Source organism: Mesorhizobium sp. CA5, assembly GCF_020165105.1.
Taxonomy (GTDB): Bacteria; Pseudomonadota; Alphaproteobacteria; order Rhizobiales; family Rhizobiaceae; genus Mesorhizobium.
The window spans coordinates 1-111,844 of the sequence record NZ_JAIUHJ010000010.1 but is presented as its reverse complement, the minus strand read 5'-3'; the positions used below and the strand labels follow the sequence as shown (position 1 = coordinate 111,844).

The following is a 111,844-nucleotide window of genomic DNA, read 5'->3' as shown; positions in this document are numbered from 1 at the left end:
TTGTCGGGCGGCTCGCCAACCGGCTGCAGCGCCGGCTGATGGCGCAGCAGAACCGCTCCTGGGATTTCGACCTGGAGGAAGGCTATCTCGATCCGGCCCGCCTGGTGCGCGTGGTCATCGACCCGATGCAGCCGCTGTCATTCAAGCAGGAGCGCGACACCAAGTTCCGCGACACGGTGGTGTCGCTGGTGCTCGACAATTCGGGCTCCATGCGCGGCCGGCCGATCACCGTCGCCGCGACCTGCGCCGACATCCTGGCGCGCACGCTGGAGCGTTGCGGCGTTTCGGTCGAAATCCTCGGCTTCACCACGCGGGCGTGGAAAGGCGGGCAGGCGCGCGAGAAATGGCTGAAGGATGGCAAGCCGCCTAACCCCGGCCGGCTCAACGATCTGCGCCACATCATCTATAAATCCGCCGATCATCCGTGGCGGCGCGCGCGCCGCAATCTCGGGCTGATGATGCGTGAGGGCCTACTGAAGGAAAACATCGACGGCGAGGCGCTGCTATGGGCGCATAACCGGCTGATCGGCCGGCCCGAGCAGCGCAAGATCCTGATGATGATCTCGGATGGCGCGCCGGTCGACGATTCCACGCTGTCGGTCAATCCGGGCAATTACCTGGAACGCCATCTGCGGGCGGTCATCGAGCTGATCGAAACGCGCTCGCCGGTCGAGCTTCTGGCGATCGGCATCGGCCACGACGTCACGCGCTATTATCGCCGCGCCGTCACCATCGTCGATGCCGAGGAACTCGCCGGCGCCATGACCGAGCAGCTCGCCTCACTGTTCGGCGAGGAGAGCGCACGCGACACGCGGCGCGGCGGATTGCGACGCGCCGGATGATCCTTTCGGGGCGGTGTGCGCGGCGGACGCTTTTCGCCTGCGTGCTGGCCTGCGCATCGCCGGCAATTGCCGCTCCGGGAACTCCCGTCGAAACAGTCGAGATTTCGGCGCGGCCGATCAGCCAGTTCCATATCGGCCGCGACGAGACGCGGTTCGGGCCGCTTGAATTCGTCGGCGGGCTGGAGATGACCTCGCAGGCACGCGATTTCGGCGCGCTGTCGGCTTTTCGCTTTCTGAAGCCGGGCAGCGACTTCATCGGCGTCGCCGACACCGGCTTCTGGTTCTTCGGCACGATCACGCATGACGCCGACCGACGTCCGTCGGGCGTTTCGAACTTCCGCCTGCAGCAGATGGTCGACGCTTCGGGCCGGCCGATCAACCGGAAATGGAAGGTCGACGCTGAGGGGCTCGCGGTCAGGGACGGTATCGCCACCGTCGGCTTTGAGCGCGACCAGCGCGTCGCCCAGTTCAAGATCGATCCCGACAATATGAAAGCGCCGATCCGGCAGCTCGATTACCAGATCCCCGCCCGGGAGCTGCGCCAGAACCGCGGCTTCGAGACCGTCACCCATGCCAATCCTTATGGGCAGCACGCGGGCGGCCTGGTCGTGGTCTCGGAGAGGAGCCTCGATGAAGCCGGCAATGTCTACGCCGCCATCATCGAGGGGCCGCATAAGGGCGTCTTCACCGTGAAGCGCGATGGCGATTTCGACATAACCGACGGTGTCTTCCTGCCGGATGGCGACCTGTTGCTGCTGGAGCGCAGTTTTTCGATCGCGCGCGGGGTGAAAATGCGGCTGCGGCGCATCTATGGCGAAAGCGTCGAGAAGGGCGCGGTCGCCGACGGGCCGGTGCTGATGGAAGCCGATATGGGCTACCAGATCGACAATATGGAAGGGCTGGACGTCTGGACCCGCGACGACGGCGCGCTGATGGTGTCGCTGATATCCGACGACAACCATTCGATCCTGCAGCGCAACCTCTACCTGGAATTCATCCTGCACCAGGACTGAGGACGGCGGGCCGGCATGGATTCAGCCGTGCCGACGGCGGGCGCCGAGAGATTACCGGCCGACGTGGCGGACTTCGTTCATCACGAAATTGGCCGCGCGCTTGCTCCGGTTACGGATCTTGAGCGTCGCGGTGTTGTCCACGAAATAGGTATGAAGGATGCTGTCGCGGGTGCGGACTTCCGGTCCGACAGTGTCGACCGCGTGCCAGGTGTCGGTGCCGACCGCAAAGGCGTAGCCGGTGTTCGGCGAAAACGACATCCGGTGCGAATTCTCGAAACGCCCGTCCGGCATGCGCTCGGCGAAGCGGGTGCCGATATGGTTGATCGAGTCGTCCTCCGGCAGGTAGAACTGGACCGTGATCCCTTTCCATTTCGTGTCGGTGTGGAAGCCGATCTTGTAGCCCGCCACGTCGCGCGTCAGCATCGGCACCGGATACATGCCGACCTTCATGAAGTCCGAGCCGAACCGGCGCTCCAAGCCCGGGGCAAGGCGGCGCATGAATGCGTCCTTCAGCTGCGGCGCATGCAATGCCTTGCCAACCAGGGACCAAATCGCCCGCTTCTCCTGCGGCAGATGGCGGATGTATTCGGGGTAGAGGTCGATCTTGATCCGCGTCGGGGTGCCGTCAGCCTTGATATTCACATTGTTGCGTCCCTTGAGCGCACGATATTCGCGCGCCTCCGGCATGGCGGCGAGCATGCGCTGATAAAGGTCCGCCGGGAAAACATCGGTCATTTCCAGATGCCAGAAAGGCTTTTCCACAAATGCGGCACGGTTCACGGCGTCCACCATGTGAGAGACAACATGCTGCAGCGTTTGTGTGGCTGATGCTGGCGCCGCCGCGCCCTCTATGGCCGACATGGATGTCTTCTCCCCAACCTAAAACCCCGAATCCAAATTTCTTGAATACATATATCGCCGCCTAAACGAGATGCTAACCAAAGCACAGGCTGGATTGCAACGATCCATGGAACTGATTTCGATAGCGGTTTTCTAAATCACGCAGTGAAATTGCATCAGCGCAGAGCAGGCGTATTGCGAAGGGCGCTGTCGACGATGCTGATATGGCCGCGGGCCGATATTCAACGAACCTTGTAGATCTCGATCGGCTTTCCCGCGGTAGACTGGTCCAGTTCGAGCCACTCAGGCAGGTCGCCCCGCAGCAACGCCGCGACAAGGCCCTTCGGCGCGTCCAGAGCCAGCGATATCTCTTCCGTGTTGCCGCGGCAGATCGCGACCAGCCCGACATGCTCGCGTTCGATGACGGCGTGGGCGGCGTCCGGCGTCCCCATGAACGCGTCGAGCATGGCGAGATTGCCGCCGACATTGCGGTGGTAAGGGCCGGCCAGCGCCCGGTGGCCGGTGAACGTCAATATTCCTGAGCCGAGATTGGACGAGGCAAGCACCGTCGTCGCGGGCATCGCGGCAAGATCATGGAAGTCGCCCGGCTTGCCGCAGGTCACGGCATGGTCGGGGTCGGAATTAACCCGCTGCGGCGCCTGCTGGACCACGGACTGCGCCGCCACCGCGACCCCAGCCCAGGTCGCGTTGAGCGAGACCAGCCACGCCATGACGATGCCGGCGGAAAGGCGCCACGAGGGCGCGGCGTTCGCCCGCAGGCGGATTCTCGCGATCCAGGCCGAAAGCGGCAGCACGGCGAAGGCGACGGAGAAGGTCGAGCCGCGCACCTGCCAGAGGCTGACGCCGAAGGCGACGACGAGCAGGGTGGCGGCGAGCTTTTCCTCGCGGCGCAGGCGACGGGTTCGGAGCTGAAGGCCGACCAGCAGGATCGCGATGAAGGGCGTCACATAGCGCGCCGCCATCAGTTTCGGCTGGTGGATGGCGACGCTCCAGAAGGGCTGCGCTTCGACCACGTCGGCCAGCCAATAGGTGCGGATACGTTCGTCCATGCCCGCATAGGGCGATGCCAGGCATTGCGGGAAGAACACGATCACAACGACCGCGACCGCCGCCATCAGCGCCAGCATCGAAACCAGCCGCGCCCGGCGGCTCGATGCGGCAAAGGTACTGGCGATCACGAGGCCGAAGCCGGACAATGCGGCAACGGCGAACTGGAAGGAGGAGAAGGCGTCGCATTGGGCCACGCCCCAATCGGCGGGCCGGATGGTCGCCACGAAGACCAGGGAGGCTATGCCGGCAAATCCGATGCCAAAGCCTCGTGCCGTGCCGCGCTCCTTGTCGTCGAGGATGAACAGGACAGCGGCGCAGATGCCGAGCACTGCCACATAGGGAGCCGTCTCCATGCCGACCGCGAGCGTCAGGCCGGCGCAAATGCCCGACAGAAGGGCCGCGGGCCGCCAGGAGGGCGCTTCCATCAGAAGCCAGAGGCCGGCCGCCGTCAGAAGCAGCTGGACATTGTGGTGATCGATCACGCCCGGGCTGTAGATCACCAGGTAGAAAAGCGCCGCCGTCGACAGAATGACTGCCGGCATCGCGACATTCGCAGCGGCGAAGCGCTGCGAGGCGCGCATGAGCACGAATATGGTCAGTCCGTAGAGGAGGGTCGGCCAGATGATTTGCACGGCACGCTCGGCGGTGGCGGGGCCGGCACCCAGCGCTTCGAAGGCCATGATGATCAGCGCGAGCGGCATGTCCAGCAAGCGCGACCAGTGCATGACGAAGCCGCCCGAGGTTCCCATTCTGTATTGATGGAGATCGAACCAGCTTTGCCCGCCGAGCAGGTCGCGAACCTCGACCAGCCGCAGCATGCTGTCATTGTCGGCGCCGTAGTCGCCAAGGGTCGGAAAACCGGAAACGGCGTTGATCGTCAGCACCATCAGCGTGGCGCACAGCGCAAGCAGAAGGTCGTTTTTCCAACCGGTGCCTTGCACGGTCATGCTGGTCGCAATGCCCTAGAGAATTTTCGCGATCCTGCACGATCGGGCGTAACAAAGCGTAAAGCCGGCCGAACGGTATTTTGGCGCAACCGCCACGGGCCAGCGACAGACCTAACCCACATGTCAGCGATTGCTGAAATGACCGCCCCCTTTCGACCTTATTGCTATGGCTGGGCCTACGTGGCGTCTTCCGTCACCATGTCCAAGAATCTGATTTCGTGATCCGTAAATGTGGCCGGATCGCCGTCGAAAGGCTCGTGGCCGATTCTGAAGATTTCCCGGATGCCGGACGTATAGCGAGCGCGACCGCCGGTCGGAAGGCCATAGTAGACACAATAGGCTACTATCGGCCGCACGCAGTTCTCGTCGTCTTCGGTCTTCCCCCTCAAGATGTCATCCCTGCTTACGCTGAAGCTCCACTTTTTAGAGCGAGGAACGGTGGGGAACAGCGTTTCACCAAACATATTTGCGATCATATATCTGGCGCTGTCTTCCATCTTGTTTCTCCACTCGATTGCCTTCTGAGTGGAAACAAAAAACTCGACGTGAGGATCGGTTCTGATGGCCGGCGACCGCCCATGATTGGTGATTGTCATGTCCAATTTGATGCTGCAATCATGGGCCGTAAAAACCAGCGGGCCGAGAATCTGAAGTTCTACCCCGACCCACGGTCGATCATTCAGCACCATGGTCCGTTCGGCAACTTCGGCAGACCTGTTAGCGGCCTTAGCAGCGTCTTCCGCGACCTTAATAGAAGCCTGCATGTCGGCGGATTGCAGAGCGGCGTTGTCCTGAATCAGCTTCATTTGCTTTTCGCCGGCCAGCCAGAGCTTATTGGTGGAGCGCCAAAGCAGGCCGGTGAATACACAAAGGATAAAGGTGAAGAACGCGACCGACCAATCCGGCGCGTGTTCAACGAGGTTTTCGCGCCATTCTTTGCCGGCGCTGCCTTGCTGGTCATCGGCGCCCTTTGCCTTGCCAACTGGCTGGCTCGGCTCAGGCGCGAGTGTCCGGGGTTCGCTATCCTGCTTAGTGGATTGCAGGTTTTCGGTAGTGCTTGGTTGTGAGGACCGGCTTTGCTGATCTGGCTTGGTGTCCTGTGACCAAGCGACACTCCCCCCGATCCAAAGACATCCGACGGCTACGAGCAACGACCAACGATGACGAGTGGCTGGCATGTCGCTAAGCTATTCTCCCACCAAAATCTCGGCACTATTGCCGTAGTTGTGATAGCGGGCTTTATCTGCGCCGATGAAAGCGCGGCTTTTGTTCGGTCTGCTATCCGGCTTCACACTGCGATCCCGACTAGCTGTCGCATACCGGTGGCAGAATTTCGTGAAGCATTGCTCCCCGTACCCATTGTCGTATCTGACTATCCCGTAGACGTAGACGTTGTGGTCCGGCACACAGAGTTCAGAAATGGCGAGGGTTGGCCGTTCGCTCCCTTGGCGCATTTCGCCGCCAGGCTGGATAACGCGATCCGAATTGGTCGCTACCTTAGCAATGTTGAAAACTTGTCTACGAAAGAAAGAGTCCATCTCCGGGCCGTCCGACAACTCCATCGAGACGAGCAGGGTCACATTTCGCGCCGGCAGTCTGCCAACGTTTTTCAACACGACATGTCCCATAACGTTGGATTCGCCGATCAATTGGTTGATCCCATCGGGGACGACAGTGAGATAAGCGCGAAGCTCCTTTTTGGCGTTGCCTTCGATGAGGCTCATCTGCCTCTCGCCGGCGAGCCACAAGTTTCTGGTGGACTGCCAGAGCGTGCCGGTGAATGCAGCGATGACGATAGTGGCCAGAGCGGTGATAAGCCCGTCGTTCTCGTCAATGGTTCTCCTGGTCCGGACCAGATAATACGCCGCAAGGTTATAGGGAGCGCACTGTTCCTCGCCGCTCTTTGTTTGCTCGCACATTGTTTCCTGAAACCCGGAAGTCCAGGCGGCGATTAAGAGCACGACTAAAAACAAAAAAAGCGCAGCTACTATTCGCGCCAATGTAGGTTTGTGCATCTCCAAGCCACCCCTCAAAGCCCTAGATGTCCTCTAGAGTTATGCTCTCTTTCCCTGTGGCGGCAAGTGCGGCTAAATAGAAATGCGCCGACGCCGCAATCCAGGTTAGAGCTTCGCCGCGATCCAGATGACGTGGCGGGCGCCGCGCTTGCCATTGGCCCGCGTGCTGATCTCCTCGACCGCGAAGCCGGCCTGTTTCAGCCGCCGGGTGAAGCCGCTGTCCGGCCCCTGCGACCAGACCGCCAGCACGCCGCCAGGCTTCAACGCGGCGCGCGCGGCCGTAAGGCCGGCGGCGCCATAGAGCGTGTCATTGCCCTTGTGGACGATGCCTTCGGGACCATTATCGACATCGAGCAGGATCGCGTCCCAGGCGGCTTTCTCCGCCCCTATCACCTGGCCGACATCGGCCTCGCGAATGGTGACGCGGGGATCGTCGAGGCAGCCGCCGAAGATCCCCGACATGGGGCCGCGTGCCCAGTCGACGACCGCGGGGACGAGTTCGGCAACGGTGACGGCAGCGTCCCGAACGAGCGCTGCGAGGGCGGCGCGCAAGGTAAAGCCCATGCCGAGCCCGCCGATAAGGATGCTTGGCCGCTCGCGTCCGGCGATACGCTGACAGGAAAGCCTGGCCAGCGCTTCCTCGGAACCGCTGAGGCGGCTGTTCATCAGCTCATTGGTGCCGAGCATGATCGAGAATTCAGCGCCGCGCCGCTTCAGGCGCAGTTCTTGGCCGCCATCGGGCGTGCGGGCGCAGTCAAGCTGAACCCAGGGGATCACGGCCTGATTCCACTTGCTGGGTTCATGGCCTAGAACGCGACCGCCGGTTGGCTCCAGCGCGCGGCGAGCAGCCGGTAGGGGATTAGCGCCACCACGGCGATGATCAGCTTGACCGAAAGGTCGCCAAGCGCCCAGGAGACCCAGCGCATCGTCTCGACCGGCAGCACGCCCATCAGCGGCGCGGTCTCCAGCGCGAAGCCGTCGTTGGGGCCGGCAAAAGCGAAGGCGGCGGAGAAGGCGACGCCGAAGAAGACGACGGTGTCGAAGATGGAGCCGACCAGCGTGCCGACGATCGGCGCGCGCCACCAGCTCTGCCGGCGCAGCCGGTTGAAGACGGTAACGTCCAGCAATTGCGCGGCGAGGAAGGCAGCTCCCGAGGCGGCTGCGATGCGCACCAGCCGGTCGGCGGCGGTTTCGAACTCGATCAGCCCATGACGGAACAGGAACGGCGGAATCAGGATCGAGCAGGTCACCGCAGTCATGAAGCCGACGAACACCACCTTGCGCGCCACGGCCGGGCCGTAGCGGCGGTTGGCCAGATCGGTGACCAGGAAGGAGAAAGGATAGGTGAAGGCGCCCCAGGTCAGCAGGTCCGCCAACGACAGGCCACCGACTTGGCCCTGCATCGGGAACTGCACGAGGATGTTCGACGCCACGACGACAAGCGCCATGGCGGCCACGAAGGGCAAATATCGCGTCAGGAAATACATTTTTTTATCCTGGGTAATGGAACCAGCCGAGCGTCATGCCGACGCTCGCTCCTGTTTCGAGCACCGGTCTGGCCGGGGCTCGAGGCGGTCGTCCCCCGCCTGAAAGCTGCTGGTTTAAGCGGCCGACTGCTCGGCCAGCTTCTTGGCGATCTGCTTCTTGAGCAGACGGGCGCGCTGCGACAATTCCTTGACGTCGGCCTTGGCCAGGAAGGCGTCGAGGCCGCCGCGGTGCTCGACCGAACGCAGCGCGTTGGCCGAAATGCGCAGGCGAACATTCTGGTTCAGCGCTTCGGAAATCAGCGTCACATTGACCAGATTCGGCAGGAAGCGACGCTTGGTCTTGTTGTTGGCGTGGCTCACATTGTTGCCAGTCTGGACTGCCTTGGCAGTGAGTTCGCAGGTGCGGGACATCTTGTCTAACCTCAGTTCTAAGCCTGCCAAACCATTCTGCCCGCGCCGGGCGGCGCGCGGTCTCGGTCAGGCGGCCTTTGGAAAAGTTGGCGTTCCATAGTGGCATTTCACCACTGCGTCAAGCTCCGGCACGCGCCCCGCTGTCAGGCACGCTCCATATAAAGGCCGGATTTCACAGTATAAGCCCATCGCGAAGGGATCTGCCAGGCTGGAGCCGCTGCGTTCCGGCCGAACCGCCAGGGATCAGCCAGCCGCCATGCTCCGTCCTTCTCATGCATTCGCCGCCCTGCTTGCCGTTGCCGTGCCGGCAACGAGCTTCGCCGCCGCGCCGCCGCAGTCGTTCAAGGGCGAGTATACGGTGTCATTTCTCGGCCTTTCGATCGCCAGGGCGACTTTCTCCAGCCGATACCAAGGCGACAACTATGCCATTGACGGCACCGTCTCGGCCGCCGGCCTCGGCAAGTTGTTCGACGACACGAAAGGCACGATTTCCTCGAAAGGCACCATTTCCGGCAAGCAGATGCAGCCGCATGCATTCCGGGCCGACTATACGTCCGGCAAGAAGGCCTCGATGGTCGATATCCGCTTCAATAACGGCGCTGTCACCTCCACGCAAGTCGTTCCCGCGCCAAAGAAGCGCGATCCGAAGAGCTGGGTGCCGCTGGGCGATAGCGACCTGAAATCGGTGCTCGATCCGATGGCCGCGACCGTCATCCACGCCGACAGCCTGGACAAGGTCTGCGGACGCACGGTCAAGTTCTATGATGGCGAGATGCGCGCCGACCTGACCTTGACCTATGCCTCCAAGGGTTCGATCTCGGTGCCGGGCTACAAGGGCGACACGGTGACCTGCAAAATGGGCTTCGAGCCGGTGGCGGGCTATCGCAAGGGCCGCAAGGCATTGAATTTCCTGAAGAACAAGAGCCGCATGCTGGTGACGTTTGCACCGCTCGGCCAATCCGGCATATATGCGCCGATCCGCGCCACGGTTGGGACTCAGATTGGTCCGCTGACCATCAGCGCGAGACGGTTCGAGGCGGTAAATTAGGACAGGCGCCACCGCGCGCCGGCGGGGGAAATATGGGGCGCGCAACACTGATCGGGTTTTCGGCGGTCGCCATGTGGGCGCTGCTGGCGCTGCTCACCAACGCTTCCGGACAGGTGCCACCCTTCCTGTTGTCGGCCATCACCTTCGCCATCGGCACCTGCGTCGGGCTCGTGGCGCGGCTGGTGATGCCGGCTTCCGACCGGGGCCGGAAGATCCCTCGCCAAGTCTGGGTGATCGGCATTGCCGGGCTGTTCGGTTATCATTTCTTCTACTTCACGGCGCTGCGCAATGCGCCGGCGGTCGAGGCGAGCCTGATCGCCTATTTGTGGCCGCTGCTGATCGTGCTCGGCTCGGCGCTGATGCCGGGCGAGCGGCTTGCCTGGAACCATGTCGTCGGCGCGCTGCTCGGCCTTGCCGGCACCTTCCTGATCGTCACCAAGGGCGGCGGGCTGGCCTTCGACGCGCGCTACGCCTTCGGCTATGCGATGGCGGCCGTCTGCGCGCTGTTGTGGTCGTCCTATTCGCTCTTGTCGCGGCGCTTTCCGTCGGTGCCGACCTCGATCGTCACCTGGTTCTGCGCGGCGACGTCGGCACTGTCGCTTGCCTGCCATCTGCTGCTTGAGAAGACGGTGCTGCCGGACAGCCTCGGACAATGGCTGGCCGTCATCGGGCTCGGCCTGATGCCGGTGGGCGCGGCCTTCTATGCCTGGGATATCGGCGTCAAGCGCGGCAACATCCAGGTGCTGGGCGCCGCGAGCTACGCCGCGCCGCTTCTGTCGACGCTGGTGCTGATCGCCGCTGGCGTCGCCGAGCCGTCGCTGCGCATCCTCGCGGCCTGCGTGCTCATCACCGGAGGCGCCGCGCTCGCGGCGAAGTCGCTGCTGATGCGCAAGCCGGCGGCCAAGGAGGTCAGCGCATGATGCCGTTTTCCGGCGGCATCGAGGCCAACGCCAACGCGACGCTTTTGTTCTCGTTCGTTGCGGCCGTGATCTACGCCTTTGCGCTCGACATGCCGCCGAAGTGGACGCGCACGGCGGCAAAGACGCTTGCCGTGGCTTTGCTGGCCGTGCTTGCCGCCATGCAGGGCGGTCCGCTGCTGCTGGTTGCGGCGCTGGCACTCAGCGCCGTCGGCGACGCCTTTCTGTCACGCGACGGCGAAAAGGCCTTTCTCGGCGGGCTGGCGAGCTTTCTCGCCGGTCATATCGCCTATATCGCGCTGTTTTCGCAGGCAGGCGGCGGGCTCGGCCTGTTGAGCGCCGAACCCTGGCGCGGCGCGATCGCCCTGGCCATGGCCGCATTCAGCATCGTCATGCTTGCCGCGCTCTGGCGCCGCGTCGGCCCCCAACTGCGCGCGCCGGTCGCCGTCTATGTCGCGGCGATCCTCGCCATGGGCATTTCGGCGCTCACCACGGACCATCCCTGGGTGATTGCCGGCGCGGTGCTGTTCATCGCCTCGGACGGGCTGCTCGCGGCCGAGCGCTTCATGCTCGCGGCGATCTCGCTGCATCGCGTCTGGATGCGCTATGCGGCCTGGGTGCTTTACTATGCCGCCCAGTTGGCGATCACGCTAGGATTTCTACTCGCCTAGTGCGTTTCACCGTTTCACGGAAACGACGAAACGCCCTATCTCTTTGTTTTTTACGCAATTCCGGACGGAAAACCGCTCACACTTTTCCTGGAATTGCTCTAGCCGGCTGCCAGCCCGGCTCGGCCAGCTCGAAAGCGGCGAAATCGAAACCGGGCGCCACGGTGCAGCCGACCAGCGTCCATTCGCCGAGGCTGCGCGCCGACTGCCACCAGCCGGCCGGCACGACGATCTGCGGCCGCTCGCCGGCGGTAAGGGCCGTGCCAAGCACCTGCTCGATGACGGCGCCTGCGCCTTCCTCATGCATCGACAGCGCCAGTGGCGCTCCGGCATAAAAATGCCAGACCTCGGCCGCGTCCTTCACCCGGTGCCAGGCCGAAAGCTGGCCGTGCTCGAGCAGGAAGTAGATCGCGGTCGAATGACCGCGCGGGCCGCCCGCGGCGTCGCGAAAGGTCTCGGCGTACCAGCCGCCCTCGGGATGCGGCTCGAGGCCTAGCGTTGCGATAATCTCGGCGGCGCTGGTCATTGGCGGCCTTTGCTGCGACGAACGTCGAGCCTTTTGGTCGACATGCGGTGGAACTAAAAATTGTCTTTGCGCTTGCGGATCTCGGCAAACACCTCGGCGTCCGAGGCTTTCTCCATGCCGAGATGCTTGCGGATCGCCGGGTCGTGCCAACGCAGGAACGGGTTGGTCGACAGTTCCTCTCCGATGGTCGTCGGCAATGTCGGCTTGTCGTCGGCGCGCAGCGCTTCGATCCTCGCCGCGCGCTGCTTCAGCGCCGAGTTGGTCGGGTCGACCGTCACCGCGAAACGGGCATTTGCCAAGGTGTATTCGTGGCCGCAATAGATGGCGGTTTGCGCCGGCAGCGCCGCCAGCTTCTTCAAAGAGTCATACATGACCGGCGGCTTGCATTCGAACAGGCGGCCGCAACCCAGCGCAAACAGCGTATCGGCGGTGAAGGCCACTTTCGACGCCGGCAGATAGTAGGAGACGTGGCCGGCGGTATGGCCGGGCGTCTCGATGACCTCGATTCGTTCCTCGCCAAGGAGCACGACCGAGCCTTGGCTGACCGTCTCGTCGATGCCGGGGATCTTCGCCTTCTCCGCTTCCGGGCCGACGATGCGCAATTTGAAGCGTTCCTTCAGCGCCAGATTGGCTTCGACATGATCAGCATGATGGTGCGTGGTGAGGATCAATGTCGGCGTCCAGCCGGTGCGCTTGACCGCCGCCAGGATCGGCGCTTCTTGCGGCGCGTCGATGATCGCCGTCTGTCCGCTTTTCGGATCGTGAACCAGCACGCCGAAATTGTCGGTGCGGCACATGAACTGCTCGATTTCGACCGGCATCGCATGTCTCCCTTTGTCGTCGCAGACATAGGGCGGCCGGCCGCCGATGTCATCCGGGTTTGTTGAACTCGGCGCCTTCGTTGAACTTTCCGCCTTTATTGAACTTGGGCCCCTTCGCGGCTACCGTCGCGCGCATGCATTCGGATATCGTCGACCTGCGTTCCTTCTATTCGACCACGCTCGGGCGCCTGGCCGAGCATTCGATCACCATGGCGCTGTCGTCCGTATGGGCGACCGTTCCCAATGAGCGGCTGGTCGGCCTCGGCTATGCGCTGCCATGGCTGGAACGCTTCGGCACCGATGCCGAGCGCGTCTTCGCCTTCATGCCGGCAACGCAAGGCGCGGTGGTGTGGCCGGTGTCGGGGCCGACGGCGACGGCGCTGGTCTTCGACGAGGAACTGCCGCTGGTCGATTCCTGCATCGACCGCGTGCTTTTGGTGCATTCGCTCGAACATGCCGAAAATCCGCGCGAGACGCTGAACGAGATCTGGCGCGTGCTGTCGCCGGCCGGGCGTGTGGTCATCGTCGTGCCCAACCGGCGCGGCGTCTGGGCGCGGTTCGAGCACACGCCCTTCGGCAACGGCCGGCCGTTCTCGCGCGGCCAGTTGACCGAGCTGCTGCGCGAGGCGAATTTCACCCCGGCGACATGGAGCGATGCGCTGTTCTTCCCGCCGTCGCCGCGGCGTTTCATGATGCGCTTCCACAATGTGCTGGAGAAGGCCGGCCGGCGGTTCTGGCCGATCTTTTCCGGCGTCATCGTCGTCGAGGCGCAGAAGCGGCTCTACCAGGGTGTGCCGGTCGCGCAGCGTGCCTCTCGCCGCGTCTTCGTGCCGGTCTTCTCGCCGCAGGGCGCAACGCGGCTTGGCCGGCGTGCGGCTGACGCCGCGCCTGGCCAAGTGACGCGTTCGTGATCGCCGCGCCTTGCATCGCGCGGCAATCGTCACCCTATCTGAGGCATGCCCGAGCTAAGGCATGCTCGCTCGGCGCGGTATTCATGACCGCAGCGGAAACCAGGAATATCCTTCATGGACGACCAGACCAATAAAAAGCCGGGGCCGCAGAAACCCGTTGTCTCGGTGGAGGCGAGCAGCCTCGCCGACCAGGTGGCGACGATCAAGCTGGGGCTGAAATCCTCGCCGGTGCGCAGGCAACTTGCCTGGGTCTCCGTCGGTATCGTCGCGGTCATCGTCGCAACCTCGGTCGGACAGGTCCTGCTCAATCGCTGGAACCAGCCTTTCTACGATGCGCTGGCCCGGCGCGACATGACGGCCTTCCTACACCAGCTTCTGGTCTTTGCGATGATCGCCGGAGGTCTTCTGGTGCTCAATATCGGCCAGACCTGGCTCAACCAGATGATCCGTCTGAGGCTGCGCGAGGCGCTGACGCTCGACCTGATCGATCAATGGATGCGCCCGGCGCGGGCCTTCCGGCTTGCCAATGCCGGCGCCATCGGCGTCAATCCCGACCAGCGCATGCAGCAAGATGCCGCTCATTTGTCGGATCTGTCGACGGATCTGGGCGTCGGCCTGCTGCAGTCGTTCATTCTGCTTGTCTCCTTTATCGGCGTGCTGTGGGAGCTGTCTTCCGGCTTCGTGTTCCATGTCGGCGGCCGTTCGCTGGAGATACCGGGCTACATGGTCTGGGCCGCGTTCCTCTATGCCGGCATCGCCTCGTGGCTGAGCTGGCTGGTCGGGCGTCCGCTAATCGGCCTCAACAGCGAGCGCTACACCCGCGAGGCGGAGCTGCGCTCCTCCATGGTGCGGGTCAACGAGAATGTCGATGCGATCGCGCTCTATCATGGCGAGCCCGACGCCAGACGCCGGCTCGAGCTCGATCTCGGCACGGTGCTGGGCGCCATGCGGCGCATCTTCACCGCTCAGATCAACCTGGCCTGGGTGACCGACACCTATGGCTGGATAACGGTGGTGGCGCCCATCCTGGTGGCGTCGCCGGTCTATTTCTCGGGCGACATCTCATTCGGCGGGTTGATGATGGCGGTCGGCGCCTTCAACCAGGTTCATTCATCCCTGCGCTGGTTCATCAACAACATCGGCAGTATCGCCGACTGGCGCGCGACGCTGATGCGCGTGGCCGATTTCCGCATCGCGCTCACCGAAACCGACGCGCTGCATGACACGGAAAAACACATCCAGTTCGGCGAAAACGCCAATGGCAGCCTGACCTTCGACACGCTTCAGGTGGCTTCGCCGGAAGGCTGCACCAAGCTTGCCCAGACGGATGTCGAAATCCACGCCGGCGAGCGCGTCATGATCACCGGCGAGCCGGGCGCCGGCAAGACATTGTTCTTCCGCGCCCTTGCCGGCCTGTGGCCGTGGGGAAGCGGCCGGATCGGCCTGCCGGCTGGCGAGACCCCCATCTTCGTGCCGCGCGTGCCCTATTTCCCGGCCGGCACGCTGCGCGAGGTGCTCGATCATCCGAACGGCAAGGCCCCGGCCAGCGATGCCGAGATCGCGGCGGTGCTTGGCGAGGTCGGCCTCGATCCACTGGCAACCACCCTTGATCGTCCCAGGCGATGGGAACGCGAACTCGGCGATGACGAACAACGGGCGCTGGCTTTCGCCAGGCTCGCCTTGCGCAAGCCGAAATGGGTAATCATCGACGAAGCCCTGGATGCGTTCGACGGGCCGACGTTGCGGCGGGTGCTGGCCATGCTGCAGAAGCGCCTGCCCGAAACCGCAATCATCAATATCGGGCGGGGCCAGCACAACACCCAGTTCTTCCCGCGCGCGCTGAATATCGTGAAGGATACCGGCGCACCGGCTTTGAAGCCGGCCCGTGTCCGCGCCGGCGCGATCGAGCCGCCACCCATCGCTGCCCGCCAGGGGAAGAAATAGCTTTATTTTCGCCGCGATCGCCGGGAAAATCCGCCGGGTCGTTCGAGGCTGCCATGCTTGCGATGCTCGGCCTGCTTGTGTGCCTTGCCTGCGCCGAGGCGGCGCCATTGCCGATGCCGGGCAAAGGCGCGCCGGTGGACGTGGAACTTGTGCTTGCCGTCGACATCTCGCAGTCGATGGACCAGCGTGAACTCGCCCTGCAGCGCGCCGGCTATGTCGAAGCGCTACGCCATCCCGACTTCATCAACGCCGTACGCGCGGGTCCAAATGGCCGCATAGCGCTCGCCTATTTCGAATGGGCGGGCGTCGTGCGCGAGGACGGGGCCATTGCCCGGCAGATCATCGACGGCGAGGACAGCGCCAACGCCTTCGCCGACAAGATCGCCACGCGGCCGTTCCGCAGCTTCCGCGGCACCTCGATCTCGGGCGCCCTCGGCTTCGGCGCCGGGCTCCTGGAGAGAACCGGCTTTTCGGCGCCACGCCGCGTCATCGACATATCGGGAGACGGGCCCAACAATACCGGGCTGCCCGTCACCGCAGCCCGTGACGCCGCCGTTGCCAGCGGTGTCGTCATCAACGGCCTGCCTATACTGATCAGTCCGTCGCCGAGTGTCGGCCGTCTCGACCGCTACTACGCCGACTGCGTGACCGGAGGAGCCGGTTCGTTCGTGCTGCCGATCTACGCGGCGTCCGAATTCTCGACCGCCGTCCGCCGCAAGCTGGTCCAGGAAGTCAGCGGCCTGACCAACGCCAGATCCTTCCACGTCGAGGATGCGATGCCGGTCGATTGCCTGCTGGGCGAGCGCCTGCGGCAGCGGTTTTCCGATCCTTATTTCCCGGAACTCGACAGATAGCCGTCGTGGGGTTCTCAGACCGCCCGGGCGCCGTATTTGGCGCGGAACTCATCATAGCAGTCGCGCCGCCAGCGGCGGCCGACGACATAGCCGCGCAAGAGTTCGGCGGGCGAGTAGCCGAGCGACTTGGACGCCCGGTTGGCATGATAGCCCGAAAACGCCTGCGGCAACCTGCCCTTGAGGATATCGGCGATGATCTGGCGCGCTATCATGTAAGGCGGAACGTCGGGATAGCGGTCGGCGATATAAGGATGCTTGTCGATCAGACTGGCATAGGCCTCGACATAGCCATCGCGGCGGCCTGAGATCGAATTCTCCGAATTGTACTTCTTCCAGTCGATGTCCTCGGACAGCAAGGCGCCGCCGCGTTGGGCAAAGCGCAGCAGCAATTCGCGATCCTGCATGCGCGTGATGTCGCTGTCATAGCCGCCGATCGCGAGCAGCGACTCGCGCCTTGCGGTGATCGCCGAGCCGGCAATGAAGATGGTCTGCGAGACCAGGGCGCGCTGCAGCGTGCTCTTGTCGAGGAAGGCGTCGCGATTGATGCATTTGGTGCTGCGGCCGCCTTTCAGCGATACGAACGAGCTGATGAGGACTTCGAGCGAGGAGTTCTGGTCGAAGCGCGCCAGCGTCCGTTCCAGCCGGTCGGGCAGGTAGACATCGTCCGAATCGAGAAACGTCACGACCCGCGCCCGCGCGCGCTCGATGCCCGCATTGCGCGCGGCATTTGCGCCGCGCCATTTGGCGCCGACATAAATCAGCCTCGGGTCGCGGATTTCGGCGAGCGCAGCGGCCGTCCCGTCGGTCGAACCGTCGTCGACCACAATGTGCTCGAAGCGGGTAAGTGTCTGCGCCAGAACGCTTTCCACCGCGCGCACGACCTGGCTGCGACGGTTATGGGTTGGCGTGATCACTGAGATCAGCGGAACGTCCTGGCTCGACATCGGGCTGCCACCACCGGTCGGATCTAGCGTTTGTCGGATGGGTCCGATGGCTATCTTCGTGTCCCACCTCTGATTTGCGGCCGACGCTACAAAAAAACCCCCCTTTGTGTCACGCCAGGCCGGCCGAGAAATGCCGAAATTAGCGGTTTTTCCGCAACATTGCGGTCTGATGGCAACACAACTGGCCTTCCTGTTGATTAGGCGGCCCGCCAACAGGAACCAACGGACGGTTTTGCCCTTGGCCCGGGCACCTGATCGTCATCGAATTCCCCGGCAGGCAGCATATGCGGGACTGGTACAATTCACCGGCCTATCAGGCGATCCTTTCGCTGCGCACCCAGAGCTCGCAGTCCGACGTGATCTTCGTCGACGGCGTCGAGCATCCGCACAAGGCTACGGATGTGCTTGGTTTAACGGCCGACGGCGTGCGCACTGCCTAAATTAGCTGTGCCCGGTATAATCGGGCAAGGTCTCGATCTGGTCGCGAACGATGCCGGCAGCCAGGCCGAAATGGCCGAGAAAGGCAAGGGTGTAGAATGCTAGGCCGAGCGCCAGCGAAAACGGAATCTGCCAGAAAGGCATGCCAGCCTGTGGCGCATGAGCGATCACGCGACGTGTTGTGCGCCACGACATCGTTCCCCAGCGAGAGAACGATTTGGCGATCCGCCGGGCGCGATTAGGGGCATGAAGCGCGACGAACTTCCGATCGGCATCCCTGCCAGTCACCAGAGCGCGCCAACAGAAGAAACGCAAACCGCGCGGCGGGTAGTGGTAAGCGCGCGCGTCGACATTGACGATTTTGTGGCCCTCGCGCCAAAGCTGATGCATCAACAGCGTGCAAGACACCTTGAAACCATTGTGTTCCGGAAAGGGATGACTGGAAATCCAGTCGCGCCGGAAGGCGACATTGTTGGCATTGATGGCTCGCTTCGCCGCAAATCTCTTGTCTCCACGGGCCATCGGGAAGAACCAGATCAAGGCGAAGGTTCGCGAAGAGAAATCATCGTACCAAAGATAGGTATGACCGTTGACGCAGACGGTTTCGTTATCGCGAAAGGGCGTCAGCATAGCTGCGAGCCAACCCTGCTCGGTAACCGTGTCGGAATCCGTGAAAATGACTGCGTTCCCTTCGGCTAAACGCACGCCATTGTTCTTGAGCTCGTAATACCGGCCACCTGGGCAGGCGGCGAAGATCATCTCGGCGGCTTCGCCCAACTGCGGCGCTTCGGCCTTAATGTGGCTTTGCAGGATCGAGGCGTCGGCGTCTGACCCGGCATGCGAGATGATAACCTTCGGTCGCGCAAAGCCTTTTGCGGAAACAGCGGCGATCTCGCGCGCCAGGGCCTTCAATCCCAAACCGATCTCGTCCCAGTCGACGGATCTGGCATTTTCCATTTCAATCACAATCGAATAGGTTGGATGTTCCATTGCCACCGTTCGCACCCATCTCGTAATCGCAGAAAACACAAGGTTCGACCAAAGCTACCGTCATCGCCTCAGCAAAAACACCGCCTGCTGACCAAAAAAATTCCAGAACCACCAGGGCATCGAAAGGCCGATCTTCTGGCCGTTGGCGTCGAGCGCGGTTGCCTTCTCCACGGTCGCGCCGAGTTCCTCGCACAGATTGACGAAGTCGCGGATGGTGCAGAAATGGATGTTGGGCGTGTCGTACCAGGAGTAGGGCAGGTCCTTGGTGACCGGCATCCTGCCCTTGACCAACAGCGAGAAGCGCACGCGCCAGTGGCCGAAATTGGGGAAGGAGACGATGGCGCGGTTGCCGATACGAAGCAGCTCGTCGAGCACCAGCTTCGGGTTGCGGGTCGCCTGCAGGGTCTGTGAGAGCACGACGAAGTCGAAGCCCTTGTCGGGATAGAATTCGAGGTCCTTGTCGGCATCGCCCTGGACGACGGAAAGGCCGCGCGCCACGCATTCGTTGACGCCGCGCTGCGACAGTTCCAGCCCGCGACCGTCGACCTGCTTGGTCTCCTGCAGGAGTTCCAGAAGCAGTCCGTCGCCCGAGCCGACATCGAGGACGCGCGAATTGGCCGGGATGAGATCGGTGACGACCTCGAGGTCGACACGCTGGGCGCGATTGACGCTCATGGCTTCGCCTCCTGCATAGCGCATGATTCCGGTCCGAAAAGTCGGCGACTTTTTGCGTTCGCTGACCTTCGGTTCGGGGTCATAGGCTGAGCCCCCTGGCGCGGGCGGCGGAGGCGATGAAGCCGTTGATGGCCGCGAACAGTTCCGGCTCGTCGAGCAGGAAGGCGTCGTGGCCGCGATCGGTTTCGATCTCGACGAAGGATACGGAAGCGCCCGCCGCGTTCAAGGCATGCACGATCGATCGGCTCTCCTCGGTCGGGAACAGCCAGTCGCTGGTGAAGGAGACCAGGCAAAAACGCGTCTTGGTGCCGGCGAAGGCGTCGGCGAGGCGCCCGCCGTGATCGGCGGCAAGATCGAAATAGTCCATCGCGCGGGTCAGATAGAGGTAGGAATTGGCGTCGAAGCGGTCGACGAAGGTCATGCCCTGATGGCGCAGATAGCTCTCGATCTGGAAATCGGCGTCGAAGCCGAAGGTCAGCGCCTCGCGGTCCTGCAAATTGCGGCCGAACTTGCGGTGGAGCGCGGCTTCCGAAAGGTAGGTGATATGAGCGGCCATGCGCGCGACGGCGAGCCCTTTTTCCGGCCGCTTGCCGAAATCGAGATATTTGCCGCCATGCCAGTCGGGATCGGCCATGACGGCCTGCCGGCCGACTTCATGGAAGGCGATGTTCTGCGAGGAATGGCGGGCGCCGGTGGCGATGGGCAGGACGCAGAACACGCGCTCCGAATGGCTCGCCGCCCATTCCAGAACCTGCATGCCGCCCATCGAGCCGCCAAGGACGCAAAACAGCTTCTCGATGCCGAAATGATCGACCAGCATCGTCTGCGCGCGCACCATGTCGCGTATGGTGATGATCGGCAGGTCGAGCCCGTAGGGCTTGCCGGTCGCCGGGTTTGTGGAGGCCGGACCAGTCGAGCCGAGGCAGCCGCCGACGACATTGGAGCAGATGACGAAGAAACGGTTGGTATCGATGATCCTGCCGGGCCCGATCAGCACTTCCCACCAGCCCGGCTTGCCGGTCACCGGATTGGTGTTGGCGACATGCTGGTCGCCGGTCAGCGCATGGCAGACGAGGATGGCATTGGAACGCGCGTCGTTGAGCGTGCCATAGGTCTGGTAGGCAATCTGGAAGGGCGCAAGAAAGGTGCCGGCGTCGAGCTTCAGCGGCTTGTCGGGGCCGAACCGCAGCACCGGGCTCGACGGATGGTCGGCCTCGTCGTTGGTTCTTGCAGCACGCTGAGCGGCCATGTCCGTCCTCATCCTGTCCCGCATCGGTTTCGTCCCGACGCGGTGTCCGGCCGGCAGCGGACAATAAAAAACCGGCATTGCCGTCGCAAAGCCGGTTACAGGTTGCAAACGGCCCTTTAGCGAGTTGTTTAACGTGGCTGCAAGCCGACCGGCCAAATCACCACGGAGTCTGGCAATCCTTCTAGGACCAGCGCCGCGCTTCGTCAACGGGTGGCCTCCTCGCGACCGGATACGGGTGCCAGCCGGCGGCACTCGACATTCCAGCCCGTGGCCTGTATTTCCGCTGCGGCCTTGAAGGCCTTCTCGACGGATTTGTGACATGAAGCAGGATCAGCCCCGTCCGACGCCCCGCGCGGGCATCATGGACATCGAGGCCTATGTACCGGGAAAAAGCACCGCGCCGGCCGGCGTGGCGAAAGTCTACAAGCTGTCGGCGAACGAAAATCCGCTCGGGCCCTCGCCGAAAGCGATCGAGGCCGCGCGCGAAGTGGCGGCGAAGCTCGATGTCTATCCCGACGGCTCTGCCCGCCGGCTGCGCAAGGCGATCGCCGAGGTGCATGGCCTCAACCCGGCCAACATCATCTGCTCCAACGGCTCCGACGAGATCCTGGGGCTCCTGGCGCAGACCTATCTCGCGCCGGGCGACGAGGCCGTGTTCACCGAGCACGCCTTCATGGTCTACAAAATCTATATCCAGGCGGCGGGCGCCAAGCCGGTGGCGGTGAAGGAGACCGAGGAGCGCGCCGATATCGACGCGATTTTGGCCGCAGTGACGCCGGCGACGCGGATCGTGTTCCTCGCCAATCCCAACAATCCGACGGGCACCTATGTGCCGTTCCAGGAAGTGCGCCGGCTGCACGCAGCATTGCCGAAGAACGTGCTCCTGGTGCTCGACGCGGCCTATGCCGAATATGTGCGGCGCAACGACTACGAGGCCGGCATCGAGCTCGCCGGCAGTTCCGAGAACGTGGTGATGACCCGCACCTTCTCCAAGCTCGGGCTCGGCGGCGCGCGTATCGGCTGGATGTACGGGCCGGCGCATATCGTCGATGCGATCAACCGCGTTCGCGGCCCTTTCAACGTCAACGCTACGGCGATCGAGGCCGGCATCGCCGCGATCCGCGACCGCGCCCATATCGAGCGCAGCGTGGCGCATAACGAGAAATGGCTGGCCTGGCTCAGCGCCGAGCTGACCGGGCTCGGCCTGCGCGTCACGCCGAGCGTCGGCAATTTCGTGCTGATCCATTTCCCCGACGGCGAGAAACATTCGGCGGCGGCCGCGGACGACTATCTGAGCGCGCGCGGCTACATCCTGCGCCGCGTCACCGGCTACGGCTTCCCCAATGCGCTGCGCATGAGCGTCGGCACCGAGGAAGCCAATCGCGGCGTCATCGATGCGCTGAAGACCTTCCTGAAAAGCTAGACACCATGGCATCACCGATGTTCGAGAAAATAGCGCTGGTCGGCATCGGCCTTATCGGCTCGTCGCTCGCCCGCGTCATCCGCCGCGAGGGCCTGGCGCGCCATATCGCCATAGCGACGCGCAGCGCTTCGACGCTCAAACGCGCCGAGGAGTTTGGCCTTGGCGATTCTTACAGCACCGACGCCAGCCAAGCGGTGCGTGACGCCGATCTCGTCATCGTCTCGGTTCCGGTCGGCTCGTCCGGCGAGGTCGCGGCCGAGATCGCGCCTGCGCTGAAGAAGGGCGCCATCCTCACCGATGTCGGCTCGACCAAAGCCTCCGTCATCGCGCAAATGCAGCCGCATGTGCCCGAAGGCGTGCACTTCATCCCCGGACATCCGCTGGCCGGCACGGAAAAGTCCGGACCCGATGCCGGCTTCGCCGATCTCTTCGAGAATCGCTGGTGCATCTTCACGCCGCTGCCGGGCACCGATCCCGCGGCGCTCGAGACGCTTTCGGAATTCTGGCGGCGCTGCGGCTCCAACATCGACACGATGGACCCGCAGCACCACGACATGACGCTCGCGATCGTTTCGCATCTGCCGCATATCATCGCCTACAACATCGTCGGCACGGCGGACGATCTCGAAGCGGTGACTAAGAGCGAAGTCATCAAATATTCCGCTTCCGGCTTCCGCGACTTCACCCGTCTTGCCGCCTCCGACCCGACCATGTGGCGGGACGTGTGCCTGCACAACAAGGACGCGATCCTGGAGATGCTGGCGCGTTTCTCGGAGGATCTGGCCTCACTGCAGCGGGCGATCCGCTGGGGCGACGGCGAGAAGCTGTTCGACCTCTTCACCCGCACCCGCGCAATCCGCCGTTCGATCATCGAGGCCGGCCAGGATATCGATGTGCCGGATTTTGGCCGCCAGGCGGTCGAGCACCCGGCCAAGCCTTAGGCTTTTCCCTCGTTCTCTGGCGTGGATTGACCTGTCAGCCTGGGCAGGCGCATGCGCTGGAGATTGGCCGAAACGCCCATCGCGATCGTCATCCACGGGCTGAGCAAGGAGCGAAGCGACGCGCGCAGACCCGAGCATCCATTCCGTGATTTCCGAGCGCTGTCGCGGTGCAGAATTCTGCTCCGCCGCATTCCATGGCTCAGGTCACGGAATGGATTCCAGGGTCTCCGCGACGCCGCTTCGCGGCTGCTCCGCCCTGGAATGACGAGGTTGAGCGGCTTACGCCAACCCCAGCGTTTGTGCCGATTTCGCGGAAATAGCCGAGATACTATTGCGTTCTAGCCCTGGGGTGGCGGCCAGTGCGCCGCCATCATGGCCAGCGTTTCGGCCCGATCCGGCGCGCCCAGCCGGCCGCCGAAGCGCAGGCATTTGAGCGCCGCGGCGGCGCTGGCAAAGCGCAGGGCTTCCTCCATGGGCATGGCCTCGGCGAGGCCGACGGCGAAGGCGCCGTGGAAGACGTCGCCGGCGGCGAGCGTGTCGATCGCCTTGACCTTCGGCGCCTCGACATGGCGCACGCGCCGAGTCGCGCGGTCGTGCCACCAAGTGCCGGCCGCGCCGCCGGTCACCGCGACAAAGGCATCGGTGCGCGAGGCGAGGTCGGCGCAGGCGCTTTCTGGGTCGAGCGCGTGGCCGCAGACGATACGCGCCGCCGGTTCGGAAGCGACGATGTGCGAGGCCAAGGGCAACAGCCGCTCCAGCACCTCGATCGGCGCGGTGTCGGCGTCCAGGATCGCCGGACGGCCGGTCGATCTGGCCGCGCCCAGAGCCAGCGCCGCGGCGCCCGGCCAGCGGACATCCACCAGCACGGCGTCGAAGGCGGAGAGGTCGGCGAGCGGCAGCGCCTCGGGATCGGCTTGCGCCTTTTTGTCATAGAAGGGGACGATGACGCGCTCGCCATGCGCATCCACCAGGATCGCGGCCAGCGCCGATCGCGCGCCGGGAACACGGCGGATAAGGCTGCAGTCGACGCCTTCGGCCTGAATGTCGGCGATAAGCTGGTCGCCGACCGGATCGTCGCCCGTGCTTGCCCAAAGCGAGACCTCGGCGCCAAGGCGATGTGCGGCGCAGGCGGCGCTCGTCGCCATGCCGGAAGCGATCTGGACGCCGTCGCTGGCGATGAATTTGCCTTGATGCGCGGGCAGCGTTTCGACGCGAAGGATCGTGTCGAGGGTGAAGGCGCCGACGCTGAGCAGTCTGACCGGCTGCGGCATCGTTGCGTTACTCTTCTCAGTCGGCATGATCTCACCCGAAAACCGGTCCCCACTTTTCGCTACGCTGACCTTCGGTTCGGGACCACGCTCTATTCAAGCGGCTTGACCTTGCCGAGCGGGATGAAGCCCAGCGAAGCCTTGCCCTTGACGATCTTGAGCGGCAAGGAGGGTTCCTTGCCAAGCATGGCAATGGCAGCAAAGCCCTGCTCGATCTCGTTTTTGTGTTCCGGCATGGCGCCGCCGAGGATGGCCGCCACCGCCTTGGGATCATTGAGCTTGATCGTCAGGTCCCCGTTGACCAGCCCTTCCGCGTCGACGGAGACCGGTCCGGACACGATGATGCGCGCCGTGCCCGACGACAGGTCGAGCTTAGCGATCTCGATCGACTGGCCGCGCAGGCTCTTCGGGGGCGCTGGGATCAGCGCCACGCCGTTCTTCAGCGTCACGTCGCCACTGCCGTCCAGCGCCGGCAGCACGCGTCCGTCGATGGCATCCGCGTTGATCTCCAGGTCGCCGAAGCTGCCGACATAATTGATGTCCTGGCCGGCCGGCTGCAATTGGCCGGCCGCCTTGCCGGCGCTGAACAATTGCATCGGATCCGTGTCGTCCTGCGGGTCGGTCTGAGCGTTCAGGCCTTCAGCCTGCACGGAAACGCTCCTTGGCAACGGCCACCACACTTTGACATTGGCCTGCAACCGGTCCCAGTCGATCCAGAGCGGCGGCATGCCGGGCGCCATCATCCTAAGCGGCCCGCGCAGGTCGGCGACCGGCGACAGGGGTCCGGCGATCCCGGCGACGGCGTTGAAGCTGCCGGTGGAGGCGGCGACCTTCCGGGCGTCGTCTTCATAGGCGAGGTTGTCGCAGGAAACCGTGAAGCTCATCGGGTAGCCGCTGACGGCGAGGTTGGCGCAGCCGGCGGCGATGCCTTTGCTGCCCAGTCTCGCCACCGCCTGATCTGCCTCGGTCTTGAGCCTGTCGGCGAGATAGAACCAGCCGCCGCTATAGGCGGCGAACAGCACGACAAGGAGCGCGGCAAGCCAGAACAGCCGGCGGCGAAGTTTGGGCGATCGCTCGTCACTTGACGTCATGCTGCGGCTCTCGTTAACCCGGCGAGCGGGCATTTACCAATATGCAAACAAGCGGGGGCCAGAAGAAGCACCTCGGCGGTGCGGTGTCGTTCACTCGAATGCGATCAGGCTTGGCGATATGGGCGATTTTTGGGTTTTTGGCTATGGGTCGCTGATCTGGCGGCCCGGATTTGCCCATGTCGAGACGCGCCGCGCCCGGCTTTACGGCTATCGCCGCTCGCTTTGCGTCTATTCATTCGTGCATCGCGGTACGCGCGCGCGGCCGGGCCTGGTGCTCGGCCTGGACCGGGGCGGCTCCTGCATCGGCCTCGCTTACCGTGTTCCCGGCAATCTGCGCGACGAGGTGCTTTCCTATCTACGCGAACGGGAATTGGTGACCAGCGTCTATCTCGAACGCATTCTCGATGTCCGGCTCGGTGGCGGAGGCGCGGTCGAGGCGGTCGCCTACACCGTCGACCGCCAGCATGAGCAGTATGCCGGCGCGCTCGACGCCGATCATGCGGCCAGGATCGTTCGCGGCGCGGTCGGCCAATCCGGGCGAAACGAGGACTATCTCTTGAGCACACTTGAGCATCTCGAGGCGCTCGGCATCCGCGATCACTGGCTGGAGGAGGTGGGCCGTCGGGTCGCGTCTTCGTGAAGCGCATTTTCGGCGAAATAATTTCGCCTCCAATGCTCTATCTCTTTGTTTTTACGCAATTCCAGACGCAAAACCGCGACGCACTTTTGCTGGAATTGCTCTGGTCCGATCAAAAAACAAAACCATGCCTTTGACCTCGCCCGGCCGCGACCTAGCTTAGCGGCATCCCATCCTTGGGCTTCAGGCCCGTTCCAGCATCACGGAGATCAGTCTTGCAGAAACGCCGTCTCGGTCGCACCGACCTTTCCATCGCGCCGCTGGTCCTGGGCGGCAACGTCTTCGGCTGGACCGCTGATGAGAAGACCTCCTTCGACCTGCTCGACCGGTTCATCGCTGCCGGCTTTAACGCCATCGATACGGCCGATGCCTATTCGCGCTGGGTTCCCGGCAACAAGGGCGGCGAATCGGAAACGATCATCGGCAACTGGATGAAGAGCCGCGGCAACCGCGATCAGGTCATCGTCATCACCAAGGTTGGTTCGGACATGGGCCAGGGCAAGCGCGACCTCTCCGCTGCCTATATCGAAAAGGCGGTCGACGCTTCACTGAAGCGGCTGCAAACCGATATCATCGACCTCTATCTGTCGCACTGGCCGGATCCGGCCACGCCTTACGAGGAAACGCTCGGTGCCTATCAGCGGCTGCTCGAAAAGGGCAAGATCCGCTATCCCGGCTGCTCCAATCTCGATGCCGGCCAGCTGCGAGCCGCGCTCGACGTCGCGAGCCTGCGCAGCCTGCCACGTTACGAGGTGCTGCAGCCAGAATACAATTTGTACGACCGCTCGTCGCTCGACGGACCGCTGCTCGACCTCTGTAAGGCAGAGGATATCGGCGTCATCACCTATTTCAGCCTCGCTAAGGGATTCCTGAGCGGCAAATACCGCAGCAAGGCCGATCTCGGCCAGAGCGCGCGCGGCGAAGACGTCGCCGAATATCTCAACGAGCGTGGCATGCGCATCCTTTCCGCGCTCGACGCCGTGGCCGAGCGCCATTCGGCCAAGCAGGCGGAAGTGGCGCTGGCCTGGATCATCGCGCGGCCGGGCGTCACTGCGCCGATCGCCAGCGCCACCACGCCGGCCCAGATGGACAGCCTGATCCGCGCCGCGTCGCTCAAGCTTTCGGCGGACGACGTCGCGGCATTGGACCGGGCCAGCGCCTGACAGCGCACTGCGCACGATCGTCCAAGACGGTCATGACAAAACCTGCATAAGTCCTGTCGCATAGCGGCGGCAGGAGGGTTCGGCATGGCCGATGGCATCTTGAACGAGGCGCAAACCTGGCAGCAAGTGCTGGCGCTGGTCCTGGCGGCGACGGTCGTCATGGGCAGCCCGGGACCGGCGACGATCAGCGTGACCGCCGTCGGCGCGGCTTTCGGTCTGCGTCCTTCCCTGGGTTACACCTCTGGCGTGGTGCTCGGCACGATCGCCGTGCTTCTGGCGGTGGCGGGCGGGATTTTCGGCATGCTGACCTCGGTGCCGGGAGTGGCGCCGGTGCTGGCGGTCGCCTCGGCAGGCTACATCCTTTATCTCGCCTTCAAAATAGCGACAGCGCCTCCATTGGCGGAGCGCGGGAGCACGGGGACGAAGCCCGATTTTCTCGGCGGCTTCATGCTCGCCGTCGCCAATCCAAAAGCCTATGTGGCGATCGCAGCGGTTTTCGCCGGCGCCGCATCGCAGGCCGATGCGCTGGGCGTCTCCACCAGGCTGCTGGTGCTTGCCGCGATGATCGTCGCCATCCACGTCGTGTGGCTGCTTGCCGGAACGGCGTTCGCACGCGTCCTGCGCCTTCCGCTGGCCTCGCGGATCATCAACCTGGTGTTTGCCGCCACGCTGGTGCTGACGACTCTGCTGGCGGTGCTGCGGTAGCCGATCAGGTCTTCGCGGTTACGCCGAGTTCCGCCAGCCGCTTCACCGCCGTCGGCGGCATCGGCGGCGGGTTCGGCGCCTGCGCCGCTTCGATAAGCATCTGGTCGCAGGCCGCCTCGGTCTCGCCGATCAGCCGCTGCATGAATTCCTCCTTCTGGAGGCCCGGCGGGATCGGCGGCAGGAAGCGGGCCTTGATGGTGCCGGGATAGCGCAGGAACTTGCGGCGCGGCCAGTAGAGACCGGCAACATGGGCAACCGGCACGACGGGAACGCCGAGCTGCGTGTAAAGCTCGACGATACCGTATTTGTAAGACGGCTCGGCGCCCGGCGGGCGACGGGTGCCTTCGGGATAAATGATGAGCTGGCGCGGATTGCGGTTCATCTCCTCCCTGGTGGCGACGACGACCGCCTTCAGCGCTTTCGAACGGTTGCCTCGGTCGACCGGGATCATGCGCATCTTCAAGATGTACCAGCCGAAAAAGGGGATCCAGGTCAGTTCGCGCTTCAGGATGTAGAGCGCGTCATCGAGATAGGGGAAGAAGGCGATCGCGTCCCAGAAGGATTGATGCTTCGGCGCCAGGATGAAGGAGCCATCGGGCAGGTTCTCGACACCCGTGATCTCGCTCTTCGTCGCGGCGATCTTGTCATAGAGCCACATCGAGGTGCGCGACCAGAATTTCGGCACGAACCAGGCGCGGTGGCGCGGCGACAGGAAATAGAAAGGCGTCCAGAAGATCATCTGGACGATCAGGCTGAGATAGAAGACGAAGTTGAACGCCAGCGAGCGGATGATGAGCATGCAAGGGGCCCGTGAGGAAGTGTGCGTTGGTTACACCAAGCGGCGGCAAAAAGGAAACGCCGCCATTGTCGAATGGTGCCGCTAGAGTGACCGAGCCAGCCGTTCCTTGAGACGCGGCGCGGCGAAATCGAGGAAGGCGCGCAGCTTTACCGGTAGCCGGCCCTGGCCGGCATGGACGAGGCTCACCGGCCAGGGCGGCGGTTCGAAGGCCTGCAGCACCAGCCGCAGCGCGCCGGCGCGCACCGCGGCATCCGCCTGGTAGGAGAGCACTTTCGTCAGGCCGAGCCCGGCAATCGCGGCATCAATGGCCGCTTCGGCGGTGTTGACTTGCAGGCGCGAGCGAACAGGGATTGTCGTTTCCGTCTTGCCGGTTCCGAAGCTCCATGCCGCGGGAGCGGCGAGACCTTCGAAGGTGACACAGTCGTGGCCGGCAAGGTCTTGCGGGGTCGTCGGCGTGCCATGCAAGGCGAGATAGGCGGGGCTTGCGCAGACGATACGGCGGATCGAGCCGACGCGGATCGCAACCATCGCCGAATCCGGCAGCTCGCCGATGCGCAGGGCGAGATCGATATGCTCCTCGACCAGTTGGGTGATCCGGTCCGACAGGGTCAAGTGGACATCCACTCGCGGGTAGACGGCGAGAAAGTCGGCGATCACCGGCAGCACATGCAGGCGGCCGAACACGACCGGCGCCGTGATGACCAGCTCGCCGGTTGGGCTCGAATATTCGCCGGCAGCATCGCGCTCGGCCTCGCCCACCTCGTCGAGGATGCGACGGCAGGCGGCAAGATAGGACTGGCCGGCATCGGTCAGCGTCAGGCGCCGCGTCGAGCGGTTGAGCAGACGCGTCCCCAAATGCTTCTCCAGTTCGGAAAGCTTGCGGCTCACCGTCGGCAGCGGCACGCCGGCGCGCTTGGCTGCAGCGGAAAGGCTGCCGGCCTCCACCGTGGCAACGAACAGGGACATAGCGTTGAGGCGGTCCATTATTCTTCCGAAATATGGAAAGATAGATTGCAAACATGCTCTCTACATCCGGTTTTCGGAAGAGCCTAACTGATGTGCGATCCTGTCCGCGGAGCGCCAGCATGAATGAATTCACCAGCGACGTTGCCTTCACGCCTACCGTCAAGGCCATCCAGTCCCGCAAGGGGTCGCGCAATTCCTATGCGCGTGTAGAGCAGCACGGCGGCTGGCGGGCAACGATCGCTCCGGATCTTGCCGCCTTCATCGAAGCACAGACCAGCGTGTTCCTGGCGACGGCCAACGCCGAAGGCCAGCCCTACATCCAGCATCGCGGTGGGCCGGCCGGTTTCCTCAAGGTGCTGGACGAGCACATGATCGGCTTTGCGGACTTTTCCGGCAATCGGCAGTTCATCACCCAGGGCAATCTCGAGGACAATGACCAGGCCTTCCTGTTCCTGATCGACTATATGCTCCGGCAGCGCATCAAGATCTGGGGCAGGGCGCGCGTCGTCGAGAATGACCCGGAGCTGACGGCGAAGCTGATGCCCGCGGACTACAAGGCGCGGCCGGAGCAGGCGATCCTGTTCACGGTCTCCGCCTGGGATGCCAATTGCCCGCAGCACATCCCGCAGCGCTTCGAGGCGGCGGATGTCGCGGCCGCACTTGCCGAGCGCGACCGGCGCATCGCCGGCCTGGAGCAGGAGATTGCGCGCCTGCGCGGCGGCTGACGTTTAATTCTTCACCACGGTCGAGGCCTCCGCCAGTGTGACGCCCTCGGGCGTCGTGCGCAGCGGCAGGAAGCCGCGCGCCAGAGACAGCACATATTTGCTGTATTCGGTGAGCAGCACACGCAGGGCCTCCGGCTTGGTCAGCCAGCTGCCGTTGCCGAGATTGGTATTGACCACCGGATAGGGCTCCAGGCGCGCGCCATGCAGCAGCCGGCCCATCTCAAGCAGGCTGCGCGGCATGTGGTAATTGTTGGTGACGATGATGATGCTGCCATAGGCGTGGTTTTCCACCCATTTGGCGCTTTCCTCGGCATTGCCGATGGTGTCGAGCGCGGCGCGGTCGATATCGACGCAACAGGAAAAGAGCTGCTTGTCGCCGCCCATCGCCGCCTGCAGCTGGCGCTTGGTTGCCGACGGATGGACGCCGCTGATCAGCAGCCGTTCGCCCTTGCCGGAGGCCAACAGGTCCATCGCCGCGTCGAGCCGCGACTGCCCGCCGGTGAGCACGATGATGGCGTCGGCCCTGGCCGGATTGGCCGGAGTCGTCATATGGCTGACCTTGTCGGCAAACCAGCCGAAGCCGCCGGCAAAAAGCACCAGCGCGGCCAGAACCACGAAACCGCAGACGCGCAAGGCGAGCCGCAGGCGACCAAGCCCGGCGGGGACCGCGCTGCGCATACGCATCGCCGGCATCCGTCCAGCCGTCTCGATCGAATCCCGCGCTTCCATCATCCCCAGGTTAATCCTGAAAGCCTCTAATGGTTAACTCCGAAATGCGGCCGTTGATAGGTGAGACGGCGCACATTGCGTTACGGCAGGTATCCCGCGTGTGATCATTGTCTTGTTTGTTTATAGCGCTTTGCGCCGGTTTCCGGATTGATCTCATGGGTCAGCCCGCATCCGGCTGGCGAACGTCGATGTCGCTGAGATAGGCGACGACGGTCGCATGCGAGGTGGCCGCGGTCAGCGCGCCGATCACCAGCACCATCAGACCGACGCCGAAATAGCCGGCTGAGCCGATGGCGAAATTGCCGAACAAAGCGGTTGCCTGGTCGGCCTGGGGCGTCGCCATGTTGCGCGACGACCACCAGGAAAAGACGATGAAGACGGCGATCGCCAGGGCGCCGCCGGCGGCCGCGCCCTTCATGCCGGTGACCAGGAAATGCCAGCGGAATTCGCGCGCGATGAAGCGCGCCTCGGCGCCGACGAAATGCAGCACCTCGATGATGTGGCCGTTGCCGGCCATGGCGCCGCGCGTGGCGAACACCACCGTCAGCACGGTTGCCGACAGCATCAGCACCAGAACGGCAATGCCGATCGTCACGGTCGTGCGCGCCATGGCGACCAGCCGGTCGACCCAGGTGCGGTGATCGTCGAGTGCCGCGGTCGGTATTTTCGGCGTGATGGCGGCGCGCATGGCGGCAAAATCGGGCGGGCTGGCCTCGTCGATGGTGACGATGATGAGGCGCGGCACCGGCAGCTCGTCAATGTTGAGGCCGCTGCCCAGCCACGGTTCCAGAAGACGCGCGGTCGCGTCGCGGTCGATGATCTTGGTGCCCTTCACGCCGGGGAACTCGCTGGCGATCTGCGAGGCCTGCGCAAGGGCCGCCTCCATGTCCAAACCGTCGGCCGGCTTGATCTGGATCGTCGCCTCGCGCGATATCTGGTTCTCCCAGACGGAGGCGGTATCGCGCACCAGCGTCACGGCGCCGAAGGTGAGACAGGACAGGAAGGTCATGATGGCGATGACCAGCACCAGCGCCCGTCCAGCGATGTTCTGCGCCGGCACGATCGGCGCCGTCTTGCGCTGGACACGCCGGACCGTCGTCTTCTCGAGCGTTTCGTGCTGGAGGTGATCGGCCGGAAGGTCAGTCATAAACGTCCAACCTTCCACCGGCCAGGATCATGCGACGCGCATCGACCTGTTCCATCAGGCCGAGGTCGTGGGTGGCGATCACCACGGCGGTGCCCAGCCGGTTAAGCTCGATGAACAGTCTTAGCAGCCTGCGCGCCAGCGGCGGATCGACATTGCCGGTCGGCTCGTCGGCAAGCAGGATCTCCGGCTGTTCGATCAAGGCCCGGGCGATCGCGGCGCGCTGCTTCTCGCCGCCCGACAGCACCGGCGGCAGCACATGCATGCGGTCGCCGAGCCCGACCCATTTCAGCAGCTCGGTGACGTCGGTGCGGTAGGTCGCCTCCTCGCGCCCGCGCACGCGCAAGGGCAGGGCGACATTCTCGTAGGTCGTCATGTGGTCGAGCAGGCGGAAATCCTGGAACACCACGCCGATGCGGCGGCGCAGCAGCGGCAGCTCGCCGCGCGATATGCGCGAGCGGTCCTTGCCGAAGATGGTGATCAGGCCGCGCGTCGGCTTCAGCGACATGAACAAAAGGCGCAGCAAGGTCGTCTTGCCGGCGCCCGAAGGGCCGCTCAGGAACTGGAAGGAGCGCTCCGGAATGTGCAGGGAGATATCGCGGAGGATCTCCGGACCCATGCCATAGCGGAGGCCGACATTTTCGAAGCGGATCACGTTCGGCGACCTGGAAACTCTCGGCGGCGACGCGCCACAATCTATCTTAACAGACCATCGGCCGGCATGGTTAACCGGCGGTTAATTTTGCAACGTCCAGCATGCATCAAAGCCATTCCGGTGGGGAAGCGTTAACCAATTCCGTTTACGCAAAAGAAACGAAGACTGCACTGGTGCCGTAATGGCTGACGAGAGAACCGCGCGCCCTGTTTCCGGCGAAATCATGACCGGCACGGCAACAAATGCCGCGCCGGGACGCGTCATGTTCGATGCGGCCGACATCGTCGATGCCGATTATGTGGTGCTGCCGCGTTTTGCCGCTTATCCAGAATCCGCACAGCCGCCGCAGATGCCGTCGACGCCATCGATCGGCGGCATGGGCATGCTGCGCAGACCGGAGGCGGCGCCGTCGCGATCCTCGCGTGGCGGTCCATTGTTCTGGATAGCCGGCGTCGGCATAGCGCTCGCATCCTTCTGGGTGTCGGGTGGTCATGCGCTGGTCCGGCAAAGCCCCTTTTGGACGACCGCCGCGCCGGCGAGCGCGCTCACCATCTCCGGCGTGACGTCGCGCATCGATGCGTCGGGATTGAAGCCGGTGCTGTTCGTGGATGGCGAGGCGGCGAATGACGGGATGAAGTCGGAAACGCTGCCGCCGCTCGAAATCCGCGTCACCGATAACAACGCCAATATCATCCGCTACAGGCTGGGGACATCGAACCGTTCGCTGGGCCCGGGCGAAAGATTCGGCTTTTCGAGCCGCCTCGATGTGCCTAAAGACGGCGTCAGGACAGTCTCCGTAATCTTCGCCGGCTAGGTGTGTCGATATCAGGTGAGGCCGGCCTGCGAACGAGGGCTTCCTTCGCTTCCGGTGCTCACGTACTTCAAGTACGCTCCGCTCCGGTTCTCGGAAGCCATCGTTCTCGACTCGGCCTGACCTGAATCTCGACACACCTAGCGCCAGGCGTCTTAGGTGGTTTTGAAGGACAAAACTATGCCAGTTGTACGCGGCAAGGACATCGAGGTCCTGTTTTCGGCGTCGGCGATCGCGCGCCGCAATCTCGAACTCGCCAAGGAGATCGCCGGGCGCGATTACCATGACCTGCTGGTGATCTCGATCCTCAAGGGCTCGTTCGTCTTCGCCGCCGATCTCATCCGCGCCATGCATGATGTCGGCCTGTCGCCGGAAGTCGAGTTCATCTTCATCTCCAGCTACGGCGCCGGCACGACCAGCGGCGAGGTCAGGGTGCTGCGCGACATCGACAACGAGGTCGCCGGCCGCGACGTGCTGTTGATCGACGACATACTCGAATCCGGCAAGACGCTTTCCTACACCCGCGACCTGATGCTTTCGCGCGGCGCCAAGAGCTGCGCCATCGCGGTGCTGCTCGACAAGCGGATGCGCCGCCAGACCTCGCTCAACGCCGATTATGTGGGCTTCGACTGCCCGGACTATTTTGTCGTCGGCTACGGCATGGATGTCGCCCATGCGTTCCGCGAGCTGCCGTTTGTCGGGGTGGTGAAAGGCGACGCCTGAGGAGGCGGGGCCATTCCGAAAAGCTGCCGATCGTTAGAATTTTCAGAAAACATCAATATTTCGGCGGCATCTATCTCGGCATGGCAAAGCTTCTGATCGTCGAGGACGATGAGTCCGTCCGCACCCTCGCTGCCCGCGCGCTCGAGCGCGATGGCCATAATGTCACCATCGCCACCGACGGCGCGCAGGGGCTGGACATGATCCGGCAGGCGCGTGGCGGTTTCGATCTGGTGGTCTCCGACATCCGCATGCCGGAGATGGACGGCATCGAGATGGCGACGGCGGCCTCGAGAGAGTTCCCGACGATGCGGATCATGCTGATGACCGGCTATGCCGACCAGCGCGAGCGCGCCGACGAGCTTAACGGCATCATCCTCGATGTCGTGCAGAAGCCGTTCACGCTTGCCGAGATCCGCGGCCGCGTCGGCAAGGCATTAAGCTGCTTCGCTTGAGACCGCATCGGCCGTGCCAGGGGCGGCCGGCGCCGCACTTCGCCGACGCCCGCCGCTGAGCGCAAGCAGGCCGGCGCCGATGATCAGCGCCGCGCCCAGCACCGTGGTTTCACGCGGCACTTCGGCGAAGAACAGGAAACCCCACAGCGGCGACCACAGGATGCCGGTATATTCGAACGTGGCGACGCGATTGGCCGGCGCCATCCGATAGGCTTGAGAGAGCAGGATCATGCCGGCGGACGCGACCAGGCCGCAGGCGGCCATCTTGAGGAAGTCCGGCATTGTCGGCCATGCCCATGGCCGCACCAGGAATTCGACGCTCGGATGCGCGGCATGGGTGATGCCGGCAAGGTGGAAGACGGTTGCGACGGCGATGGCGCCGCTGAGATAGGCGCCGTTCTGATAGAAGGCCATCACGGTCGATGATTCGGTGTCGCCGACACGGCGCGCCATCAGTTGCGAGAAGCCGTAGAGGAAGGCCGAGCCCAGCGACAGCAGCGCCGCCCAGTCGAACACGCCGGCGCCGGGGCGCACCATCACCAGCACTCCAACCAGGCCGATCAGCACCGTCGACAGCATCTTCCATGAGACGCGCTCGCCGAGATAGGGACCGGCCATCGCCATGATGAACAGCGGCGCCATGAAATAGAGCGCCACCGCATCGGCCAGCGGCAAGGCGGCGATCGCCAGATAATAGACCGTGTAGGACGAGAACTGGATGAAGGCGCGCAGCGTCAGCATGCCTGCCCGCTTCGACAGCACCGCCTTCAGGCCGACATCGGCCTGAACGAGCACGATCAGGATTGGCAGCGCGACGATGGCGCGGATCGCCATCACCTCGGTCACCGGATAGCCGCCCGAAACCGCCTTCACCAGCGGATCCTGCAACGAAAAAACCAGCACGCCGAGGCAGAGGCTCAGAATGCCAAGCACCGTCCGGTTCTGCATGATCGATCCAGCGAAAAAGAACCCGCCACCATTTTCAGGCAGCGGGTACGAGTGAGGACTCTTCGATTGGTCCGCGACCGATTTCGCGGCCGCATGTCCAATGGGTGTCATGACTATCCTGCGGCGTTTGACATCTGGCAAACGAATTGGAATGATGCCAGCAATTAACTTTGCTTATGGCGACTCGATGCGACCAGTCCTCGACAGCGATCTCTTGCGCACCTTCGTGGCGGTGGCCGAAACCGGCAATTTCACCCGCGCGGCGGAGAAAGCCGGGCGCACGCAATCGGCCGTATCCATGCAGATGAAGAAGCTGGAGGACATGGTCGGCGACAATCTGTTCGAGCGCGGCTCGCGCGGCGTGGCGCTGACGCGCCGCGGCGGCGAGCTCATCGCCAACGCGCGCCGCATCGTCTCGCTGCTGGACGAGACCGCTGCCTCGCTGGTGGCGCCGCCGCTGGGCGGGCTGGTGCGCATCGGCATTCCGGCCGAGTATGGACGTTCGATCCTGTCGCGGGCGCTGGGCGAATTCGCCAAGCGCCATCCGCGCGTCGAGGTCACAGTGCGCTACGCGCATTCGGATTCGCAGGTGCGGGCGCTCGCGGCCGGCGAGCTCGACCTCGCGGTGGTGTTCGAATGGGAGGGCTCTTCCGGCGGCGAGGTGCTGATGCACGACCCGACGGTCTGGGTGACCTCGACGCTGCACCACATGCATGAGGAACGGCCGGTGCCGATCGCGCTCTACAGCCGCAACGGCTGGTGCCGCGACTTCGCCATCAAGTCGCTGCAGCAGCGCGGCCTCGACTACCGCGTCGCCTACACCAGCGATACCAATGGCGGCCTGACGCTCGCCGTCACGTCCGGCCTGGCAATCGCGCCGATCTCGCGCAGCAACATCCCGCCTGATTGCCGCGAACTGACGGCCGCCGACGGTTTCGGCGACATCGATTCCTCCAACGTCGTCCTGCACCGCAACCCGCTGGCGACCGGCGAAGCGATCGACGGCATGGAGAACGCAATCCGCGAGGCGTTCATGCTGACCAGGCAGGCGGGCTCGGCGGCCGGGCTTTAGTCCGGCGGGCCACTTTCAATCTGCCTGAGCCAGCGCATGGCATCATCGAGGCGATCGTCGCCCCAGAACAGCTCGCCATCGACGAGGAAACTCGGCGAGCCGAAAATGCCGAGCGTCTTGGCTTGCTCGGTCGCGGCGGCGAGGTCAGCCTTGGCGGCATCGCTATCGGCCTCCCGCAGGATCGGTTCCGGTTCCTGCCCCCGCTTTCTTGATGCTTGCCGAGATGTTCGGCTCGCTGCCGGCCGGCTCACCCATCTCGAACCAGCGCCGGTAGCTCTCCCTGGCATAGGCCTCGCACCAGCCCTCCCGCGCGGCAATGACGGCGACGCGATTGGCGCGCTCAAGTTCGGCAAGCGGGTAAGGCGCGGGCAGTTTAGGCACCATCCTGTACATCGCCGCGCGACGCTCTATGTCGCGCCACATATAGGCGGCTTTCACCGGCTTCTTGGCGAAGGGGATATTGTCCATCTCGATCATGATCGAGCGCACGTTGAACGGCCGCCAGCGGAACTCGATGCCGGTCTCAGCCTGGATCTTCGCCAGTCGCATCACCGAAAGGTAGGTGTAGGTGCTGCCGATGGAAAACCAGAAATCGATCATCGCCCCATGCTCTCGGCCATGACGCTACCGGTTCTGAATGTGCAGGGCAATCTCGCAACGCCGATGACGGGCTATTTCAGCTCCAGCAGCCGCTCGAGATAGCTGCGCTCGATATCGGGGCTGAGCGCGTTGCCGAGCCGTTTGCGGATCGCGTCGAGGATCTGGCGGGCACGCTGGACGTCGATCTCGTCGGGCACCTTGACCGAGGTGCCGTCATCGGGACCGTTGGTGGCGCGGGGTCGTCCCAGCGGGTCGCGATCGGCGTCCTGCTGGCGGCCGCCCTGCTCGCTGCCGCCCTGGTCGCCCTGCATGGCCTGCATCTGCTTCATCATTTCCTTGGCGCCGCGGCGCAGCGCTTCCAGTGCGCGGCCCTGGTGGCCGACGGCTTGGTCACCGTCGCCCTGGCCGAGCGATTGTTCGGCATTGCCCATCGATTTGCCGGCCTCGCCAAAGCCCTCATTGGGCTCCATGCCCAGGCCTTCGAGGCCTTTCTTCAACTGATCGAGCTCGCTCTGCAATTGGCCCTGGCCTTCCTGCAGCTGCTTCAGCGCATCGGCCAAATCCTTCGGCGACATTTTCGGCCGGCCCAGCGGATCGCGGTCCTGGCCGGGACCGGGCCGCTGCTGCTGGTCGTCGGACTGGCCCTGTTCGCCATCCTCGCCAAGCTGCTGCTGCTCGCCGCCTTCACCACGCTGCCCGCGCTGCATCTGGTCCAGCCGGAAGGTGTCGTTCATCATTTCCTGCTGGCGGCGCATGATGTCGCCGAGCTTGTCCATCTGCTGGCGCATCTCGCTGTCCTGCTCGCCGCCCGGCTGCTGGCGGCCGGCCTGCAGGTTGTTCATCATGTCCTGCAGCTCGGAGAGAAGCTGCTGCGCCTTGTCGCGATCGCCCGATTTGGCCAGATTCTCGATCTGGTCCATCATGCGGTCGATATCGCTCTGGCGCAGCTCGCGGCCGTTCTGCTGCATCTGCGGCGCGTTCGGGTTCTGCTGCGCGCGCTGGGCGAATTCCTGCAAGAACTGGTTCATCGCCTCGCGCAGTTCCTTCATCGCCTTTTCGATCTCCTGATCGCTGGCGCCGTTCTTGATGGCGTCCTGCAACGCCTGCTGCGCCTGGCGCAGCCGCCGCTCGGCGGCCGACAGGTTGCCTTCCTCGATGCCGAGCGCGATCTCCCACAGATAGGACACGACGTTGCGCAACTGATCGTCGCTCTCGGAGAGCTTCAGCCGGCTCCTCGCGCTCATGATGGCGAGATAGTTCGACATGTTGTCGAACGTGTCCTCGGGCCGCAGCGTGACCGCATCCATCAGGTCGAGAACGCGCGGCTTGGCATTGGTGTCGAGCGCCACCAGCCGGCGCTGTTCGATCACCGCTCTAGCCAGCGGATTGGCGAAGGGCCGCTCCGGCATGACAAGCGTTTTGGTTTCACTGGTGGCCGTGTGGCCGGCGTCGTCCGTTGCAGTGAGCGTCAGCTTGATGTTGCTGCCGGCCCAGACATGCTCGGTCAGGTCCTTGGTCGTCTTGGCCGCGCTCGGCTTGCCGCCGCGGCGCGGCAGCGTCAATGGCATGTCGGGCGCGCCGTAGAGCGGATGCGCGTTGGCGGCAGGCGGATCCGACAGCTCGAAAACGGCCTTGGCGGAGGCTGCACCATAGTCGTCGGCGATCTCGTAATTGAGCTCGATGGCGCCGTTGACGGCGCGCTTCGCCTCGCCGACGAAGCGGATCGTCGGCGGCTTGTCGGGAATGACGGCAAAGGCCCAGTGGCCGAGATCGCCTTCGCCGGATTTCAGCGTCAACGTGCCGTTGGTGTTCAGCTTGCTGGAGAACTGGCGCACTTTTGGTGCGGTCTGGCCGGCGGCAGGCGCGGGACCTTTCGGCGCGGCGGGCTCGATGGCGCGGTCATTGCCGCCTTGATCGGCATAGCTCAGCGTCTCCTCGCCCGAACCGCCGGTGACGCGCAGCGAGATGTCGCTGCCTTGCGGAACGGAAAAGGTCTGGACGGCCTGGTTGGCATCGGCCGTCAGGAACACCGGGGCCTTGCCGGTGTAGGCAGGCGGCGTCACCCAGGCGTCGATGCGCGGGGGCACGGCATCGTGCGCGGCGCGGGCGACAAAAGCGTCGCTGGCCCTGCCGCCAAAGGGTCCGAAGGAGAAGGCAAGCGCCGTGACGAACAGCAGCCCCGCCACGGCGCGCAAGCCCCAGCGGTCGTAGTCCGGCACGCCGGTGCGCGGCCGGTCGGCGCCGAGGCTCGAAAGCCGCTCGGCCATGCGCTTTTGGTGCTCGCGCCACAGCGCCTGCGAGAAGATGCTCTCGGCGCCGCTCGGCCGGTCGGTCTGCACCTGCACCGGGCTGTGCAGCAATTCGTTCGCCGCCTCGATGCGCCGGTCGATCTCGGCGGCCGAGGGCATGCGGAAGAAGCGCAGCGGGTAGAGCGCGGCGACCGCCGCCAGCCCGAACAGGATCAGAAGGCCGATGCGTGCCGCGTCGGGCAGGCGCGGGAACAGGCCGAACCACGAAAAGCTGAAGAACAGGCTGGCGACGACCAGCAGCGGCAGCACGAGCGGCCAGGCGCGCTCGAAGGTCATGGAGGCCCGCGTCGCCAACCGGCTGAGCGCCAAGCGCCCTGCAAAGCCGCGTCCATCGCTGGCCCGGCTGCGTTCGCCGCTGGAAATGGGTCGTTCGGTCATCGGCCCTTCCTGCCCGGGCACGATAGCCCGGACGTCATCGCCAGAAGGATACCAGCAAACACGGCAAAGGCGAGGCGGGTTCCAAAAAACGTGAAGCGGTTTGGCCGGTTATGATCAGAAATTGGCTAGATTCGTGTTCGAGCCGCAGACGAGGACGGCCACGCGCTCGCCGTCTCCGGGCACATAGCGTCCGGAAAGCATGGCGGCGAAGGCGGCGGCGCCGCCCGGCTCGGCGATGATTCGCACGCGGTCCCACAGCGCCTTCTGCGCCGCGACGATGTCGTCGTCGCTGACCAGGATCGAGCGCTCGACGAAGGCCTCGGCGATCGGAAACATCATTTCGCCGACGCGCTTCGGCGCCAGCGAATCGGCGGCGATGCCCTCGGCCGGCGCATCGACCGGCTCGCCGGCCTCCAGGGCGCGGTAAAGCGTCGGCGCTCCCTCGGGCTCGATGGCGACGATGCGGATGCGGCCAGCGAACCAGGCCGCGATGCCGCCGATCAGGCCGCCGCCGCCGACCGCGACCAGCAGCGTGTCGATCCCAGGCAGATCGGACTCGATCTCCATGCCGAGCGTGCCCTGGCCGAGCAGCGTTTCTTCCTGGTTGAAGGCGTGGATCTGCAGGGCGCCGGTTCTGGCCGCGAAGTCTTCGCTGGCGGCCAGCGCTTCGGCATAGCGCGCGCCGCCGACGATCAGCTCGGCGGCGTAGCTGCGAATGCGCGCGAGCTTCGCTGGCGGGCTGACCTCGGGCACGAAGATGGTCGCCTTGTGCCCGAGCTTCATGGCGGCGTAAGCGACGGCGGCACCATGATTGCCGCCGGACGCGGCGACCACGCCGGCTTCGGGCACTCGGCGTTCGAGCAGGTTGGTGAAGGCGCCGCGCGCCTTGAACGAGCCGGAATGCTGGAGGCATTCGAGCTTCAGGTCGACCGGAAAGGCGGGCCGGTCGAAATCCGCCATGTCGACGCGCATGACCGGCGTGTGGCGTACATAGGGCCGGATGCGCGACTCCACGGCGCCGATGCGTTCGCGCGTGATCGTCTTTTTTTCCAGCATGGGCCAGCTCCTTAAGGCGCGCCGCTCGGTTACTTCAGCCAGTCGGGGACCGAATCCAATCCAATCAGATTCTCATAGGTCTGGCGCGGCCGCACGACATGAAAACGGTCGCCGTCGACCAGCACCTCGGGCACCAGGAGCCTGGTGTTGTAGGTGCCGGCTTGCACCGCGCCATAGGCGCCGGCGGTGGAAACCGCGATCAGGTCGCCCGACTTCAATCTCGGAAGGTCGCGGTCGAGGCCGATGAAATCGCCGGTCTCGCAGACCGGCCCGACGACGTCGACCTTCATACGCGGCGCCGAAGCAGGCGGCTGCACCACCGGCCTGATGTCGTGGAAGGCGTCATAGAGCGTCGGCCGGATCAGGTCGTTCATGGCGGCGTCAACGACGAGGAAGTTCTTGGCGTCGCCTTCCTTCACGTAGATGACCTCAGACACGAGGATGCCGGCATTGCCGACGATCAGGCGGCCGGGCTCGAACATCACCCTCAGGCCGAGCTTGGTGACGTGCTTCCTGACGATTTCGGCGTAAGCGTCGGGCAAAGGGGGCGGGCTGTTGTCGACGCGGTAAGGAATGCCGAGGCCGCCGCCGAGATCGACATGCTCGATCGCATGCCCGTCGGCGCGCAGCGCTCCGACCAGTTCGACCAGCAATGCGAAGGCATCGTCGAAAGGCTGCAATTCGGTGATCTGGCTGCCGATATGGGTGTCGATGCCGGTCACCTTGATGCCCGGCAGTTGCGCGGCGCGGGCATAGACCTGCCGCGCGCGCTGCCACGGGATGCCGAACTTGTTCTCGGCCTTGCCGGTCGAGATCTTCTTGTGAGTCCTGGCATCGACATCCGGATTGATGCGCAGCGAGACCGGCGCCACCTTGCCGAGCGCGGTCGCTCGCGCCGACAAAAGCTCCAGCTCAGGCTCGGATTCGACGTTGAAGCAGAGAATGCCGGCCGAAAGCGCAAAGTCCATCTCGCGCGCCGTCTTGCCAACGCCGGAAAACAGGATCTTGCCGGCCGGGATGCCGGCGGCCAAAGCGCGGCGCAATTCGCCTTCGGAGACCACGTCGGCGCCGGCGCCCTGCCTAGCCAGCGTCCTCAGCACGGCCTGGTTGGAATTCGCCTTCATGGCGTAGCAGACCAGCGCGTCGAGGCCGGAAAAAGCCTCCTTGAAGACGCGGAAATGCCGGGTCAGCGTCGCGGTCGAATAGCAATAGAAGGGCGTGCCGACCTCGGCTGCGATGTCGGGAATGGCGACGTCCTCGGCATGAAGCACGCCGTCGCGGTAATCGAAGTGGTTCACGGTGTTGGTTCCGGAAAGTTGAAGCTCGATTAGACCGGGTCGATCTCACCGGCTCTACAGCAGGGGATCGAGGATGAACTTCCTGTCCTTGACCGGTTTTTCCGGCTCGGGCGGCACCGGCTGCTTGGCGCGTTCGGCATCCTTGCGCGCCTGCTCCGCCGCCTCATAAGGCGTGTCGAGGCCGGTCTTCCTGCCGCAGGCCGTGACGGTGACTACCGCAGCCAGCAGCGCCAGCGTCACCAAAATCCTGCTACGGGTCATCGATCCATCCGTTCGAAACTGATTGCGTGCTGCGCTTTTAGCCGAGTTTTCAGCGCTTTGCATCCCGGCAATTTAAAGCGCGGCGCGCTTTAAATCTTTGTTTTGATGCATGTCGTTCTCCCAGAACGGCTGCACACTTCTGGGCGACATGCATTAAGCCTTGGCGAGCCGCTTTTTCCAGTAGCGGATCTGCTTTCGCACTTCCGACGGCGCGGTGCCGCCGAAGCTTGTGCGGCTCTTCACCGAATTCTGAACGGCAAGCACCGAGAAGATGTCGTCGGTGATGCCCGAATGGATCGAGCGCAGGTCGTCCAGCGAGAGCTTTTCCAGCCCAAGCTTCTTCTCCTCGGCCAGCGCCACGGCGCGGCCGGTGACATGGTGGGCTTCGCGGAAGGGGAGGCCCAGATTGCGCACCAGCCAGTCGGCAAGATCGGTCGCGGTGGCGTGACCGGCGCCTGCGGCCTTCTTCATGGCGGCGGCGTTGACGGTCATGTCGCGCACCATGCCGGCGGTCGCCGCCAGCATCAGGTCGAGTGTCTCGGCGGCGTCGAAGACCGCTTCCTTGTCCTCCTGCATGTCCTTGCCGTAGGTCAGCGGCATGCCTTTCATCACGGTCAGCAGGCCGACGAGATGGCCGTTGACGCGGCCGGTCTTGCCGCGCACCAGCTCGGCGGCATCCGGGTTCTTCTTCTGCGGCATGATCGAGGAGCCGGTGGAGAAAGAATCCGACAGGCGGATGAAGCCGAATTGCGGCGTCGACCAGATGATGATCTCCTCGGCGAGCCTGGAGAGATGCGTCGCGCAGATCGCGGCAAGGCTCAGGAACTCGAGCGCGAAATCGCGGTCCGAAACGCTGTCGAGGGAATTGCGCGTCGGCTCGCGGAAACCCAGCGCCTTCGCCGTCATGTGGCGGTCGATGCCGAAGCTCGTGCCGGCAAGGGCCGCCGCGCCTAGCGGGCTTTCATCCATGCGCTCGATGGCGTCGTGGACGCGCGAGAGGTCGCGGCCGAACATCTCGACATAGGCCATCAAGTGGTGGCCGAGGGTCACCGGCTGCGCCGCCTGCATATGGGTGAAGCCGGGCATGACGGTCGCCGCATGCTCCTCGGCGCGTTCCAGGAACGCGGCGATCAGCTCCTTCAGCGCCCGGGCGACGCGCTGGCACTCCTGCTTGACCCAGAGCCGGAGATCGACCGCCACCTGATCGTTGCGCGAGCGGGCGGTGTGCAGGCGTCCCGCCGCCGGGCCGATCAGGTCGGCAAGGCGGGCCTCGACATTCATGTGGATGTCTTCGAGCTTGGTCGAGAATTCGAACGTGCCGGCCTCGATCTCTTTCAAGATCGTGTTCAGCCCGTGAGCGATTTTTTCTTGATCGGCGGCCGAAATAATGCCCGTTTGAGCCAACATCTCGCTATGGGCGATCGATCCGCTTATGTCCTGCGCATAGAGCTTGCGGTCGAAGCCGATCGACGCATTGATCGCTTCCATGATCGCGGCCGGACCCGAGGCAAAACGTCCGCCCCACATCTGGTTGCTGGCCTTCTTGTCGCTCATCGCTATAACCCGTGCTCCGGAGCAGTTTTGAAAATGGCAGACGGCAAGAGATTGTTTTTTCCGACTACGCGCCTCATCCTCGCCGCTTTGGTGGCGGGCGTGCTGGCCGGCGCGGTCGCGGTATATGTCAGCGAGAGCGGTTCTGGCAACAACGCTCCCGAGAAGGCCGTCGCGGTCGCCGGCAAGGACGATGCCGCCTGCGCGCCAAAGGCCGCCCGCGCCAAGCAGGTCGCCGCCAAGGCCGTCGGCCAGGTCGCGGCGCTGCAGCCGGCCGATCCGCCGCAATCGCTGAAGAGCTTGGCCTTCAACGGCCCCGACGGCAAGCCAATGACAATTGCCGACTATGCCAGCAAGACCGTGCTGCTCAATCTGTGGGCGACATGGTGCGCGCCGTGCCGCGCCGAGATGCCGGCGCTCGACGCGCTGCAGAAGGAGAAGGGCGGCAAGGACTTCGAGGTGATCGCGGTCAATGTCGACACCGGCGACGATACGAAGCCGAAGAAGTTCCTCAAGGAAATCGGCGTCGAGACGCTCGGCTTCTACCGGGACCCGACGATCGCCCTGTTCAATGAGGCGAAGACGCGCGGGCTGGCGCTCGGGCTTCCCGTGACCATGCTGATCGACGCAGAAGGCTGCCTGATCGCGCATATGAACGGCCCGGCCGAATGGTCGAGCCCCGACGCCAAGCGGCTGGTGGAAGCGGCGCTCGAGCCCTGATCGTGGCCGCTATCTTACCCGCACCGTAACCACCAGCGCCTCGTGGTCGGCGCTCGGGCTGCCGTCCGGCAACACCGCCGGCAGTGTCTCCGGTGCGCTTGCCGCAAGGCCGCGGGTGAAGAACCAGTCGATATGGCCGGTGGGCGTTCTGTCGCCCGCCGGGCGCCGCTGCGTCGGCCTGTCGAACGCATTGGCGTCGCGCCAATCGTAGCCACGCCCGGCCATGACGGCGAAGAGGGGCTCGTGGCGGTCGGGGCACATCAGCCGGTCCGGTTCGGCGTCGATGCGCGCCTGCCATGCGGCCGGATCGGCGTGACGCTCTTCATAGGTTGCGGTCAGCGTGTTGAAGTCGCCGCCGATCAGGACCGGCGCTTCCGCGTCATACCTGTCGATGGCGTCGAGGAGGTGGCGCGTCTGGTCGGCACGGCCGGCAGGCGTCGTACGGTTCTCGAGATGCACCGAGACGACGGTGACTCGGCGCTCGCCCACCATCACCTGGCCGCCAAGCGCCATGCGGCCGCCGATGCGCGGCTGGCCGTGCTCCGGCAGGAACCAGGCGCCGGCCGCATCCAGCCGAACGAGGAAAGGCCGCAGCAGCGGGACGGCGCTGGTTATGGCATTGCCGTGGAAGCCCTCAACGTTCTCGGCGCCGCCATTTGCCGCTTGCTCCGCCTCATTGCCGGTGCCGAGTTCGAGGAACTCGACGCCATAGGCATAGGAATGGCCTAGACGATCGGCAAGCCGGCTCAGAAGATGGCCGTTGCCGGAGCGCGCCATGCCCTTGTCGACTTCGGACAGCAGCACGACGTGCGGCGCCCGGCCGGCGATCGTAGTAGCGATGGCATCGACATGACGCAGCCGCTCGACGTTCCAGGCCATGACGGTCAGGCTTTCGCCGGCGCTCTCGCGCGACGCCTTGCCGCCGATCTCGATCTCGCCGAGGGCGGGAACGGCGGCGGCGTGGCGCAGATGGGCGGCGCTGTCGCGCGGTCCGTCCCGCATGGCGTTGCGGGCGGCGACGGGCACGTGCGTGAGCTGCGGGACCAGCATGTCTCTTCTCATCCAGTTAGCCGGTTAATCACGGAGGCCTTTTCGACGCTTCGCAGCGCCCTAGCTTCCTAGAGCGCCGATGTGACGTTTTCATGCCGGCGCGACCGCTGCCAGGGGAGGAGAGACTGGCTGTCCATAGGGCCTCAGGGCCACAACAGAACTGTCACATACCTTCTCTATGAGAGCGGGCAAGGACTTGCGCAAAACCTTGTCACACTGCCACTCAAGAGGGAAAAACCATGACGATCATCAAGCGGGGCTTTGCCGCCCTTGCCGCCGGCGCGCTCAGCACCGCGCTTGCGGTTCCTGCATTTGCGGAGCCGGTCAAATTCGATTTCTGGTTCGGTCTTTCGGGCGATCTCGCCCGCGTCGTCGACACGCTGTGCAAGAACTTCAACGATTCCCAGAAGGACTACCAGGTCGTCTGCACCAGCCAGGGCAATTACGACGCCACGCTGCAGAACACGATCGCCGCCTTCCGCGCCGGCAAGCAGCCGACCGTCGTCCAGGTCTATGACGTCGGCACTGCCACCATGATGCTGTCGGGCGCCTACAAGCCCGCCGACAAGCTGATGGAGGAGAACGGCTACAAGATCGACTACAGCGACTATTTCCCCGGTATCGCCCGCTATTACGCGACCTCGAAGGGCGAAATGCTGTCCTTCCCGTTCAACTCCTCGACGGCGCTGATGTACTGGAACAAGGACGCCTTCGCCAAGATCGGCAAGAGCGAGGCGCCGAAGACCTGGGAAGACGTCGGCGCCGACCTCAAGGCGCTGAAGGACGCCGGCTATGATTGCCCGATGGCGATCAACATCTCGGCCAATGAGAGCTGGCAACTGATGGAGCAGTTCTCGGCGCTGCACAATCAGCCGATCGCCACCAAGAACAACGGCTATGACGGCCTCGACGCCCGTCTGGAAGTCAACAAGACCAAGTTCGTCCAGTACGTCACCGATCTCAAGAAGTGGTATGACGCAGGCCTTATCAAGATCAAGTCGAAGGATCTTGGCCAGGATATGGTGCAGGCCTTCGCCACCGGCACCTGCCAGCTCATCCTGACCTCGGTCGGCGACCACGGCACGGTCGGCCGCACCCAGAAGGAAGGCATGAAGTGGGACGTCGCCGAGCTGCCGGTCTATGCCGGCACCGAGCGCAAGAACTCGCTGGTCGGCGGCGCTTCGCTGTGGGTGCTGTCGGGCAAGTCGGACGCGGAATACAAGGGCGCGGCAGCGTTCCTCAACTTCATCCACGACCCCAAGACCGCTTTGTTCTGGTCGACCAACACCGGCTATATCCCGGTGACGAAGTCGGGTTTCGATTTCATGAAGTCCAACGGCTTCTACGACAAGGCGCCCTATAAGGGACGTGAAGTGGCGATCGCCAGCCTGACCGCGTCGGAGCCGACCGAGATCACCCGTGGCATCCGCCTCGGCAACTTCACCCAGATCCGCGCCGAGTTCGGCACGCAGATGCAGGCGATCTTCGCCAACAAGGTCAGCGTGCAGGAAGGCCTCGACGCGCTGGTCAAGAATGGCGACGCGATCCTCGAGCGCTTCCAGCAGACCTATCCGGGTAAGACCCTGCCCTGATCCCGGATACTGGAACGGCCGCCCGCCGAGCATCGACGGGCGGCCATTTCATATGGGTTTTTGATTTGGGCATGTCTTTGTCTCCCGAAACCGGTTCCCACTTTCGGGAGACATGCCTTAGTCTTGTGCCGCGCGAGCGGGTTGGCGGTTCAACGACATCGGCGGATCGATGGAAAAACGCGTCACTTTCAGCAAATGGACGATCGGCATCCCGTTCGCGGTGCCGCAGCTAATTCTGATCTTCACTTTCTTCTACTGGCCGGCCGGGCAGGCCGTGTACTGGTCGCTGACGCTGCAGCAGCCCTGGGGCGGCGGCAATATCTGGGTCGGGCTCGACAATTTCCGCTCGATCCTGTCCAACGCCAGCTACTGGGACTCGATCACCGCCAGCATGATCTTCGCCGGGATCAGCACGGGACTTGCGATGACAATCGCGCTGGTGCTCGCCGCCTTGACCGACCGCCAGCTTGCCGGCTCATGGCTTTACCGCGTGGTCCTGATCTGGCCTTACGGCATCGCCGCACCGGCGCTGGCGCTGGCGTTTCGCTTCATCCTGGCACCGGAAGCCGGCTTCATGGCCGTGGTCAACCAGGTCTGGCCCGGCTTCTGGGACCCTGGACTTGACGGCGCCGACGCCATGGCCTCGATCATCATCGCCTTCTCGTGGAAATATGTCGGCTATAATTTCATCTTCTTCCTCGCCGCCTTCCAGGCGATTCCGCGCTCGCTGATCGAGGCGGCGGCGATGGACGGCTCCGGCGTCATCCGGCGCTTCTGGGATATCCAGTTTCCGCTGATCACGCCGACCATCTTCTTCCTGCTGGTCATCAACATCACCGAGAGCTTCCAGGATTCCTTCGGCATCGTCGACATCATGACCGCAGGCGGACCGGCCAACGCCACCAATCTGATGGTCTACAAGATCTATTCCGACGGCTTCAAAGGCCTCGATTATTCGGGCGCCGCCGCGCAGAGCATCATCCTGATGCTGCTCATCATCGCGCTCACCATCGTCCAGTTCCGCTTCATCGAGCGGCGCGTGCATTATCGTTGAGGCGGGCCATGGTCGAGCGCACCCCGATCCTCAATTTCTTCACGCATCTGATCCTGTTCGTCGGCTTCGTATTCTGCGTGGCGCCGTTCGTCATCGTAGCGATCGCCGCATCGCATAATCTGAAGGATGTCAACGACGTGCCGATGTCGCTGCTGCCGGGCAGCGATTTCTGGGTCAACATCAGGACGGCTTGGACCACCGCCGACCTCGGTCCGAAGCTGCTCAACTCCTTCATCATGGCGTTCGGCGTCGCCGCCGGGAAAGTCATCATCTCGGCGCTGACCGCCTTCTCGATCGTCTATTTCCGTTATCCCGGCCGCATGCTGATGTTCTGGCTGATCTTCATCACGCTGATGCTGCCGCTCGAGGTGCGCATCGTGCCGACCTACGCGGTGGTCGCCAACGTGCTCGAGCCCTATCAGGCGATCATGGACCTGACCGGCCTCTCCTGGCTGATCGAAAAGGTCTCGGGCGTGCAGGTTTCGCTCAGCCTGGGATTGCTCAATTCCTATAGCGGCCTGATCCTGCCGCTGGTCGCGACCGCCACCGGCACCTTCCTCTACCGCCAGTTCTTCCTGACCGTGCCGGACGAGTTGACCGAAGCGGCGCGCATGGACGGCGCCGGCGCGCTGCGCTTCTTCGTCGATATCCTGCTGCCGCTGTCGCGCAACAACATGGCGGCGCTCGGCACCATCATGTTCCTGTGGGCCTGGAACCAGTATCTGTGGCCGTTGCTTATCACCACCGACCAGTCGCATGCGATGGCGGTGACAGAGCTGAAGCAGCTCATCCCCAATGTCGGCGGCGCGCCGGAATGGCATATCGCCATGGCCGGCACGCTGATCGTCATGCTGCCGCCGCTGATCGTCGTGGTGCTGATGCAGCGCTGGTTCGTGCGCGGCCTGATCGCCACCGAAAAATAGGGAGACGGAAAATGGCCTCCATCGCCATTCGCGGCGTCAAGAAGAACTACGCCAAGACGCAGGTCGTGCATGGCGTCGACCTCGACTTCGCTTCGGGCGAATTCGTCGTCATCCTCGGGCCGTCCGGTTGCGGCAAGTCCACGCTGCTTAGAATGATCGCCGGGCTGGAAGAGATTTCCGACGGCACGATCGCGATCGACGGCACGGTGGTCAACAAGCTCGAGCCGCGCGAGCGCGGCTGCGCCATGGTGTTCCAGAACTACGCGCTCTACCCGCATATGAGCGTGGCCCAGAACATCGGCTATTCGCTGAAGGTCGCCGGCGTTCCGTCGGCCGAACGCGCTCAGCGCGTCCAGGCGGTGGCGCGGGTCCTAGAACTGGAGCACCTGCTCGACCGCAAGCCGATGGCGCTCTCCGGCGGCCAGCGCCAGCGCGTCGCCATGGGCCGCGCCATGATCCGCGAGCCGAAGGTGTTCCTGTTCGACGAGCCGCTCTCCAACCTCGACGCCAAGCTGCGGGTGCAGATGCGCTCCGAGATCCGCAAGCTGCACCGGCGCCTCAGCGCCACCTCCGTCTTCGTCACGCACGACCAGGTCGAGGCGATGACGCTGGCCGACCGGCTGGTGGTGATGAATGGCGGCCGTGTCGAGCAGGTGGGCACACCGGCGGAAGTCTATAGCCGGCCGGCGAGCCGCTTCGTCGCCACCTTTGTCGGCGCGCCGGCGATGAACATGCTCGAAGGCACCGTCACGCTCGACGGGCTGTCATTGCTCGGAGGCAGCCGCAAGCTCAACGTGTCGCGCACGGGCGTTCCCGTGGGCGCGAAAGTCGCGGTCGGTATCCGGCCGGAGGCGGTGCGCATGGTGGCGCCGGGCACGCCGGGAGCGCTTGCGGCGACCGTCGACCTCATCGAGGAATTGGGCGCCGGCCGCGTCGTCTATGTGGATCTCGACGGCGCGCCGTTCTCTGTCGTGACGTCGGAGATCGTCCACTCCGAACCGGGCAGCACGATCGGCCTGCAGTTCGCCGAAGCGGACCTGCACTTCTTCTCCTCGGAGACGGGCGGCAGGCTCGACGTGTTCAAGGCCTCGGTGCCGGAACCGGTGCTGTAAGGCGGGCCTTGCAAGGCTGACTTTGCAAATTATCTGAGGGTTCACGGAATGAAGATCATCCAGGTCACCGACGTCCATCTCGATCGTCGGCGCCAGATACGCTATGGCGCGGATCTGAACGAGCGGCTCGATCGCTGCATAGATCATATCAATGCTCGGCATGGAGATGCGGCGCTCTGCATCTTCACCGGCGATCTGGCCGACGACGGCGAAGCCGAGAGCTATGCCGATTTGAAATCGGCGCTGAGCCGGCTCACTGTGCCTTACCAGCTGCTGCCTGGAAACCATGACCGGCGCGCCAATCTGATCGCCGCCTTTCCGGATAACGGGACGGACGGCAACGGCTTCGTGCAGTCGGTGCTCGACACGCCGGAAGGGCGCCTCGTCTTTCTCGACAGCATGGCGGAGGGCCGCGTCACCGGCGAGTTGTGCGACAACCGGCTTGCATGGCTCGACGCACGGCTTGGCGAGGCGGCAGGCAAGGCCGTTTATATTTTCCTGCATCATCCACCCGTCGAGCTTGGCCTCACTCTGCTCGACCCGCTCGGCCTCGAACAGCCGCAGCGGCTCATCGACGTGCTGACCCGCCACGGCAATGTCCGCTACATCTTCTTCGGCCATGTCCATCGCGACATCGCCGGCACCGTCGCCGGCATTCCGTTCTCGGTGCAGCGCGGCCTGCATGCCCGCTTCATGCTCGACCTGGTCGGCGACGAAGTGGTCGAGCAGGCGCCGCCCGCCTATTCGATTATCCTGATCGATGGGCAGCGCGTGGTCATCCACAGCGTTGATTTCCTGGAGCAATGGCCGCTTTGGTCGCCTGCAACTGGGCAGCGCGTGCGCTGAGGCATGCCGATATTCAGGTGAAGCCGGCCTGCAAACGGCGGTCTCCTGCGCTTCCGGTGCTCACGTACTTCAAGTACGCTCCGCTCCGGTTCTCGAAACCCGCCGTTTTCGGCTCGGCCTGACCTGAATATCGACACGCCTCAACCCCGACCTAAGCAAAGACATGCGCCTTGCCGGTGACGGTCAAGCGCACGATCTCGCCGATCTCCGGCGCGTCCATGCCCGTCCTGCGCAGGATCAGCGGCGTGTTGCCGATGGCGGCCGCATCGGGCGGGTCCGGGCTGTTGAGCAGCCGCACCGCGACGGTGCAGACCGAACCCGCGAACTCGCAGTCCGTCACTTCGCCGAACAGCATGTCGGGTGTGCCCGACATGCCTTCGCGCGAGGTCCGTTTGAGCAGGATCTGCTCGGGCCGCAGCATGATGCGGGCGACATCGCGCCGTCCCTTCGTGTCGACGGCGATGCGGCCGAGCCGCGAGACGGCGAAGCCATCCGCGATCTTGGCCGGCACGATGATGGCGTCGCCGAGGAACTCGGCGACCATCCTGTCCCTGGGTTGGAAATAGAGCTCTCGCGGCGTGCCGACCTGCGAGAACAGCCCTTCGCGCATCACCGCCACCTGGCTGGCGAAGGACAGCGCTTCTGCCTGGTCGTGCGTGACCAGGATGGTGGTGATGCCCGCCTCCTCCAGAAGCTCGGCCACCGCCTTGCGCATCGAAGCGCGAAGCCCGGTGTCGAGCGCCGAGAACGGCTCGTCAAGCAGCATCAGCCGGGGCTTCATCGCCATGGCGCGGGCAAGCGCCACGCGCTGCTGCTGCCCGCCGGAAAGCTCGTGCGGGCGGCGCTTCAGGATCGCCTTGTCCAGCCCGACGATGTAGGCGAGCTCGACGATATGCTCGGCTCGCTTGTCGGCATTCCGCGGGATGCCGAAGCCGATATTGTCGGCGATGGTGAGATGCGGGAACAGGGCACCGTCCTGGGCCACCACGCCGATGCCGCGGCGATGCGCGGGCACGGCCGCGCCGCCATTGGCGAGCACCTTGCCGTCGAGCGCGATGCGGCCGCGGTCCGGCGCCTCGAAACCGGCGATCAGCCTGAGCAAGGTGGTCTTGCCGCAGCCGGACGGCCCGACGATCGCGGTGCGGCTGCCGCTTTCGACTTTCAGGTCGACGCCGGCGAGCGCCGTCACCGGGCCGTAGCTCTTCGCGACGCCGCTGAGTTCGAGAAAGCTCATCGTCCGGCCATCCGCTTCGACTGGATGTAGAGCCACCAGGTCATCGGCAATGACATCGCCACCATGATCAGCGCGTAAGGGGCGGCGGAGGCGTAGTCGATCTCGCCGCTATAGGACCAGAATGCCATCGCCAGCGTGCGGGTGCCGTTGGGCGCCAGCATCTGGGTGGCGGTGAGCTCGTTGGTGATGCCGAGCGCCACCATCGCCATGCCGGCCGCGGCGCCCGGCGCCGAAAGGCGGATGGTCGTCGACCACAGCGCCTTGACCGGCGGACGGCCGAGGCTGGAGGCGGCGCGCTCCAGCTCCACCGGCGCCTGCGCGATCGAGGCGCGCAGGCTTATCAGAGCGCGCGGCAGGAACATCAGCGCGTAACCGAACAGGATGGTGAACAGCGTCTGGTAGAGCGGCAGCGCGACGCGCACGGTGATGGTCACCAGCGCCAGCGCGATGACCACGCCCGGCAACGCGCCGACGATATAGTTGCAGCTCTCGAGCAGCCGTTGCAGCGGCCCCGGCGCGCGGATCGAAATCCAGGCCATCGGCATGGCGGCCAGCGTTGCAAGCACCGCGCCGGCGATGGCGAGGAACAGCGTCTGGCCGAGCGCCAGGCCGATCTCGTCCCACCGCCAGACTTCGGTGCCCCCGGCAAGCAGCCAGCGGCCGACCGTGACGAAGGGCACGCCGAGCGACAGCAGCGCGACGCCGGCCGGCAAAAGCAGGCATGGCAAGGTGGCGCGGCCGAGGCGAGCGCGCTGCTGCTTGCGCGCGGCGCCGGAACCGACGCGGGCATAGCGCTCTTCGCCGCGTATCATCACCTCGAGGGCGAGCAGGAAGAGGCAGCAGACCACCAGCACGGCGCCCAGCATGTTGGCCGCCGGACCGTTGAAGGTCGACTGGAACTGGTCGACGATCGCGGTGGTGAAGGTGTCGAAACGGATGAAGACATAGAGGCCGTATTCGGCCAAGAGATGCAGGCCGACCAGCAGCGAGCCGCCGCAGATGGCGAGCCTCAGCTGCGGCAGCACGACACGCGCGAAGACCCGCCACGGGCCAAGGCCAAGCGCCGCGGCCGCATCTTCCAGCGCCGGATCGAGGCGGCGCAGCGCGGCGGCGATCGGCAGGTAAAGGAATGGGAAATAAGCGATAACGGAGACCAGCACGCCGGCCCACAGCCCGTGCAGGCCCGGAACGAAGCTGATCCAGGCATAGGAGTGCACGAAAGCGGGGATGGCGAGCGGTGCGACCGACAGCCAGGACCACCAGCGGTTGCCCGGCAGGTCGCTGCGCTCTGTCAGCCAGGCCAGCGCCACCGACAGCACGATGGCGATCGGCACCGTGACGACCACGAGGAGCACGGTGTTGACCAGCAATTCGCCGACGCGCGGGCGGAAGACCAGCGCCGCCGCGGTGTCCCAGCCGGTCTGGATCGCGACCCAGACGATGAAGGCGAGCGGCAGCAGCGCAACGAGCGAGATGAGGGCCGCGGCGAGCGTGATCCACGACGCGGACCGGTGCTTCTTCATCCCGGCCGGCAGCATTGCCGGCGTCATGTCGATCGCCGATTGCATCAGGCAGGCCGCTGGGTCGCCTCCGCCTGCCGGCGGAAGCGGTGCGATGTGCCATGCAGGCGGGTCGAAGCGCAGTCGACTGTCATCGACGAGGCGATCTCCAAACAAAAACGCTCCCGCGGAAGGCGAATTGCCGCGGGAGCACGGTCGTTCGCCCTTTTAGGACGAACGCGAACTAAAGCAAGCCGGCTTGCGTCATCAGTTCGATGACCTTCTTGGAATTCAATCTGGCCGGATCCACTTTCGGCGCCTGCAGATCGGCCAGCGGCACCAGCTTCGGGTTGGACTGGGCATCCTTGCCGACCGCATATTCATAGGACGTTCCGGTCTTCAGCACGTCCTGGCCGCCCTTGCCGGTCACCCACTTCAGGAATGCCTGGGCTTCCTTCGGGTGCTTGCTCGACGCCAGCACGCCGCCGCCGGAGATCGACACGAAGGCGCCCGGATCCTGGTTCTTGAAATAATGCAGGGCGACATTCCGGCTGTTCTCGCCGGTCTTGGCCTGATCGCCGAAATAGTAATAGTGATAGATCACGCCGCCATCGATCTCGCCGGCATTGACCGCCTTCATCACCGTCGAGTTGCCCTTGTAGGCGGTGAAATTCTCCTTCATCGCCTTCAGCCAGTCGGCGGTAGCGGCCTCGCCCTTGAGCTCAAGCAGGGCGCTGACAATGGCCTGGAAGTCGGGGCCGGACGGCGAGGCGGCCCAGCGGCCCTTCCAGCTTGGATCGGCAAGATCGAGCAGCGACTTCGGCAACTGGTCTTCCTTCAGCTTGTCCTTGTTATAGGCAAAGACGGTGCTGCGGGCGGCAACGCCGACCCATTTGCCAGTCGACGGCTGGTATTCCTGCGGAACCTGCGCCAGCGTATCGGCGTCGACCGGCGCGAACAGTCCGGCGGCTTCGACCAGCGCCATTGCCGGCGAATTCTCGGTCAGGAACACGTCGGCCGGCGAGGCCGCTCCCTCGGCGACGATCTGGTTGGAGAAGTCGCTGTCGCCGCCGTTGCGCAGCGTGACCTTGATGCCGGTTTCCTTGGTGAAGCCCGCTGCCCATTCCTTGGCGAGGCTTTCATGCTGGGCATTGTAGACGACGATGCCTTGATCCTTGGCCATGGCGGAGCCTGCGGTCAGGCCGAGCGCCAGCGCGGCGCCGGCGAGTGTGGAAAGGGCAATTTTCATGGGCATCGTCCTCACTTCGAGACAGGGGTTTTGGGCACGGCTGCACCTATCAATACATGATTGTTATAGTCAACATTGTGATCCTGCTTCAATCGGTCGCCGTTCCGCAAACTTTCGTGATTTTGCGGCAGTTTGGCTTGGACATTATTTCGCCGGCCACGTAACAAACCAGGGCCGAGACGCGAACATTGGGGGTAAACTCTTGTGACCGGCAAGGACGAGGCCGAGCTTTCCCGGCTGCTCAGGGCCGCGATCGCGGGAGACGAAAGGGCTTATGCCGACTTTCTGCACGGGATCGCCGCCCTCGTTCGCGGCTTTGTCCGGCGCAAGATCGTTCAAGGCGGGGTCGATCCCGAGGATGTCGTGCAGGAAACCTTGCTGGCCATTCATGTCAAACGCCACACCTGGCGGCCTGATGCGCCGGTGCTGCCCTGGGTCTATGCGATCGCCCGCTTCAAGCTGATCGATGCGTTCCGCCGGCGCGGGCGGCGCATCGAGGTCGAGATCGACGAGATCGCCGAAACCTTCGCCGAGCCGGAGGCGGAAACAGTGAGCGAGCGCGACATCAACCGGGCGCTAGACGGCCTGCCGCCGGCGCAACGCTCCGTGGTGGCATCGATCTCGGTCGATGGCCATTCGATCGGCGAGACGGCGAGCAAGCTCGGCATCAGCGAGACGGCGGTGCGCGTGTCGCTGCATCGCGGCCTGGCCGCGATCGCCAAAAGATTTGGACGAACAGCGACATGAGGACAGAGGATCTCATCAAGGCGCTCGACGCCGATGCCCGCGACGAGGCGATGCCGATGGGCAGGGCCTGGTGGCTGGCGGTCGGCGTGGCCATGGCGATCGCGGCGATGGTCTTCTTTGCGACCATCGGGCCGCGTCCCGACATCATGTCGGCCATGCATACGATGCGCTTCATGTCCAAATTCGTGTTCACGCTGACGCTCGCCGCCAGTGCTTTCGCGCTGATTCGCGCGCTGTCGATGCCGGGTGCTTCGACCATGCGGGCGATGGCCTGGATGATCGCCGCGCCGCTTCTGGTGGTGCTGGCGGTGGTTCTCGAGCTTTTCGTCGTGCCCGAGGCCGATTGGGGCAAGCGGCTCATCGGCTCGAACATGATGATCTGCATGAGCTTCATCCCGCTGATCGGCATCGGCCCGCTGGCTATCTTCCTCGGCATGCTGCGCTATGGCGCGCCGACGCGGCCGGTGTTGGCGGGCGCGGTGGCCGGCCTGCTCGCCGGCGGGCTCGCGGCGACCTTTTACGCCGCGCATTGCTTCGACGATTCGCCGCTCTTCGTCGCCACCTGGTATACGGTCGCGATCGGCTTCCTCACCGCGCTCGGCGCGCTTGGCGGACGGTTTTTCGTCCGCTGGTAGGATTACACCGATCCTTCGGTACGGTTTTGAAACAGTACCTTAATCATACCGGCAATTGTTTGCCGGTTATCGGAGCGGCCGCTGCCGCTCATGCAACCATTCCTTAAAATCGATCCGCCAGAGTTGTGGCAACGCGCAGTCGCGCATTGGGTGGGATCGCATTGTGGCGTGGTTGAGTTGGAAAGGTCCGCGGGCCGGCAAGCGCGCCGTGCCCGTCTTGATGGCAGCCGGACTCGTTGCCTTGACCGCATCGGTCCTGTTGCCGGCGCTGGAACTCGCCGCGGACGCGTTGAAGGTCTGCCTGCAGATATCCGTCGCCGTCACGGCCGTCACGCTGTTTGTCTCGGCGCTGTTCATCCGCAAGATCATCGACGACCGCCGGCAGATTGCCGAGAGCGAGCAACGCTTCCGCCGGGCCATGGAGGATTCGGCGATCGGCGTCGCCATTGTCGGCCTCGATGGCCGCATCCTTCAGGCCAACCCTGCCTTCGCCGACATGCTCGGCTACACACGCTCGGAAATCGAGGCGTTGACCTTCTTCCAGATCACGCATCCCGACGACCTGCAGATCGGCCGCGAGACGATGACGAGCCTGAAGGAAGGCAAGATCCACTCCTTCCATTTCGAGAAGCGGTATCTGCGCAAGGACGGCACCCCGGTCTGGGCGCAGCTCGCCGGCTCGGTCATTCGTGAAGAGGAGACGGGCCGTCCGCTCTATCTGGTGTCGCAGATCGAGGACATCGATGCGCGCAAGCAGGCCGAGGCGCGCATCGCCGAGGCAGAAGACCGGTGGAATTTCGCGCTCACCAGTGCCGGACAGGGTATCTGGAGCCTCGATATGCGCAAGGGCGGCACCACCTATTCCGAAACCTGGGTGAAGATGCTGGGCTATGCCGATGGCGAGCTCGACGGCGACCCCGATCGCTGGCTGGCCATGATCCATCCCGACGACCAGGAACGCGTCGCCGAGGCGGATCGCGCGCATCTTGCCGGCGAGACGCCCTTTTTCGAGGCCGAGTTCCGGATGCGGCACAAGGACGGCCGCTGGGTCTGGATTCTCGACCGCGGCAAGGCGATCGAGCGCGATGGCGAGGGCCGGCTGATCCGGGCAATCGGCAGCCTGACCGATATCACGGAACGCAAGGAGGCCGAGGCGCGGCTGATGGTTTCGGCGGCCATGCTGGCCGACGAGAAAGAGCGTCTCAGGGTGACGTTGCAGTCGATCGGCGATGCGGTGATCTGCACCGATGCCGCCAACCGCATCACCTTTATGAACCCGGTCGCGGAAAAACTCACCGGCGTCGTGGTCGGCGAGGCCCTGGGCAAGCTGCTCGGCCATGTCTACTGGGCGGTCGACGAGGAAAGCGGGCAGAAAATCGGGCTCTCGCGCCCTTCCGCGAGCGAGCAGCCGCACTGCGACCAGAACACGCGCGCTGTGCTTGTCCGGCGCGACGACACGCGCTGCAGCATCCGCCAGGTGGTGTCGCCGATCATGAACGACCGCGACGAGTTCTGCGGTCTCGTCATCGTCTTCCAGGATTTCAGCGACGCGCGCGCCCTGCAGCGCCAGCTGGCCTACGCCGCCGCCCACGACGCGCTGACCGGGCTCGCCAATCGCTCGAGCTTCATCCGCATCATGGAGGACCTGGTCGACCAGTGCCGCCTCAATGGCGGCGAGCATCAGTTCATGTTCGTCGATCTCGATCACTTCAAGGCGGTCAACGACACCGGCGGCCATGCCGCGGGCGATGCGCTGCTCAAGCGCGTGGCCGACGCCCTGCGCAATGTGCTTGGCCCGGAAGACATCGTCGCGCGGCTCGGCGGCGACGAGTTCGCCGTCGTTCTCAAATCGGGCGCCGCGGCGTGCGGGCCGATCGCGGCGCGCTCGATCATCGACGCCATCGGCAATCTCGACTTCAGCTGGGACGGGCGCCCGCATTCGATTGGCGCCAGCATCGGGCTTGCGCCGATCCGCGCCGGTTGCGGCGAAGTGGACGAGATCATCGCCCGCGCCGACGCCGCCTGCTATGCCGCCAAGGCGGCCGGGCGCGGCTGCGTTTCCGCCGCGCCCGACGAAGTTTCGACAGGCGAAATTTCGAACGGCGGCGTGCCACTTCCGCCGCTCGCCGCGGCGTCCTGAGCCGTTTCGAAAGGGTTCAGCCGGGGAAGATCAGCGCGTCGGCACCGGATGGTCGCCGCGATAGTCGTAGAAGCCGCGGCCGGTCTTGCGGCCGAGCCAGCCGGCCTCGACATATTTCACCAGCAGCGGGCAGGGGCGGTATTTCGAATCCGACAGGCCCTCATGCAGCACCTGCATGATCGACAGGCAGGTGTCGAGGCCGATGAAGTCGGCAAGCTGCAGCGGTCCCATCGGGTGGTTGGCGCCGAGCCGCATGGCGGTATCAATGGCGTCGACCGTGCCGACGCCCTCATAGAGCGTGTAGATCGCCTCGTTGATCATCGGCAAAAGGATGCGGTTGACGATGAAGGCCGGGAAATCCTCGGAAACGGTGATCGTCTTGTCGAGGTGCTTCACATAGCTCTTGGCGACCTCGAAGGTCTGGTCCTCGGTGGCGATGCCGCGCACCAGCTCGACCAGCTTCATCACCGGCACCGGGTTCATGAAATGAATGCCGATGAAGCGTTCCGGCCGGTCGGTCTGCGCGGCAAGCCGGGTGATCGAGATCGACGAGGTGTTTGTCGCCAGGATCGCTTCCGGGTTGAGCTGCGGGCAAAGCTGCGCGTAGATCTTGCGCTTGACCGTCTCATCCTCGGTCGCCGCTTCGATCACCAGATCGGCGGCCGCGAGATCGGCCATGGTCGGGGCGGCGGAAATACGCGCCATTGCTTCGTTGCGCGCCTTCTCCTCGAGCTTGCCGGAACCGACCTGGCGCGCCATGTTGCCGCTGATGGTGGCGATGCCCTTCTCGATACGGTCGGGCGACACGTCGTGGATCAGGACCTTGTAGCCGCCCAGCGCCGAGACATGGGCGATACCGCCACCCATCTGACCCGCGCCGACAATGCCGATCGTCTCGATCTTGCTCATGACCCCGATCCCGTCCGGAGCATCTTCCGCGTCTTGAAGCGCGGAAACGCTCCTGTTGTTCATTTCCTGCAATCCGGACGCAAACCCGCCGGATTGGCTTCAGGCCTTGATGGCCCGCTTTTTGTGCAGTGCAAACTAAAAGGGCGGGGCGACTTCGTCTACCCCACCCTTCCGATTTTAATATGCCAGAACCGGTGGCGTCAAAGCGCCTTTTGCAGCTCCGGCAGGATGACGAAGAGATCGCCGACCAGGCCGTAATCGGCGACCTGGAAGATCGGCGCTTCCTCGTCCTTGTTGATGGCGACGATCACCTTCGAGTCCTTCATGCCGGCCAGGTGCTGGATGGCGCCGGAGATGCCGACAGCGATGTAGAGGTCGGGCGCGACCACCTTGCCGGTCTGGCCGACCTGCCAGTCGTTCGGTGCATAGCCGGCGTCGACTGCGGCGCGCGAGGCGCCGACCGCGGCGCCGAGCTTGTCGGCGACCGGCAGGATGACTTCCTGGAACTTCTCCGAGGAACCAAGCGCGCGGCCGCCCGAGATGATGATCTTGGCCGAGGTCAGCTCCGGACGGTCGTTCTCGGAGAGCTTGTTCTCGATGAAGGAGGAGAGGCCTGGATTGGCAGCGGCGCCGACCGTCTCGACCGCGGCCGAGCCGCCTTCGGGCGCCGCCGCGAAGGACGCGGTGCGCACCGTGATGACCTTCTTGGCGTCGGTCGACTGCACGGTCTGGATGGCGTTGCCGGCATAGATCGGCCGCTTGAAGGTGTCGGGCGAGACAACCTCGATGATCTCGGACACCTGGGCGACGTCGAGGAGTGCCGCCACGCGCGGCGCGACGTTCTTGCCCGACGAGGTCGCGGGCGCGACGATCGCGTCATAGGAGCCGGCGAGCGAAACGACCAGCGCCGCCGTCGGCTCGGCGAGACGCTCGGCAAGCTCGTCGGCCTCGGCCAGCATCACCTTGCGTACACCCTTCAGCTTGGCGGCGGCATCAACCACGCCCTTGGCGCCCTTGCCGGCCACCAGCACGTCGACATCGGAGCCGATCTGCAGCGCCGCCGACAGCGCCTTGGCGGTCTGGTCGGAAAGACTCGCATTATCATGTTCGGCGATGAGGAGAATTGCCATTTTCTTTATCCTTTCCCGATCGCTTTAAAGCACGCCGGCTTCGTTCTTAAGCTTTTCGACCAGTTCGGCCACGCTCTTGACCTTGACGCCCGCCTTGCGGCCGCCGGGCTCCTCGGTCTTGATCACCTTGAGGCGCGGCTTGACGTCGGCGCCGTAGTCGGCCGGGCTCTTCTCATCGAGCGGCTTCTTCTTGGCCTTCATGATGTTGGGCAGCGAGGCATAGCGCGGCTGGTTGAGGCGAAGGTCGGCGGTGACGATCGCCGGCATCTTCAGTTCCACCGTCTGCAGCCCGCCGTCGACTTCGCGCGTCACCTTGGCCTGATCGCCTTCGAGCACGATCTTGGACGCGAAGGTCCCTTGCGGCCAACCAAGCAGTGCCGCCAGCATCTGGCCGGTCTGGTTCGAATCGTCGTCGATCGCCTGCTTGCCGAGGATGACGAGGCCGGGCGCCTCCGCCTCGACCACGCCCTTCAGCACCTTGGCCACGCCGAGCGGCTCGGTCTGCTCGTCGGTCTTGACCAGGATGGCGCGGTCGGCGCCCATGGCGAGCGCGGTGCGGAGCGTCTCCTGCGCCTGCTGCGGGCCGATCGACACGACGATGATCTCTTCCGCCTTGCCGGCTTCCTTGATGCGGATCGCTTCCTCGACCGCGATCTCGTCGAACGGGTTCATCGCCATCTTGACGTTGGCAAGCTCGACGCCCAGTCCGTCGGCCTTCACCCGGACCTTGACGTTGGCGTCCACAACCCGCTTCACGGGCACAAGGATCTTCATTTTCCTGTCACCTCTCCTGAGATAGTCGGGGCGCTATAGCAGCGTGCGCCCTGTCAGAGTTGTCGAAAGCCGACATCGCGGACGGAATATCCGCCCAACTGTGCCGTTTCCGTAGTGGCGACAAATCGGCGCGTCAATATCCCACGACGCACCCAAATCGGTTCAGTCCCGGGGCGCCGCTGCTCCACGGCCCCATTGCGCCGCGGGCTGGGCCGGATCGCTCGCGGCCAGCTCGACAGGAACAGGCGGCTGCTGGACGTTGGGCGTCGGGTCCGGCTCGCCGTCGGCGCCAGCCAGCAGCGGCACGCCGCGGCTGCGCAGCACCAGCACCAGGATCGATCCGGCGATGATGCCGCCGATATGGCATGCCCAGGAGATCTGGTCCTCGCCGGCCGCGGCGAACATCACGATCTGGAACAGGATCCATAGGATCAGCGGAATGAAGGCCGGGATGCGCAACGGAATGCGGGCAAAGGCCAGCACCCAGACCTTTACCCGGGGGTAGAGGATCAGGTAGGCGGCGACGACCCCGGCGATGGCGCCCGAGGCGCCGATCAACGGCACCTGCGAATCCCAGGCCACCAACCCTTGGAAGAAGGCCCCGGCGATGGCGCAGGCGAGGTAAAAGATCAGATAGCGGATATGGCCGAGCGCATCCTCGACATTGTCGCCGAACACCCAGAGGAACAGCATGTTGCCGCCGAGATGGAAGATGTCGGCATGCAGAAAGGAATAGGTGAGGTAGCTGAGACTCTCGGGGATGACGACGAATTCGGGCGAGAGCTCGACCTTGTCGTGAACCACCGACGGGATGAAGCCGAGACCGAGAACCGCGGCATTGGTGAAGTTCTCACCGCCGAGCGTGGTCGCCAGGTAGACCAGCACATTCGCCACGATCAGGCCGATCGTCACATATTGCAGCCGGATATGGCGCAGCCTGTTGGTGTCGTAAAGCGGGATGAACATCGGACCCTCCCGCCTCCGGATTCAGCGGTTCTTGCCGGGAACCCATAGCACGTCGGCCTTTCCATTGTCATTGACCGCGCGGGCGGCGACGAACAGGAAATCCGAAACACGGTTGATATATTTGAGCGCCTCGCGGTTGACATGCTCGGCCGGATCCTGCGCCAGCGCCACCATCAGGCGCTCGGCGCGGCGCGCCACGGTGCGGGCAAGATGGAGCGCGGCCGCGGCGGGCGTGCCGCCGTTCAGCACGAAGGATTTCAGCGGCTGCAGTTCCTTGTTGAGCGCGTCGATATCCTGTTCGACGCGGTCGGTCTGGGCCGCGATGATGCGCAGCGGCTCGTATCCCAGCGGCCTGCCGTCGTCCGGCACGGCGAGGTCGGCGCCCAGATCGAACAGATCGTTCTGGATACGCGACAGCATGGCGTCGATCGCCGGATGCTCGGCGCCGGTGTGGACGCGGGCCATGCCGATGCAGGCATTGGCCTCGTCGACGGTGCCATAGGCGTCGACGCGCAGGTCGGATTTCAGCCGCCGCTCGCCGGTGCCGAGCCCGGTGGTGCCGTCGTCGCCGGTGCGGGTGTAGATCTTGTTGAGCTTGACCACGCCGTCCTCTCAAAGTCCTCTATTTGCGCGTGAAATAGACAACCAGCAACAGCAGCGCCAGGGCCACGGCCTGCAACATGATGCGCGCCTGCATCAGCTTGTTCGAGGTGAAGCCGGAGCCGCCGCGCATCATGTTGATCAGGCCGCGAACCAGCACGATCACCACGGCGGCCATCGCGACGATGGCGAGGATTTTGAAGATGATGAGCATCTGGCTGGCTCCGGTTCAGGTTCGGTCAGGCGCGCCTGGCGAGCACGCGGTAGAGCAGGGAGGCCGGCAGGATGCGTTTCAGCGCCGCGCCGATCCTGGCCGGCACCGTTACCACATAGTGCGGGCGCGGGCGCTGTGACAGAAGCGCGTGGCGCAACGCCCTGTGCACGCTCTCCGGCCCCGGCTTCAGCTTCGACACGCTGCCGCCCGCCTGAAGCCTTGCGAGCTGCGCCTGATAATCGGCGCGGTGGACGGAATTTTCGACGTCGATGTTTTTTAGGAACCAGGGCAGGCCATTGCTGGCGATCTTCGACGTCACAGGTCCCGGTTCGATGAGGGAAAGGTGAATGCCGCTGCCTTCGAGCTCCTGGCGCATGCACAGCATCAGGCCTTCGATGGCGTGCTTGGAGGCCGAATAGGCGCCGCGGAAGCGGACCGGAGCCAGTCCGAGGATAGAGGAGCAGTGGACAAGCCGGCCGTGCCCCTGGCGGCGCATGACCGGCACGACCCGCCGGGTGAGATCGTGCCAGCCGAAGAAATTGGCCTCGAACTGCTCGCGAAGTGCTGCGACCGGCAGGTCCTCGACGGCGCCGGGCTGGGCGTAGGCGCCGTTGTTGAAGAGCGCGTCAAGCGTGCCGCCGGTCCGCTCCAGCACCGCATCGACCAAGGCGGCGATGGATTCGGGCTCGCGATAGTCGAGATAGAAGGCCTCCAGGCCGTCGGCCTCGAGGGCTGCGATGTCGGCCGGCTTGCGCGCCGTGGCGAAGACCCGCCAGCCTTCCGCCTTCAACGCCCGCGCGCAATAGGCGCCGATGCCGGAGGAGGCGCCGGTGACGATGACGGTGCGCAACTCTTCTGCCGCGGGGCGCGTTGTGAGACCTGGGGTTGCCATTTACCGCAATCACTTCCCATATTCGCGGCGTTGATACAATCGAGCGGAGCGCGGGCCCTTGCTGCGGAATATCGTCGCCCTCAAGCGCGTGCTCTACGATGCGATAGGCCACTTCAACACTGATGACGGCTGGGCGATGGCCAGCCATCTGGCGATCACCTCGCTGATGGCACTGTTTCCGTTCCTGATCTTCGCCACCACGCTTGCCAGCTTCCTCGGCGCGCGCGCCTTCGCCGACACGGCCGTGCATCTGGTCTTCGACACATGGCCGGAGCAGATCGCCAAGCCGATCGCGCATGAGGTGCTCAACGTGCTCACGGTGCGCCGCACCGACCTTCTGACCTATGGCGTGCTGCTTGCGGCCTATTTCGCTTCCAACGGCATCGAAGCCCTGCGCACTTCGCTCAACCGCGCCTATCGGGTCACCGAGACGCGCGGCATCATCCACCGCCGGGTGCAAAGCATCATCTTCGTCCTGATCGCCACCGCCTGCTTTCTCGCCATCAGCGTGCTTTTGGTGTTCGCGCCGCTGCTCGCACGGCTGGCGGAGGCGCATCTGGAGTGGATCAAGCCGTATATGGGCACGATCACCATCTGGCGTTACGTGATCGCCTCGACGGTCATCGTCATCGGGCTGTTCTCCGTGCATATCTGGCTGCCGGCCGGCAAGCGGCGCTTCGTCTCGATCATACCGGGCATCGTCTTCACGCTGGTCGCCTGGCTGGTCGGGTCGACGATCTTTGCCACCTATCTCGACCATTTCTCGTCCTATGTGACGACCTATGCCGGGCTCGCCTCGATCATGATCGCGGTCGTCTTCCTCTACATCATCTCGGCGATCTTCATCCTCGGCGGCGAGCTCAACGCCGCGATCAGCCGTTATCTCGAAGCCCGAGCGCGGGTTGGGTGAGTTGGCGCCGGTCAGAAGAGGAACTGAAGAACTGGAGAATTGAAGAATTGAGGAACTGGGGAAAATGCGCCGACGCTTGGCTCCGCCCTTCTTCTTCAATTCTTCAATTCTTCAATTCCTCAATTCCTCAATTCCTCAATTCTCCAGTTCCCCAGTTCTTCAATTCCCCAGTTCCCCTTTCCTCGCCTGCCGCGCCGTCGCCAGGGCGACGCCGAGCGTGGCGATCGCCATGCCGGCGATCTGCAGCAGATTGAGCTGTTCGTTGAAAAGCAGCCAGGCGATGACCGCGGTTACGGCCGGCACCAGGTAGAACAGCGAGGCGACCTTCGACATCTCACCATCCCTGATCATCACCATCAGCAGGAATATGGCGCCGACCGACAGCACCAGGACCAGCCAGGCCATGGCGAAGATCAATTCGCCATTGACGGTGACGGCGCGGGTCTCGAAGGCGAGCGAGCCAAGGATCATCACGGCGGAGCCGCCGACATACTGCCACATCGTCGCCGACACCAGATCGCCGCCTGAGGCATAGCGCTTCTGCCAGATGGTGCCGGCGCTCATGCCAAGCACGGAGACGAGCGAAGCCGTCAGCGTCGCCGGCGTGACGCCGCCGCCCAGCGCGCCCAGCTTCGGCCACAGCACGATGACGACGCCGAGAAGGCCGACGGCGAGGCCGGCCCAATGGCGCGGCAGGATCGCTTCGCCGAGGAACTTTCCGGCGAGCACGGCGGTGATCAACGGCTGCAGGCCGACGATCAGCGCCGAAAACCCGGCCGGCATGCCCCTGTGGATCGCCCAGAAGACGGCGCCGAGATAGACACCATGCATGAGGACGCCGGCCACCGTTGCGTGCAGCGCCTCTTCGCGCGTCGCCTTGCGCGAGCCAAGCAGAACGGTCAGCCCCGCGAACAGGGCCGCCGCGATCACGAAGCGGATGGCAAGGAAGGTGAAGGGTTCCGCCCAGGGCATGGCATAGCGCGCGCCGATGAAGCCGGTCGCCCACAGAACGACGAAGGAGGCGGGAATGAACCGCTTGATGCTCTGCATGGGGGAGGCTGCCGGGATGAACGGTTGATGACGGCAATTGCTCTAATGCCGTTCAATCCCGCAAGCAAAACGAAACGGTTGATCCATAAGCTAAGTTGAATTCATCAAACCGTGCCAAGAGGGGCATGGCGCGTCGCCGCGCCATGGTGGGGCATGTTTTTGCATCTGGACACGACCTGGCTGTTGTTCGCCTTCGCGATCATCGCCGGCTTCGGCTTCTTCTTCGGCACGGCGCTCGACGCGATCATGGGGGAGAGCGGCTTCGGCCCGACCGGCAACACACTGCTGTTCATCTTCGGCTTTTTCGTCGCGGTGGGGGTCGCAAACAAGCATGGCATCAGCCTGAGCGATCTCAAGCTGGCGGTGGCCTGCGGGCTGGGCGGCGCCTTTGTCTTCATCAGCGTGCTGGCGCTGATCAAGGCCGGGATGGCGCGCCTCTAGCCAGCTAAAAACCGACCAATCGTCTGACGTCCTGCGGCGACATGCCCGCCTCCCGGAGGGAGGCCAGGCCAGTGTCCTTGAAGCTCTTTGACAGTTTCCTGCCGTTGGGACCGAGGATCAGGCGGTGGTGGAAATAACGCGGCTGTGGCAGGCCGAGCAGTTGCTGCAGCAGGCACTGCACCCCGGTCGCCGAATAGAGGTCCTGGCCGCGCACGACATGGCTGACAGCCTGCAGCGCGTCGTCGACGACGACGGCGAGATGGTAACTGGTCGGGATGTCGCGGCGGGCGACGATGACGTCGCCCCAGGCCCGTGGTTGCGCTTCGATTGCTCGCGTCGCCGACATCGTCTCGTCGGTGAACTCCACCCATGACAGGCCGGCCGTGACGCGCGCCATCGCCGCCTCGACGTCAAGCCGCCAGGCGAAAGGCATGTTGTCCGCGATCCGCCGCTTGCGTTCCTTCACCGGCAAGTGCTTGTCGAGCGGCGGATAGAGCGGCACGCCGTCCGGATCGCGCGGCCAGTCGCGGCCGCCGGTCTCGGCGATAAAGGCGCGGATCTCGCCGCGACTCATGAAGGCCGGATAAACGAGTTCCTCGGCGATCAACCGGTCCAGCACCTCCCGGTATTCGGCGAAATGCTCGGACTGGCAGCGCACCGGTTCTTCCCAGTGCACTCCCAGCCATTCGAGGTCGCGAAAAATGCCGGCTTCGAATTCGGGTGTGCAGCGGGTGACATCGATATCCTCGATGCGCAGCAGCAGGCGCCCGCCGACCTGCGCCGCCATGCGCTGGTTGAGCAGAGCCGAGTAGGCATGGCCGAGATGCAATTGGCCATTGGGGCTCGGCGCGAAGCGGAATGTCAGGAGTGTCATATCTCGGGCGGTATTCGGGTTGAAAGGCGCTTCCGCCGGTTGCTAGTTAGCCATCAATTGCCATTTCGCGGGCGCCCTGGGAACAAGCAACGTGCAACGCATCGCCTCGCTGGACGACATTGCGACAGGGCTCGACGCGCTCTGCCGGATCGATCCGCGGCTGGCGGCCGTGCGCGGCCGGGCGGGCAAAGTGCCGCTGCGGCTGTCGGAACCTGGCTTTCAGAGCCTCGCTTCCATTATCGTTTCACAGCAAGTTTCCCGCGCCAGCGCCGACGCCATCTTCGGGCGGCTGGTGAAGCTTGTCGATCCGCTGACGCCGCAGGCGATCCTTGCCGCCGACGAGGGCGTGTTTCGCGAGGCCGGGCTGTCGCGGCCGAAACAGCGCGGGCTGCTCGCCGTCGCTGAAGCGGTGGCCGGCGGGCTGGATCTCGATCACCTGTGCACGCTGGACGCCGGCGAGGCGATCGCAGCGATGACGGCCGTGCCCGGCATCGGTCCTTGGACGGCGGAATGCTACCTTTTGTTTGCCGCCGGCCATCCGGATGTGTTTCCCGCGCGCGACGTCGCCTTGCAGACGGCGGTCGGCCATGCGCTCGGCATCGACCCGCGTCCGCCGGAGAAAATGCTTATCCGGCTGGCCGAATCATGGAGGCCGTGGCGGGGTGTCGCGTCGCGGCTTTTTTGGGCTTATTACCGGGAATTGAAGGGCAGGGATGCGGCGCCGACTATCGAAATGGCAAAAAAAGCCTGAAAATCATGCGGTTTTGGCGATTTCGACGCACGACAATCCGCTTCACATCCCTGTCATGTCGGGCTTACAGTATCCGCGCCGTTCGGTTCTAGAAGCAAGGAGGCGAAGGACGTGACGGTTGCCGTATCTCCGGATGGGCTTCCCGCGCTGGTGCTGAACGCGGACTACCGTCCGCTCAGCTACTATCCCCTGTCGCTCTGGTCGTGGCAGGACGCCATCAAGGCCGTCTTCCTCGACCGGGTGAACATCGTCGCCGAATACGAGCACGCCGTCTCTTCGCCGACCTTCTCGATGAAGCTGCCGAGCGTGGTCAGCCTCAAAGCCTATGTGAAGCCGTCCAGGCATCCCGCCTTCACCCGCTTCAACGTCTTCCTGCGCGACCGCTTCCAGTGCCAGTATTGCGGAACGCCCGAGGATCTGACGTTCGACCATGTCATCCCGCGCCATCGCGGCGGAGCGACGACCTGGGAGAATGTCGTCGCCGCCTGCTCGCCCTGCAACCTCCGCAAGGGCGGCTTGATGCCGGCCCAGGCCAAGATGTGGCCGCTGCAAAAACCCTATCAGCCGACGGTGCATGACCTGCACAACAACGGCCGCCTGTTCCCGCCCAACCATCTGCATGAAAGCTGGATGGATTATCTCTACTGGGATGTCGAACTGGAGCCTTAGAGTTCGGCACAAATTCGCCATGCTGGTCGCCTGCCGCAGCTTTCTGCGCTTCCGGTGCTCACGCACTGTAAGTACGCTCCGCTCCGGTTCTCGACGCTCACTTCATACGACTCATCCTGCCGAATTCTGTGAACGATCTCGCGCCGCCGCTTTGGTGTCGGCTCAATCCCGCGCGAGCGCGCTGCGGAAGGCGACGGCGGCGAGGACGAGGCTGGCTATGGCGTTCCAGCCGGCGAGCGACAGGCCGAGGATGCGCAGTGCGGCCTTGTCGCAGGAGGGCGGCACGAACTTGTCGAGCGCGTCGAGCACGCCCTTGCCGCCAGTGTCGACCGGACCGGCGCCGGCGGTGCAGTCGGCCGGACCTTGCCACCATGCCCATTCGACGCCCGAATGATAGACGCCGAGATAGAGGCCGTAGAGCATCAGCAAGCCGCCGATCGCGAGCAGCCCGCGCGTCACCCAGGCCGGCGCTCGCAGCATCGAGGCGATCGCCGCCAGCAGCATCAGCGGCACGCCGATATAGTAGGGCGTGCGCTGCTCCAGGCAGAGATGGCAGGGGATGTAGCCGCCGATATATTGGAAGGCGAGCGCCGAGCCGACCGTCGCGGCCATGGCGACGGCGAGAAACAGCGCCGCGCGCATGCGCTGGCGTCCGGTGTCGGCATTCATGGTCGCGGTCATCTATCGGTCCGTTGTTGCGTCGCTATCCGTGGGCGTATCTGACGAGGATATAGAGCAAAATCAGGGCAGCGGCGCCGGCGCCGACAATCAATCCCAAGCGCTTTTCGATGAACTCCCTGATCTCCTCGCCATAGCGGCGAAGCAGCCAGGCAAGCAGCAGGAAACGGGCGCCGCGCGCCACGATCGCGAGCCCGATGAAGAGCAGGAGATTGACGCCGATGACGCCGGACAGGATCGTCACCACCTTGATCGGCGGCAGATGGGCCGCGCCCGAGGTGACCAGCATCAGGATGATGAAGCCGACGCCGGACGAGGTGCGCAACTGCTCGAACTCATCATATTTGCCGTAGAATTCAAGCACCGGCTTGGCGACTGCCTCATAGGCATAGTGGCCGATGAACCAGCCGGCGACGCCGCCCAGAACCGAAGCGACCGTGGCGATCAGCGCATAGCGATAGGCGCGCTGGGGTTTGGACAGCGCCATCGGCAGGAAGAGCACGTCGGCCGGCACCAGGAAGACCGAGCTTTCGACGAAGGCAATGAAGGCCAGCCACCATTCGGCCGATTTGCGCGCCGCCAGCGACAGGGTCCAGTCGTAAAGTCCGCGAAGCATCGGCTCTCCTAATGCGATTGACACAATTCCGGACGGGAAAACCGCTGCGCTTTTCCTGGAATTACCTAATGCATGTCACCCCAAACGGCGCAGCGGTTTTCGGCCACCGGCACGTACGAAACAAGGACCCAAAGCGCCGCAGCCGTCATTATCGACCGGGCACCTTAAACATTCGCCTCTCTAGAAAGATTTCCTGCCGCGCACAATGGCGGTGGTCCTTACAAGACCGCCGGATGCTGTTTGGCCCAAGCGGTGCCGGCAAATCCGCAACAGGCCAGTTGACGAAAGGCCGTCCAACCGTATAGTCCGCGCCCATCCAGGCCGCCCGGCCTGAGCCCCTATGGCGGAATTGGTAGACGCGCTCGACTCAAAATCGAGTTCCGCAAGGAGTGCTGGTTCGATCCCGGCTAGGGGCACCATCCTTCGCTCTGCGAGCTTCGGATGGCGGGCCTTCACAAAAGTGCCCTACCGCATATTCCCCGTATGCCCCTGCGAGTAGCGCCCCGGCTGCGGCCACACGGTGAGGCCATGCGGCTCGGCGCCGACGCGGATTTTCGTCACGGCGCCGCTGGTGGTGTCGATCATATAAACCTCGCTGTCGAAGCGGCCCGACAGCCATAGCTGCCTGCCGTCGGCGCTGACATTGCCCATGTCGGGGCTGCCGCCGCCGGGGATCGGCCATTGCGCGACCACGGCGCGGGTGGCGAAGTCGATCACCGTGACGCTTCCCGGACCCCTGGCCTTGCCCTGCTCCATCCTCTGCGAGCCGCGGTTCGAGACGTAGAGCCGCTTGCCGTCGCGGCTGACGACGAAGCCGTGCGCGCCGATGCCGGTTTGGATGAAGCCGATTTCCCGAAAACTGTCGCCGTCGACCAGGAACACGCCGTCATTCATCATGTCGGCGACGTAGAAGACCTTGCCGTCGGGCGACAGGCGGATGTCCTGCGGCATGCCCATCCTGGAGAAGTCGAGATGGCCGAGCAGCTTTTGGTTCTTCAGGTCGATCTTGGCTAGGCCGCCGTCGCCATATTCGCAGGTGAAGATCGCGTAGGAACCGTCGGCAGAGAAGTCGGCATGGTTGATGCCCGGGCAAGTCGGCGTCGGCAGGCTCGATTTCAACGTCATGGTGTGCGGGTCGCGGAAATCGAGCTGCTCCATCGCCTCGTCGACGACAATTGCCGCGCTGCCGTCCGGCATGAAATACAGATTGTAGGGGTCGTCGACCGGGATCTGCTGGCCGGGCATGGCCGTCATCGGGTCGATCGGCGTCAGGCTGCCGTTTTTGCCGGTGCCGTTGTTGGCGACCCACAGCGTCTTCAAATCCCAGGACGGAATAACATGCTGCGGCTTGCTGCCGACCGGGAAGCGGTCGACCTCCTTCAAGGTGACGGTGTCGATCACCGAGACGCTGTTGGAGGAGCGGTTCGGCACATAGACGCGCGGCAGCGCGCCGGCGGTGGCGGGGCTCAGATGGCCGGCCATGGTCTGGCTGTAGATGTTGACCGGGGGAGGCGCCGGATCGCTGCAATCCTCCGGGCAGGTGTCGGCCACGGCTCGAGCCGGAAGCATGGCGAGCAGGACAAGCGGCGCACAAAGGCGGGCGAAGCGCAGGACGATATCGATCATTTGAAGTGCTTTGTGGTGAAGGCACGCCGGGTCCGGCCGCCGCAAGCCATAGCCGGTGTCTCGCCGCCCATCTAGCGTCTTTTCAGCAGGCTCCGCATGCGGTTGCGCAGGATGCGCGCCATGTTGCGGGTTTCGCGGTAGAGATGCAGTTGCGAGGCGGCCTGCCGGGCCAGCCGGTCGGCATCCGGCGTCAGCCCGATCACCAGCGTGCCCATCGGCTTGCGCTCGCTCCACAGACGGCTCATCACCGGATGGTCCGGAACCGCGCAGGAATCGGTCATGACGATGTTGGGATCGTCGAGATGCTGCCTGGTCACCTCGATCATCAGCAGCGTTCCCGGCGAGTAGGCGGAGAGCGTCTCGTCATAGGCCGTCTTCCAGGTGTAGGCGACGCCGGCCTCGACGAAGACGACCAGGCAGGCGATGGTGCGGCCGTCGAGCGTCAAGAGGTGGATGCGGCACATGTCCTGCTCGGCCAGCCTGTGCACGGCCTCGCGGGCGAAAGCGGCGCGGTAGCGGTCGATCGCCATCGCGGTGCGCTCGCGGCCTTTCCAGCCGGCCGCTTCGAGCGTCAGGAAGCTTTCGATGGCGTGGCGGATCTCGTCCGGCCCGCGCGCCACGACGTGCTCCAGCTTGCCGAGGTCGGCGAGACGCCGCTTCAGGCGGCGGAATTCGCGATAGTGATGCGCGCGCAGCGAGGTCTTGAGGTAGTCCTCGCCGTCGGCATCGCTTTCCAGCACCGGCCGCTCGACCTTGCCGGTGGTCACCATGGTCAGGCCGCGGCTGTCGGCAAAAGAGGTGAGCAGGCTCGCAACCGGACCGTCGAGGCGCATATCGGGCAGCACGAAGACCTTGGGCAGCTTGAGATGCGGCCGCGACAGCATCGAGAAGAAATCCTCGATGACGCCGACCGGATCGTCGCGATCGACCAGCGGCGTTCCGAGCGGGCCGAACGGGCTCGACCATGTGCGCATCACCGGGACGCCGAGCGGGATCGCCGGCCGCTCGACCGAGAACGGCGCCAGAAGCCGAAGCCGGTTGCGGTATTCGTCGCCGTCGCGGATGACGGCCAGCCGCACCTCGCGGTCTTCCAGCCGCGGCATCGCCGGCGCCAGGAAGCGCGGGTTGAAGAAGACATTCGGCTCGATCGTGCGGGCGCTGAGATAGTCAAGCTCCTCGACAAGATCGAAGCCGGCCGAGGCCGGATAGATGGCGAGCTTGCGCTCCGGCCTGTTGCTGGCGAAGAGCTCGATATGGGCGGGGTCGACCTCGCGCGCCAGGCCGGCAAGGTTGGAAACCATGGCGCCGGCGGTGCCGCCGCTGGTCTCTTCGAGCAACGGGACGGCGGCCATCAGGCGACTTCCTTGTTTGCGGGCACAAAGATCGCCATCACGATGCCGAGCTTGCGCCAGACGGTGAAGGAGAGCGCGCTGGCCTCGAAGACCATGGCCAGGCTGGTGGCGATTGCCGCGCCCCAGAGGCCGAACAGCGGAATGAGGATCACGTTGAGGCCGATGTTGAGCGCAAGCGTCATGGCATAGACGGCGGCGCAGATGTTCTGGTTGCCGCTCATGGTGAGCAGGCTTTCGCAGGGGCCGACGGCGGCGCGCGCCACGACGCCGAGAACCAGCAGGAAGAGCAGCGGGTAGCCGGCGGTGAATTCGGGACCGAACAGCACCAGCATAGGCTCGCCCAGCGCCAGCACCAAGAGCGCCATCAGCAGCGAGGGCCAGAAGGTCCAGGAGACGGTCTCGCGGGCGAAGGCGGCGAGCCGATGCGGCTCGCCATGGGTGAACTGGGCGTAGCGCTGTGCAACGCCGGCCTTGACCGCGAAATAGACGAAATGCACCAGCGCCAGCGTCTTCACCGTGGCGAAATAGACCGCGACGTCATTGGGGTCGAGATAGGCGCCCACCATCAGCACGTCGGCGTTGGTGAGCAGGAAGAAGAAGCCCTCGACCAGGAAGATCGGCAGCGAGACGAGGATCCACTGGCTAAAATGCACCGCCCTCGGCCCGGCCGGGATCTTTTTCTCCATGCGCGAGGTGACGGCCATCAGCTGGCCGAGCGTGGTGACATAGGTTGCGGCGATGGAGGCGAAGATCGCGGTCTTGGCGTCGGGCACATAGTGCAGGCCAAGCATCAGCGCCATGAATGCCAGGATCAGCACCGGCCGCACCAGATAGGTGGGCGACAGCGCCAGCAGCGCCCAGGAATTGGCGCGCGCCAGCCCTTGCAGAAGGTCGCCGAGCGCGATCATCGGCAGACAGATGACGCCGAGTATGAAGGGGATGACGTAGTAATCCTCGATCCAATCCGAGGCGAGCCAGACGCCAAGGGCGCCGAGGCCTGCCACCAGCGTCGAGGCGACGAGCACGAACAGGCGGCTCGCCTGCACGATGCCGCGCAACTCGGCCAGCATGCCGCGCTCGCGATATTCGGGAATGAAACGGATGACCGAGGTGTGAAAGCCGAGGCAGGCGAGATTGCCGACGATGACCATCGTCACCCAGACCAGCACCGAGATGCCGTATTCGAACGAGCCCATCCAGCGTGCCATCAGCACCTGGCTGACGAAGGCGATGAGGGCGCTGACGATGCGGATGGAAAAGGCGATCAGCGACATGCGCCCGGCTTCGCCGCGTTCGTCGGCGGTGGACAGCACGGCGTCGATGCGGCCAAGCAACGGCCGCATGCGCAGCGCCCAGCGCTGCGGCAGGAACCGCCCGGCAGTCGTTGCCGCGGAAAAGCGCACCCCGAATACTCTCCGTTTTCCGCCTCTTTCCAAGGTTTCGGGTCTATCCGAAACACCTTAAGAAAGGGTGGGTGGGGGAGCGGGCTTTTCCTTCTCCCCTTGTGGGAGAAGGTGTCGCCGAAGGCGACGGATGAGGGGTGTTCCAGGGAACGCAGAGCTCTCACTCCGCTGGAACACCCCTCATCCGTCTCGGCGCTATCGCGCCGATCCACCTTCTCCCACAAGGGGAGAAGGCTAGGGCGCTGCTCACATCCCCTGCATGGCATCGCACGACACGTTCGGGTTCATGTCGGCGAAGGCGCCGGTGGGGTTCTGCTTCCAGGCCCAGACATGCAGCTCATAGAACGGGCCGAGGCCGTAGCGGTTGGGCGCCGTGTTGAAGTTGAACAGATGGCCTTCGAGCGAGGCCGGGCCCTTCGCGGTGATGTATTCGACCGCGATCAGCTTCAGCGTGCCGTCGGCCATCGGCTCGTACATCACGGCTTCCGGCTTGGCGACGTCGACGGCGTCGTCCTTCAGATAGGCGGCGTTGACGTAGTGGATACCCATCGCGCCGCCGGTGAGGCCGCTGGCGCAGGGGATCGGCGCATAGCCTTCGGCTTTCGCCACGGCGACGTCCTCGAAGCGGCTGTCGAGCGCCCGCACCTTTTCGGCAAGCGGATTGACGGTTTCTGCCGTGGCCGCGCCCGCCATCAGCATGATGATCGAGGCAGAAGCGCCGACAACGCATTTGATTAAGGTCTGAATGTTCATTTGTCTCTCCAATTGAGGCGCGCAAGCGGCGGCAGTCGGCCGGTAGGCCAACTCCGAACGCCGGCGGCGCCTGTCGGTAAAAGGGATGGTCGCTGATCCCGACCAGAGCGGTTCACCGAACGAACCGCTCCAAGTCTTTGTTTTGCGCAATTCCGGACGGAAAACCGCTGCGCAGTCTTCTTGGAATTGCCCGGTGCGGGATCAGCTGTGATGCCACCAATGTTCCCAGTATTCGCGCGGGTTTTCCCGCTCGTGCAGGCCGATGTCGCGTCTCAGGTAGTCGTCCTGCGGTGGCAGAAAGCGTCGCCGGTGTCGCAGGGGCGAAAGCAACGCCGACACAGCCCGTCGCATGAAGCCGCGCCGTGACGGGACGATGTCCGCCGCGGCGGATGCAGCCTCGTCTTCTGGCACGGCGTCAGGTCCGCCGGCGACGGGTATGGTCTGCCCAACATGGTCTGCCCGATCAGCGATAAAAGTAGGGGTCGAGGACCCGGACCTCCGTGATCTTGTCGACGGGAAGCGAATTCTTCTGCGCGGTGCTGCGGATCGCCTCCGGCGAGGGCGCATCGTAGATGCAGAAGCTCTTGCTCTTGTCGGGCGAGACGAAGGATTGCACCCAGGTTACGCCTTTCTCGGCATTGCGGGCGATGACGCCGCCCATCGCGGTTGCGCCGGCGTCGTTCATCGGCACGTGCAGCCCATCGGGGAAGGTACGCTCAATCAGGTAACGAGGCACGATCGGTTTCCTTTCATTGGTGAATTGCGCTCGGTTCAAGCGCGACCCAGCAGAAATCACCTTCGTGGCAGGCGCGCATCGGAGCCATTCCCCATATTGGCCGGGACGAATCCCTATCTTTGCGACGTTTTATGTGGAAGATGGCACCTCAGTGTGTGGAAAGTCACATTGTCGCGCCGTTTCCCAGGCTATCGCGGCGGCGGCCCGCCACGATGGAAATTCTGATTTGGCGAGAGGGTGACAATGCTTCTGGAACGGCAGACGCAGCTGCAGCAAATGGGTGCCTTGCTGGCGGATGCAACAGGCGGCCGCGGCCGCGTCGTGGTCCTGTCGGGAGAAGCCGGCGCCGGCAAGACGGCGCTGGCCGAGGCGTTCGCAAGCCGCTTGGGCAAGGACCTGACCGTGCTTCGCAGCGCCTGCGAGGATCTCTCCATTCCCGATCCCCTGGGGCCGCTTTACGATCTGGCGCGCGAGGCGCAGTGGGAGCCACCGCGAGCGATCGACGACCGCCAGGTGCAGCGGCTGCCATTGTTTTCCGAGGCGCTCGACGTTTTCGAAGCGAAAGGTCCATCCCTGCTCGTCATCGAGGACCTGCACTGGGCCGATGACGCGACGCTCGATTTCGTGCGTTTCCTCGGCCGGCGCATTGCAAACACGCACATCCTGCTTCTGATCACGGCGCGCACCGACCGCAGCGAAGGACAGATGCGCGTGCGCCGGGCGCTCGGTGAGATACCGGCCGGCAACATCCAACGCATAGAAGTGCCGCTGCTCAGCGAAAGCGCGGTGCTCTCGCTCGCCGCGGCGGCCGCGCGCGACGGCGACGCGATCTACCGCGCAACGGCGGGCAACGCCTTCTTCGTCACCGAGCTGCTCGCCGCCGCGGTCGATGGCGCGTTGCCGGCGAGCGTCCGCGACGCCGTGCTGGCGCGCGCCGAAAGATTGTCGCCCGGCGCCCGCTCGATGCTCGACGCGGTCTCGGTGTTTCCGCGCCGCGCCGATGCCTGGGCGCTGAGCGGCCTTTGCGGGATCGCCGCCGCCGGCCAGCTCGCCGAATGCCTGGCCCACGGCCTGCTCGAGGATTTCGGCGACGGCTACGCCTTCCGGCACGAGATCGCCCGCACGGCCATCGAGATGGCGCTGACGCCCAGCAAACGGCGGGAGTACAATGAGCGTGCCCTGGCAGCCTTGCGGGACAATCCGCAAGTCGCCACCGCAAGGCTGGTGCATCATGCCGTGGAAGCACAAAGCCTCGACGTGGTGCGCGAGCTCGCGCCGCTTGCCGCGCGCGAGGCATCCCGCGTCGGCGCGCATCGCGATGCGGCGGGCTATTACGAGGTCGCGCTGCGCTATGCGGATATCCTGCCGATCGAAAAGCGGGCGGAGCTCTATGAGGGGCATGCCTTCGAGTGCCACCTGATCGGCCGCGTCGAGGCGGCGATGGAGGCGCAGGGCCGGGCGCGCCAGCTGCGCCAGGCGCTGGGCGACCGGCTCAAGGAAGGCGACAGCCTCAGGTGCTCGTCACGCTTCGCCTATCTGCTCGGCGATCGCGAGTCGGCGGATCGGTTCGGAGAGCAGGCCGTGGGGCTTCTGGAGACCGCGCCCGACAGCGCCGAGCTGGCGATGGCTTATTCGAACCTCTCGCAACTGGCGATGCTGGCCGAGCGGCTCGAGGACGCCCTTTCGCTCGGCGGCAAGGCGGTCGAGCTGGCGGAGCGGCTCAACCGGGCGGACATTCTATGTCATGCGCTGAACAATGTCGGCGCCGCCGGACAATGGCTGGATTTTGCCAAGGGGCGGCGCGATCTCGCCCGCAGCCTTGGGATTGCGCTGTCGGGCAACTACCAGGAGCATGCGGCGCGCGCCTTCACGAACTGCGCCTGCGTCGAGATGAACAGGCTCAACTTCAAGGAGGCGGCGTCGTTCCTGGATCGCGGCATCGGCTATTGCGTCGAGAACGATCTCGCGACATGGCGCGACTACATGCGCGGCGTGCAGGCGCAGCTTTTGCTTCGCCGCGGCTTCTGGAACGACGCCGCGACAATGGCGCATGAGGTTGTCGACGACGACGCAACGACGCCGCTGGTGCGCTATCCGTCGCTGGTGGCGCTGGCACGATTGCGCATCCGCCGCGGCGACCCGTCGGCCGAGCCGATCGTCGAAGAGATGAGGCGGTTCCTGGACAAGGGCATGGAGCTGCAGCGCCTCGTGGCGTTTGCCCAGGTGCTGGCCGAATCGGCCTGGCTTGGACAAGCCGACAAGCAGGAAGCCTTGCGGCTGATCGCGGTTGCCGAAAATCTCGCGCCGACGCCGGCCGTGTTCGGCGAACTTGCCACTTGGCGGGAACTGTTGTCGCCGGGATCCGAACCCGGCGACACGGACGGCATGGCGGAGCCGCACCGCCTGCAACTGACGGGCGACTGGCGCGCCGCCGCCAGGTTATGGGCCGACATGGGGGCGCCTTTCGAACAGGCAATGGCCTTGCTGCTCGGCGACGAAGCGGCGCAGCGCGAGGCGCTCGCCATTTTCGAGGACCTTGGCGCGAGGGCGGTCGCGCAGCAGGCGCGCAGCCTCATGCGGGAAAGCGGCGTCAGTCACATCGCGAGAGGGCCGCGACAGGCGACGCGCGCCAACCAGGCCGGCCTCACGCAGCGCCAGATGGAAGTCCTGGAACTTCTCGAGCGAGGCTTTTCCAACAAGAAGATTGCCGCGCATCTGACCATTTCGCCGAAGACGGTCGATCACCACGTTTCGGCCGTGCTGGAGAAGCTGGAGGTCATCTCGCGCGGCGAAGCGGCTGCCGCGGCGCGCGCGTCGGGTCTGGTGTGAGGCTTGTTTCTGCGCCTGAAGGAAACCGCCGGCCCCGGCGCTGCCCCTCATCCGCCCTTCGGGCACCTTCTCCCCGTTGAACGGGGAGAAGGAAATAGGCGTCAGGCGAACGTGCCGTGGCAGTGCTTGTACTTCTTGCCGGAGCCGCAGGGGCAGAGTTCGTTGCGGCCGACCTTGCCCCAGCTCGCGGGGTTCTTCGGATCGCGGTTTTCCGGTGCGACGACGGCGTTGGTGTCCTGACGCACCAGAAGCGCGGTCTCGCCGCCCTGGAAATCATCCTCGCCGGTGGAGCCGTCGATATGGCTGCCGAACATCTCGGGCGCTTCAGGCGGCGGCGCATCGGCCGCCTGGCGCACCAGCTCGACGCGCATCAGCTGTGCGGTGACGGCCTGCTCCAGATTGCCGAGCATGGCCTGGAACAGCTCGAAGGCCTCGCTCTTGTATTCCTGCAGCGGGTCGCGCTGGGCGTAGCCGCGGAAGCCGACGACCGAGCGCAGATGGTCGAGATTGACGATGTGCTCGCGCCACAGATGGTCGAGCGTCTGCAGCACCACCGAGCGTTCGACATAGTTCATCACGTCGGGGCCGAAGCGGTCGGCTCGCTCCTTGGCGGCGGCATTGGCGGCGGCCGTGATGCGCTCGCGAATGTCATCCTCGGCGATACCTTCTTCCTTGACCCATTCCTCGACCGGCAGGTCGAGGTTAAGGTACTGCGCCACTTCCTCCTTGAGACCGGCGACGTTCCACTGCTCGGCATAGGCGTTTTCGGGGATGTTCTTGGCGACGATCTCCTCGATGACGCCTTCGCGCATCTCGGCAATGGTTTCGGCGAGACCTTCTCCGTCCATCAGCTCGATGCGCCGCTGGAACACCGCCTTGCGCTGGTCGTTGGCAACGTCGTCATATTTCAGGAGGTTCTTGCGGATGTCGAAGTTGCGCGCCTCGACCTTCTTCTGCGCTTTCTCGAGCGCCTTGTTGATCCAGGGATGGATGATCGCCTCGTCTTCCTTGAGGCCGAGCTTCTGCAGCATGCCGTCCATGCGCTCGGAGCCGAAGATGCGCATCAGGTCGTCCTGCAGCGACAGGAAGAATTTCGACCGTCCGGGATCGCCCTGTCTTCCCGAACGACCTCTAAGCTGGTTGTCGATGCGGCGCGATTCGTGGCGTTCGGTGGCCAGAACATAGAGGCCGCCGGCGGCCAGCGCCTTTTCCCTCAGGCGCTCGACGTCGGCGTGGATTTCCCTTTCCCTGGCCTCGCGCTCGGGGCCCTCGGGCATGTCTCCAAGTTCCTCCGCGATGCGCATCTCGGCATTGCCGCCGAGCTTGATGTCAGTGCCGCGGCCGGCCATGTTGGTGGCGATGGTGATGGCGCCGGGCTTGCCGGCCTGGGCGACGATGGCCGCCTCGCGCTCGTGGTGACGGGCGTTCAGCACTTCGAAGTCCTTGAAGCCGTCCTTGCGCAGGCGCTCGGCCAGCTGCTCGGATTTCTCGATCGAGGTGGTGCCGACCAGCGTCGGCTGGCCCTTGGCGCTGGCTTCGCGGATTTCCCTGACGATCGCCTTGTACTTCTCCTCGACCGTCCGGTAGACCTCATCGTCCTCATCCTTGCGGATGACCGGCAGGTTGGTCGGGATTTCGGTGACCTCGAGACCGTAGATGTTGCCGAATTCCTCCGCCTCGGTCAGCGCCGTGCCGGTCATGCCGGCGAGCTTCTTGTAGAGGCGGAAATAGTTCTGGAAGGTGACGGAGGCCAGCGTCTGGTTCTCGGGCTGGATCTGCACGTGCTCCTTGGCCTCGAGCGCCTGGTGCAGGCCTTCCGAATAGCGGCGGCCCGGCATCATGCGGCCGGTGAACTCGTCGATGATGACGATCTCGCCGTTGCGCACGATGTAGTCCCTGTCCTTCTGGAACAACAGATGCGCCTTCAGCGCGTTGTTGACGTGATGGACGATGGCGACGTTCTCGACGTCATAGAGCGACTCGCCTTTCAACAGGCCGGCGTCGCGCAGCATGTTTTCCAGCTTCTCGGTGCCGTCCTCGGTGAAGATCGTCGTCTTCTGCTTCTCGTCGACCTCATAGTCGGCCGGGCTGAGCTTCAGCATGAAGGCGTCGATGGTGTTGTACATTTCCGAGCGGTCTTCGAGCGGACCGGAAATGATCAGCGGCGTGCGCGCTTCGTCGACCAGAATAGAATCGACCTCGTCGACGATGGCGTACGAGTGTCCACGCTGCACCATCTGCGAGCGCTCATACTTCATGTTGTCGCGCAAATAGTCGAAGCCGAGCTCGTTGTTGGTGGCATAGGTGACGTCGCAGGCGTAGGCCTCACGGCGTTCCTCGTCGGAAAGGCCGTGGACGATGACGCCGACGGTCAGGCCGAGGAATTTGTAGACGCGGCCCATCCATTCGGCGTCGCGCTTGGCGAGATAGTCGTTGACGGTGACCACATGCACGCCCTTGCCGGCGAGCGCATTGAGGTAAACCGGCAAGGTGGCGACCAGCGTCTTGCCCTCGCCGGTGCGCATCTCGGCGATGCCGCCATTGTGCAGCACCATGCCACCGATCAATTGCACGTCAAAGGGACGCATGCCAAGCACGCGGCGGGCCGCCTCGCGCACCGTGGCGAAAGCCGGAACCAAGAGATCGTCGAGCGCAGCGCCGTTGGCGAGATCCTGGCGGAACTTTTCCGTGCGCCCCGCAAGCTCGGCATCGGAAAGCGCCCGCATCTCGTTTTCCATGGCGTTGATGGCTTCGACCCTTGGCCGGGTCGACTTGACGCGGCGGTCGTTGGAAGAACCGAAAACCTTACGGGCGAGACCGCCGAGACTGACCATCCAATGGCCCTTTCGATAGCAATTTAGCCGTTTGCGACAGGCACCGGGCGGGCCCATCAAATCCGCGTGAGTGCGGACAAACGCAAAAAGCGCCCGGAAAACGGTTCTGGACGCCAAGTCGTTGGACAGATAAGAGGGGGCTCAATCGATGTCAACGCCGCGTTAGCCCTATCGGCAGCGCCAAATTCCGCCACAATTCGACTGATCTGGAACCCTTCCGCTCACGCGATCCTTATTGGCAATCCCCATTGGAGTTTATCTTGATGTCCCTGTCGATCCGCCGCGCCTCGCTCGCCAGCCTCGGTCTGGCCTTCGGGCTCTCGGCTCTTTGCCTGTCGCCGCTGATGGCGCAAGAGACCAAGCCCGCCCAGCCGGACGCCACGGCGCCCGCGGCTGCTCCGGTCGATCCCAATGCCGTGATCGCCACCGTCAATGGCGAGAAGTTGACCGAGGCCGATCTTCGGCTCGCCGAAGGGGAACTGTCGCAGCAGTTCGCGCAACTGCCGCCTGAACAGCGCCGCGCTGCGGCCCTCTCGGCGGCGATCGAAATCCGCGTCATGGCCAAGAAGGCCGTCGACAGCGGCCTCGACAAGGACGCCGACTTCCAGCGCCGCATGGCTTTCCTGCAGGCGCGAGCCCTGCATGGCGAGGTCGTCGAGAAGGAAGTGGTCGACAAGGTGACGGACGCCGAAGTGCGCGCCCGCTATGACCAGGAGATCGCCAACACGCCGCCGGTCAACGAAATCCATGCCCGTCACATCCTCGTGAAGACGAAGGAAGAGGCCGAGGCGATCATCAAGCAGCTCGACGGCGGCGCCGATTTCCAGAAGCTCGCCAACGAACACACCAGCGATCCGAGCGGCAAGACCAGCGGCGGCGATCTCGGCTGGTTCGGCCCGGGGCAGATGGTGCCGGAATTCGACAAGGCGGCGTTCGCGCTCGACGTCGGCAAATATTCGAAGGAGCCGGTGCAGTCGCAGTTCGGCTGGCACGTCATCAAGATCGAGGACAAGCGCGCCAAGCAGCCGCCGGCCTTTGACGACGTCAAGGACCAGGCCAAGCAGGCGGTGATCCGCGACAAGTATTTCGCCATGGTCAAGGAGCTGCGCGCGGCCGCCAAGGTCGAGATCCCGGACGAGAAGCTCAAGAAGGACATCGACACGCTGGAAGCCGGCAAGTAATCCGCTTGCGGCTGAATAATTCTGAAAGGGCGCCTTTGGGCGCCCTTTCGCTTTCGGGGGTCAAGCGTTCATTATGCCCCGCGTGATGTAGCGAATGGCGGCGCGGATCGCCGCCTTGTCCTCGTCGAGCCGTTCGGTCAGCAGATGCCGCCAGGCGAAAGAAGCGACCAGGTCGGCGACGATCCCGGCATCGACGTCGGCCGCCACCTCGCCGCGCGCCTTGGCCCGCTCGATCATCCGGCCGGTATGGCTGCGGCGTCCTTTTGAATATTCGGCAAGCGCGGCCGCGGCCGTCTCGTCCGACTGCGCCTCTGCGATCAGCGAGCGGAAGATGTTGCCCGACGGGGTGTCGCGCCAATGCGCGAACAGGTTCTCGAGGAAGCCGGCCAGATCGTCCTCGACGTTCCCGGTGTCGGGCGTCTCGACGCGCTTCTGCCGCTGGTAAACCTCGATCAGCAGGGCCGCCTTGCTCGGCCACCAGCGATAGATGGTCGGCTTTCCCGCCCGCGCCCGCCGGGCGACGGCCTCGATCGAGAAGCCGGGATAGCCCGCCTCGCGCAACACCGCCTCGGCGGCGTTGAGGATGGCATCGGCGCTCTCGGGACTGCGTTTTGCGCCGATCGACTTGCGCCCGCGAGCGGCGGCTTCGCCCATCGAGGTCTTCCTTGGCCGGTGAATCTGCAGCCGATCATATTGGCTTCGGCGACGAAACGAAACGACGTGTTTCCAATTGCAAGGCCGCCGGCCAAGCCGGCAAGGCGCGGCCAGAACGCCTCTTGCGCCGGCGCGCGCTATCGGGCAAACCGGCTTCCTTCCTTTCGTGTTCTTGCCGCTCCGGGATACCGATGTCTGCTACGATTTCGCCGCTCGCACCGAAGAAATATCCGAAGATGCCGGTCATCGAGGGTGTGCGCATCGCGACCGCCGAAGCCGGCATCAAGTACCGCAACAGAACCGACCTGCTGGCTATGGCCTTCGATCCGGGCACGGCTGTCGCCGGCGTGTTCACCAGGTCGAAATGCCCGTCGGCGCCGGTCGACTTCTGCCGTCAGAACCTGCCCGCCGGCAAGGCGCGTGTTCTGGTGGTCAATTCCGGCAATGCCAACGCCTTCACGGGCAAGAAGGGCCAGGCTTCGACCGCGCTGACCGGCGAGGCGGCGGCGAAGGCCGCCGGATGTTCGCAGAGCGAGGTGTTCCTGGCCTCGACGGGCGTCATCGGCGAGCCGCTCGACACGACCAGATTCAGCCATCTGCTGGCCGGCCTAGTCAAGGACGGCAGGCCGGATCAGTGGACCGAGGCGGCCAAGGCGATCATGACCACGGACACCTATCCGAAGGTGGCGACGGCGACGGTCAAGCTCGGCGACACCGACGTCACCATCAACGGCATCGCCAAGGGCGCCGGCATGATAGCGCCCGACATGGCGACGATGCTCTCCTTCATCGCCACCGACGCGCCGATCGCTGCCCCCGTGCTGCAGGACCTGCTGTCGCGCGGCACGGCTAAGACCTTCAATGCGGTGACCGTCGACAGCGACACCTCGACCAGCGACACGCTGCTCTTCTTCGCCACCGGCAAGGCCGCGGCGCGCGGCGCGCCGGCGATCGGCGATCCCAAGGACGCGCGGCTCGGCGCCTTCCGCCGGGCGCTCGGCAAGGTGCTGAAGTCGCTGGCGCTGCAGGTGGTGCGCGACGGCGAGGGCGCGCGCAAGCAGGTCGAGGTCACCGTCACCGGCGCGAAGTCCGCCCGCTCGGCCAAGCGCATCGCGCTCTCGATCGCCAACTCGCCGCTGGTCAAGACGGCCGTCGCCGGCGAGGACGCCAATTGGGGCCGCGTGGTCATGGCCGTCGGCAAGGCCGGCGAGCCGGCCGACCGCGACCGGCTGTCGATCTGGTTCGGCGACAACCGCCTGGCGCATGAGGGCGAGCGCGATCCGGCCTATTCGGAGGAAGCGACCTCGGCCTATATGAAGCGCGACGACATCCGCATCCGCGCCGATCTCGGCATCGGCCGCGGCAAGGCGACGGTGTGGACCTGCGACCTCACCAAGGAATATGTCGCCATCAATGGCGATTACCGGAGCTGATGGCGCCGGTGTCGAGGCATCCGGCAAGCGTGCTCGCGGTCGTGCGTCGCTACGAGGCGGCGGGTTTTCGCGCCTGGCCGGCGGCCGCCGTCCATTATGACGGGACATGGGTGGTGCGGCTGACCGCAGGTCTCCCCGCCAAGCGCCTCAACTCGGTCAATCCGCTCGATCCGGGCGACACGCACGCCATCGAAGAGCGCATCGGCCGCGCCGCAAGACGCTTCGACGCCTATGGTAGGCCGCTCACCTTTCGCATGTCGCCGCTGTCGGGACAGGTCTTGTCCACGCATCTCGACAAGGCCGGCTGGAACATGTTCGACGAATCCCTGGTGATGCGGTTGCCGCTGAAGGAGGTCGAGCTTGGCGCGGCCATGGACCAGATTCCGCTCAAGGACATCAGCCGTTTCATCGGCGCGTCGCTGAGGACGAGCGGCTCGGACGCCTCGCTGCGACCCGGCCTGTCCGAGGTCATCGGCGCCATCCAGCCGGAAGCGGGGCTGTTCGCGCTCGAGGACGGCAACGAGCCGCTGGCGACGCTGATCTGCGTTCATGACGGCGATCTCGCGGGTCTGTTCGAGGTCGCCACCGAAAAGTCGGCGCGCCAGAAGGGCCATGGCCGCAATCTCATCCTGTCGGCGCTGAAATGGGCACGGCTGCGCGGCGCGCGGGAGGCCTGGCTACAGGTCGAGGCCGGCAATGCGCCGGCGCTCTCGCTCTACCGGTCGCTCGGCTTCGAGGAAGTCTATCGCTACCACTATCGTCGGCCGCCGGGCACATGAGCGAGGTCAAGCCGGCCGGAAAGCGACTGCTGCTGGTCGCCGCCTGCGCGCTGGTCGATACCGACCGGCGCGTGCTTCTGGCGCAGCGCCCGGAGGGCAAGCAGCTTGCCGGCCTGTGGGAGTTTCCAGGCGGCAAGGTCGAGCCCGGCGAGACGCCGGAGGAGTGCCTGGTCCGCGAGTTGCATGAGGAACTCGGCATCGAAACCGAGATTCCGTGCCTGGCGCCGCTCACCTTCGCCAGCTACTCCTATGACGATTTCCATCTCTTGATGCCGCTCTATGTCTGCCGCCGCTTTCGTGGTATCGCGCAGCCCAGGGAAGGCCAGGGGCTCAAATGGGTCAGGCCGCGGCAGATGCGCGACTATCCGATGCCGCCGGCCGATGCGCCGCTGATCCAGTTCCTCATCGACCTTTTGTAGTTTCGCGCCGACTTGGCGGCAGGTCGGCGTTTCCCGGGCGGCTGAGTGTTTCCGCACGTTTCCGGGAGCTGGTTTAGTCAGCGTTAATGGAAGATTTATCCCGACGTGAAAAATTGCGCGAGGCCGTTTCGCGCGGCGATATCGTCGATGACTGGGAAACACGGCATGAGCCTTGAAAGAGACTGGGATTCGATCCGGCCCGACCGGGGATTTCGCGCGGTGGACGCCGGCATGGGCATCCTGCGGATCACGCTTCTCTTCGGCTCGGCGGCGGTGGCGCTGGCGCTGATCGCAACGCCTTTCCTGGACAACCAGACCCGGCCGCAGAGCGTTCGCGACGGCTTCGCGGGCGGGCTCGACATGACCGCGACCGGATCGATCGGCCACCGCCCCAATACATATACGGTGCGCCGCAGCGTGCTGCAGCCCTTGCCCAGTTCAATCTGCGTCATCCGCAACGACGGCAGCCGCAGCGGCGAGTGCTGACTTGGTTAATGATTTTCCGGCGCGACGGCGTTTCACTCGCTGTTAAGCTTTTGCCGTTAACCTTTCTTAATGGGTAGGACATTAGAGTTTCTGCATGAGGGATCGATGATCATGAAAAACCTGCTGCAGCAATTCATCCAAGACGAAACGGGCGCTACGGCCGTCGAATATGGTCTGATCGTCGCGGTGTTGTCGCTGGCCATCATTGCCGGGGTCAAACAGGCGGCAGACGGGCTGGTGTGGCTGTTCACCGACAACAACAGCAAGCTTGCCAACGCCTTCGCTCACTGACGGCATCACGGGGGGCGCTCAGGTCCTAGACGGGTTCTCCAGGACCGCCTTGAGCGAGACCTTGGCGGATCCCGGCTTGAGCGGCTTTTGCTGCGAGGCGTCGGGCGCCCAGCCGGACATCCAGACAATCGAAAAACTCGCGCGGATACGGCCATCCGGATCCGCAAACCGCTCGGCGTAGAGCTCCGCGGCGCGGGCAAAAAGCCGTCTGCCGGCCGGCCTGCGGCTGCGATCGACGAGCGCGTTTGTTTCGCCCATGGCGCGCAGGTCGGCGGCGAGGTCGAACAGCGTGTCGTAGCGCACCGCGACCGTTTCGACATCGGCGACCGGCAAGGCCAGGCCGGCGCGCTGCAACAGCGCGCCCGCGTCGCGCACGTCGGTGAAGGGAAGGATGCGCGGGCTTGCGCCGCCGTAAAGCTCCGTCTCGGCCGCCAGCATGCTCTCGCGCAATTCCGCCAATGTGCCCGCGCCGGCAAGAGCGCCGAGGAAAAGCCCGTCCGGTCGCAGCGCCCGGCGGATTTGCGCAAGCACGCCGGGAATGTCGTTCATCGCATGCATCGAGAGCAGGGAGACGACGAGATCGAGGCTGGCCTCCTCGAACGGCACGGTCTCAGGCGGCGCTACCAGGCCGGTGCCGCCGGCCAGAAGCGCTTCGTCCATCTCGACGCGCACGATTTCGCCAACCTTGCCGCTGCCGGCAAGCACGTCCACGGCCGCTGAAGTCTGGCAGAACAGCGCGGCCGCCTTGCCGAAGCGGCGTTCGACGGCGCCCAGCCGGTCGACAAGGTCCTCGGCGGCGCGGCGCATCAGGAAATCGGCGCCTTCGACGGGGCGCGCGAGTGCCCGGCGCTTGCGAGCGAGCCAGAGCTCGGTGTCGATCAAGGGCTGCAATGAAAAGCTTCCTGTTGTCCGCGCGTGCCGGAGTGGTGTTAAGGTGGCGCGGGGTTTCCTTTCACGTGGCCGATCCGGTGCACAAGATCAAGACCACAGCGGTCCAGGATATGACGCGGCAGGCACTGGCCTGGCCGGCACGGCTGTTGTTTCCGCCGGTTTGCGCCGGCTGCCGTCGTCATGTGTCGCAACCCGGCGTGCTGTGCGGCGCCTGCTGGCCGAAGCTTAGGCTGCTGGAAAAACCCTGGTGCCCGGTGATGGGCACGCCCTTCACGCATGACATGGGCGAGGGGTTTCTTTCCGCCGAGGCGATCGCCGATCCGCCGCCCTTCGAGCGGGCGCGGGCCGCCGTCCTCTATTCGGGTGTCGCGCGGCAGATGGTGCAGGGGCTGAAATATCAGGACCGAACCGACCTAGCGCCCTGGATGGCGAACTGGATGATGCGGGCCGGCGCCGAGCTGATTGCGGAGGCCGACCTGGTCGTGCCGGTGCCGTTGCACTGGCGGCGCTTCTTCCGGCGCCAGTTCAACCAGTCCGCGGAACTCGGTCGGGCCGTTGCAAAGCTCGGCGGGCTGCCCTTCTCGCCATCCGCGGTCAGGCGCGTGAAGTTGACGCGCCAGCAGGTCGGGCTCGAACGGCACGAGCGCGAGGAGAATGTGCGCGCCGCGTTTCGCGTGCCGCCAGACGCTGAAATCGAGATAGCGGGGCGCCGGGTGCTCGTGGTCGACGATGTCTATACCACCGGCGCAACGGTGCGGGCCGTCGCCAAGGCGCTGAAGAAAGGCGGCGCCGGAGCGGTCGACGTGCTGACCTTCGCGCGCGTTCTGCCGGGGGACTTCCGAGCCGATGAGTCTGCAACTATATAGTGCTTAAGTTGTTGTTTTGGTGCATGTCGTTTTCGCGCAACTGGCGAGCGACGTGGATAGGCAGGATTGCTGATTGATGGTCGATGTGACGATCTATACGCGCATGATGTGCGGCTATTGCACGGCCGCCAAGCGGTTGCTCGAGCGCAAGGGCGTGACCTATACCGAGCACGACGCTTCATTCTCGCCGAAATTGCGCCAGGAAATGATTTCACGGGCACATGGGCGCACCACTTTTCCGCAGATATTCATCGGCGACACGCATGTTGGCGGCTGCGACGATCTCCATGAATTGGAGTCGCAGGGGCGGCTGGACGTGCTGCTTGCCAACGAAGCGAGGGCTTGATCATGGGTGTTTTCAAGGCGGCGGCGGTGCAGATGCGTTCGGGGACCAGCCCGGAGCGCAATGCGGCCGACATGGAAAGGCTGGTCCGCGATGCCGCACATCGGGGCGCGACCTACGTCCAGACGCCGGAAATGACCGGTGCGCTGATCCGCGACAAGCAGGCGGGGGCGGCCGCCTTCACCACCGAAGACAAGGACGTGGTCGTCGCGACCGCGTGCAGGCTGGCGAAGGAGCTCGGCATTTATCTGCATGTCGGCTCGACGGCAATCCTGCGCGCCGACGGCAAGCTCGCCAACCGCGCGTTCCTGTTCTCGCCCGACGGCGCCCTGATCGCCGGTTACGACAAGATCCATATGTTCGATGTCGACCTCGACAATGGCGAGAGCTGGCGCGAATCCGCCTCCTACGAGCCGGGAACGGAAGCGGTCGTGACCGATATCGAGGGGACGAGGCTGGGCTTCGCGGTGTGCTACGACCTGCGCTTTCCGCAACTGTTTCGCGCCGAGGCGATGGCCGGGGCCGAGGTGCTGACAGTGCCCGCCGCTTTCACGCGCCAGACCGGGGAGGCGCATTGGCACGTGCTGTTGCGCGCCCGCGCCATCGAGAACGGCGCCTATGTCATCGCCGCCGCGCAGGGCGGCCTGCATGAGGACGGGCGCGAAACTTATGGCCATTCGCTGATCGTCGATCCGTGGGGGCGCATCGTCGCCGAGGCCGCGCATGACGAGCCCGGCGTGATCGTCGCCGAGATCGATCCGGCGCAGTCGCTTGCCGCGCGCCGCAAGATCCCCAATTTGAAGAACGCGCGGGATTTCACTGTCAATGCCGGGACAAGCGAAGCGCCGCGTCTCAGGGGTGCCGCCTCTTGATCCGTTTTTCCCTGATCTGCGAACACGAGCACGAATTCGAAGCCTGGTTCCGCAGCAATGACGACTTCGACACCCAGAAGAAGCGCGGCTTCGTCGATTGCCCGCGCTGCGGCTCGCACAGGATAGAGAAGGGGCTGATGGCGCCGGCCGTCTCAACGTCCCGCAGCCGAGAGAAGGTCGCTTTGGCCATCGGCGAGGCGCAGAAGCAGGCGCTGGCGCAGCTCAAGGCACTGGCCGAGAAGGTACGCGAAAATGCCGACTATGTCGGCGACAAGTTCGCCGAGGAAGCGCGCAAGATCCATTTTGGCGAGACCGATCCGCGTGGCATCTACGGCGAAGCGACGCCGGAAGAGGCGCAGAGCCTCGTCGAGGACGGCGTCGAGTTCATGCCGATTCCGAGCTTTCCGGACGACCGGAACTGAGGTGTGTCGATATTCAGGTGATGCCGGCCTGCGAATGGCGGCTTCCTGCGCTTCCGGTGCTCACGTACTTTAAGTACGCTCCGCTCCGGTTCTCGTAAGCCACCATTCTCGGCTCGGCCTGACCTGAATCTCAATACACCTTGGCGCAAGTTCACGAAGGTGGAAAGCAGGAGGCATACGCTAGGCAGAGGTTTGGCCCAAGCTTCCGATCAGTTTTTCCAGCAGTTTCGCCAGCATTTCCCGATCCTCGCGTGTCAGGCCGGCGAGGATTTCATGCTCGTTGGCGACGTGGGCGGCAAGCGCTTCGTTGATGAGCTCGAGCCCTTTCCCGGTCAATTGCACCACCACACCGCGCCGGTCGTTGGGATGCGGCGCGCGCTGGATTAGGCCGGCCTTCTCCAGCCGGTCGAGGCGTGCGGTCATGGCGCCCGAGGTCACCATCGTCGCCTCGTAAAGCTCGGTCGGCGTCAGCGCGTAGGGCGCGCCGGAACGGCGCAATGTCGCCAGCACATCGAATTCGCCGGACTGCAGCCCGAAGCGGGCGAAGACCGGCGCCAGGCGGTCGCGCGCGATGAGCGCCGAGACCTCGTTCAGCCGCCCGATGACGCCCATCGGCGACACGTCGAGGTCCGGTCGCTCCCGTCGCCACTGCTCCATGGCTTTGCCTGCTCGATCCATGTTGCTCACCATAAAGTATCTTGACATAAAGAATCTTGGTATTATCTTACTGCAACAGGAACTGGCCGCCAAGCGGTCTCGCAGGGACAGGACGAACCAATGAGACTTCTCTGGGATTCAGCGATTTGGCTTCTGGTCGTGACGGGCGGCCTGCTGGGCATGACGCTGCCGTTCGGCAAGCTCGCCACCGCTGCCGGGGTGCCGGCCATGGTCTGGGCCTTCGTCATCTCGCTGGGCGCAGGCGGCGTGCTGTTTCTGGCGCTTCTGCTGGGCGGCGAGCGCATCCGGCTGACCCCGCACAAGCTGCGCTATTTCTTCGTCACCGCAGCGATTTCCTACGCCATTCCCAATCTTCTGATGTTCTCGGCCATCCCGCATCTCGGCGCCGGCTACACCGGCATCATGTTCACCCTGTCGCCGGTGATGACGCTGGTGTTCTCGATCGTGCTCGGTGTCAGGCGCCCCAACCTGCTCGGGGTCATCGGCATCGCCGTCGGCTTTGTCGGCGCGGCGATGGTCGCGCTGACGCGCGGCGAGGCAGGGCAGCCGGCCGACTATTTCTGGGTGGCGATCGGGCTGCTCATCCCGGTCAGCCTTGCCGCCGGCAACATCTACCGCACCGTCGACTGGCCGCAAGGCACCGGCCCGATCGAGCTTGCGGTCGGCAGCCACCTGGCCTCGGCCACGCTGCTCCTCATCGGCATTTTAACGCTTCTGGGCACGCGTGCCTTCATTCCGCTCGGCGGCGTGCCGCTCGTGGTCGTCGGCCAGGTAGCGTCGGCCTCGGCAATGTTTGCTTTCTTCTTCCGCCTGCAGGCGGTCGGCGGGCCGGTCTATCTCAGCCAGATCGGCTATGTGGCGGCGGCCGTCGGCCTGTTCGCGGGCACGATCTTCCTCGGCGAGCACTACCAGCTTCTGACTTGGCTGGGCGCCGCCATCATCACCGCCGGCGTCTTCATCACGACCAAGGCGCAAAGCCAGACCGGCGCGCCGGCGCCGGTCCGGGTCGAGCCGGCGGCGTCCCGCAGCTAGAGCAATTCCAGGAAAAGTGTGAGCGGTTTTCCGTCCGGAATTGCGCCAAAACAAAGAGATAGAGCGGTTCGCCGTTTCCGCGAAACGGTGAAACGCTCTAGTTCTCGTTGCCGCCGGCCACTGGAGGCGTGAGACGAGCGGTCCGGCTTGCCGCCGTTCAGACCGAAGCTTTCTCCGCCAGCACCATGTAATTGACGTCCATGTCCCTGGACTTCTGCCAGCGATCGGCCAGCGGATGGTAGATGACGCCGGTGCGGTCGATCACCGTGAGCCCGGCAGCGCCCAGCGCCTTCGCAAGCTCCTCCGGACGGACCAGCTTGCCGAACTGATGCGTGCCGCGCGGCAGCCAGCGCAGCAGATATTCGGCGCCGATGATGGCAAGGCCGAGCGCTTTCAGCGTGCGGTTGATGGTGGCGACGAACATGATGCCGCCGGGGCGGACCATCTGGCCGCATTTGGCCACGAACAGGTCGACATCGGCGACATGCTCGACCACTTCCATGTTCAGGATGACGTCGAAGGTCTCGCCGGCATCGGCCAGCGCCTCGGCCGTGGTGGCGCGGTAGTCGACGCTGACGCCGGCTTCCGCCGCGTGCAGCTTCGCCACTTCGATGTTGGTCGCGGAAGCATCGGCGCCGACCACTTCGGCGCCAAGCCTGGCCATAGGCTCGCACAGCAAACCGCCGCCGCAGCCGATATCGAGGAAGCGCAGGCCATCGAAAGGCTGCGCCGCGCGCGGATCGCGGCCGAAACGGGCCGCAACCTGATCGCGGATATAGGCAAGCCGCACCGGATTGAACTTGTGCAGCGGACGGAACTTGCCGTTCGGGTTCCACCATTCGGCGGCAAGGGCGGAGAAGCGTTCCACTTCTCCGGCATCGATGGTCGATCGGCGGGGCTCGGGCATAGGCGGGTCTCCTCGAACGCCAAGAAGAAGTCGGGGAACGCTAGGAAGTCGGGCGCGGGGGAGGGAATGTCAAGGCGGGTTTTTTGCTGCTGACGTCAGACCGCCGGCAGGTCCAACCATGTCGATGGATCAGACCGCGTTCTGTCAGCACCTGACAGCTTGGTTGCCGCGCTGCCGAAACAAATCGGATGGGCGAACGAAAAGCTGTCATGAACAGGGAGCGAGACGAGACGGGAGTGTGCGAAAATGCGAATTCGGGCTTCGATCCTTTGGCAACGGCTCGACCGGGAAGGGCACGACGCTTGCCTGCTTGGCGAGACAGATGATGGCCGGACCCTCAAAGGCCATGCGCTTTTCGTCCACGACGCCGGTCCGTGCGGCCTTGCCTATGAGGTGGATTGCGATCTGAGCTGGCGTACCCGCAGGGCGCGGGTCGACGGCTTTTGCGGCATGCGGGAGATGCATTATCAGATTGAACGTCTTGCCGACGGCCAGTGGCTGCTGAACGGCGCAAGCCAGGCGGAGGTTGCCGGCCTCGTCGACGTCGATCTCGGCTTCACGCCCGCCACCAATCTTCTGGCGATCCGTCGGCTCGAGCTTGGCGACGGCATGGCGGCGCCGGCGCCGGCCGCCTATCTGGCCTTTCCTGAACTCAGGCTCTCGCGTCTCGAACAGACCTACCGGCGGCTCGACGACAGCCGCTATGCTTATGCCGCACCCGTGTACGGCTACGATGCTGTCCTGACGGTCTCGCCGGCCGGTTTCGTTCTCGACTATCCCGGTCTGTGGCGAAGCGCTACCTGAGCCGCGAGCGCGCGACCGGCAATGTCGTGATCAACGCGACAGCGCGATCGTTGCGTGGTTCATGGCGACGCTGGTCGGCTCGATCGCCTGCACGGCTTCGCTGCCGCCGATCTCGGCCATGATGCGGTCGGCCGCCGCCTGGGCCTGTTCCATGCTCTGCCAGCGCACCACATCCACCCAGCTTCCGTCCTCGCGCCGGCCGAGATGCCGGCTGAGGAAGCCTGGCTGCCGGGCGAGCCAGTCAGTGATGACGCCGTTGCTGGCGACAAAGCCGGCTTCGGCGCCGGGCTTGAGGCGGAAGGTGACGATTTCCAGGGTTTCGGTCATGAGACTCTCCAGCGCGCCGTTTCGCCAGTCATATGGCATGATCGGCGACAAGATTCTGTCAGTAGAGGTGGTGCCGGGCCGCTCATGGCCGCGCTCGCTTGCGAAGCGTTGCTGTTTTGGCTAAGGAGGCCGCGCATTCCGGCGCCGGGCTTACCCGGCGTTTCCTCTCGTTCCGGGCTCGAGCCGGCTTCAGTCAAAGGCATTTCGCTTCCATGGCGCGTATCGTGATGAAATTCGGCGGAACCTCGGTCGCCGACATCGCCCGCATCCGCAACGTGGCGCGCCATGTCAAACGCGAGGTCGATGCCGGCCACGAGGTTGCCGTGGTGGTCTCGGCCATGGCCGGCAAGACCAACGAGCTGGTCGGCTGGACCCGCGAAGCCTCGCCCATGCACGACGCGCGCGAATATGACGCCGTTGTCGCGTCGGGCGAGCAGGTCACGGCCGGTCTCCTGGCGATCACGCTGCAGAACATGGGCATCCATGCACGGTCCTGGCAGGGCTGGCAGATCCCGATCAAGACCGACAACGCGCATGGCGCGGCACGCATCCTCGATATCGACGGCGCCTTCCTCATCAAGCGCTTCGGCGAGGGCCAGGTGGCCGTCATCGCTGGTTTCCAGGGCATCGGCCCGGACAACCGCATATCGACGCTCGGCCGCGGCGGCTCCGACACCAGCGCCGTGGCGATCGCGGCGGCGGTCAAGGCCGACCGTTGCGACATCTATACCGATGTCGACGGCGTCTATACGACCGACCCTCGTATCGAGCCGAAAGCCCGTCGGCTGGCCAAGATTTCGTTCGAGGAAATGCTCGAAATGGCTTCGCTCGGCGCCAAGGTGCTGCAGGTGCGCTCGGTCGAGCTTGCCATGGTACACAGGGTGCGTACCTTCGTGCGGTCGTCCTTCGACGATCCCGACGCGCCCGGAATGGGGGATTTGCTCAATCCGCCCGGAACGCTTATTTGCGACGAGGAAGAGATCGTGGAACAGCAGGTCGTCACCGGAATTGCCTACGCCAAGGACGAAGCGCAGATCTCGCTGCGCCGCGTCGGCGACCGTCCAGGCGTTGCCGCCGGCATCTTCGGCCCGCTGGCCGAAGCCAACATCAATGTCGACATGATCGTCCAGAACATCTCCGAGGACGGCAAGTTCACCGACATGACCTTCACCGTGCCGTCCGGCGACGTCGACAAGGCGCTTGCCGTGCTGGAGAGGCTGAAACCCGATGTCGGCTACGACGTCGTCCAGTCGGAAGCCGGCATGTCGAAGGTCTCGGTCATCGGCATCGGCATGCGCAGCCACGCCGGCGTCGCCGCCACCGCCTTCAAGGCGCTGGCCGACAAGGCGATCAACATCCGCGCCATCACCACTTCCGAGATCAAAATCTCGATACTGATCGACGGTCCCTATACGGAACTTGCAGTTCGTACTTTGCATTCCGTCTACGGGCTCGATAAGCAATAGCAAGAACTGAGTCAGTTGTTGCGTGAACGCCGGCCGCGGGAGAAACTGCGGCGGGCGAAATGCCCATTGGAGAACAAGCCGCGATGCGTGATACGGCCAGTGGCCCGCGCGTTCTGCTCAAACGGCTTCGCGAGCTCATGCAGGAGCCGCTGGAGCCGCAGGAGCGGCTCGACCGCATCGTGCGCGACATCGCCTCCAACATGGTCGCCGAAGTCTGCTCGCTCTACGTGCTGCGCGCGGATTCGGTGCTCGAGCTCTACGCCACCGAAGGTTTGAACCCCAACGCCGTCCACCTGGCGCAGCTGCGGCTCGGGCAGGGCCTGGTCGGCACGATCGCCGCCAGCGCGCGACCGCTCAATCTATCCAATGCGCAGGAGCATCCGGCTTTCGCCTACCTGCCGGAGACGGGCGAAGAGATCTACAACTCCTTCCTCGGCGTGCCGGTGCTGCGGGCAGGGCGCACGCTGGGCGTGCTGGTGGTGCAGAACAAGACCATGCGCCATTACCGCGACGACGAGGTCGAGGCGCTGGAAACGACGGCGATGGTGATCGCCGAGATGATCGCCACCGGCGATCTCGCCCGCCTGACCAAGCCGGGGCTGGAGCTTGACCTGCGCCGCCCGGTGAGCTTCACCGGCCTTTCCTTCAATGAGGGCGTCGGGCTCGGCCATGTCGTGCTGCACGAGCCGCGCATCGTTGTCACCAACCTCTTCAACGAGGACAGCGAGGAGGAGGTGCGCCGGCTGCAGTCCTCACTAGGCTCGCTCCGGCTCTCCATCGACGACATGCTGGAGCGGCGCGAGGTCGCGTTCGAGGGCGAGCACCGCGAGGTGCTCGAGGCCTATCGCATGTTCGCCAACGACAGCGGTTGGGTGCGGCGGCTGGAAGAGGCGATCCGCAACGGCCTGACGGCGGAAGCCGCCGTCGAAAAGGTGCAGAGCGACATGCGCGCCCGCATGCTGCACATGACCGACCCTTATCTGCGCGAGCGGATGAGCGATTTCGACGACCTCGCCAACCGGCTGCTGCGCCAGTTGATGGGACGCGGTCCGGAAGATGTCGCGGCCTCGCTGCCCAAGGACGCCATCATCGTCGCCCGCTCGATGGGCGCGGCCGAGTTGCTCGATTATCCGCGCGACAAGCTGCGCGGCCTGGTGCTGGAGGATGGCGCCGCCACCAGCCATGTCGTGATCGTCGCGCGCGCCATGGGCATTCCCGTCGCCGGACAAATGAAGGGCGCCGTTTCCATGGCGGAAAACGGCGACGCCATCATCGTCGACGGCGAGGAAGGCACCATCCATCTCAGGCCGCAATCCGACCTGGAAGCCGCCTATGCCGAAAAAGTCCGCTTCAGGGCGCGGCGGCAGGAGGTCTATCGCGAGCTGCGCAAGAAGCCGTCGCTGACCAAGGACGGAGTTCCAGTCGATCTGCTGATGAATGCGGGCCTTGCCGTCGACCTGCCGCAGCTGACCGAATCGGGCGCCGCCGGCATCGGCCTGTTCCGCACCGAATTGCAGTTCATGGTCGCCTCGACCTTTCCCCGCGCCGAGGCGCAGGAACGGCTTTACCGCGACGTGCTCGAGGCGGCGCGCGGCAAGCCGGTCACCTTCCGCACCATCGACATCGGCGGCGACAAGGTGCTGCCCTATTTCAAGGGCGCGGTGCAGGAAGAGAACCCGGCGCTGGGCTGGCGGGCGATCCGGCTCACCCTCGACCGTCCCGGCCTGCTCAGGACGCAGATACGGGCGCTGCTGAAGGCCAGCGGCGGCCGCGAGCTGAAGCTGATGCTGCCGATGGTGACCGAGCTGTCGGAAATCGCGCAGGCGCGCGAGATCATCGACCGGGAGGTCCGGCATTTGTCACGCTTTGCGCATCACCTGCCCACCAGCCTCAAGCTCGGCGCGATGCTGGAAGTGCCGTCGCTGCTGTTCCAGCTCGACGAATTGATGAAGGCGGTGGATTTCGTTTCGGTCGGCTCCAACGACCTCTTCCAGTTCGTCATGGCCGTCGATCGCGGCAACACCCAGCTCGCCGACCGCTTCGACAACCTGTCGACGCCGTTTCTGCGGGTGCTGAAGACGATTGCCGATGCCGGCGTGCGCAACGACACCCCGGTGACGCTCTGCGGCGAGCTGGCCGGCAAGCCGATCTCGGCCATGGCGCTGATCGGTCTCGGCTTCCGCTCGATCTCCATGTCGCCGGCATCCATCGGCCCGGTCAAGGCGATGCTCACCGAGCTGCCGCTGCAGGAACTGAAGGCCTTTTTCGACGACAATCTAATGGCGCCCAGCCAGAAATTGCCGATGCGAGCCTTGCTACAGGCCTTTGCAGACGATCGCTCGATTCCGCTCTAGATTCACGTGAGGGCGGTCTGCAAATGGCGATTTTCTGCGCTTCCGGTGCTCATGTACCTAAATGTACATTCTGCTCCGGTTTTCGAAACTCCCCATTTTCGGCTCGCCCTGACGTGAATTCCATCGAAGTTCGAAGATCATGATCAACCTGCCCCGCGACCGTATGGATCAAGTCGTCAAGCGTTTCGACATGCTCGAGGCGCAGATGTCGGCCGGACCCGCCGCCGACGCCTATGTGAAGATGGCTTCGGAATATGCCGACATCCAGGAGATGGTGGGCAAGATCCGGGCGCTGCGCGCCGCCGAGCAGGAGCAGGCGGACCTCGAGGCGATGCTTGCCGACAAAGCGACCGATGCCGAGATGCGCGCGCTGGCCGAGGCCGACCTGCCGGAGGTCGAGAGCCGCATCGAGGCGCTGCAGAAGGACATCCAGATCCTGCTGCTGCCCAAGGATGCGGCCGACGAAAGGAACGCCATCCTCGAAATCCGCGCCGGCACAGGCGGCGACGAGGCGGCGTTGTTCGCCGGCGATCTCTTTCGCATGTATGAGCGCTATGCCGCCTCGCGCGGCTGGCGCTTCGAGGTGGTATCGGCGAGCGAGGGCGAGGTCGGCGGCTACAAGGAAATCATCGCCGCGGTATCGGGCAAGGGCGTGTTCGCGCATCTGAAGTTCGAATCCGGCGTGCACCGCGTGCAGCGCGTGCCGGAAACCGAGGCCGGCGGGCGCATCCACACCTCGGCCGCGACCGTCGCCGTGCTGCCCGAGGCCGAGGAGGTCGATATCGAAATCCGGGCGGAGGACATCCGCATCGACACGATGCGGGCCTCCGGCTCGGGCGGCCAGCACGTCAACACCACCGATTCGGCGGTTCGCATCACCCATTTGCCGACCGGCATCATGGTGGTGCAGGCGGAAAAGTCGCAGCACCAGAACCGGGCGCGCGCCATGCAGATCCTCAGGGCCAGACTCTACGATCTCGAGCGCAGCCGCGCGGATGAGGAGCGCTCGTCATCGCGAAAATCGCAGGTCGGCTCCGGCGACCGCTCGGAGCGCATCCGCACCTACAATTTCCCGCAAGGCCGTGTCACCGACCACCGCATCAATCTGACGCTCTACAAGCTCGACCGGGTGATGATGGGCGAGTTGGACGAGATCGTCGGCGCGCTGATCGCCGATCATCAGTCGAAGCTGCTTGCCGATATGAGCCTCGATGGCTGATCAACTGCCCGCCGCGCTTGGACCGCTGCTCAGGGCAGCGCGCGAGCGTCTGGCTGTAGCCGGCATCGACGATCCGGCGCTCGATTCGCGGCTGATCGTCGAGCATTTCTCGGGCACGACCCGTACCCAGGCCATCGCCGAACCGGGACAAGAAGTGGGTTCGGCGGCGCTTTCGGCCATCGAAGCGGCCCTGAGGCGTCGCGTCGCAGGCGAGCCGGTGCACCGTATCCTCGGCTACCGCGAATTCTACGGTTTGCGCCTGTCGCTTTCGCCGGAGACGCTGGAGCCCCGGCCGGACACCGAGACGCTGGTCGACGCCGTCCTGCCCTTTGCGCGGGCAACGGCCGAAAGGCTTGGCGAATGCCGCATTCTCGATCTCGGCACGGGCACCGGCGCCATCGCGCTGGCGCTGCTCAGCGCCGTTCCGGCGGCCACCGCGACGGGCGTCGACATTTCGCTCGACGCATTGGCGGTTGCGGCCGGAAACGCCCGAGACCTGGGGCTCGGCGAACGCTTCAAAGCCTTGCATTCCAACTGGTTCGAAAAAGTTTCGGGCCACTACCATGTAATTGCCTCGAACCCTCCCTATATATCCAGTCGAGACATCGGAAATCTGCAGGACGAGGTCCGCGATTTCGACCCGCACCGGGCCCTCGATGGTGGTGCGGACGGTTTGAACCCCTATCGGGTCATTGCCGCTGAAGCGGCGGAATTTCTGCAAGCGCAAGGCAAGGTAGCGGTCGAGATCGGCCATACGCAGAAAAACGAGGTCACCGGGATATTCGCGACAGCCGGCTATGTGTTAACCGGGTCACATCGCGATCTCGGCGGCAATGACAGAGTTCTGGTGTTCGAGCGTTGAAAGCCCTGATGCAGTGCGAAAAAACCGCTTGGCAATACCCGGGAATGCAGTTAGGGTCCGGCTCAACCGGATGAGACGAAGCAGGCAGTGCTCCCAGCGATTCGGTTTTCCTTGGAAATAGCTGCCTTCTTGCGCAAACGACGCCCAAGCTTCGTGCGGGAATCATCCGGCAAGTGATGTAACCGGGACAGGATGGCACGTGGCGCCAACGCAATTGATGCGGGCGAACGCCGGTGAAGAGACGAAACGGCTGGCTGCATGAGCGCCACCGTTCGTGAAGAGTTTTTCGAAAATTCACTATGAAGAGAGTCTAATGAGGCCACAACAGCAGAACAGGCGCATGCGCGGTCGCAACAACAATGGCGGCGGTGGCAACAACAACAACCGCAAGGGGCCCAATCCCCTGACCCGCAACTACGAGAGCAACGGCCCGGACGTGAAGATCCGCGGATCGGCTCAGCAGATCGCCGAAAAATACGCCACACTCGCCCGTGACGCGCAAAGCTCCGGCGACCGGGTTATGGCGGAGAACTACCTCCAGCACGCCGAGCATTACAATCGCATCATTGCCGCCGCGCAGGCGCAGATGCCGATCCAGAACACTCAGCAGAACCGCGACGACTTCGACGATGATATGGACGAAGATCGCGAGGAGTTCGACAATATCGGCAACAACAGCGGCAACGGCGCCGATGCGCCGGGCACGGCGAGCGGCTCCGGCCCGCAGCCAGTGATCGAAGGCACGCCGGCGGAACTCGCCTACAACCAGGAAAACGGCCGCGACAACAACAGCCGTCGCGACAACAACCAGCGCGACAACAATGGCCGCGACCGGCATCGTGACCGCCGCAACGGCGGCGGCCAGTATGGCCAGAACGGTCAGCGTGGCGAAAACGCCCAGCGCGGCGAGCAGGGCGGCCAGCAGTTCGACCAGAACCGCCGCAATGAGGGACAGGCGCAGTCCGAGGCGACCGGCGAGGCTGGTTCACAGGCCGTGCAGGCGCCGCAGTTCGACAGTTTCTCGCCGGCCGCCCTTGCCGCACAGGCCGAGCTCAACGAAGCCGCCCAGGACAATGGCGGCCGCCGTCCGCGGCGTCCGCGGCGTCCCCGCGGCAGCTATGCCGACCAGGCCGGTGGCGGGCAGGGCGACCAGCCGGAGGGCTTGAGCCCCGAAGGTTCCGGTCCCGAAAGTTCAGGCGAAACGCGCAACGCGGCGAACAATAGCGACGAGGTCGGCGCCAAGCCGGCCGAAGAGGCGAACCAGGCGAGGGAGCCTGCCGCAAGCGAGCCGGCACCTGTTGTCAACGAAGCTCCCGGCGAGCCTGTAGCTGCCGACGCAAACAACTGATCCAGACGCCATTTCAAGCATCGCTGACGGCGGAGAGAAATCTCCGCCGTTTTTGTATATGCGCGCCTGCGATATTCTGCATTGATCGACATCAAGGCGTCTTGAGGGACCGTGGCCCATACACCATATCTCGGCTGAACAGGGCTCGGCTCTTTTGAGCGGGTCCGTCACCGCAATCTGATCCGGTGCCGCAAAGTGGGCCGGTGATGGAAGGAGACAGCGAATGAATCTTGAAAAATACTCGGAGCGCGTGCGCGGCTTCATCCAGTCCGCGCAGACCATGGCGCTCTCGCGCAACCACCAGCAATTTACGCCCGAACATATACTGAAGGTGCTCGTCGACGATGACGAGGGCCTCGCCGCATCCTTGATCGAGCGCGCCGGCGGCAATGTCCGCGACGTCAAGCTCGGCGTCGAGACGGCGCTTGAGGCGATGCCCAAGGTCGAAGGTGGCAACGGCCAGCTTTACCTCGCCCAGCCGCTGGCCAAAGTGTTCTCAACCGCCGAGGACCTGGCCAAGAAGGCCGGCGACAGCTTCGTCACCGTCGAGCGGCTGCTGCAGGCGCTTGTCATGGAGAAGTCGGCCAAGACCGCCGACATCCTGTCCAAGGCGGGCGTCACCGCGCAGGCGCTCAACCAGGCGATCAACGACATCCGCAAGGGCCGCACCGCCGATTCGGCCAGCGCCGAGCAGGGCTATGACGCGCTGAAGAAATACGCGCGCGACCTCACCGCCGACGCCCGCGCCGGCAAGCTCGATCCGGTCATCGGCCGCGACGATGAGATCCGCCGCACCATCCAGGTGCTGTCGCGGCGCACCAAGAACAATCCCGTGCTGATCGGCGAGCCGGGCGTCGGCAAGACGGCGATTGCCGAGGGCCTGGCGCTGCGCATCGTCAATGGCGACGTGCCGGAATCGCTGAAGGACAAGCAATTGATGGCGCTCGACATGGGCGCGCTGATTGCCGGCGCCAAATATCGCGGCGAGTTCGAGGAGCGGCTGAAGGCCGTGCTCAACGAGGTAACCTCGGCCAGCGGCAACATCATCCTGTTCATCGACGAGATGCATACGCTGGTCGGCGCCGGCAAAGCGGACGGCGCGATGGACGCCTCGAACCTGTTGAAGCCCGCGCTGGCGCGCGGCGAATTGCACTGCGTCGGCGCGACCACGCTCGACGAATACCGCAAGCATGTCGAAAAGGATGCCGCGCTTGCCCGCCGTTTCCAGCCCGTCTTCGTCGACGAGCCAACGGTGGAAGACACGGTTTCGATCCTGCGCGGCCTGAAGGAGAAATACGAGCAGCACCACAAGGTGCGCATCTCCGATTCCGCGCTTGTGTCGGCGGCCGCGCTTTCCAACCGCTACATCGCCGACCGCTTCCTTCCCGACAAGGCGATCGACCTGATCGACGAGGCGGCGTCCAGGCTGCGCATGCAGGTCGATTCCAAGCCTGAGGCGTTGGACGAGATCGACCGCCGCATCATGCAGCTCAAGATCGAACGCGAGGCGCTGAAGGTCGAGAAGGACGAGGCTTCGAAGGACCGGCTTGCCAGGCTGGAGAAGGAACTCGCCGATCTCGAGGAGGAATCGAGCGAGCTGACCACCAAGTGGCAGGCCGAAAAGCAGAAGCTTGGCCTTGCCGCCGACCTGAAGAAACAGCTCGACGAGACGCGCAACGAGCTGGCGATCGCGCAGCGCAAGGGCGAGTTCCAGCGCGCCGGCGAGCTTGCCTACGGCAAGATCCCGGAGCTCGAGAAGAAGCTCAAGGAAGCCGAGGCGCAGGACGGCAAGACCGGCATGGTGGAAGAGGTGGTCACGCCCGACCATGTTGCGCATGTCGTGTCGCGCTGGACCGGCATTCCGGTCGACAAGATGCTGGAGGGGCAACGCGAGAAACTCTTGCGCATGGAAGACGAGATCGGCAAGCGCGTCGTCGGCCAGGGCGAAGCCGTGCAGGCGGTGTCCAAGGCCGTGCGGCGCGCCCGCGCCGGATTGCAGGATCCGAACCGGCCGATCGGCTCGTTCATGTTCCTCGGACCGACCGGCGTCGGCAAGACCGAGCTCACCAAGGCGCTGGCCAGCTTCCTGTTCGACGACGAGACGGCGCTGGTGCGCATCGACATGTCGGAGTTCATGGAGAAGCACTCCGTCGCCCGGCTGATCGGCGCGCCTCCCGGCTATGTCGGTTATGAGGAGGGCGGCGCGCTGACCGAAGCGGTGCGGCGCCGGCCCTATCAGGTCGTGCTGTTCGATGAGATCGAGAAGGCGCATCCGGACGTGTTCAACGTGCTCCTGCAGGTGCTCGACGACGGAAGGCTGACCGACGGCCAGGGCCGCACGGTCGACTTCCGCAACACGCTGATCATCATGACGTCCAATCTTGGCGCCGAGTATCTGGTCAATCTCAGCGACGACCAGGATGTCGACGCCGTGCGCGACGAGGTGATGAGCGTGGTGAAGGCCTCGTTCCGGCCGGAGTTCCTCAACCGCGTCGACGAGGTGATCCTGTTCCACCGGCTGCGCCGGCTGGATATGGACCGCATTGTCGAGATCCAGCTCAAGCGGCTGGAGAACCTGCTTACCGACCGCAAGATCGCGCTGTCGCTGGATCACGACGCCATCGAGTGGCTGGCGTCGAAGGGCTACGATCCGGCCTATGGCGCCAGACCGCTGAAGCGGGTGATGCAGAAGGAGCTGCAGGATCCGCTGGCGGAGAAGATCCTGCTCGGCGAGATTCTCGACGGTTCGACAGTCAAGGTCACCGCCGGCTCCGACCGGTTGAACTTCCGCTCGAAGCCGACCGTGGTGGCGACGGAAGCCGCCGCCTGATTTCGGGCGAGCTTGAATGAACGCGAAGCGCGTCGCATCGTATGGTGCGGCGCGCTTTGTTATTCGCAGTGATTGCACATAATCAGCTGCCGATTCGGATGACCGCGAAGGACTCGATGAAGCTCGACGATTACAACGGCTTCTGCGCTTCATTGCCTGCCACGACGCATGTCGTTCAGTGGGGCGGCGCCCATGTCTGGAAGGTCGGCGGCAAGGTGTTCGCCATCGGCGGCTGGAACGAGGGCGGCGAGCTCTTCGTCACCTTCAAATGTTCCGAGATGGCCTATGACGTGCTGAAGGATCAGCCGGGCTGCCGGCCGGCGCCCTATCTCGCCTCGCGTGGCATGAAATGGATCCAGCGTCAGACAAGCCAAAGCATGGATGATGCGGCGCTCGAGGACTATCTGCGCGAGAGCCATCGCCTGGTCGTCCTCAAGCTGACCAGACAGGCACGTAAGGAATTGGGGCTTGCCGCAGGCTAAGGCGCGTCGCGCCGAAACGGATGTGGTCGATGCGCTTTAGCTGTTGTTTCGCATGTCGGCCCCAGAACCGCTGCGTATTTTTGGGCAACATGCATGAGCTCATATTCCTCAAGGTACCGGAAACCCGCCATCTTCATGCCCGGTTCATGTTGGAATCTTAATTTGGCTAGCTGGTTTGTTGACGAAGGTTCGCCCGCCAGAAGCCCGAGTCGACCGGAGAGCTTGACCCCCATGCTGCGCTTGATCTTTTCCCTTTCGGCACTCGCAGCCGGGCTGGTGTCTTCCAGTGCGTTCGCCATGCCGAGCGCGGATGGTGCGCGGCCTGCGCGCCCGGCTGAGCGTGGCGCGCTGATGCTGGCCCAGGACGGCAATATCGATATCTACTACGACGCCAGGGGCAATCGGGTGCTGGTCGATGCCGACACCGGCAAGGTCATCGCCATCCAGCCGCCGGGCAGCAGGCTCGATCGCCGCGCGCTTCGCCGGCAGATGCGCATGCAGGAACTCGGCCGTGCGCCGGCCGAGGACGACGACCGCTATTATCTCGACAATCCCGATGACATGGCGCGCTTCCGCCGTCGGCAATTGGAAGAGAACGGCCGTGTCATCCCGCCGCCGGTCGATGAGTACGACGACAATTCCGTCGATGCCTATCCGCCGGCGCCCAACAACGATGAAGGCTATGCCACCACTTATCCGGAGGCGCCGAAATCCGACACCATCAAGCGCCAGCCGCTGAACGAGGCGTCGATCGACCCGGAGCAGCCGGGCCAGGGCGAAGTGCTTCAAACCAATCCGGATGCCCAGGCGGCACTGCCGCCGAACACTGGTGGCAAGGCCACGGTCGATCCGTCGCTGTCGCTCGGTGTGCGCCAGGACGTTGCCGCGCTGCAGGTGCTGCTCGACCGCGGCGGCGCCTCGCCGGGCGTGATCGACGGGCGCTTCGGCTCGAATGTCGACAAGGCGCTGGCCGCCTACAACGAAATAAACGGTACCAATCTGAAGTCGACCGATGCAGTCGGCATCCAGGCTGCGCTTGCACAGTCGGGCGGCGACGCCTTCGCCTCCTACACGATCACGCCGGAAGACGCGGCCGGCCCTTACGTCGCCTCGATACCGGAGGACTACAGCCAGAAGGCCAAGCTCGACTGCATGTGCTACACCTCGGTCACCGAGGCGCTGGCCGAACGCTTCCATATGGACGAGACCTATCTGAAGTCGATCAACAAGGGCGTGGACTTCAATCGCCCGGGCACGATGATCAAGGTCGCCAATTTCGGCAAGCTGGTCTCGACGCCGGTAACGCGTATCATCGCCGACAAGACCAAGAAGGAAGTCTACGCCTATGATGGGAGCGGCAAGCTGGTCGCGGCCTATCCCGCGACCATCGGCTCGGCCGACACGCCGTCGCCGACCGGCATTCATGCCGTCTCGCGCATCGCTCTCGACCCGAACTACACCTACAATCCGAACATCAATTTCAAGCAGGGCCAGAACGACAAGATCCTGACCGTCCCCCCGGGACCGAACGGTCCGGTCGGTTCGGTCTGGATCGCACTCGACAAGCCGACCTACGGTATTCACGGCACGCCCGATCCTTCTAAGATTGGCAAAACCGAGAGCCATGGCTGTGTGCGCCTGACCAACTGGGATGCACGCGAGCTTGCCAAGCTGGTGTCGCCGGGCGTCACGGTGGAGTTCGTAGGCGGATCAACAATCGCGGATGTCGGCGGGACCTCAACCGATGAGTTTACGCAGCAGTAAGGCGCGCGGCGCCGCGGCATAGATGAGCTGCACCAGCAGGATGAAGCCTATGCTGAGCAGCGGCGTGATCAGGCAAAGCGCCGCGCCGACCGCCCACAGGATCTGCGCCTTGACGATCCGCTTGTAGACGGTGCGTCGCGTTTCAGCATCGACGTCCTCGGAGATCATGCCGTTCCTGTCGGCATACCACCAGCTTGCGTACAGTGTGGCGCCCAGCATCAGCAGGTTCAGCCAGTAGACCAGTACCGCGCCCCTGAATGCCAGGAAATCGGCGAGAAGGTCGGTTGAGAAGGGTAGCAGCGCGATAAAGGCAAGGAAGCACAGGTTGAGCGTCGCGAGCCGCCGGTCCGATTTCGCAATCAGGCCATGCTGTGCCTGCTGTCCGAACCAGAAGATGGTGAGCGTGAGGAAGCTCAGCGCATAAGTCAGGAATCGCGGCGCCAGCGCCAGGATCGCGGCGAGCAATTCGCCTTCCGAATGCACCGCCTCATGCGACGGCACTCTGATCTCCAGCACGATCAAGGTTAGCGCGATGGCGAAAACGCCGTCGGTCACGCCGACGATGCGTCCGCGTCCTTCCGCCGACGGTTCGAGCGGACGCTTCATGGCTTCTCCCTCTCACGCATGATCGTGGAACCTAGCACGCCGGTGGCGGTTTGCATCAGGATTGAGCCCACCTCGCCATCCGGCCCCTGAATCAAAAAGAGAGAGCATGATGTCGTCCGAAAACCGCTTCACACGTTTCGGCATCATGCTCTGTCATCTGGTTTCAAGAACAGCGATGCTCTGGCTTGTTGTTGCGCCCGCGCGAGGGGGCTAAGCAAGGATCCGATGTCATCAGCGAATGAAACCACTGCCGATTCGCATTCGCCCGCGCGGGCGAACGGCACGTTTTGTCCTCAGACCCAGCGAAAATTCGTGCTGGTCGCTGCGATCCTCGCCTCTGCGCTCGGCTTCATCGACGGTTCGATTCTGGCGATCGCCATGCCGGCGCTGCGCGCGGATCTCGGCGCCAGTCTGGCGCAAGCGCAGTGGATTTCCAACGCCTATGCGTTGACGCTGTCGGCGCTCATCCTGGTGGGGGGCGCTGCCGGCGACCGGTTTGGACTGCGGCGCGCCTTCGTGATCGGGATCGCGTTGTTCGTCGCGGCTTCGCTCGCCTGCGCGCTGGCGCCCGATCCGGCTATATTGATCGCCTTCCGCGCCATCCAGGGCGTTGGTGCGGCGATCATGGTGCCGGGCAGCCTGGCCATCATCGCCAAAGCCTATCCGAAGAAGGAGCGCGGCCGGGCGATCGGCATCTGGGCCGCCGCTTCGGCGCTGACCACGGCGCTCGGTCCCGTGCTGGGCGGCTTCGTGCTCTCGACTTTCGGCAATGGCGTCTGGCGCGCGATCTTTGCCATCAACCTGCCGCTTGGGCTGATCTCGATCTATCTGCTTCTGGCCAAGGTGCCGGCCGACAAGCCGACCGAAAAACGCAGCCTCGACCTTGGCGGCGCGGCGCTGGCGACGCTCGCTTTCGGCCTGCTCGCCTACGGGTTGACGGCGATGAATGCCGAAGGCGCAGGGTTGATGTCGGGCCCGGCGATCGTTGCCGGCATGGTCCTGCTTGTGGTCTTCATCTTTTACGAGCACAGGCGGCGCGACCCGATGATCGATCTCGGCCTGTTCCGGATCAGGGCCTTTGCCGGCGCCAATCTGGCGACGTTTTTCCTTTATTTCGCGCTGTCGGCCAATTTGTTCTACCTGCCGATGCTGTTGATCGCCGGCTGGAGGCTGAGCGAGGCCGAGGTCGGCTTCATCTTCGTGCCGCTGTCGGCGTCGATCGCGCTTTTGTCCGGACCGGTCGGCCAGTGGTCGGATCGCATCGGTCCGCGTTTCCCGATCGCCAGCGGCAGCATGGTCGTCGCCGTCGCCTTCGCCAGCCTTGCCTTGCTCACCCATTTCGGCATCCACGATTTCTGGATCGGCACCTTTCCGCTGATGGCGCTGATGGGGCTTGGCATGGCGCAGGTCGTGTCGCCGCTGTCGACCGCGGTCATGACGTCCGTGGAGGACAAGGATACCGGGGCCGCATCCGGCATCAACAACGCGGTCTCGCGCGTCGGCGGCCTGATCGCGGTGGCGGCGATGGGCTCGCTGGCGGCCTGGGTTTACGCGCGGATGACCGGCAATGCCGCCGGGGTGCCCGGTTTCGGCGAGCCGCCGGCCTCCGGGCTGGCCGCCAATATCGAAGCGGCCAGGATTGCGGCAAGCGATTCGGCTTTCGCCGCGGTCGCGGCGGTCACGGCGCTGCTTTGCGTGCTGTCTTCACTCACCGCCTGGTTCACGGTTCCCGGACAGGCATCGCCCTGGCCGCAAAAGACAAACGATGAGCAAGATTAGTTCGGAAGCTGCGAATCAGTCTTGGCGCTGGCGACCTTCAGTGAGTTGCCGTCTTCCTGCTTCAGAAGATCGTCGATGCGCTCGCGCTCTTTCTTGAAGGCGACGAGATCGTCGCCCTTCAAAACCTTGCCGACCGGCAGGCGCACGCGCATCGAATCGACCTTGGTGCCGTTGACGATCAGTTCGTAGTGAAGGTGCGGGCCGGTAGAGAGGCCGGTCTGGCCGAGATAGCCGATGACCTGCCCCTGCCGGACGTGAACGCCTTCCTCGATGCCTTTGGCGAAAGCGCTCTGGTGATTATAGGAGGTCTCGTAACCATTGGCGTGGCGGATGATGATCTGCTTGCCGTAGCCGCCGGCCCAGCCGGCCTTCTCGACCACGCCGTTGCCGGCGGCGATTATCGGCGTGCCGATCGGCGCTGCCCAGTCGGTGCCGGTGTGCATTCGGACGTAGCCAAGGATCGGATGCCGGCGTGCGCCGAAGCCGGAGGTGAAGCGCCCATTGGGCAGCGGATTGCGCAGCAGGAACTGCTTGGCGCTGCTGCCGTTCTCGTCGAAATAGTCGACGCTGCCGTCCTGCATCTGGAAGCGATAGAAGTTGCGTGTTTGTCCGCCGAAGGTCGACGAGACGTAGAGAAGTTCGGAGCCGTCGGAGGCCTGGTCGTCGCCGTCGGGTTGGGAGAACAGCACTTCGAGGCGGTCGGACGGCGAGAGCCGCGACTGGAAATCCACGTCGGAAGCGAGCAGCTTGATCAGCTTCTGCGTCATCGCTTTCGACATGCCGTAGGAATAGGCGGTGCGGTAGATGCCGTCATAGACATTGGGCAGATTGCCACGCACCACGACGGGTTGCGAATCATCGAACGCCGTCAAAAGCTCGGGATTGGCCTCCGGCTCCTGCGCCGGCACATACTGGCCACGGTCGTCGAGCGCTATGGTGACGATGTGCGTGGTCTTGTCGTAGACGCTGGTGCGCACGACCTTGGCGATGTCGCCGCGCACCTCGAGGCCAACGCGCAGCACCGTTCCGGCCTTTAGCGCCGGTGCGTTCAAAAGCTTGGCGATCGCCTCCGCCATGCCAGTCGCGTCATCGCCGGTGTAGCCCGAATCGGCAAAGGCCTCGGCGATATCGGTATCCTTGGTGAAGGGAATGATTTCCTCGGCGAAGGCAGGCGTCTGGTCATCCGGCGTGGCACGCGGCGCCACCGAGACGTTTTCCTGCGTGATCTTCACGTCGTAGGAGCCGGCCATCGATTCGGCGAAGGCATCGCCGAACCGCTGCGGATCGATATAGTGCAGCGCTGCCACCTGGACAGCGCCGTCGCTCAAGCCGGTGCCGGCGTCCCGCACCACCTTTTCAACCTCGTCGGCGGAGAGATCGCTTTTTTCGTCGAAGGACGCCGTCTCGATCGGGAAATCGACCGTCTTCAGGCTCATCTCGCTTTCGACCTTGGCGCCGTAAATCTGTCCGGCGACCGCGGTGGCCGTTGCGGGTTGCGCGTTGTCGCCGTCGTCGTCGCCGAACACCTGCATCGGGTCGAACGGCGGGTAGGGGCGGCTGGTGGTGTGGCCGGCGGCCAGGGCCATCTTGATCTGCACGAAGGGCATGGTGTGGATAACGTCACGGTCGCCGACCTTGGTGACCATCGATACTTCCATGCGCCGCCGGTCCTTCGCCCGGGCGATCTGTCGGGGTGCCACCAGCCTTGTGGTCTTTGCCTGCTCGCCGGAATCATCGCCGCCGCTGGCAAGACCGATGAGCTCGGCGATTTCCGGCGGGGTCGCCAATTGCTGGCGCCCGTCAAGGGCGGCGAACAACGCCACGCCCATCAACACGCTCGATGTTACGCCGGTGAGGAAGGTGCCTGACAGCCAGCGCGCCGAGACCTCGCGGCGGTCGGGCGGACCGCTGCGGCCATCCGCGATCAGCGGCGGCTCGTTGCCGAGTTCGGCTATGACCTCTTCGGTGTCTTGCATCCAGAAAGGCTGCTTCTTCCCCAGGCGAAACGGCTTGTCGTTGTCGTTGTGGCCATGACAATTGCCTGTCACGGCGGTTGAAGTCAACGAAGCGGCAGGCCGGGGCCCATATCCCCAATCATGCGCCCCCTTGCGCAGGGCGCCCTGTCATCCGTCGTCGGCGCGCCTCGCATGTACGCGCGCGCCTTCCTCATATGGGCCGGTTTCACGCCCCAATGCGGCGGCAATAGGGCCTCGTTGGGGATAACCCAGGGGCTGCCGCAAGGGCAGTCGGCTATCGAAAAAGCGGTTCGAAAAATTCGTCGCAAAAAATTCAAAAAAGTTCGAAATCGGTGTTGACGCGTCGAGGGAGGTCCGACTATATACGGCCCACGAACGAGGGCGGTGCGCCGCTGGCGACGAAGAAGTTTGCTTCTAGGTCTGCCCTCTGCTGAAATTCAAGAGAGCCGCGTGAGCGACACTCGATTGGCCCCGAAGCCGAAAAGCGAGACGGGCTGCGACATTGCGTGAAGCGATGTCTGTTCTTTGACAATTGAAGATTGAAGAAAGAGAAACGTGGGCGGCAGAGTCCTGCTGAGCCTCTTACTCCGCCAGGGGTAATTGGTTCGAACGAGACTTTGGCGGATCACGTTTCGTGAGAATAAGTCTA

109 protein-coding genes, 1 tRNA gene, 1 pseudogene and 1 riboswitch (1 of these 112 cut by a window edge) are annotated in these 111,844 nt (G+C 64.4%); of the genes and pseudogenes, 55 read left to right on the top strand and 56 right to left on the bottom strand.

Annotation, left to right across the window (positions count from 1 at the left end):
• Together cobT and LB529_RS15240 are read left to right on the top strand one after the other, a co-directional pair.
• Positions 1–842, top strand: the 3' end of a protein-coding gene (cobT, locus tag LB529_RS15245; protein WP_224545654.1) for a cobaltochelatase subunit CobT. It extends 1,057 nt beyond the left edge of the window; 842 of the gene's 1,899 nt are visible here — the last part of the coding sequence; the start codon falls outside the window, past its left edge; its stop codon occupies positions 840–842.
• Complete coding sequence (locus LB529_RS15240; protein ID WP_224711522.1) at positions 839–1,855, top strand: esterase-like activity of phytase family protein; 1,017 nt, start codon at positions 839–841, stop codon at positions 1,853–1,855. Before cobT ends, LB529_RS15240 begins: the two co-directional genes overlap by 4 nt.
• Positions 1,856–1,906: 51 nt before the next feature.
• Here the strand turns inward: LB529_RS15240 and LB529_RS15235 are convergent, their stop codons facing one another.
• From LB529_RS15235 to rpmB, 7 genes are all read right to left on the bottom strand, one after another.
• The gene (locus LB529_RS15235) at positions 1,907–2,590 is read right to left on the bottom strand and encodes a hypothetical protein (protein ID WP_224711521.1); all 684 of its coding nucleotides are present in this window, start codon (positions 2,588–2,590) and stop codon (positions 1,907–1,909) included.
• A 347-nt stretch (positions 2,591–2,937) separates the two neighbouring features.
• Positions 2,938–4,713, bottom strand: coding sequence for a GtrA family protein (locus LB529_RS15230; protein WP_224711520.1), 1,776 nt, complete (start codon positions 4,711–4,713; stop codon positions 2,938–2,940).
• 176 nt (positions 4,714–4,889) lie between these two features.
• Positions 4,890–5,891 carry a hypothetical protein gene (locus LB529_RS15225; protein ID WP_224711519.1) on the bottom strand — a complete coding sequence of 334 codons (1,002 nt, stop codon included), beginning with the start codon at positions 5,889–5,891 and terminating at the stop codon, positions 4,890–4,892.
• 9 nt (positions 5,892–5,900) lie between these two features.
• Positions 5,901–6,734: a hypothetical protein gene (locus LB529_RS15220; protein WP_224711518.1), complete on the bottom strand. Its 834-nt coding sequence runs from the start codon at positions 6,732–6,734 to the stop codon at positions 5,901–5,903.
• Positions 6,735–6,833: 99 nt separating this feature from the next.
• Positions 6,834–7,505 carry a hypothetical protein gene (locus LB529_RS15215; RefSeq protein ID WP_224711517.1) on the bottom strand — a complete coding sequence of 224 codons (672 nt, stop codon included), beginning with the start codon at positions 7,503–7,505 and terminating at the stop codon, positions 6,834–6,836.
• A 29-nt stretch (positions 7,506–7,534) separates the two neighbouring features.
• Positions 7,535–8,215, bottom strand: coding sequence for a queuosine precursor transporter (locus LB529_RS15210; RefSeq protein ID WP_224711516.1), 681 nt, complete (start codon positions 8,213–8,215; stop codon positions 7,535–7,537).
• Between the two features lie 114 nt (positions 8,216–8,329).
• Positions 8,330–8,626 carry a 50S ribosomal protein L28 gene (rpmB, locus tag LB529_RS15205; RefSeq protein WP_095767449.1) on the bottom strand — a complete coding sequence of 99 codons (297 nt, stop codon included), beginning with the start codon at positions 8,624–8,626 and terminating at the stop codon, positions 8,330–8,332.
• Positions 8,627–8,882: 256 nt separating this feature from the next.
• On the opposite strand from rpmB, the gene LB529_RS15200 reads away from it, so the two are divergent.
• Genes LB529_RS15200 through LB529_RS15190 form a run of 3 tightly spaced genes read left to right on the top strand, consistent with a single transcriptional unit; the run spans position 8,883 to position 11,262 of the window.
• Complete coding sequence (locus tag LB529_RS15200; protein WP_224545932.1) at positions 8,883–9,674, top strand: DUF3108 domain-containing protein; 792 nt, start codon at positions 8,883–8,885, stop codon at positions 9,672–9,674.
• A 32-nt stretch (positions 9,675–9,706) separates the two neighbouring features.
• Positions 9,707–10,594: a DMT family transporter gene (locus tag LB529_RS15195; protein WP_224711515.1), complete on the top strand. Its 888-nt coding sequence runs from the start codon at positions 9,707–9,709 to the stop codon at positions 10,592–10,594.
• Complete coding sequence (locus LB529_RS15190; protein ID WP_224711514.1) at positions 10,591–11,262, top strand: lysoplasmalogenase family protein; 672 nt, start codon at positions 10,591–10,593, stop codon at positions 11,260–11,262. The genes LB529_RS15195 and LB529_RS15190 overlap by 4 nt, the downstream gene beginning before the upstream one ends.
• A gap of 76 nt (positions 11,263–11,338) precedes the next feature.
• Here the strand turns inward: LB529_RS15190 and LB529_RS15185 are convergent, their stop codons facing one another.
• On the bottom strand, positions 11,339–11,785 hold the full coding sequence (locus LB529_RS15185; RefSeq protein WP_224711513.1) for a cupin domain-containing protein: 447 nt from the start codon (positions 11,783–11,785) through the stop codon (positions 11,339–11,341).
• Positions 11,786–11,838: 53 nt separating this feature from the next.
• Positions 11,839–12,606: a hydroxyacylglutathione hydrolase gene (gloB, locus tag LB529_RS15180; protein ID WP_224609418.1), complete on the bottom strand. Its 768-nt coding sequence runs from the start codon at positions 12,604–12,606 to the stop codon at positions 11,839–11,841.
• A 134-nt stretch (positions 12,607–12,740) separates the two neighbouring features.
• Here gloB and LB529_RS15175 point away from each other — a divergent pair, with 134 nt between their 5' ends.
• The 3 genes from LB529_RS15175 (at position 12,741) to LB529_RS15165 (ending at position 16,315) form a co-directional block, all read left to right on the top strand.
• Entirely contained in the window at positions 12,741–13,517 is a 777-nt protein-coding gene (locus LB529_RS15175) for a class I SAM-dependent methyltransferase (protein ID WP_095767455.1), read from the top strand.
• A 114-nt stretch (positions 13,518–13,631) separates the two neighbouring features.
• A complete protein-coding gene (locus LB529_RS15170; RefSeq protein WP_224711512.1) occupies positions 13,632–15,461 on the top strand; it encodes an ABC transporter ATP-binding protein/permease in 1,830 nt (609 codons plus the stop codon).
• Between the two features lie 53 nt (positions 15,462–15,514).
• A complete protein-coding gene (locus tag LB529_RS15165; RefSeq protein ID WP_224711511.1) occupies positions 15,515–16,315 on the top strand; it encodes a DUF1194 domain-containing protein in 801 nt (266 codons plus the stop codon).
• A gap of 14 nt (positions 16,316–16,329) precedes the next feature.
• Here LB529_RS15165 and LB529_RS15160 read toward each other — a convergent pair whose 3' ends face one another.
• Complete coding sequence (locus LB529_RS15160) at positions 16,330–17,259, bottom strand: glycosyltransferase family 2 protein (protein WP_224636936.1); 930 nt, start codon at positions 17,257–17,259, stop codon at positions 16,330–16,332.
• Between the two features lie 239 nt (positions 17,260–17,498).
• Here LB529_RS15160 and LB529_RS15155 point away from each other — a divergent pair.
• Positions 17,499–17,699 (top strand): annotated as a pseudogene (locus tag LB529_RS15155) (DUF1330 domain-containing protein); the annotation flags it as partial.
• A gap of 1 nt (position 17,700) precedes the next feature.
• Here the strand turns inward: LB529_RS15155 and LB529_RS15150 are convergent.
• The 3 genes from LB529_RS15150 to metX all read right to left on the bottom strand — a co-directional run bounded on the left by LB529_RS15150 (position 17,701) and on the right by metX (position 20,611).
• Complete coding sequence (locus LB529_RS15150; protein WP_224711510.1) at positions 17,701–18,687, bottom strand: glycosyltransferase; 987 nt, start codon at positions 18,685–18,687, stop codon at positions 17,701–17,703.
• Between the two features lie 60 nt (positions 18,688–18,747).
• Entirely contained in the window at positions 18,748–19,362 is a 615-nt protein-coding gene (gene metW, locus LB529_RS15145; protein WP_095767561.1) for a methionine biosynthesis protein MetW, read from the bottom strand.
• Positions 19,363–19,441: 79 nt separating this feature from the next.
• On the bottom strand, positions 19,442–20,611 hold the full coding sequence (gene metX, locus LB529_RS15140; RefSeq protein ID WP_095767562.1) for a homoserine O-acetyltransferase MetX: 1,170 nt from the start codon (positions 20,609–20,611) through the stop codon (positions 19,442–19,444).
• Positions 20,612–20,707: 96 nt separating this feature from the next.
• A riboswitch (SAM riboswitch) is annotated at positions 20,708–20,785 on the bottom strand.
• 145 nt (positions 20,786–20,930) lie between these two features.
• Here metX and hisC point away from each other — a divergent pair.
• On the top strand, positions 20,931–22,034 hold the full coding sequence (hisC, locus tag LB529_RS15135; protein ID WP_224711509.1) for a histidinol-phosphate transaminase: 1,104 nt from the start codon (positions 20,931–20,933) through the stop codon (positions 22,032–22,034).
• 5 nt (positions 22,035–22,039) lie between these two features.
• Positions 22,040–22,975 (top strand): prephenate/arogenate dehydrogenase family protein, encoded by a 936-nt coding sequence (locus LB529_RS15130; RefSeq protein WP_224711508.1) that lies wholly within the window; start codon positions 22,040–22,042, stop codon positions 22,973–22,975.
• Between the two features lie 338 nt (positions 22,976–23,313).
• Here the strand turns inward: LB529_RS15130 and LB529_RS15125 are convergent, their stop codons facing one another.
• Positions 23,314–24,246: a sugar kinase gene (locus LB529_RS15125; RefSeq protein WP_224711581.1), complete on the bottom strand. Its 933-nt coding sequence runs from the start codon at positions 24,244–24,246 to the stop codon at positions 23,314–23,316.
• A gap of 89 nt (positions 24,247–24,335) precedes the next feature.
• Positions 24,336–25,334, bottom strand: coding sequence for a DUF2125 domain-containing protein (locus LB529_RS15120; protein WP_224711507.1), 999 nt, complete (start codon positions 25,332–25,334; stop codon positions 24,336–24,338).
• A gap of 118 nt (positions 25,335–25,452) precedes the next feature.
• Between LB529_RS15120 and LB529_RS15115 the strand changes: the two genes are divergently transcribed.
• From LB529_RS15115 to LB529_RS15105, 3 genes are all read left to right on the top strand, one after another.
• The gene (locus tag LB529_RS15115; protein WP_224711506.1) at positions 25,453–25,974 is read left to right on the top strand and encodes a gamma-glutamylcyclotransferase; all 522 of its coding nucleotides are present in this window, start codon (positions 25,453–25,455) and stop codon (positions 25,972–25,974) included.
• 212 nt (positions 25,975–26,186) lie between these two features.
• Entirely contained in the window at positions 26,187–27,134 is a 948-nt protein-coding gene (locus LB529_RS15110; protein ID WP_224711505.1) for an aldo/keto reductase, read from the top strand.
• A gap of 84 nt (positions 27,135–27,218) precedes the next feature.
• Positions 27,219–27,839 carry a LysE family translocator gene (locus tag LB529_RS15105; protein WP_224711504.1) on the top strand — a complete coding sequence of 207 codons (621 nt, stop codon included), beginning with the start codon at positions 27,219–27,221 and terminating at the stop codon, positions 27,837–27,839.
• Between the two features lie 4 nt (positions 27,840–27,843).
• On the opposite strand, the gene LB529_RS15100 is transcribed toward LB529_RS15105, so the two are convergent.
• On the bottom strand, positions 27,844–28,638 hold the full coding sequence (locus LB529_RS15100) for a lysophospholipid acyltransferase family protein (RefSeq protein WP_224711503.1): 795 nt from the start codon (positions 28,636–28,638) through the stop codon (positions 27,844–27,846).
• Between the two features lie 81 nt (positions 28,639–28,719).
• Entirely contained in the window at positions 28,720–29,622 is a 903-nt protein-coding gene (locus LB529_RS15095) for a LysR family transcriptional regulator (protein WP_224711502.1), read from the bottom strand.
• A gap of 101 nt (positions 29,623–29,723) precedes the next feature.
• Between LB529_RS15095 and LB529_RS15090 the strand changes: the two genes are divergently transcribed.
• Positions 29,724–30,329: a pyridoxamine 5'-phosphate oxidase family protein gene (locus LB529_RS15090; protein ID WP_224527421.1), complete on the top strand. Its 606-nt coding sequence runs from the start codon at positions 29,724–29,726 to the stop codon at positions 30,327–30,329.
• Between the two features lie 3 nt (positions 30,330–30,332).
• Here the strand turns inward: LB529_RS15090 and LB529_RS15085 are convergent, their stop codons facing one another.
• The 3 genes from LB529_RS15085 to ftsE form a co-directional block, all read right to left on the bottom strand.
• Entirely contained in the window at positions 30,333–31,007 is a 675-nt protein-coding gene (locus LB529_RS15085; protein WP_411962515.1) for a YdcF family protein, read from the bottom strand.
• 211 nt (positions 31,008–31,218) lie between these two features.
• Positions 31,219–32,205, bottom strand: coding sequence for a cell division protein FtsX (locus LB529_RS15080; RefSeq protein ID WP_095767469.1), 987 nt, complete (start codon positions 32,203–32,205; stop codon positions 31,219–31,221).
• A complete protein-coding gene (gene ftsE / locus LB529_RS15075) occupies positions 32,198–32,857 on the bottom strand; it encodes a cell division ATP-binding protein FtsE (protein WP_140632926.1) in 660 nt (219 codons plus the stop codon). The genes LB529_RS15080 and ftsE overlap by 8 nt, the downstream gene beginning before the upstream one ends.
• A 181-nt stretch (positions 32,858–33,038) precedes the next feature.
• Here ftsE and LB529_RS15070 point away from each other — a divergent pair, with 181 nt between their 5' ends.
• From LB529_RS15070 to LB529_RS15060, 3 genes are all read left to right on the top strand, one after another.
• Positions 33,039–33,671 carry a hypothetical protein gene (locus LB529_RS15070; protein WP_224711500.1) on the top strand — a complete coding sequence of 211 codons (633 nt, stop codon included), beginning with the start codon at positions 33,039–33,041 and terminating at the stop codon, positions 33,669–33,671.
• Between the two features lie 177 nt (positions 33,672–33,848).
• Positions 33,849–34,391, top strand: a complete 543-nt coding sequence (hpt, locus tag LB529_RS15065) for a hypoxanthine phosphoribosyltransferase (RefSeq protein ID WP_095767471.1) — start codon at positions 33,849–33,851, stop codon at positions 34,389–34,391.
• A gap of 80 nt (positions 34,392–34,471) precedes the next feature.
• Positions 34,472–34,843 (top strand): response regulator, encoded by a 372-nt coding sequence (locus LB529_RS15060; RefSeq protein ID WP_224711499.1) that lies wholly within the window; start codon positions 34,472–34,474, stop codon positions 34,841–34,843.
• Here LB529_RS15060 and LB529_RS15055 read toward each other — a convergent pair.
• Positions 34,826–35,791, bottom strand: coding sequence for a DMT family transporter (locus LB529_RS15055; RefSeq protein ID WP_224711498.1), 966 nt, complete (start codon positions 35,789–35,791; stop codon positions 34,826–34,828). The two genes, LB529_RS15060 and LB529_RS15055, sit on opposite strands and share 18 nt — an antisense overlap.
• A 187-nt stretch (positions 35,792–35,978) precedes the next feature.
• On the opposite strand from LB529_RS15055, the gene LB529_RS15050 reads away from it, so the two are divergent.
• Positions 35,979–36,863, top strand: coding sequence for a LysR family transcriptional regulator (locus LB529_RS15050; protein WP_224609469.1), 885 nt, complete (start codon positions 35,979–35,981; stop codon positions 36,861–36,863).
• Here LB529_RS15050 and LB529_RS29000 read toward each other — a convergent pair.
• From LB529_RS29000 to argH, 7 genes are all read right to left on the bottom strand, one after another.
• Positions 36,860–37,114 (bottom strand): DsbA family protein, encoded by a 255-nt coding sequence (locus LB529_RS29000; RefSeq protein ID WP_318012565.1) that lies wholly within the window; start codon positions 37,112–37,114, stop codon positions 36,860–36,862. The genes LB529_RS15050 and LB529_RS29000 overlap by 4 nt on opposite strands.
• Positions 37,026–37,463: a DsbA family protein gene (locus LB529_RS15045; RefSeq protein WP_263490300.1), complete on the bottom strand. Its 438-nt coding sequence runs from the start codon at positions 37,461–37,463 to the stop codon at positions 37,026–37,028. Before LB529_RS15045 ends, LB529_RS29000 begins: the two co-directional genes overlap by 89 nt.
• 71 nt (positions 37,464–37,534) lie before the next feature.
• Positions 37,535–40,150, bottom strand: coding sequence for a TIGR02302 family protein (locus LB529_RS15040; RefSeq protein WP_224711497.1), 2,616 nt, complete (start codon positions 40,148–40,150; stop codon positions 37,535–37,537).
• Positions 40,151–40,264: 114 nt separating this feature from the next.
• Complete coding sequence (locus LB529_RS15035) at positions 40,265–41,206, bottom strand: threonine/serine dehydratase (protein WP_224711496.1); 942 nt, start codon at positions 41,204–41,206, stop codon at positions 40,265–40,267.
• Between the two features lie 29 nt (positions 41,207–41,235).
• Entirely contained in the window at positions 41,236–42,504 is a 1,269-nt protein-coding gene (lysA, locus tag LB529_RS15030; RefSeq protein ID WP_224711495.1) for a diaminopimelate decarboxylase, read from the bottom strand.
• Positions 42,505–42,558: 54 nt separating this feature from the next.
• Positions 42,559–42,765 carry a lipoprotein gene (locus LB529_RS15025; RefSeq protein ID WP_095767477.1) on the bottom strand — a complete coding sequence of 69 codons (207 nt, stop codon included), beginning with the start codon at positions 42,763–42,765 and terminating at the stop codon, positions 42,559–42,561.
• A 153-nt stretch (positions 42,766–42,918) separates the two neighbouring features.
• Positions 42,919–44,319 carry an argininosuccinate lyase gene (gene argH / locus LB529_RS15020; protein WP_140845899.1) on the bottom strand — a complete coding sequence of 467 codons (1,401 nt, stop codon included), beginning with the start codon at positions 44,317–44,319 and terminating at the stop codon, positions 42,919–42,921.
• A gap of 33 nt (positions 44,320–44,352) precedes the next feature.
• On the opposite strand from argH, the gene tlpA reads away from it, so the two are divergent.
• A complete protein-coding gene (tlpA, locus tag LB529_RS15015) occupies positions 44,353–45,036 on the top strand; it encodes a thiol:disulfide interchange protein TlpA (RefSeq protein ID WP_224711494.1) in 684 nt (227 codons plus the stop codon).
• 9 nt (positions 45,037–45,045) lie between these two features.
• Here the strand turns inward: tlpA and LB529_RS15010 are convergent, their stop codons facing one another.
• Positions 45,046–46,086, bottom strand: a complete 1,041-nt coding sequence (locus LB529_RS15010; RefSeq protein WP_224711493.1) for an endonuclease/exonuclease/phosphatase family protein — start codon at positions 46,084–46,086, stop codon at positions 45,046–45,048.
• A 239-nt stretch (positions 46,087–46,325) separates the two neighbouring features.
• Between LB529_RS15010 and LB529_RS15005 the strand changes: the two genes are divergently transcribed.
• The 5 genes from LB529_RS15005 to LB529_RS14985 all read left to right on the top strand — a co-directional run bounded on the left by LB529_RS15005 (position 46,326) and on the right by LB529_RS14985 (position 51,613).
• Positions 46,326–47,678: an extracellular solute-binding protein gene (locus LB529_RS15005; protein ID WP_224711492.1), complete on the top strand. Its 1,353-nt coding sequence runs from the start codon at positions 46,326–46,328 to the stop codon at positions 47,676–47,678.
• A gap of 169 nt (positions 47,679–47,847) precedes the next feature.
• A complete protein-coding gene (locus LB529_RS15000) occupies positions 47,848–48,732 on the top strand; it encodes an ABC transporter permease subunit (RefSeq protein WP_224711491.1) in 885 nt (294 codons plus the stop codon).
• An 8-nt stretch (positions 48,733–48,740) separates the two neighbouring features.
• The gene (locus LB529_RS14995) at positions 48,741–49,655 is read left to right on the top strand and encodes an ABC transporter permease subunit (protein WP_095767483.1); all 915 of its coding nucleotides are present in this window, start codon (positions 48,741–48,743) and stop codon (positions 49,653–49,655) included.
• A gap of 11 nt (positions 49,656–49,666) precedes the next feature.
• The gene (gene ugpC / locus LB529_RS14990; RefSeq protein WP_224711490.1) at positions 49,667–50,767 is read left to right on the top strand and encodes a sn-glycerol-3-phosphate ABC transporter ATP-binding protein UgpC; all 1,101 of its coding nucleotides are present in this window, start codon (positions 49,667–49,669) and stop codon (positions 50,765–50,767) included.
• A gap of 48 nt (positions 50,768–50,815) precedes the next feature.
• Positions 50,816–51,613 (top strand): phosphodiesterase, encoded by a 798-nt coding sequence (locus LB529_RS14985; RefSeq protein ID WP_224609503.1) that lies wholly within the window; start codon positions 50,816–50,818, stop codon positions 51,611–51,613.
• Positions 51,614–51,764: 151 nt separating this feature from the next.
• Here the strand turns inward: LB529_RS14985 and LB529_RS14980 are convergent, their stop codons facing one another.
• From LB529_RS14980 to LB529_RS14970, 3 genes are all read right to left on the bottom strand, one after another.
• A complete protein-coding gene (locus tag LB529_RS14980) occupies positions 51,765–52,847 on the bottom strand; it encodes an ABC transporter ATP-binding protein (protein ID WP_224711489.1) in 1,083 nt (360 codons plus the stop codon).
• Positions 52,844–54,415 carry an ABC transporter permease gene (locus LB529_RS14975; RefSeq protein ID WP_411962508.1) on the bottom strand — a complete coding sequence of 524 codons (1,572 nt, stop codon included), beginning with the start codon at positions 54,413–54,415 and terminating at the stop codon, positions 52,844–52,846. Before LB529_RS14975 ends, LB529_RS14980 begins: the two co-directional genes overlap by 4 nt.
• Positions 54,416–54,590: 175 nt before the next feature.
• A complete protein-coding gene (locus LB529_RS14970; RefSeq protein ID WP_224708290.1) occupies positions 54,591–55,595 on the bottom strand; it encodes an iron ABC transporter substrate-binding protein in 1,005 nt (334 codons plus the stop codon).
• Positions 55,596–55,799: 204 nt separating this feature from the next.
• Here LB529_RS14970 and LB529_RS14965 point away from each other — a divergent pair, with 204 nt between their 5' ends.
• From LB529_RS14965 to LB529_RS14955, 3 genes are all read left to right on the top strand, one after another.
• On the top strand, positions 55,800–56,342 hold the full coding sequence (locus LB529_RS14965; protein WP_095767489.1) for a sigma-70 family RNA polymerase sigma factor: 543 nt from the start codon (positions 55,800–55,802) through the stop codon (positions 56,340–56,342).
• Positions 56,339–56,977 carry an NrsF family protein gene (locus LB529_RS14960; protein ID WP_224711488.1) on the top strand — a complete coding sequence of 213 codons (639 nt, stop codon included), beginning with the start codon at positions 56,339–56,341 and terminating at the stop codon, positions 56,975–56,977. Before LB529_RS14965 ends, LB529_RS14960 begins: the two co-directional genes overlap by 4 nt.
• 241 nt (positions 56,978–57,218) lie before the next feature.
• Positions 57,219–59,117: a PAS domain S-box protein gene (locus LB529_RS14955; RefSeq protein WP_224711487.1), complete on the top strand. Its 1,899-nt coding sequence runs from the start codon at positions 57,219–57,221 to the stop codon at positions 59,115–59,117.
• A gap of 30 nt (positions 59,118–59,147) precedes the next feature.
• Here the strand turns inward: LB529_RS14955 and LB529_RS14950 are convergent, their stop codons facing one another.
• The 7 genes from LB529_RS14950 to LB529_RS14920 form a co-directional block, all read right to left on the bottom strand.
• Complete coding sequence (locus LB529_RS14950; RefSeq protein WP_224711486.1) at positions 59,148–60,026, bottom strand: 3-hydroxybutyryl-CoA dehydrogenase; 879 nt, start codon at positions 60,024–60,026, stop codon at positions 59,148–59,150.
• A gap of 200 nt (positions 60,027–60,226) precedes the next feature.
• Complete coding sequence (locus LB529_RS14945; protein ID WP_224711485.1) at positions 60,227–61,156, bottom strand: electron transfer flavoprotein subunit alpha/FixB family protein; 930 nt, start codon at positions 61,154–61,156, stop codon at positions 60,227–60,229.
• Positions 61,157–61,180: 24 nt separating this feature from the next.
• On the bottom strand, positions 61,181–61,930 hold the full coding sequence (locus LB529_RS14940) for an electron transfer flavoprotein subunit beta/FixA family protein (RefSeq protein WP_224711484.1): 750 nt from the start codon (positions 61,928–61,930) through the stop codon (positions 61,181–61,183).
• A gap of 162 nt (positions 61,931–62,092) precedes the next feature.
• Positions 62,093–62,896 carry a rhomboid family intramembrane serine protease gene (locus LB529_RS14935; protein ID WP_224711483.1) on the bottom strand — a complete coding sequence of 268 codons (804 nt, stop codon included), beginning with the start codon at positions 62,894–62,896 and terminating at the stop codon, positions 62,093–62,095.
• Between the two features lie 21 nt (positions 62,897–62,917).
• Positions 62,918–63,499, bottom strand: coding sequence for a cob(I)yrinic acid a,c-diamide adenosyltransferase (locus tag LB529_RS14930; protein ID WP_224711482.1), 582 nt, complete (start codon positions 63,497–63,499; stop codon positions 62,918–62,920).
• Positions 63,500–63,518: 19 nt separating this feature from the next.
• Positions 63,519–63,710, bottom strand: a complete 192-nt coding sequence (locus LB529_RS14925; protein WP_095767495.1) for a twin transmembrane helix small protein — start codon at positions 63,708–63,710, stop codon at positions 63,519–63,521.
• Between the two features lie 25 nt (positions 63,711–63,735).
• The gene (locus tag LB529_RS14920; protein WP_224711481.1) at positions 63,736–64,602 is read right to left on the bottom strand and encodes an SDR family oxidoreductase; all 867 of its coding nucleotides are present in this window, start codon (positions 64,600–64,602) and stop codon (positions 63,736–63,738) included.
• A gap of 58 nt (positions 64,603–64,660) precedes the next feature.
• Here LB529_RS14920 and LB529_RS14915 point away from each other — a divergent pair, with 58 nt between their 5' ends.
• Entirely contained in the window at positions 64,661–65,512 is an 852-nt protein-coding gene (locus LB529_RS14915) for a YihY/virulence factor BrkB family protein (protein WP_095767497.1), read from the top strand.
• Between the two features lie 159 nt (positions 65,513–65,671).
• On the opposite strand, the gene LB529_RS14910 is transcribed toward LB529_RS14915, so the two are convergent.
• A complete protein-coding gene (locus tag LB529_RS14910; protein ID WP_224633287.1) occupies positions 65,672–66,562 on the bottom strand; it encodes a DMT family transporter in 891 nt (296 codons plus the stop codon).
• Positions 66,563–66,745: 183 nt separating this feature from the next.
• Between LB529_RS14910 and LB529_RS14905 the strand changes: the two genes are divergently transcribed.
• The gene (locus LB529_RS14905; RefSeq protein WP_224608072.1) at positions 66,746–67,003 is read left to right on the top strand and encodes a hypothetical protein; all 258 of its coding nucleotides are present in this window, start codon (positions 66,746–66,748) and stop codon (positions 67,001–67,003) included.
• 4 nt (positions 67,004–67,007) lie between these two features.
• Here the strand turns inward: LB529_RS14905 and gluQRS are convergent, their stop codons facing one another.
• Positions 67,008–67,877, bottom strand: a complete 870-nt coding sequence (gene gluQRS / locus LB529_RS14900; RefSeq protein ID WP_224711480.1) for a tRNA glutamyl-Q(34) synthetase GluQRS — start codon at positions 67,875–67,877, stop codon at positions 67,008–67,010.
• Between the two features lie 91 nt (positions 67,878–67,968).
• Between gluQRS and LB529_RS14895 the strand changes: the two genes are divergently transcribed.
• Together LB529_RS14895 and LB529_RS14890 are read left to right on the top strand one after the other, a co-directional pair.
• Positions 67,969–68,628: a DNA-3-methyladenine glycosylase family protein gene (locus LB529_RS14895; protein WP_140845917.1), complete on the top strand. Its 660-nt coding sequence runs from the start codon at positions 67,969–67,971 to the stop codon at positions 68,626–68,628.
• Between the two features lie 111 nt (positions 68,629–68,739).
• Positions 68,740–69,297 carry an HNH endonuclease gene (locus LB529_RS14890; protein ID WP_224546054.1) on the top strand — a complete coding sequence of 186 codons (558 nt, stop codon included), beginning with the start codon at positions 68,740–68,742 and terminating at the stop codon, positions 69,295–69,297.
• Between the two features lie 162 nt (positions 69,298–69,459).
• Here the strand turns inward: LB529_RS14890 and LB529_RS14885 are convergent, their stop codons facing one another.
• On the bottom strand, positions 69,460–69,978 hold the full coding sequence (locus LB529_RS14885; RefSeq protein WP_140632836.1) for a disulfide bond formation protein B: 519 nt from the start codon (positions 69,976–69,978) through the stop codon (positions 69,460–69,462).
• A gap of 22 nt (positions 69,979–70,000) precedes the next feature.
• Complete coding sequence (locus LB529_RS14880; protein ID WP_224527497.1) at positions 70,001–70,591, bottom strand: YqaA family protein; 591 nt, start codon at positions 70,589–70,591, stop codon at positions 70,001–70,003.
• Positions 70,592–70,925: 334 nt separating this feature from the next.
• Between LB529_RS14880 and LB529_RS14875 the strand changes: the two genes are divergently transcribed.
• Positions 70,926–71,010 (top strand) — tRNA-Leu (locus tag LB529_RS14875).
• Between the two features lie 46 nt (positions 71,011–71,056).
• Here LB529_RS14875 and LB529_RS14870 read toward each other — a convergent pair.
• The 5 genes from LB529_RS14870 to LB529_RS14850 all read right to left on the bottom strand — a co-directional run bounded on the left by LB529_RS14870 (position 71,057) and on the right by LB529_RS14850 (position 76,461).
• Positions 71,057–72,217, bottom strand: coding sequence for a YncE family protein (locus tag LB529_RS14870; protein ID WP_224711479.1), 1,161 nt, complete (start codon positions 72,215–72,217; stop codon positions 71,057–71,059).
• A 71-nt stretch (positions 72,218–72,288) separates the two neighbouring features.
• On the bottom strand, positions 72,289–73,569 hold the full coding sequence (locus LB529_RS14865) for a GNAT family N-acetyltransferase (protein WP_224711478.1): 1,281 nt from the start codon (positions 73,567–73,569) through the stop codon (positions 72,289–72,291).
• Positions 73,569–74,972: a lipopolysaccharide biosynthesis protein gene (locus tag LB529_RS14860; protein ID WP_224711477.1), complete on the bottom strand. Its 1,404-nt coding sequence runs from the start codon at positions 74,970–74,972 to the stop codon at positions 73,569–73,571. The genes LB529_RS14865 and LB529_RS14860 overlap by 1 nt, the downstream gene beginning before the upstream one ends.
• A gap of 246 nt (positions 74,973–75,218) precedes the next feature.
• The gene (locus tag LB529_RS14855) at positions 75,219–75,671 is read right to left on the bottom strand and encodes a hypothetical protein (protein ID WP_224711579.1); all 453 of its coding nucleotides are present in this window, start codon (positions 75,669–75,671) and stop codon (positions 75,219–75,221) included.
• Positions 75,672–76,188: 517 nt separating this feature from the next.
• The gene (locus LB529_RS14850) at positions 76,189–76,461 is read right to left on the bottom strand and encodes a DUF4242 domain-containing protein (RefSeq protein WP_095767571.1); all 273 of its coding nucleotides are present in this window, start codon (positions 76,459–76,461) and stop codon (positions 76,189–76,191) included.
• A gap of 243 nt (positions 76,462–76,704) precedes the next feature.
• On the opposite strand from LB529_RS14850, the gene LB529_RS14845 reads away from it, so the two are divergent.
• Positions 76,705–79,290 (top strand): helix-turn-helix transcriptional regulator, encoded by a 2,586-nt coding sequence (locus tag LB529_RS14845; protein ID WP_224711476.1) that lies wholly within the window; start codon positions 76,705–76,707, stop codon positions 79,288–79,290.
• Positions 79,291–79,391: 101 nt separating this feature from the next.
• On the opposite strand, the gene secA is transcribed toward LB529_RS14845, so the two are convergent.
• Positions 79,392–82,124 carry a preprotein translocase subunit SecA gene (gene secA, locus LB529_RS14840; RefSeq protein ID WP_224711475.1) on the bottom strand — a complete coding sequence of 911 codons (2,733 nt, stop codon included), beginning with the start codon at positions 82,122–82,124 and terminating at the stop codon, positions 79,392–79,394.
• A gap of 263 nt (positions 82,125–82,387) precedes the next feature.
• Between secA and LB529_RS14835 the strand changes: the two genes are divergently transcribed.
• Positions 82,388–83,305 (top strand): peptidylprolyl isomerase, encoded by a 918-nt coding sequence (locus tag LB529_RS14835; RefSeq protein WP_224711474.1) that lies wholly within the window; start codon positions 82,388–82,390, stop codon positions 83,303–83,305.
• Between the two features lie 60 nt (positions 83,306–83,365).
• Here the strand turns inward: LB529_RS14835 and LB529_RS14830 are convergent, their stop codons facing one another.
• Positions 83,366–83,959: a TetR/AcrR family transcriptional regulator gene (locus tag LB529_RS14830; RefSeq protein WP_224711473.1), complete on the bottom strand. Its 594-nt coding sequence runs from the start codon at positions 83,957–83,959 to the stop codon at positions 83,366–83,368.
• 191 nt (positions 83,960–84,150) lie between these two features.
• On the opposite strand from LB529_RS14830, the gene argJ reads away from it, so the two are divergent.
• The 5 genes from argJ (at position 84,151) to LB529_RS14805 (ending at position 87,367) form a co-directional block, all read left to right on the top strand.
• Positions 84,151–85,392, top strand: coding sequence for a bifunctional glutamate N-acetyltransferase/amino-acid acetyltransferase ArgJ (argJ, locus tag LB529_RS14825; RefSeq protein WP_224532540.1), 1,242 nt, complete (start codon positions 84,151–84,153; stop codon positions 85,390–85,392).
• Positions 85,392–86,171: a GNAT family N-acetyltransferase gene (locus LB529_RS14820; RefSeq protein WP_224711472.1), complete on the top strand. Its 780-nt coding sequence runs from the start codon at positions 85,392–85,394 to the stop codon at positions 86,169–86,171. The genes argJ and LB529_RS14820 overlap by 1 nt, the downstream gene beginning before the upstream one ends.
• A complete protein-coding gene (locus LB529_RS14815) occupies positions 86,168–86,590 on the top strand; it encodes a (deoxy)nucleoside triphosphate pyrophosphohydrolase (RefSeq protein ID WP_140847406.1) in 423 nt (140 codons plus the stop codon). Before LB529_RS14820 ends, LB529_RS14815 begins: the two co-directional genes overlap by 4 nt.
• Before the next feature lie 165 nt (positions 86,591–86,755).
• Entirely contained in the window at positions 86,756–87,076 is a 321-nt protein-coding gene (locus tag LB529_RS14810; protein WP_095767514.1) for a hypothetical protein, read from the top strand.
• A gap of 111 nt (positions 87,077–87,187) precedes the next feature.
• The gene (locus tag LB529_RS14805; RefSeq protein ID WP_095767573.1) at positions 87,188–87,367 is read left to right on the top strand and encodes a Flp family type IVb pilin; all 180 of its coding nucleotides are present in this window, start codon (positions 87,188–87,190) and stop codon (positions 87,365–87,367) included.
• 18 nt (positions 87,368–87,385) lie between these two features.
• Here the strand turns inward: LB529_RS14805 and LB529_RS14800 are convergent, their stop codons facing one another.
• Entirely contained in the window at positions 87,386–88,258 is an 873-nt protein-coding gene (locus LB529_RS14800; protein ID WP_224711471.1) for a methyltransferase domain-containing protein, read from the bottom strand.
• Between the two features lie 65 nt (positions 88,259–88,323).
• On the opposite strand from LB529_RS14800, the gene LB529_RS14795 reads away from it, so the two are divergent.
• From LB529_RS14795 to LB529_RS14780, 4 genes are all read left to right on the top strand, one after another.
• Positions 88,324–89,124 carry a ComF family protein gene (locus LB529_RS14795; protein ID WP_224708304.1) on the top strand — a complete coding sequence of 267 codons (801 nt, stop codon included), beginning with the start codon at positions 88,324–88,326 and terminating at the stop codon, positions 89,122–89,124.
• A 76-nt stretch (positions 89,125–89,200) separates the two neighbouring features.
• Positions 89,201–89,470: a glutaredoxin 3 gene (grxC, locus tag LB529_RS14790; RefSeq protein WP_140543583.1), complete on the top strand. Its 270-nt coding sequence runs from the start codon at positions 89,201–89,203 to the stop codon at positions 89,468–89,470.
• Between the two features lie 2 nt (positions 89,471–89,472).
• Entirely contained in the window at positions 89,473–90,339 is an 867-nt protein-coding gene (locus LB529_RS14785; RefSeq protein WP_224711470.1) for a carbon-nitrogen hydrolase family protein, read from the top strand.
• The gene (locus LB529_RS14780; RefSeq protein ID WP_224711469.1) at positions 90,336–90,761 is read left to right on the top strand and encodes a DUF1178 family protein; all 426 of its coding nucleotides are present in this window, start codon (positions 90,336–90,338) and stop codon (positions 90,759–90,761) included. The genes LB529_RS14785 and LB529_RS14780 overlap by 4 nt, the downstream gene beginning before the upstream one ends.
• 180 nt (positions 90,762–90,941) lie before the next feature.
• Here the strand turns inward: LB529_RS14780 and LB529_RS14775 are convergent, their stop codons facing one another.
• On the bottom strand, positions 90,942–91,439 hold the full coding sequence (locus LB529_RS14775; protein WP_224532533.1) for a MarR family winged helix-turn-helix transcriptional regulator: 498 nt from the start codon (positions 91,437–91,439) through the stop codon (positions 90,942–90,944).
• A gap of 99 nt (positions 91,440–91,538) precedes the next feature.
• On the opposite strand from LB529_RS14775, the gene LB529_RS14770 reads away from it, so the two are divergent.
• Positions 91,539–92,471 carry a DMT family transporter gene (locus LB529_RS14770; protein ID WP_224711468.1) on the top strand — a complete coding sequence of 311 codons (933 nt, stop codon included), beginning with the start codon at positions 91,539–91,541 and terminating at the stop codon, positions 92,469–92,471.
• A gap of 157 nt (positions 92,472–92,628) precedes the next feature.
• Here the strand turns inward: LB529_RS14770 and ubiG are convergent, their stop codons facing one another.
• Positions 92,629–93,378: a bifunctional 2-polyprenyl-6-hydroxyphenol methylase/3-demethylubiquinol 3-O-methyltransferase UbiG gene (ubiG, locus tag LB529_RS14765; RefSeq protein WP_224711467.1), complete on the bottom strand. Its 750-nt coding sequence runs from the start codon at positions 93,376–93,378 to the stop codon at positions 92,629–92,631.
• Between the two features lie 246 nt (positions 93,379–93,624).
• Between ubiG and LB529_RS14760 the strand changes: the two genes are divergently transcribed.
• Entirely contained in the window at positions 93,625–94,182 is a 558-nt protein-coding gene (locus tag LB529_RS14760; RefSeq protein ID WP_224711466.1) for a putative glycolipid-binding domain-containing protein, read from the top strand.
• Positions 94,183–94,212: 30 nt separating this feature from the next.
• On the opposite strand, the gene LB529_RS14755 is transcribed toward LB529_RS14760, so the two are convergent.
• Positions 94,213–94,509, bottom strand: a complete 297-nt coding sequence (locus LB529_RS14755) for an antibiotic biosynthesis monooxygenase family protein (protein WP_140847382.1) — start codon at positions 94,507–94,509, stop codon at positions 94,213–94,215.
• A gap of 212 nt (positions 94,510–94,721) precedes the next feature.
• Here LB529_RS14755 and LB529_RS14750 point away from each other — a divergent pair, with 212 nt between their 5' ends.
• From LB529_RS14750 to LB529_RS14715, 8 genes are all read left to right on the top strand, one after another.
• Positions 94,722–95,975, top strand: coding sequence for an aspartate kinase (locus LB529_RS14750; RefSeq protein WP_140847379.1), 1,254 nt, complete (start codon positions 94,722–94,724; stop codon positions 95,973–95,975).
• 83 nt (positions 95,976–96,058) lie between these two features.
• Positions 96,059–98,329 (top strand): phosphoenolpyruvate--protein phosphotransferase, encoded by a 2,271-nt coding sequence (gene ptsP, locus LB529_RS14745; protein WP_140632771.1) that lies wholly within the window; start codon positions 96,059–96,061, stop codon positions 98,327–98,329.
• Positions 98,330–98,468: 139 nt separating this feature from the next.
• Entirely contained in the window at positions 98,469–99,548 is a 1,080-nt protein-coding gene (prfA, locus tag LB529_RS14740; protein ID WP_224609568.1) for a peptide chain release factor 1, read from the top strand.
• On the top strand, positions 99,541–100,410 hold the full coding sequence (gene prmC / locus LB529_RS14735) for a peptide chain release factor N(5)-glutamine methyltransferase (RefSeq protein ID WP_224711465.1): 870 nt from the start codon (positions 99,541–99,543) through the stop codon (positions 100,408–100,410). Before prfA ends, prmC begins: the two co-directional genes overlap by 8 nt.
• A gap of 313 nt (positions 100,411–100,723) precedes the next feature.
• Positions 100,724–101,758 carry a DUF4167 domain-containing protein gene (locus LB529_RS14730; protein WP_224711464.1) on the top strand — a complete coding sequence of 345 codons (1,035 nt, stop codon included), beginning with the start codon at positions 100,724–100,726 and terminating at the stop codon, positions 101,756–101,758.
• 223 nt (positions 101,759–101,981) lie between these two features.
• Positions 101,982–104,588: an ATP-dependent chaperone ClpB gene (gene clpB / locus LB529_RS14725; protein WP_140847370.1), complete on the top strand. Its 2,607-nt coding sequence runs from the start codon at positions 101,982–101,984 to the stop codon at positions 104,586–104,588.
• A 116-nt stretch (positions 104,589–104,704) separates the two neighbouring features.
• Positions 104,705–105,070 carry an MmcQ/YjbR family DNA-binding protein gene (locus LB529_RS14720; protein ID WP_140543607.1) on the top strand — a complete coding sequence of 122 codons (366 nt, stop codon included), beginning with the start codon at positions 104,705–104,707 and terminating at the stop codon, positions 105,068–105,070.
• 231 nt (positions 105,071–105,301) lie between these two features.
• Positions 105,302–106,834, top strand: coding sequence for a L,D-transpeptidase family protein (locus LB529_RS14715; RefSeq protein WP_224711463.1), 1,533 nt, complete (start codon positions 105,302–105,304; stop codon positions 106,832–106,834).
• Here the strand turns inward: LB529_RS14715 and LB529_RS14710 are convergent.
• Positions 106,808–107,440 (bottom strand): TMEM175 family protein, encoded by a 633-nt coding sequence (locus tag LB529_RS14710; protein ID WP_224608125.1) that lies wholly within the window; start codon positions 107,438–107,440, stop codon positions 106,808–106,810. The genes LB529_RS14715 and LB529_RS14710 overlap by 27 nt on opposite strands.
• Before the next feature lie 225 nt (positions 107,441–107,665).
• On the opposite strand from LB529_RS14710, the gene LB529_RS14705 reads away from it, so the two are divergent.
• Positions 107,666–109,219 (top strand): MFS transporter, encoded by a 1,554-nt coding sequence (locus LB529_RS14705; RefSeq protein WP_224711462.1) that lies wholly within the window; start codon positions 107,666–107,668, stop codon positions 109,217–109,219.
• Here LB529_RS14705 and LB529_RS14700 read toward each other — a convergent pair.
• The gene (locus LB529_RS14700) at positions 109,216–111,195 is read right to left on the bottom strand and encodes a M23 family metallopeptidase (RefSeq protein WP_224711461.1); all 1,980 of its coding nucleotides are present in this window, start codon (positions 111,193–111,195) and stop codon (positions 109,216–109,218) included. The genes LB529_RS14705 and LB529_RS14700 overlap by 4 nt on opposite strands.
• Positions 111,196–111,844 lie beyond the last annotated feature (649 nt).

Excerpts from the sequence above, each read along its gene's own strand:
- argH (WP_140845899.1), bottom strand. The coding sequence starts at position 44,319 with ATGAGCGACAAGAAGGCCAGCAACCAGATGTGGGGCGGACGTTTTGCC.
- LB529_RS14995 (WP_095767483.1), top strand. The coding sequence starts at position 48,741 with ATGGTCGAGCGCACCCCGATCCTCAATTTCTTCACGCATCTGATCCTG.
- LB529_RS14705 (WP_224711462.1), top strand. The coding sequence starts at position 107,666 with ATGTCATCAGCGAATGAAACCACTGCCGATTCGCATTCGCCCGCGCGG.
- LB529_RS14730 (WP_224711464.1), top strand. The coding sequence starts at position 100,724 with ATGAGGCCACAACAGCAGAACAGGCGCATGCGCGGTCGCAACAACAAT.
- LB529_RS14820 (WP_224711472.1), top strand. The coding sequence starts at position 85,392 with ATGGCGCCGGTGTCGAGGCATCCGGCAAGCGTGCTCGCGGTCGTGCGT.
- LB529_RS15210 (WP_224711516.1), bottom strand. The coding sequence starts at position 8,215 with ATGTATTTCCTGACGCGATATTTGCCCTTCGTGGCCGCCATGGCGCTT.
- prfA (WP_224609568.1), top strand. The coding sequence starts at position 98,469 with ATGATCAACCTGCCCCGCGACCGTATGGATCAAGTCGTCAAGCGTTTC.
- LB529_RS14910 (WP_224633287.1), bottom strand. The coding sequence starts at position 66,562 with ATGCAGAGCATCAAGCGGTTCATTCCCGCCTCCTTCGTCGTTCTGTGG.
- LB529_RS15025 (WP_095767477.1), bottom strand. The coding sequence starts at position 42,765 with ATGACCCGTAGCAGGATTTTGGTGACGCTGGCGCTGCTGGCTGCGGTA.
- LB529_RS15060 (WP_224711499.1), top strand. The coding sequence starts at position 34,472 with ATGGCAAAGCTTCTGATCGTCGAGGACGATGAGTCCGTCCGCACCCTC.
- LB529_RS15170 (WP_224711512.1), top strand. The coding sequence starts at position 13,632 with ATGGACGACCAGACCAATAAAAAGCCGGGGCCGCAGAAACCCGTTGTC.
- LB529_RS15175 (WP_095767455.1), top strand. The coding sequence starts at position 12,741 with ATGCATTCGGATATCGTCGACCTGCGTTCCTTCTATTCGACCACGCTC.
- LB529_RS14940 (WP_224711484.1), bottom strand. The coding sequence starts at position 61,930 with ATGAAGATCCTTGTGCCCGTGAAGCGGGTTGTGGACGCCAACGTCAAG.
- LB529_RS15190 (WP_224711514.1), top strand. The coding sequence starts at position 10,591 with ATGATGCCGTTTTCCGGCGGCATCGAGGCCAACGCCAACGCGACGCTT.
- LB529_RS14760 (WP_224711466.1), top strand. The coding sequence starts at position 93,625 with ATGCGAATTCGGGCTTCGATCCTTTGGCAACGGCTCGACCGGGAAGGG.
- ptsP (WP_140632771.1), top strand. The coding sequence starts at position 96,059 with ATGCGTGATACGGCCAGTGGCCCGCGCGTTCTGCTCAAACGGCTTCGC.
- hpt (WP_095767471.1), top strand. The coding sequence starts at position 33,849 with ATGCCAGTTGTACGCGGCAAGGACATCGAGGTCCTGTTTTCGGCGTCG.
- LB529_RS14810 (WP_095767514.1), top strand. The coding sequence starts at position 86,756 with ATGAGCCTTGAAAGAGACTGGGATTCGATCCGGCCCGACCGGGGATTT.
- LB529_RS15120 (WP_224711507.1), bottom strand. The coding sequence starts at position 25,334 with ATGACGTCAAGTGACGAGCGATCGCCCAAACTTCGCCGCCGGCTGTTC.
- LB529_RS14885 (WP_140632836.1), bottom strand. The coding sequence starts at position 69,978 with ATGACCGCGACCATGAATGCCGACACCGGACGCCAGCGCATGCGCGCG.
- LB529_RS14880 (WP_224527497.1), bottom strand. The coding sequence starts at position 70,591 with ATGCTTCGCGGACTTTACGACTGGACCCTGTCGCTGGCGGCGCGCAAA.
- LB529_RS15165 (WP_224711511.1), top strand. The coding sequence starts at position 15,515 with ATGCTTGCGATGCTCGGCCTGCTTGTGTGCCTTGCCTGCGCCGAGGCG.
- metW (WP_095767561.1), bottom strand. The coding sequence starts at position 19,362 with ATGAGCGTCAATCGCGCCCAGCGTGTCGACCTCGAGGTCGTCACCGAT.
- LB529_RS15150 (WP_224711510.1), bottom strand. The coding sequence starts at position 18,687 with ATGGAACATCCAACCTATTCGATTGTGATTGAAATGGAAAATGCCAGA.
- metX (WP_095767562.1), bottom strand. The coding sequence starts at position 20,611 with ATGGCCGCTCAGCGTGCTGCAAGAACCAACGACGAGGCCGACCATCCG.
- LB529_RS15230 (WP_224711520.1), bottom strand. The coding sequence starts at position 4,713 with ATGACCGTGCAAGGCACCGGTTGGAAAAACGACCTTCTGCTTGCGCTG.
- LB529_RS15115 (WP_224711506.1), top strand. The coding sequence starts at position 25,453 with ATGGGCGATTTTTGGGTTTTTGGCTATGGGTCGCTGATCTGGCGGCCC.
- LB529_RS14845 (WP_224711476.1), top strand. The coding sequence starts at position 76,705 with ATGCTTCTGGAACGGCAGACGCAGCTGCAGCAAATGGGTGCCTTGCTG.
- prmC (WP_224711465.1), top strand. The coding sequence starts at position 99,541 with ATGGCTGATCAACTGCCCGCCGCGCTTGGACCGCTGCTCAGGGCAGCG.
- LB529_RS14770 (WP_224711468.1), top strand. The coding sequence starts at position 91,539 with ATGAGACTTCTCTGGGATTCAGCGATTTGGCTTCTGGTCGTGACGGGC.
- LB529_RS15035 (WP_224711496.1), bottom strand. The coding sequence starts at position 41,206 with ATGCTGGAAAAAAAGACGATCACGCGCGAACGCATCGGCGCCGTGGAG.
- LB529_RS14785 (WP_224711470.1), top strand. The coding sequence starts at position 89,473 with ATGGGTGTTTTCAAGGCGGCGGCGGTGCAGATGCGTTCGGGGACCAGC.
- LB529_RS14935 (WP_224711483.1), bottom strand. The coding sequence starts at position 62,896 with ATGTTCATCCCGCTTTACGACACCAACAGGCTGCGCCATATCCGGCTG.
- grxC (WP_140543583.1), top strand. The coding sequence starts at position 89,201 with ATGGTCGATGTGACGATCTATACGCGCATGATGTGCGGCTATTGCACG.
- LB529_RS14925 (WP_095767495.1), bottom strand. The coding sequence starts at position 63,710 with ATGCTCATCATCTTCAAAATCCTCGCCATCGTCGCGATGGCCGCCGTG.
- LB529_RS14775 (WP_224532533.1), bottom strand. The coding sequence starts at position 91,439 with ATGGATCGAGCAGGCAAAGCCATGGAGCAGTGGCGACGGGAGCGACCG.
- LB529_RS15240 (WP_224711522.1), top strand. The coding sequence starts at position 839 with ATGATCCTTTCGGGGCGGTGTGCGCGGCGGACGCTTTTCGCCTGCGTG.
- LB529_RS15040 (WP_224711497.1), bottom strand. The coding sequence starts at position 40,150 with ATGACCGAACGACCCATTTCCAGCGGCGAACGCAGCCGGGCCAGCGAT.
- rpmB (WP_095767449.1), bottom strand. The coding sequence starts at position 8,626 with ATGTCCCGCACCTGCGAACTCACTGCCAAGGCAGTCCAGACTGGCAAC.
- LB529_RS14975 (WP_411962508.1), bottom strand. The coding sequence starts at position 54,415 with ATGCAATCGGCGATCGACATGACGCCGGCAATGCTGCCGGCCGGGATG.
- LB529_RS15185 (WP_224711513.1), bottom strand. The coding sequence starts at position 11,785 with ATGACCAGCGCCGCCGAGATTATCGCAACGCTAGGCCTCGAGCCGCAT.
- LB529_RS15085 (WP_411962515.1), bottom strand. The coding sequence starts at position 31,007 with ATGCGCAGCGCGGTCCCCGCCGGGCTTGGTCGCCTGCGGCTCGCCTTG.
- LB529_RS15090 (WP_224527421.1), top strand. The coding sequence starts at position 29,724 with ATGAATGAATTCACCAGCGACGTTGCCTTCACGCCTACCGTCAAGGCC.
- clpB (WP_140847370.1), top strand. The coding sequence starts at position 101,982 with ATGAATCTTGAAAAATACTCGGAGCGCGTGCGCGGCTTCATCCAGTCC.
- gluQRS (WP_224711480.1), bottom strand. The coding sequence starts at position 67,877 with ATGACACTCCTGACATTCCGCTTCGCGCCGAGCCCCAATGGCCAATTG.
- LB529_RS15105 (WP_224711504.1), top strand. The coding sequence starts at position 27,219 with ATGGCCGATGGCATCTTGAACGAGGCGCAAACCTGGCAGCAAGTGCTG.
- LB529_RS14815 (WP_140847406.1), top strand. The coding sequence starts at position 86,168 with ATGAGCGAGGTCAAGCCGGCCGGAAAGCGACTGCTGCTGGTCGCCGCC.
- LB529_RS14750 (WP_140847379.1), top strand. The coding sequence starts at position 94,722 with ATGGCGCGTATCGTGATGAAATTCGGCGGAACCTCGGTCGCCGACATC.
- argJ (WP_224532540.1), top strand. The coding sequence starts at position 84,151 with ATGTCTGCTACGATTTCGCCGCTCGCACCGAAGAAATATCCGAAGATG.
- LB529_RS15225 (WP_224711519.1), bottom strand. The coding sequence starts at position 5,891 with ATGCCAGCCACTCGTCATCGTTGGTCGTTGCTCGTAGCCGTCGGATGT.
- LB529_RS14985 (WP_224609503.1), top strand. The coding sequence starts at position 50,816 with ATGAAGATCATCCAGGTCACCGACGTCCATCTCGATCGTCGGCGCCAG.
- LB529_RS14945 (WP_224711485.1), bottom strand. The coding sequence starts at position 61,156 with ATGGCAATTCTCCTCATCGCCGAACATGATAATGCGAGTCTTTCCGAC.
- ugpC (WP_224711490.1), top strand. The coding sequence starts at position 49,667 with ATGGCCTCCATCGCCATTCGCGGCGTCAAGAAGAACTACGCCAAGACG.
- LB529_RS15095 (WP_224711502.1), bottom strand. The coding sequence starts at position 29,622 with ATGGACCGCCTCAACGCTATGTCCCTGTTCGTTGCCACGGTGGAGGCC.
- LB529_RS14920 (WP_224711481.1), bottom strand. The coding sequence starts at position 64,602 with ATGGCAACCCCAGGTCTCACAACGCGCCCCGCGGCAGAAGAGTTGCGC.
- LB529_RS15100 (WP_224711503.1), bottom strand. The coding sequence starts at position 28,638 with ATGCTCATCATCCGCTCGCTGGCGTTCAACTTCGTCTTCTATCTCAGC.
- LB529_RS15055 (WP_224711498.1), bottom strand. The coding sequence starts at position 35,791 with ATGCAGAACCGGACGGTGCTTGGCATTCTGAGCCTCTGCCTCGGCGTG.
- LB529_RS14835 (WP_224711474.1), top strand. The coding sequence starts at position 82,388 with ATGTCCCTGTCGATCCGCCGCGCCTCGCTCGCCAGCCTCGGTCTGGCC.
- LB529_RS14830 (WP_224711473.1), bottom strand. The coding sequence starts at position 83,959 with ATGGGCGAAGCCGCCGCTCGCGGGCGCAAGTCGATCGGCGCAAAACGC.
- LB529_RS14855 (WP_224711579.1), bottom strand. The coding sequence starts at position 75,671 with ATGCTGATGGCGGGCGCGGCCACGGCAGAAACCGTCAATCCGCTTGCC.
- ubiG (WP_224711467.1), bottom strand. The coding sequence starts at position 93,378 with ATGCCCGAGCCCCGCCGATCGACCATCGATGCCGGAGAAGTGGAACGC.
- gloB (WP_224609418.1), bottom strand. The coding sequence starts at position 12,606 with ATGCCGGTCGAAATCGAGCAGTTCATGTGCCGCACCGACAATTTCGGC.
- LB529_RS14715 (WP_224711463.1), top strand. The coding sequence starts at position 105,302 with ATGCTGCGCTTGATCTTTTCCCTTTCGGCACTCGCAGCCGGGCTGGTG.
- LB529_RS15235 (WP_224711521.1), bottom strand. The coding sequence starts at position 2,590 with ATGACCGATGTTTTCCCGGCGGACCTTTATCAGCGCATGCTCGCCGCC.
- LB529_RS14980 (WP_224711489.1), bottom strand. The coding sequence starts at position 52,847 with ATGAGCTTTCTCGAACTCAGCGGCGTCGCGAAGAGCTACGGCCCGGTG.
- LB529_RS15130 (WP_224711508.1), top strand. The coding sequence starts at position 22,040 with ATGGCATCACCGATGTTCGAGAAAATAGCGCTGGTCGGCATCGGCCTT.
- LB529_RS14755 (WP_140847382.1), bottom strand. The coding sequence starts at position 94,509 with ATGACCGAAACCCTGGAAATCGTCACCTTCCGCCTCAAGCCCGGCGCC.
- tlpA (WP_224711494.1), top strand. The coding sequence starts at position 44,353 with ATGGCAGACGGCAAGAGATTGTTTTTTCCGACTACGCGCCTCATCCTC.
- LB529_RS14950 (WP_224711486.1), bottom strand. The coding sequence starts at position 60,026 with ATGAGCAAGATCGAGACGATCGGCATTGTCGGCGCGGGTCAGATGGGT.
- LB529_RS14870 (WP_224711479.1), bottom strand. The coding sequence starts at position 72,217 with ATGATCGATATCGTCCTGCGCTTCGCCCGCCTTTGTGCGCCGCTTGTC.
- LB529_RS14960 (WP_224711488.1), top strand. The coding sequence starts at position 56,339 with ATGAGGACAGAGGATCTCATCAAGGCGCTCGACGCCGATGCCCGCGAC.
- secA (WP_224711475.1), bottom strand. The coding sequence starts at position 82,124 with ATGGTCAGTCTCGGCGGTCTCGCCCGTAAGGTTTTCGGTTCTTCCAAC.
- LB529_RS15050 (WP_224609469.1), top strand. The coding sequence starts at position 35,979 with ATGCGACCAGTCCTCGACAGCGATCTCTTGCGCACCTTCGTGGCGGTG.
- LB529_RS14865 (WP_224711478.1), bottom strand. The coding sequence starts at position 73,569 with ATGGCCGCCGTCCCGTTGCTCGAAGAGACCAGCGGCGGCACCGCCGGC.
- LB529_RS15160 (WP_224636936.1), bottom strand. The coding sequence starts at position 17,259 with ATGTCGAGCCAGGACGTTCCGCTGATCTCAGTGATCACGCCAACCCAT.
- hisC (WP_224711509.1), top strand. The coding sequence starts at position 20,931 with ATGAAGCAGGATCAGCCCCGTCCGACGCCCCGCGCGGGCATCATGGAC.
- LB529_RS14720 (WP_140543607.1), top strand. The coding sequence starts at position 104,705 with ATGAAGCTCGACGATTACAACGGCTTCTGCGCTTCATTGCCTGCCACG.
- LB529_RS14970 (WP_224708290.1), bottom strand. The coding sequence starts at position 55,595 with ATGAAAATTGCCCTTTCCACACTCGCCGGCGCCGCGCTGGCGCTCGGC.
- LB529_RS15045 (WP_263490300.1), bottom strand. The coding sequence starts at position 37,463 with ATGATCGATTTCTGGTTTTCCATCGGCAGCACCTACACCTACCTTTCG.
- LB529_RS15010 (WP_224711493.1), bottom strand. The coding sequence starts at position 46,086 with ATGCTGGTCCCGCAGCTCACGCACGTGCCCGTCGCCGCCCGCAACGCC.
- LB529_RS14805 (WP_095767573.1), top strand. The coding sequence starts at position 87,188 with ATGAAAAACCTGCTGCAGCAATTCATCCAAGACGAAACGGGCGCTACG.
- LB529_RS15080 (WP_095767469.1), bottom strand. The coding sequence starts at position 32,205 with ATGACTGACCTTCCGGCCGATCACCTCCAGCACGAAACGCTCGAGAAG.
- LB529_RS15000 (WP_224711491.1), top strand. The coding sequence starts at position 47,848 with ATGGAAAAACGCGTCACTTTCAGCAAATGGACGATCGGCATCCCGTTC.
- LB529_RS15200 (WP_224545932.1), top strand. The coding sequence starts at position 8,883 with ATGCTCCGTCCTTCTCATGCATTCGCCGCCCTGCTTGCCGTTGCCGTG.
- LB529_RS15005 (WP_224711492.1), top strand. The coding sequence starts at position 46,326 with ATGACGATCATCAAGCGGGGCTTTGCCGCCCTTGCCGCCGGCGCGCTC.
- LB529_RS15125 (WP_224711581.1), bottom strand. The coding sequence starts at position 24,246 with ATGCCGCAGCCGGTCAGACTGCTCAGCGTCGGCGCCTTCACCCTCGAC.
- LB529_RS14710 (WP_224608125.1), bottom strand. The coding sequence starts at position 107,440 with ATGAAGCGTCCGCTCGAACCGTCGGCGGAAGGACGCGGACGCATCGTC.
- LB529_RS15195 (WP_224711515.1), top strand. The coding sequence starts at position 9,707 with ATGGGGCGCGCAACACTGATCGGGTTTTCGGCGGTCGCCATGTGGGCG.
- LB529_RS15070 (WP_224711500.1), top strand. The coding sequence starts at position 33,039 with ATGGCTGACGAGAGAACCGCGCGCCCTGTTTCCGGCGAAATCATGACC.
- LB529_RS14700 (WP_224711461.1), bottom strand. The coding sequence starts at position 111,195 with ATGCAAGACACCGAAGAGGTCATAGCCGAACTCGGCAACGAGCCGCCG.